Annotated in this window: 106 protein-coding genes and 8 pseudogenes (1 of these 114 running past the window's edge); 63 read left to right on the top strand and 51 right to left on the bottom strand. The window is 61.4% G+C overall.

The genetic code is table 11. The annotated features are described in order from the left end of the window. Positions 1–38, top strand: partial view of an N-carbamoylsarcosine amidohydrolase gene (locus QYQ99_RS17450; RefSeq protein ID WP_302089305.1) — the end only. 661 nt of this gene lie to the left of the window's left edge; the window shows 38 of its 699 coding nt (coding positions 662–699); its start codon lies beyond the left edge, outside the window; it ends in the stop codon at positions 36–38. A 107-nt stretch (positions 39–145) separates the two neighbouring features. Then, positions 146–2,506: a xanthine dehydrogenase family protein molybdopterin-binding subunit gene (locus QYQ99_RS17445; RefSeq protein WP_302089304.1), complete on the top strand. Its 2,361-nt coding sequence runs from the start codon at positions 146–148 to the stop codon at positions 2,504–2,506. On the opposite strand, the gene QYQ99_RS17440 is transcribed toward QYQ99_RS17445, so the two are convergent. Both QYQ99_RS17440 and apbC read right to left on the bottom strand, forming a co-directional pair. Further along, a complete protein-coding gene (locus QYQ99_RS17440; protein ID WP_302089303.1) occupies positions 2,503–3,474 on the bottom strand; it encodes a LysR family transcriptional regulator in 972 nt (323 codons plus the stop codon). The genes QYQ99_RS17445 and QYQ99_RS17440 overlap by 4 nt on opposite strands. Further along, on the bottom strand, positions 3,474–4,565 hold the full coding sequence (gene apbC, locus QYQ99_RS17435; protein WP_302089302.1) for an iron-sulfur cluster carrier protein ApbC: 1,092 nt from the start codon (positions 4,563–4,565) through the stop codon (positions 3,474–3,476). Before apbC ends, QYQ99_RS17440 begins: the two co-directional genes overlap by 1 nt. Before the next feature lie 123 nt (positions 4,566–4,688). On the opposite strand from apbC, the gene QYQ99_RS17430 reads away from it, so the two are divergent. The 11 genes from QYQ99_RS17430 (at position 4,689) to soxZ (ending at position 17,557) form a co-directional block, all read left to right on the top strand. Continuing rightward, the gene (locus tag QYQ99_RS17430; protein ID WP_302093205.1) at positions 4,689–5,258 is read left to right on the top strand and encodes a restriction endonuclease; all 570 of its coding nucleotides are present in this window, start codon (positions 4,689–4,691) and stop codon (positions 5,256–5,258) included. 93 nt (positions 5,259–5,351) lie between these two features. Further along, a complete protein-coding gene (locus QYQ99_RS17425) occupies positions 5,352–6,638 on the top strand; it encodes a patatin-like phospholipase family protein (RefSeq protein ID WP_302089301.1) in 1,287 nt (428 codons plus the stop codon). A 75-nt stretch (positions 6,639–6,713) separates the two neighbouring features. Continuing rightward, positions 6,714–8,459, top strand: a complete 1,746-nt coding sequence (locus QYQ99_RS17420; RefSeq protein ID WP_302089300.1) for a sensor domain-containing diguanylate cyclase — start codon at positions 6,714–6,716, stop codon at positions 8,457–8,459. A 229-nt stretch (positions 8,460–8,688) separates the two neighbouring features. Then, positions 8,689–10,836, top strand: a complete 2,148-nt coding sequence (gene metG, locus QYQ99_RS17415) for a methionine--tRNA ligase (RefSeq protein ID WP_302089299.1) — start codon at positions 8,689–8,691, stop codon at positions 10,834–10,836. 128 nt (positions 10,837–10,964) lie between these two features. Further along, positions 10,965–11,306 (top strand): hypothetical protein, encoded by a 342-nt coding sequence (locus tag QYQ99_RS17410; protein ID WP_302089298.1) that lies wholly within the window; start codon positions 10,965–10,967, stop codon positions 11,304–11,306. Positions 11,307–11,644: 338 nt separating this feature from the next. Then, the gene (locus QYQ99_RS17405) at positions 11,645–11,974 is read left to right on the top strand and encodes a c-type cytochrome (protein WP_326999608.1); all 330 of its coding nucleotides are present in this window, start codon (positions 11,645–11,647) and stop codon (positions 11,972–11,974) included. Continuing rightward, on the top strand, positions 11,975–13,252 hold the full coding sequence (locus tag QYQ99_RS17400) for an NAD(P)/FAD-dependent oxidoreductase (RefSeq protein WP_302089296.1): 1,278 nt from the start codon (positions 11,975–11,977) through the stop codon (positions 13,250–13,252). A gap of 595 nt (positions 13,253–13,847) precedes the next feature. Continuing rightward, a complete protein-coding gene (locus QYQ99_RS17395; protein ID WP_302089295.1) occupies positions 13,848–14,870 on the top strand; it encodes a YeeE/YedE thiosulfate transporter family protein in 1,023 nt (340 codons plus the stop codon). A gap of 188 nt (positions 14,871–15,058) precedes the next feature. After that, entirely contained in the window at positions 15,059–16,390 is a 1,332-nt protein-coding gene (locus tag QYQ99_RS17390; RefSeq protein WP_302089294.1) for an FAD/NAD(P)-binding oxidoreductase, read from the top strand. Between the two features lie 145 nt (positions 16,391–16,535). After that, positions 16,536–17,036 carry a thiosulfate oxidation carrier protein SoxY gene (locus tag QYQ99_RS17385; RefSeq protein ID WP_302089293.1) on the top strand — a complete coding sequence of 167 codons (501 nt, stop codon included), beginning with the start codon at positions 16,536–16,538 and terminating at the stop codon, positions 17,034–17,036. Positions 17,037–17,227: 191 nt separating this feature from the next. Continuing rightward, positions 17,228–17,557, top strand: coding sequence for a thiosulfate oxidation carrier complex protein SoxZ (soxZ, locus tag QYQ99_RS17380; protein WP_302089292.1), 330 nt, complete (start codon positions 17,228–17,230; stop codon positions 17,555–17,557). 169 nt (positions 17,558–17,726) lie between these two features. Here soxZ and QYQ99_RS17375 read toward each other — a convergent pair whose 3' ends face one another. Both QYQ99_RS17375 and QYQ99_RS17370 read right to left on the bottom strand, forming a co-directional pair. Next, entirely contained in the window at positions 17,727–18,434 is a 708-nt protein-coding gene (locus tag QYQ99_RS17375; protein WP_302089291.1) for a YitT family protein, read from the bottom strand. 323 nt (positions 18,435–18,757) lie between these two features. Next, on the bottom strand, positions 18,758–19,264 hold the full coding sequence (locus QYQ99_RS17370) for an outer membrane protein assembly factor BamE (protein ID WP_302089290.1): 507 nt from the start codon (positions 19,262–19,264) through the stop codon (positions 18,758–18,760). A gap of 105 nt (positions 19,265–19,369) precedes the next feature. On the opposite strand from QYQ99_RS17370, the gene QYQ99_RS17365 reads away from it, so the two are divergent. From QYQ99_RS17365 to QYQ99_RS17345, 5 genes are all read left to right on the top strand, one after another. Beyond that, positions 19,370–19,828 carry a hypothetical protein gene (locus tag QYQ99_RS17365; protein ID WP_302089289.1) on the top strand — a complete coding sequence of 153 codons (459 nt, stop codon included), beginning with the start codon at positions 19,370–19,372 and terminating at the stop codon, positions 19,826–19,828. Between the two features lie 117 nt (positions 19,829–19,945). Beyond that, a complete protein-coding gene (locus QYQ99_RS17360) occupies positions 19,946–20,152 on the top strand; it encodes a DUF3460 family protein (protein ID WP_003051953.1) in 207 nt (68 codons plus the stop codon). Positions 20,153–20,222: 70 nt separating this feature from the next. Further along, positions 20,223–21,080, top strand: a complete 858-nt coding sequence (locus tag QYQ99_RS17355) for a segregation and condensation protein A (protein ID WP_302089288.1) — start codon at positions 20,223–20,225, stop codon at positions 21,078–21,080. 136 nt (positions 21,081–21,216) lie between these two features. Further along, on the top strand, positions 21,217–21,855 hold the full coding sequence (queE, locus tag QYQ99_RS17350) for a 7-carboxy-7-deazaguanine synthase (protein WP_302089287.1): 639 nt from the start codon (positions 21,217–21,219) through the stop codon (positions 21,853–21,855). A gap of 153 nt (positions 21,856–22,008) precedes the next feature. Next, positions 22,009–22,374, top strand: coding sequence for a 6-pyruvoyl trahydropterin synthase family protein (locus tag QYQ99_RS17345; RefSeq protein ID WP_003065792.1), 366 nt, complete (start codon positions 22,009–22,011; stop codon positions 22,372–22,374). A 162-nt stretch (positions 22,375–22,536) separates the two neighbouring features. On the opposite strand, the gene QYQ99_RS17340 is transcribed toward QYQ99_RS17345, so the two are convergent. Beyond that, positions 22,537–23,565: a porin gene (locus tag QYQ99_RS17340; protein ID WP_302089286.1), complete on the bottom strand. Its 1,029-nt coding sequence runs from the start codon at positions 23,563–23,565 to the stop codon at positions 22,537–22,539. Positions 23,566–23,912: 347 nt separating this feature from the next. Here QYQ99_RS17340 and panD point away from each other — a divergent pair, with 347 nt between their 5' ends. From panD to QYQ99_RS17325, 3 genes are all read left to right on the top strand, one after another. Further along, positions 23,913–24,293, top strand: a complete 381-nt coding sequence (gene panD / locus QYQ99_RS17335) for an aspartate 1-decarboxylase (RefSeq protein WP_003065787.1) — start codon at positions 23,913–23,915, stop codon at positions 24,291–24,293. A gap of 38 nt (positions 24,294–24,331) precedes the next feature. After that, entirely contained in the window at positions 24,332–24,697 is a 366-nt protein-coding gene (locus tag QYQ99_RS17330; protein WP_034368906.1) for a 5-carboxymethyl-2-hydroxymuconate Delta-isomerase, read from the top strand. 126 nt (positions 24,698–24,823) lie between these two features. Further along, entirely contained in the window at positions 24,824–25,531 is a 708-nt protein-coding gene (locus QYQ99_RS17325; protein WP_302089285.1) for a tRNA-uridine aminocarboxypropyltransferase, read from the top strand. 27 nt (positions 25,532–25,558) lie between these two features. Here QYQ99_RS17325 and yiaA read toward each other — a convergent pair whose 3' ends face one another. From yiaA to QYQ99_RS17295, 6 genes are all read right to left on the bottom strand, one after another. Continuing rightward, complete coding sequence (gene yiaA / locus QYQ99_RS17320) at positions 25,559–26,077, bottom strand: inner membrane protein YiaA (RefSeq protein ID WP_302089284.1); 519 nt, start codon at positions 26,075–26,077, stop codon at positions 25,559–25,561. Positions 26,078–26,272: 195 nt separating this feature from the next. Next, the gene (locus QYQ99_RS17315; protein WP_003065778.1) at positions 26,273–26,845 is read right to left on the bottom strand and encodes a DUF4274 domain-containing protein; all 573 of its coding nucleotides are present in this window, start codon (positions 26,843–26,845) and stop codon (positions 26,273–26,275) included. Positions 26,846–26,894: 49 nt separating this feature from the next. After that, on the bottom strand, positions 26,895–27,527 hold the full coding sequence (locus QYQ99_RS17310; protein WP_302089283.1) for an aminotransferase class IV: 633 nt from the start codon (positions 27,525–27,527) through the stop codon (positions 26,895–26,897). Positions 27,528–27,529: 2 nt separating this feature from the next. After that, positions 27,530–28,708: an aminodeoxychorismate synthase component I gene (gene pabB, locus QYQ99_RS17305; RefSeq protein ID WP_302089282.1), complete on the bottom strand. Its 1,179-nt coding sequence runs from the start codon at positions 28,706–28,708 to the stop codon at positions 27,530–27,532. A 162-nt stretch (positions 28,709–28,870) separates the two neighbouring features. After that, the gene (locus QYQ99_RS17300; RefSeq protein ID WP_302089281.1) at positions 28,871–29,170 is read right to left on the bottom strand and encodes a DUF4148 domain-containing protein; all 300 of its coding nucleotides are present in this window, start codon (positions 29,168–29,170) and stop codon (positions 28,871–28,873) included. Positions 29,171–29,300: 130 nt separating this feature from the next. Beyond that, on the bottom strand, positions 29,301–30,035 hold the full coding sequence (locus tag QYQ99_RS17295) for a Crp/Fnr family transcriptional regulator (protein ID WP_302089280.1): 735 nt from the start codon (positions 30,033–30,035) through the stop codon (positions 29,301–29,303). A gap of 201 nt (positions 30,036–30,236) precedes the next feature. On the opposite strand from QYQ99_RS17295, the gene panB reads away from it, so the two are divergent. Together panB and panC are read left to right on the top strand one after the other, a co-directional pair. Next, positions 30,237–31,106, top strand: coding sequence for a 3-methyl-2-oxobutanoate hydroxymethyltransferase (gene panB, locus QYQ99_RS17290; protein WP_302089279.1), 870 nt, complete (start codon positions 30,237–30,239; stop codon positions 31,104–31,106). A 128-nt stretch (positions 31,107–31,234) separates the two neighbouring features. After that, positions 31,235–32,074, top strand: coding sequence for a pantoate--beta-alanine ligase (gene panC, locus QYQ99_RS17285; protein WP_302089278.1), 840 nt, complete (start codon positions 31,235–31,237; stop codon positions 32,072–32,074). 163 nt (positions 32,075–32,237) lie between these two features. Here panC and QYQ99_RS17280 read toward each other — a convergent pair whose 3' ends face one another. Further along, complete coding sequence (locus QYQ99_RS17280; RefSeq protein ID WP_302089277.1) at positions 32,238–32,639, bottom strand: hypothetical protein; 402 nt, start codon at positions 32,637–32,639, stop codon at positions 32,238–32,240. A gap of 99 nt (positions 32,640–32,738) precedes the next feature. Between QYQ99_RS17280 and QYQ99_RS17275 the strand changes: the two genes are divergently transcribed. Beyond that, positions 32,739–33,188 (top strand): MaoC family dehydratase, encoded by a 450-nt coding sequence (locus tag QYQ99_RS17275; protein WP_003072667.1) that lies wholly within the window; start codon positions 32,739–32,741, stop codon positions 33,186–33,188. Positions 33,189–33,279: 91 nt separating this feature from the next. After that, positions 33,280–34,761 carry a SulP family inorganic anion transporter gene (locus QYQ99_RS17270; RefSeq protein ID WP_302089276.1) on the top strand — a complete coding sequence of 494 codons (1,482 nt, stop codon included), beginning with the start codon at positions 33,280–33,282 and terminating at the stop codon, positions 34,759–34,761. A gap of 20 nt (positions 34,762–34,781) precedes the next feature. Here the strand turns inward: QYQ99_RS17270 and QYQ99_RS17265 are convergent, their stop codons facing one another. Together QYQ99_RS17265 and QYQ99_RS17260 are read right to left on the bottom strand one after the other, a co-directional pair. Beyond that, the gene (locus tag QYQ99_RS17265; protein WP_302089275.1) at positions 34,782–35,153 is read right to left on the bottom strand and encodes a polyhydroxyalkanoate granule-associated phasin; all 372 of its coding nucleotides are present in this window, start codon (positions 35,151–35,153) and stop codon (positions 34,782–34,784) included. Positions 35,154–35,240: 87 nt separating this feature from the next. Beyond that, positions 35,241–36,167 (bottom strand): LysR family transcriptional regulator, encoded by a 927-nt coding sequence (locus QYQ99_RS17260; protein WP_302089274.1) that lies wholly within the window; start codon positions 36,165–36,167, stop codon positions 35,241–35,243. A 105-nt stretch (positions 36,168–36,272) separates the two neighbouring features. Here QYQ99_RS17260 and lysA point away from each other — a divergent pair, with 105 nt between their 5' ends. Next, entirely contained in the window at positions 36,273–37,520 is a 1,248-nt protein-coding gene (lysA, locus tag QYQ99_RS17255) for a diaminopimelate decarboxylase (RefSeq protein WP_302089273.1), read from the top strand. A 293-nt stretch (positions 37,521–37,813) separates the two neighbouring features. Beyond that, positions 37,814–38,704 (top strand): DMT family transporter, encoded by an 891-nt coding sequence (locus tag QYQ99_RS17250; protein WP_302089272.1) that lies wholly within the window; start codon positions 37,814–37,816, stop codon positions 38,702–38,704. Between the two features lie 167 nt (positions 38,705–38,871). On the opposite strand, the gene QYQ99_RS17245 is transcribed toward QYQ99_RS17250, so the two are convergent. The 4 genes from QYQ99_RS17245 to QYQ99_RS17230 all read right to left on the bottom strand — a co-directional run bounded on the left by QYQ99_RS17245 (position 38,872) and on the right by QYQ99_RS17230 (position 41,398). Next, entirely contained in the window at positions 38,872–39,882 is a 1,011-nt protein-coding gene (locus tag QYQ99_RS17245) for an NAD(P)H-dependent glycerol-3-phosphate dehydrogenase (protein ID WP_302089271.1), read from the bottom strand. A 117-nt stretch (positions 39,883–39,999) separates the two neighbouring features. Further along, positions 40,000–40,461: a protein-export chaperone SecB gene (gene secB / locus QYQ99_RS17240; RefSeq protein ID WP_003066740.1), complete on the bottom strand. Its 462-nt coding sequence runs from the start codon at positions 40,459–40,461 to the stop codon at positions 40,000–40,002. Positions 40,462–40,659: 198 nt separating this feature from the next. After that, positions 40,660–40,917: a glutaredoxin 3 gene (gene grxC, locus QYQ99_RS17235; RefSeq protein WP_302089270.1), complete on the bottom strand. Its 258-nt coding sequence runs from the start codon at positions 40,915–40,917 to the stop codon at positions 40,660–40,662. Positions 40,918–40,990: 73 nt separating this feature from the next. Continuing rightward, the gene (locus tag QYQ99_RS17230) at positions 40,991–41,398 is read right to left on the bottom strand and encodes a rhodanese-like domain-containing protein (RefSeq protein WP_087080738.1); all 408 of its coding nucleotides are present in this window, start codon (positions 41,396–41,398) and stop codon (positions 40,991–40,993) included. A gap of 285 nt (positions 41,399–41,683) precedes the next feature. Between QYQ99_RS17230 and gpmA the strand changes: the two genes are divergently transcribed. From gpmA to QYQ99_RS17210, 4 genes are all read left to right on the top strand, one after another. Next, entirely contained in the window at positions 41,684–42,427 is a 744-nt protein-coding gene (gpmA, locus tag QYQ99_RS17225; protein ID WP_003066733.1) for a 2,3-diphosphoglycerate-dependent phosphoglycerate mutase, read from the top strand. Between the two features lie 132 nt (positions 42,428–42,559). Next, positions 42,560–44,071, top strand: coding sequence for a S41 family peptidase (locus tag QYQ99_RS17220; RefSeq protein ID WP_302089269.1), 1,512 nt, complete (start codon positions 42,560–42,562; stop codon positions 44,069–44,071). Positions 44,072–44,146: 75 nt separating this feature from the next. Continuing rightward, on the top strand, positions 44,147–44,914 hold the full coding sequence (locus tag QYQ99_RS17215; RefSeq protein WP_302089268.1) for a HesA/MoeB/ThiF family protein: 768 nt from the start codon (positions 44,147–44,149) through the stop codon (positions 44,912–44,914). 106 nt (positions 44,915–45,020) lie between these two features. Further along, entirely contained in the window at positions 45,021–45,401 is a 381-nt protein-coding gene (locus QYQ99_RS17210; protein WP_302089267.1) for a response regulator, read from the top strand. A gap of 58 nt (positions 45,402–45,459) precedes the next feature. Here QYQ99_RS17210 and QYQ99_RS17205 read toward each other — a convergent pair whose 3' ends face one another. Continuing rightward, the gene (locus tag QYQ99_RS17205; RefSeq protein ID WP_003051886.1) at positions 45,460–46,092 is read right to left on the bottom strand and encodes a response regulator; all 633 of its coding nucleotides are present in this window, start codon (positions 46,090–46,092) and stop codon (positions 45,460–45,462) included. Between the two features lie 133 nt (positions 46,093–46,225). On the opposite strand from QYQ99_RS17205, the gene QYQ99_RS17200 reads away from it, so the two are divergent. The 5 genes from QYQ99_RS17200 (at position 46,226) to QYQ99_RS17180 (ending at position 50,170) form a co-directional block, all read left to right on the top strand. Next, a complete protein-coding gene (locus QYQ99_RS17200; protein ID WP_302089266.1) occupies positions 46,226–47,575 on the top strand; it encodes a sensor histidine kinase in 1,350 nt (449 codons plus the stop codon). A gap of 157 nt (positions 47,576–47,732) precedes the next feature. Beyond that, positions 47,733–47,894: a DUF1328 domain-containing protein gene (locus tag QYQ99_RS17195; RefSeq protein ID WP_003051882.1), complete on the top strand. Its 162-nt coding sequence runs from the start codon at positions 47,733–47,735 to the stop codon at positions 47,892–47,894. Between the two features lie 163 nt (positions 47,895–48,057). Continuing rightward, positions 48,058–48,600, top strand: a complete 543-nt coding sequence (locus QYQ99_RS17190; RefSeq protein WP_367882816.1) for a hypothetical protein — start codon at positions 48,058–48,060, stop codon at positions 48,598–48,600. 73 nt (positions 48,601–48,673) lie between these two features. Further along, positions 48,674–48,994 carry a BON domain-containing protein gene (locus tag QYQ99_RS17185; RefSeq protein WP_302089265.1) on the top strand — a complete coding sequence of 107 codons (321 nt, stop codon included), beginning with the start codon at positions 48,674–48,676 and terminating at the stop codon, positions 48,992–48,994. A 120-nt stretch (positions 48,995–49,114) separates the two neighbouring features. Next, positions 49,115–50,170, top strand: coding sequence for a zinc-binding metallopeptidase family protein (locus QYQ99_RS17180; RefSeq protein WP_302089264.1), 1,056 nt, complete (start codon positions 49,115–49,117; stop codon positions 50,168–50,170). A 4-nt stretch (positions 50,171–50,174) separates the two neighbouring features. Here the strand turns inward: QYQ99_RS17180 and coaD are convergent, their stop codons facing one another. From coaD to QYQ99_RS17160, 4 genes are all read right to left on the bottom strand, one after another. Then, positions 50,175–50,669, bottom strand: coding sequence for a pantetheine-phosphate adenylyltransferase (coaD, locus tag QYQ99_RS17175; RefSeq protein WP_302089263.1), 495 nt, complete (start codon positions 50,667–50,669; stop codon positions 50,175–50,177). Between the two features lie 160 nt (positions 50,670–50,829). Then, complete coding sequence (rsmD, locus tag QYQ99_RS17170) at positions 50,830–51,540, bottom strand: 16S rRNA (guanine(966)-N(2))-methyltransferase RsmD (protein ID WP_302089262.1); 711 nt, start codon at positions 51,538–51,540, stop codon at positions 50,830–50,832. Then, positions 51,537–52,889, bottom strand: a complete 1,353-nt coding sequence (locus QYQ99_RS17165; RefSeq protein WP_302089261.1) for a M16 family metallopeptidase — start codon at positions 52,887–52,889, stop codon at positions 51,537–51,539. Before QYQ99_RS17165 ends, rsmD begins: the two co-directional genes overlap by 4 nt. A 17-nt stretch (positions 52,890–52,906) precedes the next feature. Next, a complete protein-coding gene (locus tag QYQ99_RS17160) occupies positions 52,907–54,340 on the bottom strand; it encodes a M16 family metallopeptidase (RefSeq protein WP_302093203.1) in 1,434 nt (477 codons plus the stop codon). Positions 54,341–54,404: 64 nt separating this feature from the next. Here QYQ99_RS17160 and ftsY point away from each other — a divergent pair, with 64 nt between their 5' ends. Next, on the top strand, positions 54,405–55,571 hold the full coding sequence (gene ftsY / locus QYQ99_RS17155; protein WP_302089260.1) for a signal recognition particle-docking protein FtsY: 1,167 nt from the start codon (positions 54,405–54,407) through the stop codon (positions 55,569–55,571). 107 nt (positions 55,572–55,678) lie between these two features. On the opposite strand, the gene cutA is transcribed toward ftsY, so the two are convergent. Further along, a complete protein-coding gene (gene cutA, locus QYQ99_RS17150) occupies positions 55,679–56,053 on the bottom strand; it encodes a divalent-cation tolerance protein CutA (protein ID WP_302089259.1) in 375 nt (124 codons plus the stop codon). Positions 56,054–56,095: 42 nt separating this feature from the next. Continuing rightward, positions 56,096–57,100, bottom strand: coding sequence for a 2-dehydropantoate 2-reductase (locus tag QYQ99_RS17145; protein WP_302089258.1), 1,005 nt, complete (start codon positions 57,098–57,100; stop codon positions 56,096–56,098). 238 nt (positions 57,101–57,338) lie between these two features. On the opposite strand from QYQ99_RS17145, the gene QYQ99_RS17140 reads away from it, so the two are divergent. Beyond that, positions 57,339–57,551 (top strand): hypothetical protein, encoded by a 213-nt coding sequence (locus QYQ99_RS17140; protein ID WP_302089257.1) that lies wholly within the window; start codon positions 57,339–57,341, stop codon positions 57,549–57,551. A 75-nt stretch (positions 57,552–57,626) separates the two neighbouring features. Here the strand turns inward: QYQ99_RS17140 and QYQ99_RS17135 are convergent, their stop codons facing one another. The 5 genes from QYQ99_RS17135 to QYQ99_RS17115 form a co-directional block, all read right to left on the bottom strand. Further along, a complete protein-coding gene (locus tag QYQ99_RS17135) occupies positions 57,627–59,075 on the bottom strand; it encodes an aldehyde dehydrogenase family protein (RefSeq protein WP_302089256.1) in 1,449 nt (482 codons plus the stop codon). A 114-nt stretch (positions 59,076–59,189) separates the two neighbouring features. Continuing rightward, a complete protein-coding gene (locus tag QYQ99_RS17130; RefSeq protein WP_302089255.1) occupies positions 59,190–60,119 on the bottom strand; it encodes a dihydrodipicolinate synthase family protein in 930 nt (309 codons plus the stop codon). Positions 60,120–60,130: 11 nt separating this feature from the next. Beyond that, complete coding sequence (locus QYQ99_RS17125) at positions 60,131–61,303, bottom strand: L-rhamnonate dehydratase (RefSeq protein WP_302089254.1); 1,173 nt, start codon at positions 61,301–61,303, stop codon at positions 60,131–60,133. 60 nt (positions 61,304–61,363) lie between these two features. Beyond that, a complete protein-coding gene (locus QYQ99_RS17120; protein WP_302089253.1) occupies positions 61,364–62,413 on the bottom strand; it encodes a 4-hydroxythreonine-4-phosphate dehydrogenase PdxA in 1,050 nt (349 codons plus the stop codon). 2 nt (positions 62,414–62,415) lie between these two features. Next, positions 62,416–63,393, bottom strand: a complete 978-nt coding sequence (locus tag QYQ99_RS17115) for a Bug family tripartite tricarboxylate transporter substrate binding protein (RefSeq protein WP_302089252.1) — start codon at positions 63,391–63,393, stop codon at positions 62,416–62,418. A 115-nt stretch (positions 63,394–63,508) separates the two neighbouring features. On the opposite strand from QYQ99_RS17115, the gene QYQ99_RS17110 reads away from it, so the two are divergent. Next, complete coding sequence (locus QYQ99_RS17110; protein WP_302089251.1) at positions 63,509–64,453, top strand: LysR family transcriptional regulator; 945 nt, start codon at positions 63,509–63,511, stop codon at positions 64,451–64,453. 111 nt (positions 64,454–64,564) lie between these two features. On the opposite strand, the gene QYQ99_RS17105 is transcribed toward QYQ99_RS17110, so the two are convergent. Then, positions 64,565–65,350 carry a DNA-binding transcriptional regulator gene (locus QYQ99_RS17105; protein WP_302089250.1) on the bottom strand — a complete coding sequence of 262 codons (786 nt, stop codon included), beginning with the start codon at positions 65,348–65,350 and terminating at the stop codon, positions 64,565–64,567. A gap of 327 nt (positions 65,351–65,677) precedes the next feature. Here QYQ99_RS17105 and QYQ99_RS17100 point away from each other — a divergent pair, with 327 nt between their 5' ends. The 9 genes and pseudogenes from QYQ99_RS17100 to QYQ99_RS17060 form a co-directional block, all read left to right on the top strand. After that, the gene (locus tag QYQ99_RS17100) at positions 65,678–67,447 is read left to right on the top strand and encodes a bifunctional 3-(3-hydroxy-phenyl)propionate/3-hydroxycinnamic acid hydroxylase (protein WP_302089249.1); all 1,770 of its coding nucleotides are present in this window, start codon (positions 65,678–65,680) and stop codon (positions 67,445–67,447) included. A gap of 2 nt (positions 67,448–67,449) precedes the next feature. Further along, positions 67,450–68,415 carry a 3-carboxyethylcatechol 2,3-dioxygenase gene (locus QYQ99_RS17095; protein ID WP_302089248.1) on the top strand — a complete coding sequence of 322 codons (966 nt, stop codon included), beginning with the start codon at positions 67,450–67,452 and terminating at the stop codon, positions 68,413–68,415. A gap of 13 nt (positions 68,416–68,428) precedes the next feature. After that, complete coding sequence (mhpD, locus tag QYQ99_RS17090; protein WP_003079096.1) at positions 68,429–69,220, top strand: 2-keto-4-pentenoate hydratase; 792 nt, start codon at positions 68,429–68,431, stop codon at positions 69,218–69,220. 65 nt (positions 69,221–69,285) lie between these two features. Continuing rightward, positions 69,286–70,263, top strand: a complete 978-nt coding sequence (locus QYQ99_RS17085; protein WP_302089247.1) for a Bug family tripartite tricarboxylate transporter substrate binding protein — start codon at positions 69,286–69,288, stop codon at positions 70,261–70,263. Positions 70,264–70,274: 11 nt separating this feature from the next. After that, on the top strand, positions 70,275–71,252 hold the full coding sequence (locus tag QYQ99_RS17080) for a Bug family tripartite tricarboxylate transporter substrate binding protein (protein ID WP_302089246.1): 978 nt from the start codon (positions 70,275–70,277) through the stop codon (positions 71,250–71,252). Positions 71,253–71,274: 22 nt separating this feature from the next. Continuing rightward, positions 71,275–72,225 (top strand): acetaldehyde dehydrogenase (acetylating), encoded by a 951-nt coding sequence (locus QYQ99_RS17075; protein WP_302089245.1) that lies wholly within the window; start codon positions 71,275–71,277, stop codon positions 72,223–72,225. Between the two features lie 14 nt (positions 72,226–72,239). Then, positions 72,240–73,271 (top strand): 4-hydroxy-2-oxovalerate aldolase, encoded by a 1,032-nt coding sequence (dmpG, locus tag QYQ99_RS17070; protein WP_302089244.1) that lies wholly within the window; start codon positions 72,240–72,242, stop codon positions 73,269–73,271. Positions 73,272–73,328: 57 nt separating this feature from the next. Continuing rightward, positions 73,329–74,189, top strand: a complete 861-nt coding sequence (locus QYQ99_RS17065) for an alpha/beta fold hydrolase (protein WP_302089243.1) — start codon at positions 73,329–73,331, stop codon at positions 74,187–74,189. Between the two features lie 185 nt (positions 74,190–74,374). Continuing rightward, positions 74,375–74,491: pseudogene (locus QYQ99_RS17060) on the top strand (YggS family pyridoxal phosphate-dependent enzyme); the annotation flags it as partial. Here the strand turns inward: QYQ99_RS17060 and QYQ99_RS17055 are convergent. Continuing rightward, positions 74,486–75,091, bottom strand: a pseudogene (locus QYQ99_RS17055) (IclR family transcriptional regulator); the annotation flags it as partial. The pseudogenes QYQ99_RS17060 and QYQ99_RS17055 sit on opposite strands and share 6 nt — an antisense overlap. Positions 75,092–75,656: 565 nt before the next feature. Between QYQ99_RS17055 and QYQ99_RS17050 the strand changes: the two are divergent. The 7 genes from QYQ99_RS17050 (at position 75,657) to QYQ99_RS17020 (ending at position 85,356) form a co-directional block, all read left to right on the top strand. After that, positions 75,657–76,238: a fimbrial protein gene (locus tag QYQ99_RS17050; RefSeq protein ID WP_302089242.1), complete on the top strand. Its 582-nt coding sequence runs from the start codon at positions 75,657–75,659 to the stop codon at positions 76,236–76,238. 50 nt (positions 76,239–76,288) lie between these two features. After that, on the top strand, positions 76,289–77,128 hold the full coding sequence (locus tag QYQ99_RS17045) for a fimbrial biogenesis chaperone (RefSeq protein ID WP_302089241.1): 840 nt from the start codon (positions 76,289–76,291) through the stop codon (positions 77,126–77,128). Positions 77,129–77,229: 101 nt separating this feature from the next. Beyond that, on the top strand, positions 77,230–79,752 hold the full coding sequence (locus tag QYQ99_RS17040) for a fimbria/pilus outer membrane usher protein (RefSeq protein ID WP_302089240.1): 2,523 nt from the start codon (positions 77,230–77,232) through the stop codon (positions 79,750–79,752). Then, a complete protein-coding gene (locus QYQ99_RS17035; RefSeq protein ID WP_302089239.1) occupies positions 79,749–80,735 on the top strand; it encodes a fimbrial protein in 987 nt (328 codons plus the stop codon). Before QYQ99_RS17040 ends, QYQ99_RS17035 begins: the two co-directional genes overlap by 4 nt. Positions 80,736–81,079: 344 nt before the next feature. Beyond that, the gene (locus tag QYQ99_RS17030) at positions 81,080–81,430 is read left to right on the top strand and encodes a hypothetical protein (RefSeq protein ID WP_302089238.1); all 351 of its coding nucleotides are present in this window, start codon (positions 81,080–81,082) and stop codon (positions 81,428–81,430) included. Positions 81,431–81,532: 102 nt separating this feature from the next. Beyond that, positions 81,533–82,150 carry a response regulator gene (locus QYQ99_RS17025; protein WP_302089237.1) on the top strand — a complete coding sequence of 206 codons (618 nt, stop codon included), beginning with the start codon at positions 81,533–81,535 and terminating at the stop codon, positions 82,148–82,150. An 89-nt stretch (positions 82,151–82,239) separates the two neighbouring features. Then, the gene (locus tag QYQ99_RS17020) at positions 82,240–85,356 is read left to right on the top strand and encodes an ATP-binding protein (protein WP_302089236.1); all 3,117 of its coding nucleotides are present in this window, start codon (positions 82,240–82,242) and stop codon (positions 85,354–85,356) included. Positions 85,357–85,706: 350 nt separating this feature from the next. Here QYQ99_RS17020 and QYQ99_RS17015 read toward each other — a convergent pair. From QYQ99_RS17015 to QYQ99_RS17010, 3 genes and pseudogenes are all read right to left on the bottom strand, one after another. Beyond that, positions 85,707–85,895: pseudogene (locus QYQ99_RS17015) on the bottom strand (transposase); the annotation flags it as partial. Positions 85,896–85,916: 21 nt separating this feature from the next. Then, positions 85,917–86,108, bottom strand: a pseudogene (locus QYQ99_RS28485) (IS5 family transposase); the annotation flags it as partial. A gap of 89 nt (positions 86,109–86,197) precedes the next feature. Further along, positions 86,198–87,166 carry a LysR family transcriptional regulator gene (locus QYQ99_RS17010; RefSeq protein WP_302089235.1) on the bottom strand — a complete coding sequence of 323 codons (969 nt, stop codon included), beginning with the start codon at positions 87,164–87,166 and terminating at the stop codon, positions 86,198–86,200. 127 nt (positions 87,167–87,293) lie between these two features. Here QYQ99_RS17010 and QYQ99_RS17005 point away from each other — a divergent pair, with 127 nt between their 5' ends. After that, a complete protein-coding gene (locus QYQ99_RS17005; RefSeq protein ID WP_302089234.1) occupies positions 87,294–88,868 on the top strand; it encodes an MFS transporter in 1,575 nt (524 codons plus the stop codon). Positions 88,869–89,329: 461 nt separating this feature from the next. Here the strand turns inward: QYQ99_RS17005 and QYQ99_RS17000 are convergent, their stop codons facing one another. From QYQ99_RS17000 to QYQ99_RS16975, 6 genes are all read right to left on the bottom strand, one after another. Next, positions 89,330–90,853 carry a CoA-acylating methylmalonate-semialdehyde dehydrogenase gene (locus QYQ99_RS17000; RefSeq protein ID WP_149357367.1) on the bottom strand — a complete coding sequence of 508 codons (1,524 nt, stop codon included), beginning with the start codon at positions 90,851–90,853 and terminating at the stop codon, positions 89,330–89,332. A 105-nt stretch (positions 90,854–90,958) separates the two neighbouring features. Then, positions 90,959–92,785, bottom strand: coding sequence for an acyl-CoA dehydrogenase (locus QYQ99_RS16995; RefSeq protein ID WP_302089233.1), 1,827 nt, complete (start codon positions 92,783–92,785; stop codon positions 90,959–90,961). A 24-nt stretch (positions 92,786–92,809) separates the two neighbouring features. Continuing rightward, entirely contained in the window at positions 92,810–94,378 is a 1,569-nt protein-coding gene (locus QYQ99_RS16990; protein WP_302089232.1) for a sodium:solute symporter family transporter, read from the bottom strand. After that, positions 94,375–94,692, bottom strand: a complete 318-nt coding sequence (locus QYQ99_RS16985) for a DUF485 domain-containing protein (protein WP_238707865.1) — start codon at positions 94,690–94,692, stop codon at positions 94,375–94,377. Before QYQ99_RS16985 ends, QYQ99_RS16990 begins: the two co-directional genes overlap by 4 nt. Positions 94,693–94,736: 44 nt before the next feature. Then, positions 94,737–95,531 carry a crotonase/enoyl-CoA hydratase family protein gene (locus QYQ99_RS16980; protein WP_302089231.1) on the bottom strand — a complete coding sequence of 265 codons (795 nt, stop codon included), beginning with the start codon at positions 95,529–95,531 and terminating at the stop codon, positions 94,737–94,739. Positions 95,532–95,601: 70 nt separating this feature from the next. Then, positions 95,602–97,185, bottom strand: coding sequence for a long-chain-fatty-acid--CoA ligase (locus tag QYQ99_RS16975; RefSeq protein ID WP_302089230.1), 1,584 nt, complete (start codon positions 97,183–97,185; stop codon positions 95,602–95,604). Here QYQ99_RS16975 and QYQ99_RS16970 point away from each other — a divergent pair. Continuing rightward, positions 97,145–98,290 carry an AraC family transcriptional regulator gene (locus QYQ99_RS16970; RefSeq protein ID WP_302089229.1) on the top strand — a complete coding sequence of 382 codons (1,146 nt, stop codon included), beginning with the start codon at positions 97,145–97,147 and terminating at the stop codon, positions 98,288–98,290. The two genes, QYQ99_RS16975 and QYQ99_RS16970, sit on opposite strands and share 41 nt — an antisense overlap. A gap of 610 nt (positions 98,291–98,900) precedes the next feature. Continuing rightward, a complete protein-coding gene (locus QYQ99_RS16965; protein WP_302089228.1) occupies positions 98,901–99,533 on the top strand; it encodes a LysE family translocator in 633 nt (210 codons plus the stop codon). A 251-nt stretch (positions 99,534–99,784) separates the two neighbouring features. Here the strand turns inward: QYQ99_RS16965 and QYQ99_RS16960 are convergent. The 3 genes and pseudogenes from QYQ99_RS16960 to QYQ99_RS16950 form a co-directional block, all read right to left on the bottom strand. After that, a pseudogene (locus QYQ99_RS16960) lies at positions 99,785–99,901 on the bottom strand (aromatic compound catabolic protein); the annotation flags it as partial. 120 nt (positions 99,902–100,021) lie between these two features. After that, the gene (locus tag QYQ99_RS16955) at positions 100,022–101,005 is read right to left on the bottom strand and encodes a tripartite tricarboxylate transporter substrate-binding protein (protein ID WP_302089227.1); all 984 of its coding nucleotides are present in this window, start codon (positions 101,003–101,005) and stop codon (positions 100,022–100,024) included. 35 nt (positions 101,006–101,040) lie between these two features. Continuing rightward, entirely contained in the window at positions 101,041–102,207 is a 1,167-nt protein-coding gene (locus tag QYQ99_RS16950) for a mandelate racemase/muconate lactonizing enzyme family protein (RefSeq protein WP_302089226.1), read from the bottom strand. A gap of 108 nt (positions 102,208–102,315) precedes the next feature. On the opposite strand from QYQ99_RS16950, the gene QYQ99_RS16945 reads away from it, so the two are divergent. Both QYQ99_RS16945 and QYQ99_RS16940 read left to right on the top strand, forming a co-directional pair. Then, positions 102,316–103,257, top strand: a complete 942-nt coding sequence (locus QYQ99_RS16945) for a LysR family transcriptional regulator (protein WP_302093202.1) — start codon at positions 102,316–102,318, stop codon at positions 103,255–103,257. A 112-nt stretch (positions 103,258–103,369) separates the two neighbouring features. Beyond that, positions 103,370–103,512: pseudogene (locus tag QYQ99_RS16940) on the top strand (transposase); the annotation flags it as partial. A gap of 20 nt (positions 103,513–103,532) precedes the next feature. Here the strand turns inward: QYQ99_RS16940 and QYQ99_RS16935 are convergent. The 3 genes and pseudogenes from QYQ99_RS16935 to QYQ99_RS16930 form a co-directional block, all read right to left on the bottom strand. After that, on the bottom strand, positions 103,533–104,042 hold the full coding sequence (locus QYQ99_RS16935) for a DUF1993 domain-containing protein (RefSeq protein ID WP_302093201.1): 510 nt from the start codon (positions 104,040–104,042) through the stop codon (positions 103,533–103,535). 468 nt (positions 104,043–104,510) lie between these two features. Then, positions 104,511–104,630, bottom strand: a complete 120-nt coding sequence (locus tag QYQ99_RS28355; protein ID WP_367882815.1) for a hypothetical protein — start codon at positions 104,628–104,630, stop codon at positions 104,511–104,513. Beyond that, a pseudogene (locus QYQ99_RS16930) lies at positions 104,630–105,104 on the bottom strand (IS66 family transposase). The gene QYQ99_RS28355 and the pseudogene QYQ99_RS16930 overlap by 1 nt, the downstream one beginning before the upstream one ends. A gap of 111 nt (positions 105,105–105,215) precedes the next feature. Here QYQ99_RS16930 and QYQ99_RS16925 point away from each other — a divergent pair. From QYQ99_RS16925 to QYQ99_RS16915, 3 genes and pseudogenes are all read left to right on the top strand, one after another. Continuing rightward, positions 105,216–105,945: pseudogene (locus QYQ99_RS16925) on the top strand (transposase); the annotation flags it as partial. Positions 105,946–106,255: 310 nt separating this feature from the next. Then, positions 106,256–108,043, top strand: coding sequence for an allophanate hydrolase (atzF, locus tag QYQ99_RS16920; protein WP_302089225.1), 1,788 nt, complete (start codon positions 106,256–106,258; stop codon positions 108,041–108,043). A gap of 65 nt (positions 108,044–108,108) precedes the next feature. Beyond that, positions 108,109–108,786, top strand: a complete 678-nt coding sequence (locus QYQ99_RS16915; protein ID WP_202788529.1) for a GntR family transcriptional regulator — start codon at positions 108,109–108,111, stop codon at positions 108,784–108,786. Positions 108,787–108,816: 30 nt separating this feature from the next. Here QYQ99_RS16915 and QYQ99_RS16910 read toward each other — a convergent pair whose 3' ends face one another. From QYQ99_RS16910 to QYQ99_RS16895, 4 genes are all read right to left on the bottom strand, one after another. Beyond that, a complete protein-coding gene (locus tag QYQ99_RS16910) occupies positions 108,817–109,614 on the bottom strand; it encodes an alpha/beta hydrolase (RefSeq protein ID WP_237734876.1) in 798 nt (265 codons plus the stop codon). A 14-nt stretch (positions 109,615–109,628) separates the two neighbouring features. Next, positions 109,629–110,429 carry an ABC transporter ATP-binding protein gene (locus tag QYQ99_RS16905; protein ID WP_302089224.1) on the bottom strand — a complete coding sequence of 267 codons (801 nt, stop codon included), beginning with the start codon at positions 110,427–110,429 and terminating at the stop codon, positions 109,629–109,631. Then, positions 110,422–111,321 (bottom strand): ABC transporter permease, encoded by a 900-nt coding sequence (locus QYQ99_RS16900; protein ID WP_302089223.1) that lies wholly within the window; start codon positions 111,319–111,321, stop codon positions 110,422–110,424. The genes QYQ99_RS16905 and QYQ99_RS16900 overlap by 8 nt, the downstream gene beginning before the upstream one ends. 81 nt (positions 111,322–111,402) lie before the next feature. After that, complete coding sequence (locus QYQ99_RS16895) at positions 111,403–112,341, bottom strand: ABC transporter substrate-binding protein (RefSeq protein WP_302089222.1); 939 nt, start codon at positions 112,339–112,341, stop codon at positions 111,403–111,405. Between the last annotated feature and the right edge of the window lie 121 nt (positions 112,342–112,462).

Here is a 112,462-nt window from a genome sequence, read left to right as displayed (position 1 = left end):
AGGCCATCGCCGACACCGACGCCCTCTGCGCTGGTTGATCCCACCGCGCCAACGCGCCTATGGTGCCGGCCCTGCGCAGCCGGCCCCACAGTGCATAACATGCACAGGGCACGCCTGAACGCGTGCCAGTGAAGAACACCGCCCCATGAACCTGCCCCAGCCTCAAGCCCAGCACATTCAGCTGCTCAAGCGCGCCGACACCCTGCTTGTGGTGCGCCAGCCCGTGGCGCCGCCACGCCCTGCGCCCGGCCAGCCCGGCACGGCCACCGACTACGTGCAGTCCACACCCGAAATCTTCGTCGCCGTGCTCGCTGACGAAGATGCACCGCAGGGCTGGCGCGCCCTGGCCTTCAACGGCCATGTGGACCTGGGCACGGGCATACGCACGGCCCTGGCACAGATCGTGGCAGAAGAACTGGAAGTGTCACTGGAGCGCCTGGACATGGTGCTGGGCCACACGGCCGCCGCCCCCAACCAGGGTCCGACCATTGCCAGCGCCAGCATCCAGATCTCGGCCGTGCCGCTGCGACGCGCCGCCGCCCAGGCGCGCGAGCAGTTGCTGGCGCTGGCCGCGCAGCGATGGAGCGTGGCGGCGGCCCGGCTACAGGCACGCGAAGGCACGGTGCGCCTTGCCGATGGCAGCGATGCCCGCCAACTCGGCTATGGCGAGCTGCTGCGCGGCCAGCAACTGCAGCTGACCCTCGCCCCACCCGAGCAGGAGGTAAAGCTCAAGCCTGCCAGCGACTACCGGCTGGTGGGCCGGGGCGCGGCGCGCGTGGACATTCCCGCCAAGGCCACGGGCGAACTCAGCTTTGTCCACGATGTGCGCGTGCCGGGCATGCGCCATGGCCGCGTGATCCGCCCGCCGCATCCAGGCCGCGACGGCGGCGACTTCATCGGCCGCTGCCTGGTGAGCGTGGACCGCGACTCCGTGGCCCACCTTCCCGGCAACGTGCAGGTGGTCACCGAAGGCGATTTCGTCGGCGTGGTCGCCGACCGCGAGGAACAGGCCATTGCCGCCATGCGCGCGCTGCGCGTGCAATGGCAGGCCGTGCCGCCTGCGCCGGACCTATCCGATCTGGATGCGGCGATACGCGCCAATCCCGCCCAGCACCGCGCCCTGGTCGATCAAGGCCCCGTGGATGACGCCTTCGCGGGCGCGGGCACGGGCACGGGCGTCGGCACGGGTGCAGCCACCATGCTGCGCCGCAGCTATGTCTGGCCCTACCAGATGCATGCCTCCATCGGCCCGTCCTGCGCCGTTGCCGATTTCAGCGAGGGCCGCCTCAAGCTCTGGGCCGGCACGCAGAACCCCCACATGCTGCGCACCGATCTGGACCGCCTGTTGCAACTGGGCGAAGATCGCATCGAGATCGTTCGCCTGGAGGCGGCCGGCTGCTACGGCCGCAACTGTGCCGACGATGTCTGCGCCGACGCCGCCCTGCTGTCCATGGCCGTGGGTGCGCCCGTGCGCGTTCAGCTCACGCGCGAGCAGGAACACCAGTGGGAGCCCAAGGGCACGGCCCAGCTCATGGACGTGAGCGCTGCCATCAACGCCCGGGGCGACCTGCTGGCCTACGACTTTGCCGTGCGCTACCCCTCCAACGACGCGCCGCTGCTGGCCCTGCTGCTCACGGGCCGCATCCCGGGCGAGCCGCGCACGCTGGAGATGGGCGACCGCACAGCCGTGCCGCCCTACCGCTACGCCAGCCAGCGCATCGCCTGCCATGACATGGCGCCCATCGTGCGCTCGTCCTGGCTGCGCGGCGTCTCGGCCCTGCCCAACTCTTTTGCCCACGACTGCATGATCGACGAGCTGGCCCATGCGGCCGATGCCGACCCCGTGGACTACCGCGTTCGCCATCTGGACGACCCACGTGCCGTCGAGCTGATCCATGCCACGGCCCACCATGCGCAATGGCAGCAAGGCCAGCGCGGAAGCCGGGGACAGCCCGGCACCGACGGTCTGCTGCACGGGCGCGGCATAGCCTATGCGCGCTACATCCACAGCCGCTTTCCCGGCTTTGGCGCGGCCTGGGCCGCCTGGGTCATCGACATCACCGTGGACCCCGCCAGCGGACGCATCGCCGTGCAGCGCCTGGTCGTGGGCCAGGACACGGGAATGATGGTCAACCCCGACGGCGTGCGTCACCAGATCCACGGCAACGTCATACAAACGCTGAGCCGCAGCCTGATGGAGAAGGTGGCTTTCAACGAGCATGGCGTGGCCAGTCGCGAATGGGGCGGCTACCCCATCATCGGCTTCCGCGATCTGCCGCCCATCGAAGTCGTGCTGATGCCCCGCCAGGACGAGCCCCCCATGGGCGCGGGCGAATCGGCCTCGGTCCCCGGCCCGGCCGCGCTGGCCAATGCCCTGTTCGACGCCACCGGCCGGCGCTTCTACGCCGCGCCCTTCACGCCCGACGTGGTGCGCGCAGCGCTGAATACTGCACTGAATGCCGCGCCAGAGACTGCGCTGGCAGGCCAGCGGCCCCAGCCCGCCTAAACCGCCCAGTCCTTCAGCGCCCCCGCGTGCCGCAGGCACTGCACGCGCCACCCGGCATCGTCCTGCAGCTCCAGCGCGGCCAACAGAGCCCGTGTGGGTGCCATGCCCTGCTGAGTCATGAAGCCTATAGGCGTGACCAACTCGGGCGATCGCAACGGCCGCGCGATCAGGCCCGGCATGTGGCGCACCGTGGCCACCATGGCACCAGGCAGCACGGTGACCATGGCACCTCCATCCTCGCGGATGCTTTCGGCCACGGCCATGACCAGACTCAGCACGGAATTCGTTTCCATGGCGGGCTGCACTTCGCGCTGCACGGCGGCAAAGGCCTCGTCGATCACCGTGCGGTTGTGCATGTCGGGCGTGAGCAGGCACAGCGGCATGCCGGCCACCTCGCTCCAGGCGATGTCGGCCCCGAAAGCAAAGGGGCGGCTGTCGCACTGCGTATCCCGGCACAGCAGGTAGTAGTGCTCCTGGTACTGAGGCCAGGACTGCAGGCGCGGGCCGCGCGGCGGCATGCGCGCGCTGTAGCCCAAAGCCAGGTCCAGGGACAGGTCTTCGAGCCCGCTCTCGATCTCGGCCGAGCTCATGGACAGCACCACGGGCATGATGCCGGGATGCCGCTGGCGCAGCATGGCCGCAAAGCGCGTGAGCATGGGCATGGCCGTAGGTACGGCGGCCATGCGCAACTGACCGCGCAGCGCTCCTGCCGCAGCGCTCAGGTCCTGGCGCAAGCCCTCCTCTGCGCGCAGCATGGCCAGAGCCGTCGCCAGCACCTGCTCGCCCTCAGGCGAGAAACCTGCAAACGACCGCCCCCTGCGCACGATGACGGCACCGAACTCCTCCTCCAGCGCCTTGAGCGCATTGGACAGTGCGGGCTGCGTGATATGGCAGGCCTGCGCCGCCCTTGCGAAATGGCGGTGCTCGTTGAGCGCCACCAGATAACGCATCGAGGTCAGAAGGTTCATCAGGTATTGCTGCTAACCGTGATCGTGGGGAACTTGCTGGAGAAGTCCTTGGCCTTGAGAGCCACCTTCACGGCCAGATCGCGGGCGACCTTTTTGTAGACCTGGGCGGCTTCGCTCTCGGGATCGGCCACCACTGTGGGCTTGCCGCTGTCGGCCTGCAGACGGATCTGCAGCGACAGGGGCAGCGCGCCCAGATAGTCGATGTTCTGCTCGCCGGCCATCTTCTTGCCGCCGTCGGCGCCAAAGATATGCTCGACATGGCCGCAATTGGTGCAGACATGGGCGGCCATGTTTTCGACCAGGCCGAGAATCGGCACGCCGACCTTCTCGAACATCTGAATGCCCTTCTTGGCATCGATCAGGGCGATGTCCTGGGGCGTGGTCACCACCACGGCGCCCGTCATGGGCACGCGCTGGGACAGCGTCAGCTGGATATCACCGGTTCCGGGCGGCATGTCCACCAGCAGATAGTCCAGATCCTTCCAGTTGGTCTGGCGCAGCATCTGCTCCAGCGCCTGGGTGGCCATGGGGCCGCGCCAGATCATGGCCTGGTCGTTGTTGACCAGCAGACCGATGGACATGACCTGCACGCCATGGTTCTCCAGCGGCTCCATGGTCTTGCCGTCGTGGCTCTCGGGCTTGCCCGAGACGCCCATCATCATGGGCTGGCTGGGGCCGTAGATATCGGCGTCCAGAATGCCCACGCGCGCACCTTCGGCGGCCAGCGCCAGTGCCAGATTGGCCGTGGTCGTGCTCTTGCCCACGCCGCCCTTGCCGGAGGAGATGGCGATGATGTTCTTCACCCCGGGCAGCAGTTGCACGCCGCGCTGCACGGCATGCGAGGCCACCTTGGTGGTGATGTTGACCGAGACATTGCCCACGCCGGCCACCGTCCTGGCTGCAGCGATGAACTGGCTGCGCAGCGCAGGATGCAGACTGCTGGCGGGATAGCCCATCTCCACGTCGAACGACACATCGTCACCCGCGATCTGCAGATTGCGCAGGGCGCGCGTGCTCACAAAGTCCTTGCCAGTGTGCGGATCAAGCACGGTGGCCAGCGCGCTCAGAAGCGCTTGTTCTGTAACAGCCATTGGATTTAGTTTTCCAGAGGTTTCTTCAATGAGGGATAGTCTAGCGAAGCTGTCCAACCCCTGTGCACAGGAGACAATGCAGCCCTTTGCCCAAGATTTGAGAGACAGCCCGTGAAACTGAAGATGGCCGAAAATTCCCTGTTCGCAGTCCTGATGCGCTCGCGCTGGTGGATCAGCTTTGCGATCTGCGCTGCCGTGGTGCTGGTGTCGCTGGCGGTGTTCCCCAAAGACATTTCGCCTTTTGCCGCGCTGGGCGCCTTCCCATTCTTCGTCGTCGGCTGCATTGCCTGCTACAGGCAGCTGCGGGCCCCCAGCCCGGCAAGGCTGGAGCAGATTCAGCAGGTGATGGCCGAGCAGTCCTGGGCCGACTTCAGCGCACAGCTGCAGACGGCCTGGCAAGCCGAAGGCTATGAGGTTCAGCGCCTGAACCAGGCCGGCGCCGATCTGCTGCTGACGCGCAACGGCCAGACCAGCGTGGTCGGCGCGCGCCGCTGGAAGGCCGCCGCCCACGGCGTGGAGCCGCTGCGCGAGTTGCAGGCCGCGCAACACAAGCTGAAAGCCGATCTCTGCGTTTACGTGGCTCTGCAGCCTCTGGGCGAGAATGCCGCCAGCTGGGCCGCGCAGAATCAGCTGGTGGTGCTGGATGCCAAGTCCATCGCCACGCTGATCGCCAAGAACCAGAAAAAGAGCTGACGCCTGCGGCCGACGGCCCCCCAGGGTGCCGTCGGCCCGCTCGATGGCCAGCCCCACCTACCGTCCACAGCGCAATCCGGGCACACTGCAGCCATGGCGGCAGTGAAATTCTCTCCCACCCTCCCTCCCAGTCTTGCCGAAGCACAGCGGCAGAGCTCCGCAGGCCCTAGCTCCAGCATCGGGCAGACCGGCCTGTTGCTCAGCGGCGGCGGCGCCCGGGCTGCCTACCAGGTCGGCGTGCTGGCCGCCATCGCCGAGCTGCGCCGCGCTTGCGGTCTGCAGCATGGCCCCAATCCCTTTCCAGTGCTTGCAGGCACATCGGCAGGCGCCATCAATGTCGCAGCCCTGGCTTGCCATGCCGATGCCTTTGACAGCGCAGTGCGGCGCATGCTGCATGTCTGGGGCCATATGCATACCGAGCAAATCTACAAGGCCGACTCGCTCAGCGTGCTGCGCAGCGGCGCACGCTGGCTCACGCTGCTGTCGCTGGGCTGGGCGCTGGCCCGCTGGAGCCGCATGCGCCCTCGCTCGCTGCTGGACAATGCTCCGCTCAAGACCCTGATGAACAGCGGCCTCATGCCTTTCGAGCGCATTCCACAACTCATCGACAGCGGTCATCTGCACGCCCTTGCCATTACCGCATCCAGCTACAGCAGCGGTCAGCACATCACTTTCTTTCAGACCCGCGAGGCCCTGAGCCCCTGGGTGCGCGACCAGCGCAAGGCCGTGCAGACCCTGCTGAGCGCCGACCACCTGCTGGCCTCGTCAGCCCTGCCCTTCATCTTTCCCGCCATGCCGCTGCCCATGGACGGACATCTCGAACATTTCGGCGACGGATCCATGCGCCAGACTGCGCCCCTGGCACCAGCGATTCATCTCGGTGCCAGCAAACTGCTGGTCGTCGGCGCGGGCAGACGCCACGAGCCTGTGAGCAGCCAGCCGCAGGTCGATGCCAGCTATCCCACTCTGGCCCAGGTGGCCGGGCACGCGCTGTCCAGCATTTTTCTGGACACGCTGGCTGTGGACATAGAGCGTGCCGAACGCATCAATCAGACGCTGAGCCTGATTTCTCCGGCCGAGCGCATCCACAGCCGGCTGCGCCCTATCGAGGTACTGGCCATCACCCCCAGCGAGCGCATCGACGATATTGCCACGCGCCACATCGACAAGCTGCCGCGGCCGGTGCGCACCCTGCTGGCCACGCTGGGCGTGCGCGCCGACACGGGCAACCCCATGCGCGATGGCGCGCTGGCCAGCTACCTGCTGTTTGAGCAAGGCTATACCCGTGAACTGATAGCACTGGGCCGCAAAGACGCGCTGGCCCGAAGTGAGGAGCTGTGCGCCTTCCTGGGTTGGCCTCAAGAATGTAACAAATGTTGATGATGCGAAAGAAGGCCGGCAAATGATGCGTGAGACACTTTGCACGATCTTCATCATCTTTGCGACAGCCGCCTAGTGACTCCATCCCCACAGCCCATCCGCGCTTCCAAATCGCTCAAGCTTTCGCTGATCCTGCCTTTTGTTGCCCTGATTGCGCTGCTGACATCGGCCCTGGGCATGCTCTGGTACTGGACCGGCAGCAACACGGTGTCCGCCTTGTCCGGGCAGGTGATGGAAGAGAAAGCCGAGCGTATCGCGCTGATCGTGGATCGCCACCTGTCCCCCTCCAGCGCCGTGCTGGAAGCTGCGTTCCCCAGCGGCCAGCCCGTAGCTGCCGATATCCGCGAACATATTCCCGACCTGATCTCCCGGCTGTGGGTGGCGACCTCGCTGCATACCCAGCCCAATGACTATGTGTACTACGCCAATATCGCGGGCCAGGGCATTGCGCTGAAGCGAGTGGCCCCAGAACTGGGCCAGCTGCGCCTCAAGACTCAGCCCGGGGAGCACCGCAGCTACTTCAAGGTCGCCGGCATGCATTCCAAGCCGATCTACGAATCCACCGAAACCAATCTGTTCGAGCCGCGCCAGCGCCCCTGGTTCAAGCTTGCTGCGCAGTCGGCCGATGTGATCTGGACTCCTGCCTATATCGACTTCAGCGCCAAGGACCTGGTGCTCACGCGCGCACGCCGCATTCTCTCCAGCAAGGGCAGTCTCGAGGGTGTGGTTGCCACTGATATTTCGCTGCACGCGCTCAACGAATTCGTCAACCAGCTGCACCTGAGCGAACACGGCCGCGCCTTCATCATCGAGGCCGACGGCTCCCTGATCGCCGCCACCGGCATGCCCAACATCCACCGGCGCGAAGACGGCAAGCTGGAGCGCATGACCGCCACCAACAGCCAGGACCCGCTGATTCAGGCGGTGTACGACAAAATCCAGGGTGCCTTCCAGTCCTCGCTGTCCAGCGACGCCCTCGGCACGGCGCTGCTCGAAGATGACAGGCACAACCCTATTCGCATTGCCTACCGGCGTCTGAGCAATGGAGCCGGTCAGGACTGGATGGCCGTGGTGGCCGTACCGCACAAGGACATGCTGGCCGGCGTCTACCGCCATATGGCCCTGGTGGGCAGCCTGGGCTTGCTGGCCCTGGTCGTGGCCGTCGTCATCGGCACCCGCATCTTCGGCGCCGTGGCCAACGATATGCGTTCGCTGACCCGCGCCGTACGCAGCGTGGGTCAGGGCGAAATAGACACGCCGATCGAAGTGCAGCGCCGCGATGAAATTGGCGAGCTGGCCCACAATTTCCACCGCATGCGCCACAGCCTGTTTACCGATCCACTGACCGGAGCCAGCAACCGCAGCGCACTGCAGCATATTCTGACCACACTCACCCGCCCCCTGCCCGGCCAGAGCATGGCCGCCCCATTTGCCCTGCTGTTTGTGGACCTGGACCGCTTCAAGCCGCTCAATGACCGCTGGGGCCATGACAACGGCGATCTGGCACTGGCCGAGATCAGCCTGCGCCTGCGCAATCTGCTGCGCCCCGACGATGTCGTTGCCCGCCTGGGCGGTGACGAGTTCATCCTCATCCTGCGCGGCGTCAGCGACGAGGATCAGGTTCAGGCCGTGCGCCTGAAGATAGAGCATGCGCTGCAACAGCCGCTGAGCACGCTGCAAGGCATTCCCGAGGGCGAAGCCGTGACCGTGGGCGCATCCGTGGGGCAGGCGCTCTATCCCAGAGATGCCCAGGATGCACAAAGCCTGCTCAAGGTGGCCGACCAGGACATGTATCGCAACAAGAAGCCTTCGGTCGGCTGAGCGCAGACTCGGCTATAGCTTCCAATTCAGGAGCTACTAACGCTTTACATATATACAATTAACATTGTTTTCATACTGAAAACAATATATAGACTGCGCAACTAGCTACAAAAAACAAAGCAACCATCGTTGCCGAACGATCTCGGCGGGCGCTGCCGCAAAACCCGCGCCCGCAGCCTGGAGCCAAGCCCTTCTAGAATGACGGGTTCTCTGTGAAAGCTGTTCCCTCATGACCGCACGCAAACTATTCGTCACCACCGCCCTGCCGTACGCCAACGGCAACTTCCATATCGGCCACATCATGGAATACATCCAGGCCGACACCTGGGTGCGTGCGCAGCGAATGCAGGGCAATGCGGTCAACTTCGTGGGCGCCGACGACGCCCACGGCGCGCCCATCATGATTGCCGCCGAAAAGGCCGGCAAGACGCCCCAGCAGTTCGTGGCCGACATCGCCGCCGGCCGCAAGCAGTACCTCGACGGCTTCCACATTGCCTTCGACAACTGGAGCAACACCGACAGCGCCGAAAACCACGAGTTGTCCAAGCAGATCTATCTGGACCTGAAGAAGGCCGGCTTCATCGAAACCCGCACCATCGAGCAGTTCTTCGACCCCGAGAAGAACATGTTCCTGCCCGACCGCTTCATCAAGGGCGAATGCCCGCGCTGCCACGCCAAGGACCAGTACGGCGACAACTGCGAAGTCTGCAGCTCGGTCTACGCGCCCACCGACCTCATCAACCCGTTCTCGGCCCTGTCGGGTGCCACGCCGGTGATGAAGTCGTCCGAGCATTTCTTCTTCAAGCTCTCGGACCCTCGCGCCGTGGAGTTCCTGACCGAGTGGACGCAGAACGGCAAGCATGTGCAGCCCGAAGTGGCGGCCAAGATCAAGGAATGGTTCGGCGTGCGCACCAACCCCGACGGCTCGACCTGCGAAGGCCTGGACGACTGGGACATCAGCCGCGACGCGCCTTATTTCGGCATCGAGATTCCCGACGCTCCGGGCAAGTACTTCTATGTCTGGCTGGATGCGCCCGTGGGCTATCTGGCATCGCTCAAGGAACTGCTCAACAAGCGCGGCGAGGACTACGAGGCCTATATGGCCGACCCCGCTCTGGAGCAGTACCACTTCATCGGCAAGGACATCATCACCTTCCACACGCTGTTCTGGCCTGCGATGCTCAAGTTCAGCGGCCGCAAGACGCCGACCAGGATCTGCGTGCACGGCTTCATGACCGTGAACAACGGCGAGAAGATGAGCAAGAGCCGCGGCACCGGCCTCGACCCGCTCAAGTACCTGTCGCTCAAGATGAACCCCGAGTGGCTGCGCTACTACCTGGGCGCCAAGCTCAACGGCAAGAACGAGGACATCGACTTCAATCCCGAAGACTTCATGCTGCGCGTCAACTCCGACCTGATCGGCAAGTACGTGAACATCGCTTCGCGCGCCGCGGGCTTCATCAGCAAGCGCTTTGACGGCAGGCTGGGTCAGGTCAGCGAAGACGGCCAGACCCTTCTGGCCGCGCTGCGCGAGCAGCAAGCCGCCATCGTCGCCGCCTACGAGGCCCGCGACAGCGCCCGCGCCGCACGCGAGATCATGCTGCTGTGCGACAAGGTCAACAGCTATGTGGACGCCAACAAGCCCTGGGAGCTGGCCAAGAAGGAAGGCATGGATGCCCGCCTGCACGATGTGTGCACGACCTGCATCGAAGCCTTCCGCATCCTGACCATCTACCTGGGCCCCATCCTGCCCGGCGTGGCCGCAGAAGTCGCCAACTTCCTCATCGTGCCCCCCGAGAGCTTTGCCGACGTGGTCAAGCCCCTGGGCGCAGGCCACCAGATCGGCGTCTACCAGCATCTGATGCAACGCGTCGATCCCAAGCAGCTCGAAGCCCTGTTTGAAGCACCCGCCGGTCAGGCAGCCCCTGCCGCCGAACCCGCCAAGGCCGAGAAGAAGGCTGCCAAGAAGGCCGAGCCCGTGATCGACCCCAACGCCCCCGGTGGCGAGCCGCTGGCCGAGACCATCAGCATCGACGACTTTGCCAAGGTCGATCTGCGCATCGCCAGGATTCTGGAATGCAAGTCAGTCGAAGGCTCGACCAAGCTGCTGCAGCTGACGCTGGACGTGGGCGAGAAGGACGACAACGGCCAGCCCAGGACCCGCAATGTGTTCAGCGGCATCAGCAGCATGTACCAGCCTGAGCAGCTGCAGGGCAAGCTGACGGTGATGGTCGCCAATCTGGCACCGCGCAAGATGAAGTTCGGCCTGTCCGAAGGCATGGTGCTGGCCGCCAGCCACGCCGACGAGAAGGCCCATCCCGGCATCTATGTGCTGGAGCCCTTCCCCGGCGCCATGCCCGGCATGCGGATTCATTGATCCCACCTATGATCCCCCCTGAGTCGCCTTCGGCGCCTTCCCCCCGGGGGGACGACAGCCTCGCGGCGGGGCGGCGGGGCCGCCTTAGGCCCTTGCTCGCAGCCCCCGAGCTGAGCTCTGCCCTTTGCATGCTCCGCAAGCCCCCGCGCTTCCCGGCCCTGGGGGCTTTATGCTTCAGCCTGGCGCTCTCGGGCTGCACCGTGATCGCCGTCACCGGCACCGCCATCAGCGTGACGGCCGGGGCCGTGGGCCTGGCCGCCGATGCCGCCATTGGCACGGCCAAGATCGTGGGCAAGGGCGTGGGCAAGGCCGCTGATGCCTTGATGGATGAGGCCCCGCCCGATACCAGCGGCGTGAATATTCGCTACCGCGATCCGTCGGCCACCGCTGCTGCAGCGGCAGAAATGCCGGCAACGACCGCCAGCCCCACACCTGCCGCGCCCTCTGACGGGCTGCCGCCGCAATACTGACGAACCGCCCGCATCGGTTCACGGAAAAACGCCTTGTGCTACACATTAGATAGCACAATACGGTTTTTTCATGCCCTGGCGCGCCCCGCAAGCACAAGCGCAGCGCATAACTAAATAACCAATAACTTCCTGTTACACCACCGGGATATTGAGCTTGTCAGGACCGGTCCACTTTCTAGAATCCGACTCCATCAGCTCTGCCTGCTCCGCCCCTGCCCAGAAGAATGCTCGACATTCGCCACACATAACAAAGGCCGCGCACATTCAGGCATTGAAGTCATAAATCCCCCGCGCGGCCTTGCGTGGGGACAACGGGAGGCCCCATGCGATCGAACCCCTTGCTCACTTCAGCGCGCTCTGCGCTATGGCTGGCTTTTGCCCTGGCAGCGCCGCTGCCCGGCCTGGCCAGCGCTGCCGCCACCTCCTTGCGTGTGCAGGATGTGGCCGTGCTGGCCGCCAGCTGCGCCAACTGCCACGGCCCGGACGGCCGCTCCACGGGCGTCATTCCCCAGCTGCGCGGCCTGCCTGAGGCCCATCTGCTGCAGCGCCTGCAGGCCTTCAAGGCCGGCACCGCCAAGGACGCCACCGTCATGACCCGTCTGGCCAAGGGCTACGACGATGAGCAACTCAAAGCGCTGGCCCAGTGGTTCAGCAAGAAGGGCCCGTAAATGCAGATCAATCGTCGTCAAATTCTCGGCGGTGCCGCCGCCGGAGCAGCCAGCTTCGCCATGCCCGCCATCGTGCAGGCCAAGGCAGCCTCGGCCCATGTGGTCGTGATCGGCGGCGGCTTTGGCGGAGCCACGGCCGCGCGCTATCTGCGCCAGTTCGCGCCGCATATCCAGGTCACGCTGGTGGAGCCGGCCGAGCGCTTCTATACCTGCCCCTTCTCCAATCTGTACCTGGCCGGCCTGCGCAGCTGGGACAGCATTGGCCACGACTACGGCGGTCTGCGCAAGGCCGGCGTGAACGTGGTCCACGCACGGGCCGACCAGGTCCTGAGCGACTCCAGGCGCGTGCTGCTGTCCAACGGTCAGGCGCTGAGCTATGACAAGCTGGTGCTCTCGCCCGGCATCGACATGCGCTGGAATGCACTGGAGGGCTATGACGAGGCGGCCGCGCAGCTCGCCCCCCATGCCTGGAAGGCCGGAGCGCAGACCCAGTTGCTCAAGAAGCAGCTCCAAGCCATGCCCGATGGCGGCAAGTTCGTGATGGTCATTCCTGCCAACCCCTTCCGCTGCCCGCCCGGCCCCTACGAGCGCGCAGCCATGGTGGCCCACTACCTCAAGCAGCACAAGCCGAAGTCCAAGATTCTGCTGCTGGACGACAAGGATGCCTTCTCCAAACAAGGTCTGTTCATTCAGGGCTGGAAGGCACTCTACGGCGACATGATCGAATGGGTCAAGCAGGCCGATGACGGCAAGGTCACGCGCGTGGATGCCAAGAACCTGGAAGTGGAAACCGCATTCGGCACCAAACACAAGGCCGATGTGCTCAACGTCATCCCGCCCCAGAAGGCCGGCTTTATCGCCGACCGCGCCGGCGTGACCAACGCCAGCGGCTGGGTGCCCGTCAAGCCAGAATCCTTTGAATCCACCCAGCTCCAGCATGTCTATGTGCTGGGCGACGCCACGATTGCCGCGCCCATGCCCAAGTCGGGCTTTGCCGCCAATACGCAAGGCAAGGTGGCCGCTGCCGCGATTGCCGCCGAACTGAGCGGCAGCCCCCTGCCTGCGGCGGCCTTTGCCAACACCTGCTACAGCCTGATCGGCACCGACTACGGCATCTCCGTGGCCGGCGTCTACCGCTCGGCGGCGGGCAAGCTGATCGAGGTGCCCGACTCCGGCGGCGTGAGCCCCATGAACGGCGATACCGCCTTCCGCAAGGCCGAGGCCGACTACGGCGCAGCCTGGTACAAGTCCATCAGCGCGGATATCTGGGGTGGGTGAATAGAGGCTTCCCCCTGAGGCGCTGACGCGCCTTCCCCCTTCTCTCGTAGCGCTTCGCTTGCGGGAAGGGGGACGCCGGCTTTGCTGCGGGGCGGCCCTTGCTCGCCAGCCCGAGCGAAGGCTCACGCTTCATGCGTCTGGTGCCAATCTCTGCCACCCGCCCTCATCTGCTTTATTGAACGACTGATATGCTGTTGTGGTCTGTTTGTTTGCCAGCCCTGAGGCGCTGACGCGCCTTCCCCCTTCTCTCGTGGCGCTTCGCTTGCGGGAAGGGGGACGCCGGCTTTGCTGCGGGGCGGCCCTTGCTCGCCAGCCCGAGCGAAGGCTCACGCTTCATGCGTCTGGTGCGAATCTCTGCCACCAGCCCTCCTCTCCTTTATTGAACGACTGATATGTTGTTGTGGTCTGTTTGTTTGCCAGCCCTGAGGCGCTGACGCGCCTTCCCCCTTCTCTCGTGGCGCTTCGCTTGCGGGAAGGGGGACGCCGGCTTTGCTGCGGGGCGGCCCTTGCCTGGTCGCCCTCCCCAGCGCGTCCCAAGCCGGCAGCAGCCGTATTTCAAGGCGGCGCTGCCGCTTGCCTTGCTTGAGTCATCGATATGTTGTTGTGGTCTGTTTTTTTGCTGGGCATGGCCTTCGGCGTCGCCGCGCGGCTGGGGCGTTTCTGTCTGCTGCGCGGGCTGCGCCAGCAAATGGGGCTGGACGCGGAAGCCGCGCCCGGCCAGGCGCCTGCATTGCAGGCCTTTGCCCTGGCAGTGGCCGTGGCCTTGCTGGCCTCGCAGGGGCTGCAGGCTCTTGGAATGCTTGATCTGGGCCAGGCCGCCATTGCGCGGCCCAGCTTTTCCATGGCTGGCGTGCTGATTGGCGGTTGGCTGTTCGGCATCGGCATGGTGCTGGCCCGCGCCTGCGGAGCACGCTCTCTGGTGCTGCTGGCAGGGGGCAATCTGCGCTGCCTGGTCACCGTCGTGTTTCTGGCGCTGGGCGCGCAACTGGCCATGACCGGTGTGCTGACGCCTGTGCGCCTGTGGCTTCAGGCCCTTAGCCCCCTCACGCTGGCTCATGCCACCTTGCCCGCCTATCTGTCTTCCGTGAACGCATGGCTGCTGACGCTTGGGCTGGCCTTGCTGCTGCTGGCCTACGCCCTGCTGCTTCCCGGCCTGCGCCAAAGCCGCTTGCAGTGGGCCGGTGCGGTGCTCATAGGCCTGCTGGTGGCTGCCGGCTGGTGGCTGACTGCGCATATCGGGGTCGATGAGTTCGAGCCGGCCAGACTCACCTCGCTGAGTTTTATCGGGCCGATTGCCGAGACCCTGCTCTATCTGCAACTGTCCGTGGGACGCGATCCCGGCATAGGCCTGGCGCTGACGGCGGGCGTGCTCGCCGGCGCATTTCTCGCAGCCCTTGGCAGCCGCACGGCGCGCTGGGAAGGCTTTGACTCCACCAGCCGCCTGGCTGCCAGCGCCGGTGGCGGCCTGCTGATGGGCGTTGGCGGCGTGCTGGCCGCAGGCTGCTCCATCGGCCAGGGGCTGAGCGGGCTGTCCACGCTGTCGCTGGCCAGCTTTGCGGCCGTTGCCGGCATCCTGCTCGGAGCGCTTCTCAGCCTGCGCCTGCTGCGCCAGCAATAGCGCTGGCTTCGCTTGGGTATTCACCGATTCCGGATCAGGGCCTGATCCTAGAATCTCCAGCCACCAGCTCTGCTTGTGCCGCGTGTCGGCTCAGAGGCAATCCCATCGCACTGCGCCCAAGCTTGCTTCCCCCTTCCCCGAATCCGAGGCCTTGATCAGGCCCCATTTCCATGACAGGAACAATGCTCATGCAACGTCGCCATTTCCTCTGGACTCCGCCCGCACTCGCTCTGGGTGCCGCTGCCGGCCCGGCAATGGCTGCCCCCGCCATCATCAGCAGCCAGTCGCCCATCCTGCCGCGCAAGGGCAAGGGTCCGCGCATCGTGATCTGCGGCGGCGGCTGGGGCGGCCTCACGGCGGCGCGCTATCTGCGCGAGCTGATTCCGGCTTCCGATGTCGTGCTGCTGGAGCGCAATCCGACCTTCTGGTCCGGCCCCATGAGCAACAAGTGGCTGGTGGACATAGTCGGCACGGACTTCGTGAACCGCGACATGCTGCACCCGGCCAACAAATACGGCTACACGCTGCTGCAGACCGAAGTCACCGGCTTCGAGCGCGACAAGAAGCTGGTGCGCACGGCCCATGGCCTGATCGAGTATGACTTCCTGATTCTCTCGGGCGGCATCCGCAACGACTACGAGGCCTGGTTCGGCAACGACCAGCGCGCCATCGAATACACGCGCACCCACTTTCCCAACGCCTATATTCCGAATCAGGAAATGCTCTCGCTCAAGAGCAAGGTCAAGAACTTCAAGGGCGGCACGCTGGTGATGACGCTGCCGCCTCCGCCGCATCGCTGCCCGCCCTCTCCCTATGAGCGCGCCTGCCTGATCGCCTGGCATATCAAGAAGAACAAGATTCCCGGCAAGATCCTGATCCTCGACCCCAAGCCCAAGATCGCCCCCATCGGCGTGGGCTACAAGCAGGCCTTCGAGGAGCTGTACGCAGACATCATCACCCATGTGCCCAATGCCGGCGTCAGGGAGGTGGACCCCTTCAACAAGCAGATCAAGACCGCCGCGGGCGACTTCAAGTTTGACGATGCCATCCTCATGCCGCCCCACCAGGCGGCCGACATGGTCTGGAAGGCCGATCTGATCGGCAAGGATGCGGCCACCGGCAAGCCCACGGGCTGGGCCGATATGCACAACCGCCTGTTCCACGCCAGAAGCGACGACCGCGTGTATTTCGTCGGCGATCTGATGGGCGCGATCTCGCCCCAGTTCGGCCACTACCCCAAGAGCGGCCATGTGGCCAATTACGTCGGCAAGATCGTGGCCCGGAACATTGCCGAGCGCGTGGCCGGCAAGGAGGTCGTGGCCCGGTTGCCCGACAACCTCTGCTACATGATGGTCAACGGCGACCCTCAGGAGGAAATTTCGGTGAAGTTCGAATACGAGGTGGACGCCAGCGGCCAGGTCAACCAGACCCAGATCGACATGGATGTGCGCACCTCCGATCTGGTCCAGGAAGACTTTGCCTGGATCAACGGCAAGTTCGGAGATTTCCTGGGCACTTAAATCTCCCCCTGAGCGGCTTTGCCGCTTCCCCCTCTCTCTTCGGGAGGGGGACGACGCCCTCGCCGCGAGGCGGCTCTTGCTTGGCGTCTCTCACTTGGAGCCGGTGTGAGTTTTGAAGTTTTGTTAATTGGATTGAAGAGAAGCAATGTTCAAGAACACCACCCGTAGAAGCATGGTGCTGAGCGCGGCGGCAGCCGGGGCCAGTCTGGCTCTGCCCGCATCGGCTCTGGCGCAAGCCAGCAGCGCGGCCAAGACTCCGCTGGTCGGGCCACTGGCGCCGAACCCGGCCGAGTTCAGGAAGAACATGGAGCAATTCACGGGCGGCAAGCCCGGCCTGGCCGAAGGCCTGCAGCTGGAGGTTCCCGTGCTGGCCGACAACCCCAGCGCCGTTCCCGTCAAGGTCAAGGTGACGCTGCCCATCACCGAGCAGGACTGGTGCGAGGAGATCATCGTGCTGGCCGAACTCAACCCCTCGCCGCTGACCTGCCGCATGCAGTTCACGGCTGCGGCCGGAACGGCCGAGGCGGCGGTGCGCATACGCCTGTCCCAATCGCAGACCGTGTATGCCCTGGCACGCATGAAAAGCGGCAAGATACTGGTTGCCAAACAGGCGACGACCGTGGCCGCCAGCGGCTGCGGCATGTGAATCTGGAAACACCCCCTGAGTCGCTGCGCGCCCTCCCCCCTCTGTTGTGACACGCTTTGCGTGGCCGAGGGGGACACCGCCCGCGCGGCAGGGCGGCCTTTGCGCGGCGGCTGCTGGCCCAGGCCCACTTCTGGTTCGGGGCGTAGCTGCATCCACATTCACGACGGATGCCTGAACTGAAAGGAATTTTGATGAGTAAACCACCCCGCGTCTGGGTCAGCAATGCCAACCCCAAGAAGGGCGAAGTGCTGCGCGTGCGCGCGCAGATGGAACATGTCATGGAAAGCGGTCTGCGCACCGACCCGGCCACGGGCAAGGTGCGTCCGCGCAATATCGTGAGCCGTTTCGAAGCCCGGCTGGGCAACGCCTTGCTGTTCAGCTGGGAGCCTGGCATCTCGATTGCGCAGAACCCCTATATCGAGTTCACCTTTGTGGCCCGGGAAAGCGGCGAGCTGCAGATGCAGTGGAAGGACGAGCAGGGCCAGACGCTGAGTGCCCAGAAGACGATCAGCGTCGCCTGATGACAAGCCCCATGAAAAATGGCTCCCCGCGCCTGCCCACCAGGTGTGGCTGCGGACCCTCCTTAAGAGGGCCTAGGCGGGCCCGGCGTTTTCATCTTGGGGCGGCCCTGCGATGAAAAAGCCCCGCCCGGTTTGCACCGGAGCGGGGCTTTTTCATGGATGACAGGCCTCAGTTGCCCTGATAGCGGCCTGGACGATGGCTGATCCACAGAAACATGCTCATGATCACCGCCGCAAGCACCGAATACGCCACGCGCTCCAGCGGCACGATGGCCAGCGCCAGCAGCACCACTGTGCAGTCGATCGTCATCTGCACCTTGCCGGCGCGAATGCCGTAGCGGTCCTGCAGATAGAGCGAGACGATGGTGGCCCCGCCCAGACTGGAGCGATGCCGTGCCAGGAACAGGCAACCCGATCCCATGAGCAAGCCGCCAGCCACGGCCGCATAGAGCGGATTCAGGTAGTCGATATGGATGAAGCGCGGGCCCACATCGGCCATCAGTGCCAGCATGGCGACCGAGATGAAGGTCTTGACCGTGAACTCCGCGCCCATGCGCTTCCAGGCAAACCAGTAGAACGGCAGATTGATGACAAAGAAGACGGCACCGAAAGGCAGTCCCGTCACATAGTGCAGCAAGAAGGCCACGCCCGCCGTGCTGCCTGTGAGCAGTCCCGCCTGCGCAAACAGCATCATGGTGATGGAGACAAACAGCGAGCCCGTGAACAGGGCCTGCGCGTCCTCGAAGCGGCCATGGCGCAGGCCCGAAGTGGCCGGTGCAGCAGCAGCGGGGGCATCCATGCGGCCGGCCAGAGCAGAGCTGGCCGAAGAAGATAGCGGTGTGGACATGTCGGGTAAGACAGCAAGATTGATGCCCATGATCTCGATAAAGACCGGGGCGTGCCGGTGCGGATAACACCGGGAAACCCCTTAATTTTACGGATGGACTCATGCTGTATGCACATGATTTGCTGCAACGCAACAAATCTCGAAGGGGAATTTCGGAAGTCCCTCCACCAAGAATTTCAAGCTTTTCGGCCTCCATCGCTCACGGCTAAAGCACTACAAGCTATCAATTCAGAAGCGATCCAGCACGCCCGTCACCCACGTATGCGCGCAGGCCTGCCTGTCAAGATGCAAAAAAGCCCCGACTGCACCATCGCAGGCAGGGCTTTGAGCCGATCCGGCCGCTTGGCGGCCGCTCAGCCGCGCGACTCGTCGGGCAGGCGTTCGCGGTTCAGCGTGCGCAGCACCCGGCCATCGGAGCCAAAGGTCACCGTGAACTGCATCTCGCGCGTGGGCGGATCGATGTAGTTCCAGTCCCAGTCGGTTTCCTGCTTGAGCTTGTAAGTCATCATCTTGGCGGGCTTGCCCAGCATGCGGCGCACCTCGTTTTCCTCCATGCCGGGCACGATCCTCGCAAACACATGCGGAGCCAGCACCTGGCGCAGCGCACTCATCTTGCCGTCCTCGCCTATGGTGATCATGTAGTTCCTGGCACCGGCCGGCTGGCGGTTGTACTCAAAGGTGCGCGAGCCATCCTCTTCGTTCCAGATGCGTTCGGGCTCGCCAAACTTTGCGCGCACATCGGCCTCGGTGGACAGGCCCTCCTCCAGCTCCTTGATCTTCTGCTCGTCGCACCCCAGCAGCGCCAGGGTGCTGATTGCAGCTGCCGCCAGGGCCGCCGTCACACGGGAAAAAATATTCATGGACTTGAATCACAATGCTTGCCAGACAGAATGCGAATTCTGACAGCAAGCCACCCGCGCGCACGCGCCACTTTTGCAAACGCTTGTCAAAACGGAGCCATCCCAGTGAGCACAACCCTTGAGCAACTGTTTTCCCAATTCACCAGCGCCGCGCAGGCGGCGCGGGATCAGCAGGACAAATGGCTGATCATCGATCCCGTCTACGAGCACCTGCAGACACTGCAGGACGCGGCACTGGAGCAGGTCCTGCCGCATATCCTGACGCTGATCGAAACCTATCCCGAACTGGACTATGGCGGCCCGGGCCCGTTCGGCAGCCTGATCGAGGAGCACCCCATGGCCGCCTACACCCCGGCCTTGCTGGCGTCGCTGGAGCGCCAACCCAGCGTGCAGGTGATAGGCTGGCTGGACCGCACCATGCGTGTGGATGAAGACTTTCAGCGCGGCGACCCGAACCCGGTCGGAGCCGCCGAATTTGCAGCCGTGCTGCGCAAGATCGTCGATTCGCCCCTGGCCTCTGCCGACTGCAAGGAGTTCGCGCAGATCTGTCTCAAGGATCTATAAGAACGTGCTTGCGATCTCCTCGCGCCGCGTAGAGATCGCAAGCACGTTCTAAAGGCCCGCAGCGGGCCTTGCGCCCGCGACGGGCTAAAATCCGCTGTTCTGAGAGGTTTTACACATATGTCTTTCTTCCGTCGCCCCGACTACCGTTCCGACACCACCAACTTCATCAACGACCTGAAGCAGCAAAAGCCCGAGCTGGACAAGCAGCAGCAAGCCGGTCGCGCCCTGCTGTGGGACAAGGACGTGAACTATGAAGTCTGGGAAGATCTGCGCGCCGGCCGCGTGGAACAACAGCCCTACGTGTACCAGACCAACCACTCCTGATCTTTTCGATGAAATCAGCCTCCAGCGCTTATTCATCAAGCGCGCTCGGTTCGGCAATCCATAGCAGACCATGAGCGAGGCTGAAGAGCAGACCCTGTTGCCGGGCCAGAACCCGGATGCCCCTGACCCGTCGCCTTCGGTCGTCGATCAGGTGGCTCTGGCACGCCTGTACGGCGAGCCGCTGTTTGCGCTGCCCCAGGATCTCTATATCCCGCCCGATGCACTGGAAGTCTTTCTCGAAGCCTTTGAAGGCCCGCTGGACTTGCTGCTCTATCTGATCCGCAAGCAAAACTTCAACATCCTCGACATCCCCATGCTGGACGTGACGCGCCAGTACATGACCTATGTGGACGAGGTGCGCAGCCGCAATCTGGAGCTGGCAGCCGAATATCTGCTGATGGCAGCCATGCTCATCGAGATCAAGTCGCGCATGCTGCTGCCGCCCAAGAAGCAGGAGGGCGGCGAGGAGGCCGAGGACCCGCGCGCCGAGCTGGTGCGCCGCCTGCTCGAATACGAGCAGATGAAGCTGGCCGCCCAGCAGCTGGGGCAGCTACCCACCTTCGGGCGCGATTTTCTCAAGGCCACGGTCTATATCGAGCAAAGCCTGCAGCCGCGCTTTCCAGATGTGGAAATCGGCGAGCTGCAAGCGGCCTGGCGCGACATCCTCAAGCGCGCCAAGCTGGTGCAAAGCCACAAGATCACGCGCGAAGAGCTGTCGGTACGCGAGTACATGAGCCAGATCCTCAAGCAGCTGCAGGGCCAGCGTTTTGTGGAGTTCGAGCGCATCTTCAATCCGGAAAAAGGCTCGACCGTGCTGGTCGTGACCTTTATCGCCATGCTGGAGCTGGCCAAGGAAACGCTGATCGAAATCACCCAGGCCGAAGCCTATGCGCCCATTTATGTGCGCCTGGCCTACACCCCGGTGTGAGGCCTGAAACCGGTTGCCAAGCCTCGGCCTTGTAACCCTAGGGCCCACGAGAAGTTCAGCAAGGGCTTACATTCACATCCTGGGCTGCCGCGCAGCCGCCGCTTGTTCCACCGCGCCTTGACGCGACACATTCGACATGACATACAGCGTCAAAGAAATTTTCTACACCTTGCAAGGCGAAGGCGGCCAGGCCGGCATGCCTGCCGTGTTCTGCCGCTTTGCGGGCTGCAATCTGTGGACGGGCCGTGAACAGGACCGCTCCAATGCCATCTGCCAGTTCTGCGATACCGATTTTGTCGGCACTGACGGCACCCTGGGCGGCAAGTTCGCCACCGCCGATGCGCTGGCCGAGCGCATTCTCAGCCAGTGGCCTGCCAACGACAGCCAGCACCGCATGGTGGTGCTGACGGGCGGCGAGCCTTTGCTGCAGGTCGACCAGGCCCTGATCGCCGCCCTGCATGCGCGCGGCTTTCGCATCTCGGTAGAAAGCAACGGCACGGTGACCGCGCCCGAAGGCATAGACTGGCTGTGTATCAGCCCCAAGGCCGGTGCCGACTGGATTCAGCGCAGCGGCCAGGAGCTCAAGCTGGTCTGGCCTCAGCCCACGTTCGATCTGGAAGCCATTGAAGCCAGCACCGAGTTCCAGCACTATTTTCTGCAGCCCATGGACAACGCCCGGCAGAGCAGCAATATTGGCGCCTGTATCGAGCAATGCATGCAGCGCCCCGGCTGGCGTCTGAGCCTGCAAACCCATAAGCTCACTGGAATTAGATGACCCCCCTGAGTCGCTTCGCGCCTTCCCCCCAGGGGGACGACGGCCTTTGCTGCGGGGCGGCGCGGCCGGCCCGAGCCCTTGCCGGCCGTCCGCCATGGGGTTCGTTCCCAGCTCAAAGGCCGAAGACAATGCTCAGCGCCACCGATCACTGATATGCAGTTCACCGTTCACCAGCGTTTTTTCTTCGATGCCGCCCATACCCTGGAGCGCGCTATCGAGACCGAGAGCAGCCGCCGCATTCACGGCCACACCTATTGGGCGGAGGTCAGCGTGAGAGGCCCGCGCAATCCGGACAACGGCATGGTCATCGACCTCGGCCACCTGCGCGCACGCCTGGAGCTGCTGCGCGATCAACTCGACCACCACTTTCTCGATGAAGTGCCGGGCCTGGGCAAGCCTACGCTGGAAAACCTCTGTCTCTTCATCGCCAATGCCCTGGCCGACCTTGAGCCTGCGCCCAGCCGCATCCGTGTCTGGCGCGACAGCATCGGCGACGGCTGCGTGCTCGATCTGTCCTGAAGACAGCCACCGCACAAGCCCCAAACCCAACCCACAAAAAAGGCCCCGCTATTGCGGGGCCAGCTTGCTGAGAGTCAGACGGCTTCCCCACCAGGAGGCCTAACTCGGCAAGATCATCAGGCAGCAGAGAGCAGCCACCGCAGCTCTTTGCTGCCCATGCTCTTAGAAATTGTGGCGCAGGCCGATTTCGTAACCCGTCAGGCTCTTGCCCACAGCGGGTGTAGGGCTCAGCGACGAACCCAGCTTGCGGGAAGCCTTGTCGTCGTTGCTCATGCGTGCCACGGCTGCATAGATTTCAGTGCGCTTGGACAGCTTGTAGCCATAGCCCAGTGCCAGACGCTGGGAGTCCGCATCGCTTTGCTTCTTGTCCTTGTACCAGGTGTAGGCAGCACGCAGTTCGCCGGCACCCAGAGGCATCTTCACGCCCAGGCTGTACAGATCGACACGCTTGCCGTTGCCGCGGTCGGACGCGATCAGCAGCATGGGAGTGACAACGCCGAAGTTGTAGGAAGCACCCAGATTCATGGTCTTGTAGTCCACGCCAGCGGCAGCCGTGCCGCCGCGTGCGATGCCGTAGGCCGCAGCAATGTTCAGGGGACCGTTGGCATAGCCCAGACGCAGGCCGGTGGAGCTGGCCAGGCTGTGGTCGTCGGTCTGCTCGCCAAAGCTGTGGGTCAGCTGACCGTAGACGCCACCCAGCTGGGGCAGCAGATAGCTGATGGCGTTGGAGTTGCGCTTGGGGTTGGAGCCTTCGGAGGTGCCTGCAGCCGAGCCGCTGATCAGGTTATGGCCGTTGATGGCGCCCATGCCGGTATCACCAAAGGCGTGGAAGGTCTCCAGGTTCTGGTAGGCAGGGGTCTTGTCGCGACCCAGGCGCACTTCACCAAAGTTGCCCAGCAGGCTGACGGTAGAGCGGCGATCGAACTTGAAGCCGGAAGCCGTGCCGTCGTCCACGCTCAGGCTGCCCTCCAGCCAGAAATCTGCCTTCAGGCCGCCGCCCAGATCTTCCACGCCGCGAAAGCCCAGACGGCTGCTGGAGTTGCCGCCGTTGGCCAGACCGGAGACGCTTTTGCCGGTCGTGGAGATGTGGGCCACCGACACGTCGGCCACGCCAAAGACGGTAACGCTGGATTGAGCCAGGGCACCGGCGGAGACGGTCAGGGCGGCAAGGGCGAGAAGAGTTCGTTTCATGCTGTTCACTTGTTTGTAGAAATGAGAAAGCCCATGCAGTACGGCTACGGCCTGCCTTGGACGGGCCCCGTCTGGGACTGAAGTCATTAGACAAAGTGAAAATGAAACATTAGTTACAACCCTTAAATTTGCAACAAAACAACTATCACCACGACGATCGTCACATCGTCCTACAGCAGCGACTGGCAGAACTATCGACATCGAGAATGCGCGGGTGCCGCATTTCCCTGTCAATGCCCTCAATGAACTACATGGGTTTTACCGATCGCATTTAGACTTGTGTGATTTTTCGCAAGCACAGGCCTGCCCCATTCCAGCAACGCGCAAAGCGCCCCAGAGAGACAATCATGTTCCGCACCCTGCTCAAATCCAAGATCCACCGCGTCAAGACCACGCAATGCGAGCTGCACTACGAAGGCTCCTGCGCCATCGACGAGGATCTGCTGGATGCCGCCAACATTGCTGAGAACGAACAGGTCCATATCTGGAATATCGACAACGGCGAGCGCTTTGTGACCTACGCCATCAAGGGCGAGCGCGGCTCGGGCATGATTTCCGTCAACGGCTCGGCCGCCCGCCGGGCCAGCGTGGGCGATCTGCTCATCATTGCCGCCTTCGCCCAGGTTCATGAAAGCGATGTGGCCGAGCACCAGCCGCAGCTGGTCTTTGTGGACGACAGCAACAAACAGGTCGAATTGCGCCACAAAGTACCCACCCAGATGCTGTAAAAACGGCTTTTGACTCCAACACCGAGTGAGAGAACTCCATGCCTCATCTGCATATTGAATACACCGACAACCTGACCGGCCTGAACGAGCGCGCACTGATGCGCGACATCAACGCCGTGGTCTGCTCCCACCCCACCGTTCTCGATGAAGCCGATGTGAAGGCCCGCATTGCCCGCCTGAACATGGACCATGTCTATATCGGCACCCAACCCGATAACCGTGGCTTTGTCCATGTGCACCTGCAGCTGATGGCAGGCCGCAGCACCGAGGCCAAGAAGCAGATGTCGGACGGCATTGCCGAAGTCCTGCGCCGCCTGGTGCCCCAGCCAGCCGATGTGATGGTGCAGCTGAGCGTGGACGTATCCGATATGGACAAGGCCACCTACTTCAAGGGTCGCCTCTAAGTCCTTCACGACTGCTGCAACAGCGCCCGCAGCCCATGCTTGCGGGCGTTTTTGTTTCAGGGAGCTTGGTCTGAGATAAAAATCGCATCAATCCCTTACCTCGAAAGAGCAAGCAGCTCCTGAATCATGAGCAGACCTGACCCTCGCCCCCGCTGCCCCCACTGTCACCGGGCACTGCGCACCTGCGTCTGCGCGCTGGCCCAGGCGGTCGCGCATCAGGTCGAAGTGCTGATCCTCATGCATCCCATGGAGGTGCACGAAGCCAAGGGCACGGGGCATTTGCTGCATCTGTGCCTGCCGCATAGCCGGGTCATGGTGGGCGAGGAATTCGATGCCGCCGAGCTGGAAGCGGCTTTGCATGGAAGATGGGCCAGCCGGGCAGATGCAGATGCAGATGCCGATACTGATGCCGATAGTGCGCCACGCCACAGCCTGCTGCTCTACCCCGATACCGCAGAGCAGGATGCAGCCTTGGGGCTGGCTGCCGCCAGTCCCCTGCCTTTGCCCTGGCCGCAGCCGCCAGAGCGACTTCGGCTGGTGGTCATCGACGGCACCTGGCGCAAAAGCCGCAAGATGCTCTATCTCAACCCTGCACTGCAAGCCCTGCCGCGCCTGCCCCTCCAAAATGTGGAGGACTCCGGCTACGCCATCCGCAAGGCACATCTGCCAGGGCAGCTCTCCAGCTTCGAGGCCGCAGCCCAGGCCCTGGCACAGCTGCACAACTGGAGCGCAGATGGGGCAGCCAATGCAGCACTGCATGAAGTCTTCATGCAGTTTGTGGCGCAGCAACTGCAACTGCGCCAACGCAATCAGGCGCCCCAAAGGAGCGCCTGATGTTCAGCCGTCAAACGGCTTCCCGGCTCAGCGGTTGTTGGCCACCTGCTCGGGCACATCGGCAGCCTTGGCGGGATCGGTCATCACCAGAGCAGGGCCGCTGCGCTCGCTCTTGCTGCGCTTGCGCTCTGCGGCTCCATCGTCGGCGCTCAGGCTGTCGCGGGTGTTTTTCTGCACGGCAATCGCACCAAACAGAGCCAGTGCAAAAGCCATGGCATAGAAACCTTTTTCGCTGAGCTGCAACGTGGCGTTGAAGAGACCTGCGCCCAGAAGCAGCACCGCGATGATCAGCGCCACCCAGCTGATGCCGTAGTAAATGCCGGTCACGGCAACGCCTTCGAGCTTGTCGCGAACGGTTTTCTGCAGCGAGATGGCCGAGTACAGGCCCAGCACCAGCACGGCAAAGTAAAAGCCTTTTTCGTTGAGCTGCATGACGGCATTCCACAGCCCGACCAGGAAGGCGGCGATGCCCAGCAGCAAGGCGGCCCAGGATGCGCCGACAAAGGCGGAGGAAGGCTTGTGGCTGGTGATGGCTTGCGAGTTCATGAGCGGGTCTCAGAAGTTGTGGTGAACGGATAGTAGAAAATCCGTTCGCTCAAGCCAAGAGTTTCTTTACATGGTATCGCCAGAAGATACCCAAAGAGCTGTTTTTCCTCAGCAGGCGCTGGCCTTGGGCTGCAAGCATGCTTGCATGCCCTGAGCTACAACCGTGGCCAGGCCATCGCACGCAGGCTCTGGGTCTCAGTCCTCATCCTCGACTTCATCGCCATCCATGGCCGCATTGAGCTCTTCCTGGACATGGGGCGGCATGCCGTCTTCCCAGCCATGCTCGTCGACATAGGCGTAGATATCGGGTTGCTCGCCGGGCACGGCCTGCAGCATGATGGCCGGAATCTGCCATTTGGCTTCATCACCCTTGACGGCTTCGCTGGTCCAGTCATAGCCAGGGTGCTTTTCATTGCCCGTGGGCGAGGCCAGATCGTTGGCCGGATCCCAGCCAATGGTGGCGGGTGCAAGATTGCCCTGTTCAAAGCGCTGGCTCAGCGCCTGCACACGGGCCCAGCCTGAGCGGTTGATGCTGGGCACCTTGTCCTGCGAAGCATAGTGCTGGAAGTAGCCCGGCTGCTGATACCAGTACAAGGCCTTGGCAACGGCCGGCTCCAGCTTGGGATGCTTGCTGATCCAGTCGGGCAGCGCGCTGCCGTTGTCGTAGTTCATGGTGGTGACCACCGCCAGCCACTGAAGGGGCGTGGCAGTGGCCAGGAACTCCTTCATCAGATCCAGATACAGGGCATCAAAGTCGTCGTCATCCATGGCTCAGACTCCTCCAGGTTGCTAACATCCGCACGATAACAAACCAGGCCTAGGCGATCAAACGAGCATCCAGCCAGCCACGCAGGCTATTGATAAAGGCCCAGCCGCTGGCATGGTTTGCCTCTTGCAACGTCACCACCTGCTCTGTCAGCCTGCCCTGGGACAGGGCCAGCGCCCGCCCCACGCCAGGCAGCAGCCCGCATTGCAGCGGCGGGGTGACCCAACGCCCATCCAGCTGCACGGCAATATTGCCGCGCGTGCCTTCGGTGATCTGCCCGTCCTCGTTGAAAAGCACGATATCGAAAATGCCGGCGCTCTGGGGCTTGAAAGCGTCGTAATGCTGACGTACCGAGGTTTTGAAACGTACCACATCGCTATGCGCCACCGCGTTTGCAATGGGTTGATGCGCCAGCTGCAGCGAGACAGGCTGGACACTGGGCGGCAAGGGCTCGGCCGTGATCTGCACTTCACCGGTGACCGAAAGCGCCAGCCGCACGCGCCAGTCGCCCATGGCATGAGTCTGTCTGGCCATGCGCTCCATATCGCACTGCAGTGGCATCTGCATCAGGGGATAGCGGAAATGCTGCGCAGTGATTTGCAAACGAGCCCAGTGCAAGGACCAATTCTGCCAACGGCCATCCTTGAGTGCCAGGGTTTCGAGGATTTCAAAATTCGTGTTCATGCTCAAACGCCTTGCTCAAGCACCTTCAGAAAAGCCTGCTTGTGTTGCCATTCCATCCATTCGTCGGCCGCATTGGCGCTGGCCGTGATGCCGCTGCCTATGCCGCAGCTCAGGCGCCCGTTCCTGAGCACCACGGTGCGGATGGGGACATTGAATGTTGCGTGAATACTGCCCGGCTCCGCCCCGGGTCGCACCACGCCCAGCGCACCGCAGTAGACGCCACGCGGCTCGGGCTCCAGCTCACGAATCAGGCGCATGGCCTGGCGCTTGGGCGCCCCGGTAATCGAGCCGCAAGGAAACAGCGCCCCGAACACATCCACCAGTCGTACCTCCGAGCGCGTGCGTGCCACCACATCCGAGGTCATCTGCCAGACGGCCGGCAGCGCCTGGACCTGAAACAGCTGCGGCACTTGCACGCTGTGCGGCACGGCTATGCGTGACAGATCGTTGCGCAGCAAATCCACGATCATCACGTTCTCGGCCCGCTCCTTGGCCGATTCGCGCATGGCTTGCGCAGCCTGTGCATCGGCTTCAGGGGTCTTGCCGCGCGCCGCGGTGCCCTTCATGGGGCGGGTCAGAATCCGCTCGCCGTCCCAGTCGAAAAACAGCTCCGGCGACAGCGACAGCACCTGCATGTCGCCGCAATCGACCAAGGCCGCATAGCCTCCGGGCTGGGCCTGCTGCAGCCTTGCGAACAGCGCCTGGGCCAGTGCCGAAGAATCAGGGTCTTGCGTCAGCGCAAGCTCGGCAGACAGAGGGGCCGTGTAATTGATCTGATAGCAGTCGCCCGCCGCAATGGCCGCATGAATGCGCGCCACATGGGCATCGAACTGTTCGCGGCTCAGAGCCGTCTGCCAATGTATTGCCGCAGAAGCCACGGGCGGGTTCTGCCCGCAGGCAGCCAGCGGCGCCCGGTGCAGGCCGAACCAGGCCAGCGGCTGGCCTGCTGCCGCCGCATGCACGGCCTGGGCATAGGCACGGTCAAAAGCTGCGGCCGCCTCGTAGGCCAGCCAGCCCACGCACCACAGGCCCTGTTCGGCCGCCTGCTGCACGGCCTCCAGCACGGCCGGCACATCCTCGGGAGCATCGGCTTGCAATATGCGCTCGGGCTCGCCAAAGCCATGCCGCAGACGGGCAGCACCCGCCTGCCAGGGAGCGGTGAAATCAAGAACGGTTTTCAAGTCAGATCACCTGCAAGCGCACTATCGATATGCGCCGAATGCTATCAAACTTGCCATATCCATCAGACTGACATTGCCGGCATAAAAAAACGCGCTGAAGGAATCCCTCAGCGCGCATCCACCAATGGGCTACCTCTGTCGGGTAGCTAAGAGAGAACTCCGTTACTTGCCGCCCAGTCGCGACTGGTACTTGGCTACGGCAGCCGTGTAGGCGGAGCTGGCCAGCAGACGCTGATATTCGGCATAAGCCTTGCGGTACTCGGTGCTGAATTCTGTTTCGACATAAGCCGCAGGCGTGGGCATATAGCCAAGACCTGCACGCTGGTACATCTCAAGGTCGGCCATCACTTCGGCACGACTTTTGCTGGAGGTTACGGAATTTTGGGGGAGGTCTTGAGCCATGGCAACCGCGGCGCTAGCGGTCAGCACAGCTGCGGTCAACAAACGGGTGAGGGAGCGCATTTTCAATCCTTTCAACGGCGCAGCAGCGGAAAGAAGACCTGCCACGTGCTGCACGACTGAACTATGCGCCCGGCCTCACGGGCCGTCTGTGCGTTTTCTCACGCAAAAAATCATTTCACATTACAAAAAATCAATGCGCTTCTTCAAGCAGCAGCCGCAGACCATCGACGCGGCAAAGACGCAGATTGCGCCCCTCGCGCCTGAGCAGGCCCAGACGCGTGAGCCGCGACATCTCTCGCGCGACCTCTTCGCGGCTGGTGCCCAGCATCAGGGCCAGGTCGTTCTGGCGCGGGGCCGGGGAAAGCAGCGCCTCGTCGTTCTCGACTCCCGCCATCTCCGCGCGCTCCAGCAACTGGGCATGCAGACGGCCGCGCACCGTGAGGGTTCCCAGACTGACCACGCGCCGGGCCAATATCCCGGCCAGCTCGCTGAGCCGCTGGACCACGGCCCGCATGACCAGCACATCGCTCATGATCAATGCTTCGAGCTGTGCACTGGAGAGCGATGCCACCAGGCTTTCATGCGTGGCCTGAACCTGTACGGTCACATGTCTGACCGGAGGCTTGGGCGAGAACGCACCGAAAAAGTAGCCGGGCTCCAGATAGCCCAGAATCATGGCCCGCCCGCCAGCGCTGTAGCTGCCGACACTGAGCTGGCCGTTGATCAGCATGTACATGCGCTCATCGGTATAGGCTCCGTGCAGCACCTGCCCCGCTTCCAGCCGATGCCACAGACATTGGCCCGCCAGCACGGACAGCCTCTCGTCGGACAGCGACTCCAGCCAGCTCACGTTGCGCAGCCCCTGCCAGGCAACGGCTGAAACAGGTGAAGAAACCGACGGCAGCTGGAGCTCGACCATGGACATGAACAACCTTGTACAAAAAAATGAAAGGCCGCAGAACGCAGGGCCGTGCAGTACGTGGCCACACAGCATAGTAAGGTGGCCGACAGCAGCCATACCCTTTTTTCACGTGGCGCTGCAGCGCAGCATCGCATAGACTCGCGGGCAAATTTGCCTGCAGGCTTTTCTGCGGGGCCAGGCCATAGACATATCAGGAGACAGCTCATGACCGCCACCGGTACGCCTTACGGCACCATTCCCCCCTCTTCGCCCCAGCCCCAGCGCCGCCCCGTCAGCCTGCCACGCCTGGCCCAGATGCGCGCGGCCGGTGAAAAAATCACCATGCTCACGGCCTATGACGCCACTTTTGCAGCCGTGGCCGATGCCGCCGGTGTGGAGTGCATTCTGGTCGGCGACTCGCTGGGCATGGTCTGCCAGGGCCTGCACAGCACCGTGGGCGTGACACTTCAGGATATGGCCTATCACACGGCCAGCGTCACACGCGGCCTGCACCGCGCCCAGGCCACGGCCTGGGTGATTGCCGACATGCCCTACGGCAGCTATGCCGAAAGTCCCGAGCAGGCCATGCGCAGTGCCTGCGAGCTGATGCAGGCCGGCGCCCATATGGTCAAGCTCGAAGGCGGTGGCTGGACCGCTCCCACCGTGCGCTTTCTCGTCGATCGCGGCGTGCCCGTCTGCGCCCATCTGGGACTGACGCCGCAGACCGTGCATGCCCTGGGCGGCTACCGCGTCCAGGGCAAGGACGAGCAGGCCGCAGCCACGCTGCGCCAGCATGCGCTGGAGTTGCAGGACGCCGGGGCCGCCATGCTGGTGCTGGAGATGGTGCCCGCCGCCCTGTCCGCCCAGCTGACAGAGCAGCTGCCGCTGTGCCACACCATCGGCATTGGCGCGGGCAATGGCACGGCCGGCCAGGTTCTGGTGCTGCACGACATGCTGGGCGTGAACCTGGGCAAGATGGCCAAGTTCGTGCACAACTTCATGGCCGATGCAGGCAGCGTCAAGGGTGCCATGGAAGCCTATGTGCAAGCCGTCAAAAATGGCAGCTTCCCCGACAATGCGCTGCACGCCTGGTGAGTCCGGGCCCTTGTTTTTGTCACGACTTACGCAAAACGGGCTCGGGCCGGGCGACTGCCTCAGAAGGCAGGCCGTTGTTGCACTCTTGTGTGCGTAAGTCCTATTTGTTTCCCCCCACTGTTTGAGCCATGCAAATCGTTCACACCATCGCCGACCTGCGCGCCGCTCTGGCTGGTCGCGGCCGTCCTGCTTTCGTGCCCACCATGGGCAATCTGCACGAGGGCCATCTCTGCCTGGTGCGCCAGGCCCGCCAGCATGGCGACGTGACCGTAGCCAGCATCTTCGTGAACCGCCTGCAGTTTCTGCCTCACGAAGACTTCGACAGCTACCCGCGCACCTTCGATGCCGACTGCGCCAAGCTGCAAGCCGAAGGCTGCGACATCGTCTTCGCCCCCAGAGAGAAAGACCTCTACCCCGAGCCGCAGACCTTCAAGGTCCAGCCCGATGCGCAACTGGCAGATATTCTGGAGGGGCACTTCCGCCCCGGCTTCTTCACCGGCGTCTGCACCGTGGTCATGAAGCTGTTCCAGGCCGTGTTTGCCACCACGGGCGGCGGCACGGCCGTTTTCGGGCAGAAGGACTATCAGCAGCTGATGGTGATCCGCCGCATGGTGCAGCAGTTCGCCCTGCCCATAGAGATCATCGGCTGCGCCACGGCGCGCGCCGACAGCGGCCTGGCACTGAGCTCGCGCAACGGCTATCTCAGCGATGAGCAGCGTGTGCAGGCCATGGCGCTGTCGCAGGCGCTCAAGGCCCTGGCCGATGCCGCGCGCCAGGGCGGCAATCTGGCCGACCTCGAAGCGCAGGCCATGGCCGCGCTGCGCGCCAAGGGCTGGGAGCCCGACTATCTGAGCGTGCGCCAGCGCAGCGATCTGCAGACGCCTGCCGATGCGCGCAGCGGCGATCTGGTGGCCCTGGGCGCGGCACGCCTGGGCAGCACCCGGCTCATAGACAACCTGGAGTTCTAGGATTGCGAAGCCCTCTTGGGCGCTTTGTAGCGGGGGCATGCGGGCAGCGGGCGGCACACCTGCTGCGGCGCGGCCGGCCCAGAATCTGGCCTTTGCCCAGCGCCTCTGATTCAGGCCGCGCCGGTGTCCAGCCTCAAGAGCAATGCAGAGGCTGGTAGCGCTCTCAGCACTGGTAGGAGTCCACCGATGATCGACTGGGCAGAGCCTGTAGCGCAAGCCCCTGCCCCTTGAGCCGGCAAAACAGGCCGTCGCCCATTTCCAGCTCCAGCACAAAACCGGCATCGCTGGCAAAAGGCAGGGGCAGGCGGCGCAGGCGCTGCCCGGCGATATGCAGCTGCGCTTGCCGGACACGGCCCACAGCGGCCAGAATTGGAGTCAAATCCGTCCCCGGCGCTTTCTCAGTCGACGCAACGCGCTCGCATATCAATAGCAACGGCTGCCACAGCCCCTCGCCCGCCCCGGCGCGGTCACCGTCATGCACACGGGCGGCAGAAAAGCGGATCTGCAACGCGCCGTTGTGCAGGCTGACTGCCGCAATCTCGGAATCTTCAAACTCGAAATTCATGGGCCCAAGCATAGCGCTATGGCACCTTGGCTACAGCGGCCGGAGCCGCCGCCGCGCATACTGTCGCCACCCCATACACCGGCATGAAAGAGGCGCCCAATGAGCGAAAAACTGTATCTGGATGACCTGTACGTAGGCCAGAAGTTCGTCAGCGAGGGCTACCCGCTGGATGAGGCGCAAATCATTGCCTATGCCAGGCAGTTCGATCCCCAGGTCTTTCACCTCGACCCCGAAGCCGCCAAGCACACCTTCTTCCAGGGTCTGGCCGCCAGCGGCTGGCATACGGCCTCCATCAGCATGCTGCTGGTGACGCAAAGCATTCCCCTGGCCGACGGCGTGATCGGCGGCGGCATGGAGGAGCTGGCCTGGCCCCAGCCCACGCGCCCCGGCGACGTGCTGCAGGTGGAGTCCGAAATCGTGGAGATCATTCCCTCCCAGTCCAAACCCAACCGGGCCCTCGTGCGCGTGCTCTCCCACACCAAAAACCAGCGCGGCGAGGTGCTGCAGCGCTTCAGGCCCAAGATGGTGTGCTTCAAGCGCCCTGGCTGACCCTCACGCAGCAAAAGTCCCGGGCACTGCTTAATATCGCCCACCGGCGCTGTCTGCCCTGCACAGGCAGCGCCTCACTTGCTGCTGCGATATGAACCCCAATTTTTCCCTGAGCCGATGGCGCGCCGAATGGGCGCCCAGCGTACCGCGCGAGCTGCTGGCCGGTGCCGTCGCCACGTTTGCGCTGATTCCCGAGGTCATTGCCTTTTCCTTTGTCGCGGGCGTGGACCCGGCCGTGGGGCTGTACGCCTCCTTCATCATCAGCATCGTGATTGCCGTGTTCGGCGCGCGCCCGGCCATGGTCTCGGCAGCGGCCGGCTCGGTGGCCCTGGTGGCCGCGCCTTTGGTCGCCTCGCATGGTCTGCAATATCTGCTGGCCGCAGGCCTGCTGGCCGGCGCCATGCAGATCGCCTTCGGCCTGTGCAAGATGGGCTCTCTGGTGCGCTTTGTATCCAGCTCGGTGCGCACGGGTTTTGTCAACGCGCTGGCCATTCTGATCTTTTCAGCCCAGCTGCCGCATCTGCATGGCGCCAACACCGCCACCTGGGCCATGCTGGCCCTGGGCCTGGCCCTGATCTACGGGCTGCCCTGGCTGGGACAGAGACTGCAGCTCAAGGCGCTGGGCGCCATTCCCTCACCACTGATCTGCGTGCTGGTGCTGACGCTGCTGGCCAACTTCATGGGTCTGCCGCTCAAGACCGTGGCCGACCTCGGTCACCTGCCGGACAGCCTGCCGCTGTTCGCCCTGCCCGAAATCCCCGCCAGCCTGGAGACGCTGCGCATCATCGCCCTGCCCGCCCTGGCCATTGCCATGGTGGGCCTGCTGGAGTCGGTGCTTACGGCAGCCGTGGTGGACGACCTCACGGGCACGCCCAGCAACAAGAGCCGCGAATGCACGGGCCTGGGCCTGGCCAATGTCTCGGCCAGCCTGTTCGGCGGCATTGCGGGCTGCGGCATGATCGGCCAGGCCGTGGGCAATGTGAAATACGGCGGCCGCGGTCGTCTGTCCACCCTGTTTGCCGGGGTGTTTCTGCTGATTCTGATGGTCGCTTTGAAGCCCTGGGTGTCCCGGGTGCCGGTGATTGCTCTGGTGGCCATCATGGTCATGGTGTCGGTCTCGACCTTCGACTGGAAGTCGCTGGGCAATCTGGTGCGCCACCCGCGTCTGTCCAGCTCGGTGATGCTGGTGACGGTGGTCATCACCATCGCCACCCACAATCTGGCCGCCGGCGTGGTGGCCGGCGTGCTGCTCTCGGGCGTGTTCTTCACCTTCAAGGTGGCCAATATGCTGCAGGTCCGGGGCAGCCTGGACGAGGCTGGCGATATCTATACCTGGACGGTGAGCGGCCAGGTGTTTTTTGCCTCGGCCGATGCGCTGATCGAGGCCTTCGACGTGCGCGCCGCAGCCGGCAGACAGGCTCGCATTGATGTCAGTGGCGCGCATTTCTGGGACATCACCGCCGTGGGCGCGCTGGACAAGGTCATGGAGCGTCTGCGCCAGCATGGCTGCCGCGTGGAGCTCACGGGGCTGGATGAGGCCAGTCAGCGGCTGATAGAGCGCATCAGGGTCTAGGTTCGGCGGCTGAGGAGCGCTTATTTCAGACTGGTCTGCGACAGGCGCTTGGCATTGGCCACGGCCTTGCGGCGAATCGGCGCCAGGCTTCTGGCCGCCACCTTGTCAGCCGCCACGGGCAGATTCTGGCCCATGGTCCAGGGGTTGCGCATCCAGGCCAGACACAGCTGCTGCTGCACCTTGAACATTTCAGCCCCCATGGTCAGCCAGGCCTGGCTGAAGGCGACCTGCTTTTCCACCACCATGCGCGTGAACTCCTTCTGATCGCGCGCAGAGAGCACCGGACCGCTGAGCGCCATACGCGTGAGCCGGTGGTTGATAACCTGAGGCACGGCCATGCTGATGTCCAGCAGCTCGCTGGCGGTGCGGTGAGGGATGGCGGATTCAGGCATGGGTAACTCCTTGCATTCAGGCGCTTTATTGTGCACTGCAACATAGAAGTTTGCGCAAGCTCACCTGCGAAAGCCCTGCCGCCGAAATCAGCGCCTGTGCCCAAGCAGACCGAGCGCCTCCTGCTCCAGTGCCGCCGTCAGCCAGGGCAGGGCCGCATCGGCGGGCCGGTGCAGCGGCAGCAGCATATGCACCTGAAACGCTATCGAGAACGCCAGCGGCCGCACCACCAGTTGCGGGCCGGCGCAGGCCCGCGCCGTCAGCGGGTTGACGACGGCCAGACCCAGGCCATGCTGCACCATGGCGCAGACGGCCACTGCGCTGGCGGTCTCCAGGCTCAGCTTGCGCTGCACGCCGGCGCGGGCAAACACCGCATCGATCTGGGCCCGGTAGGGATCGTCCCTCGCCAGGCTGATGAAGGATTCGCCTTCAAAGTCCCGCTCGCTCAGCAGCGCCTTCTGCGCCAGTGGGTGGCTGGCTGGCAGCACGGCCACTTCGTCCATGGCAGGCAAGGGCAGGCTGCGCGTGCCCGGCGGTGCATCGGCCAGCTCGGACAGGCCCAGATCGAAGCGCTGGGCCGCCATCCACTCCTGCAGCAGCGGCGCCTCCTGGGTGCTCACGCTCACGGCCACGGCGCCGTGACGGGCATGCAGACGTGCCAGCGCGCCCGGCAGCAAGGCGTGGCTGAGTGCCGGCAGGCACAGCACGCTGAGGCTCGCCCCCTGCGGACGCCCCAGCTCCACGGCGCGGTCGATCACGCGCTCCAGGCCCTGCCAGCTGCGCCGCACCTCGTCCCAGAGCAGCAAGGCCCGCGCATTGGCACGCAGCCGGCCCTGCACACGCTCGAACAGCGCATAGCCAAGCAGTTGCTCCATGCGCGCCAGCTCGCGACTCACCGTGGGCTGGGAGGTATAGAGCAACTGCGCCGCGCCGGTGACGCTGCCGGCCGTCATGACGGCACGGAACACCTCGATATGGCGATGGGTGATGCGCTGCGAAGCTTCTGAATCGGTCATGCGCAGAGCATATCAATATTGAATAATCTTCATAAATCAAGCTATTGGACTGAATAGATAGCCGCATGCATGATGCGCAGAACTATTCCCTTTCAAGAGACCGCCATGGCAAACCCCTTCTCTCCCGCACAGCTCTGGAACCTGGCCGACCAGTACGGCACGCCGCTGTGGGTGTATGACGCCGCCACCATCCGCGAGCGCATTGCCCAGCTCAAGGCTTTCGACACCGTGCGCTTTGCCCAGAAGGCCTGCTCCAACATCCACATCCTCAAGCTCATGCGCGAGCAGGGCGTGAAGGTGGATGCGGTCTCGCGCGGCGAAGTCCTGCGTGCGCTGGCAGCGGGCTTCAAGCCCGGCTTTGGCGAGCCTGCCGACATCGTCTTCACGGCCGATGTGATGGACGAGGCGACGCTGGCCACCGTGGTGGAGCACAAGGTTCCCGTGAATGCGGGCTCCATCGACATGCTGCACCAGCTGGCTGCCGTCTCCAAGGGCCACCATGTCTGGCTGCGCATCAACCCCGGCTTCGGCCACGGTCACAGCAACAAGACCAACACCGGCGGCGAGCACAGCAAGCACGGCATCTGGCACAGCGAACTGGAAGACGCGCTGGATGCCATCAAGGCTGGCGGTCTGGTGCTGGCCGGCCTGCATATGCACATCGGCTCGGGCGTGGACTACGGCCATCTGCAGGAAGTCTGCGGCGCCATGGTCAAGCTGGTCGAGCGCGCCAAGGCGGCGGGCGTGGACCTGCATGCGATTTCCGCCGGCGGCGGCCTGTCCATCCCCTATCGTGCTGGCGATGCCACCATCGACACCAACCACTACCACGGCCTGTGGGATGCGGCGCGCAAGCAGGCCGAAAGCCTGGTGGGCCACAGCCTGGGACTGGAGCTCGAACCCGGCCGCTTCCTGGTGGCCGAATCCGGCGTGCTGCTGGGCACCGTGCGCGCCACCAAGAACGCGGGCAGCAACCACTTCGTGCTGGTCGACACCGGCTTCAACGAACTGATGCGCCCCAGCATGTACGGCAGCTACCACGGCATGGAAGTGCTGCGCCGCGACGGCCAGAGCCTGCCCGCGCAGGACAGCGTGGTGGCCGGCCCGCTGTGCGAATCGGGCGATGTCTTCACCCAGGGCGACGGCGGCGTGGTGCTGCCCCGCTCGCTGGCCGGTGCCGGCGTGGGCGACCTGCTGGTGATTCATGACACAGGCGCCTACGGCAGCTCCATGTCCAGCAACTACAACACCCGCCCGCTGGCTGCCGAAGTGCTGGTCGATGGCGCGCAGACCCAGCTGATTCGCCGTCGCCAGACGGTGGAAGAACTGCTGGCGCTGGAGATTGGTTTGTAACTCCCCCTGAGCCGCTTGACTGGGCGGCCCCGCGCCTTCCCCTGGCCGGGCGCCCCTCTCTCTACGCTGCGCGCCAAGGGAAGGGGACGACAGCATCGCTGGGGCAGCCCTGGCTGCGGGGCGGCGCGGCCGGCTAGGCCCTTGCTTGCTGTCTCTCTCTCTTGCGTCACGCCCCATGATTGAGTTCACGCCATGAATTCAATAGCAGCTAGCGCTTAGTCATCAGGCGCTTCAGGCCAAAATCACCTGAAATCTTTTCTCTAGGCACCGCCCAGTGCCCGGTAAGTTCTTCCATGTCACAGCACTGCGCCCCTTCAGTCCATCGCCATACGCTGACGGGCATCGGCTTCACGGTGCTGGCCTGCGCCTGTTTTTCGATACTCGATACGGGCTCCAAATATGCGGGCGCCCTGCTGCCGCTGCTGATGGCCCTGTGGCTGCGCTATGCGCTGCAGTCGGCGCTGACCGTGGGTTTCGCAGTGGCAAGACACGGGCTGGAGATTTTTCGCACCCGGCGCCCGGGCTTTCAGTGTCTGCGCGCCATTCTGTTTTGCCTGAGCAATGCGCTGGCCATGCTCAGCCTGCGCTATCTGCCGCTGGCCGAGTTCACGGCCATCGTGGCGCTGACGCCGCTGGCCCTGACCTTGCTGGCCGCGCTCTGGCTCGGTCAGCAGGTCAGCCCCTTGCGCTGGGTGCTGGTGGCGCTTGGCTTTGCGGGCACGCTGGTCATCCTGCGGCCCGGCGGCGGCCAGTTCAGCGGCTGGGCCCTGGTCTGGCCTGCGCTGCAACTGCTGGCCAACACCGCCTATCAGATTCTCAGCAGCCGCATGGCGGGCAAGGAGCGCCCGCTGACCACGCAGATCTACACCAGCCTGCTGGCCCTGAGCCTGACCTGCATGGCCCTGCCCTGGTCCTGGCAGTGGCCCGACAGCGCCGCGCTCTGGCTGGCCGCCATTGCCATGGGCGCAGGCAGCGCCGCCGGACATCTGATGCTGCTCAAGGCCTATGAAAAAGCCGAGCCCGCCACCATCACGCCGTTTCTCTACAGCCAGATTCCCTGCGCGCTGCTGGCCGGCTGGCTGGTCTACGGCCATATCCCCGACCAATGGGCCGTGCTGGGCATGCTCGTCATTGCGCTGTGCGGGGCGGCGAGCGCCTGGCTCAGCATCAGAGAAGCAAAGTAGCGCCCCGGGCACGCCTGAATCCAGCGGCAGGCCGCAAGCCCTCTTAAAACAATAGCTGCTACCGCTTCCACCCATTGACTTTCAGATAGAAAGATATCTGAAATCTATGAATATCAAGCGCTTGCAGCTATCGTTTTATTGGCTCATTGGCTCAATGGCTTATTGCCTTATTCACCGCGCGGATCACGCACCATCAGGTGCTGCACGGCTTCGGTGACCGGCAACTGGCCGTCCAGCAGTGCAACCACGGTTTCGGTGATGGGCATTTCCACGCCGACCTGGCGTGCCCGTGCGAGCACGGTGCGGGCGCTGTACACGCCCTCGGCCACATGGCCCAGCGATGTCACGGCCTGCTCCAGGCTCTTGCCTTCGGCCAGCAGCAGACCCACCTTGCGGTTGCGCGAGAGATCGCCGGTCGCAGTCAGCACCAGATCGCCCAGGCCGGACAGGCCCATGAAGGTCTCGGCGCGCGCGCCCAGCGCCACTCCCAGACGCGTCATCTCGGCCAGGCCACGTGTGACCAGGGCTGCGCGCGCGTTCAGGCCCAGTTGCAGGCCGTCGCAAAGACCCGTGGCAATGGCCAGCACATTCTTGACGGCTCCGCCCACCTCCACGCCCACGATGTCGTGATTGGCATATACGCGCATGGCCTCGCCGTGAAAGGCCGACACCAGCAGCTCGCTCACGCCCTCGTGGGCGCTGGCTGCCACCAAAGCCGTAGGCTGCTGGCGCGCCACCTCGGCTGCAAAGCTGGGGCCGCTGAGCGCACCGCTTTGCAGCTGCGGAGCCACCTGCTGGCAGACTTCATGCGCCATCAACCCATAGCTGCCGGCAGGGGCATCGGCGGCCACGGCCTCGAAGCCCTTGCACAGCCAGACCACGGGCCGGCGGCAATCCTTGAGCTGGCCCAGCCACTGGCGCAGCGCCGCCATGGGCGTGCCCAGCACAATCAGATCGGCATCCGCCACATGCTCCATCACATCGCCGCTGACCACCGTGAGCGCATCCGGAAAGCGGATACCGGGCAGATAGCGGCTGTTGGCGCGCTCGGCCTGCATGAGCTGCGCCTGCGCCGGGTCCCGCGCCCAGAGGCTGACGCGGTCCTGCTGCGGATGAGTGGCCGCGCTGATGGCCATGGCCGTACCCCAGGCGCCAGCGCCGATGACAAGAATTTTCATACCTGAATTTTGATAGCAGTTTGCGCACAACCCACAAGAAAAAAGAGGCCTCTAGGGCCTCTTTTTTGCCTGGCTGCCGATTCTTGCACATCGCAGGAATCGGCAATCGCCGTCAGCTTACTGGGGCAGCTGGCCTTCGGCCTGTGCTGCGGCAGCCGCTTGCTGCTGCTCGTACATGGCCTGGAAGTTGATTTCGGCCAGGTGCACGGGAGGGAAGCCGGCGCGGGTCACCACGTCTGCCACGTTGCCGCGCAGATAGGGGTAGATGATCTGGGGGCAGGCAATGCCGATCACGCCGCCCATCTGGTCTTCGGGCACATTGCGGATTTCGAAGATGCCGGCCTGCTTGGCTTCGACCAGGAACACGGTCTTGTCCTGAATCTTGGTCTGAACCGTGGCGGTCACGGCCACTTCGTAGACGCCTTCAGCCACGGGGGTGGCTTCCACGCCCAACTGGATGTCCACGCTGGGCTGCTCCTGCTCAAGCAGGATCGCGGGAGAGTTGGGCTGCTCCAGGGACAGGTCCTTCAGATACACGCGCTGGATCTGGAACACGGGGCTGTTGTCTTGTTCGGCCATGATGAGCTAGGTCTTTCAGAAAAATCTTGAGAAGGAAATGAAAATGCCTGCGTAGAGAATTAGCACACAGCTATCCTCACAGCAGGCATTTCCATGAAATAGCACTTTGCATTATGCAGTGACAGCCAAAGGCTGCATCGTAGCGAGCAGCACAAAGCGCAAATTCATGCCGATTGGCGGCAGTGGCACGGCAAGTAATCAGCTTTGCAGCAGGGGCAGCAGACCGCCCTTGGCATCCAGGGCCATCAGATCGTCGCAACCGCCCACATGGGTATCGCCAATGAAGATCTGGGGTACGGTGCGGCGGCCCGTGGTCTTCATCATGTGATCGCGGGCAGCGGTATCGAAATCGATGCGCACCTCTTCGATCTGCTCCACGCCCTTGGATTGGAGAATCTGCTTGGCACGGATGCAATAAGGGCAGACGGCGGTGGTGTACATCTTCACGGCTTGCATGAGCAACTTCCTCGGTGTTTTTGCAATGCCGCATGCAGCGCTGCATGCGTCAGGGTTCTCAGTTGGGGCCGGATCAGGCTTTTTCAACCGGCAGGCCGGCATCGCGCCAGGCCTTCATGCCGCCAGCCAGCGCCTGGGCCTTTTCGTAACCCAGCTTCTTGGCCACGGCTTCGGCACGCGCGGCGCGAGCGCCCGATGCGCACACCAGCACCACGGGCAGCTGCTTGTTCTTGACGGTGGTGGGCAGCTTCTCTTCCAACTGGCTCAGGGGCAGGTTCCTGGCTCCGTTGACATGGCCGGCGGCAAACTCTTCAGGCTCGCAGACGTCCAGCACCACGGCTTTTTCGCGGTTGATCAGGTGCACGGCAGCCGCTGCCGAGAGCGAACCGCCGGTCGCGCCGCGCAGCGCGGGCAGCAGCAGCATCACACCCGAAGCCACAGCAATCAGGATCAAATACCAGTTATCAATGATGAATTTCACGTCATTCCTTGGGATGGCAAACCGGACGATTTTAGAGGCAGGCCAGCCTGCGGGCCGCAGCAAAGAGCCACAGACCTGCAGCCTGCAAGCCCATAACCCCGATTGACGTGCCCTGGGCCGCAAGTGGGCGCTGCGCACAATCCCCGAAGCTCGCTACAGGAATAGCGGGTCGACCGACGCCAGATCGGTCCGGCTTTCCTTGCCTGATGCCCGGACAAAGCCCAGCCCCTAAAATGCACGGTTTTGACTTTGTGTCATTACTGCTTTGCTACTTTGAGAGAATCCATGTACAAGCTCGTTCTGATCCGCCACGGTGAATCCACCTGGAACCTAGAAAACCGCTTCACCGGCTGGACCGATGTGGATCTGACTGCCACCGGCGTCGAACAGGCCAAGAAGGCCGGCCAACTGCTCAAGGCAGAAGGCTATGACTTCGATGTGGCCTATACCAGCGTGCTCAAGCGCGCCATCCGAACCCTGTGGCATGTGCAAGACGAAATGGACCGCACCTGGCTGCCCGTCGTGCATAGCTGGCGTCTCAACGAACGCCACTACGGCGGTCTGCAGGGTCTGAACAAGGCCGATATGGCCAAGCAGTACGGCGATGAGCAAGTGCTGGTGTGGCGCCGCAGCTACGACGTGCCGCCTCCCGCCCTGGAAGCCACCGACCCCCGCAGCGAACGCAGCGATGTACGCTACGCCAAGCTGCAGCCCGAGCAGATCCCGCTGACCGAGTGCCTCAAGGACACGGTGGCCCGCGTCGTGCCGTTCTGGGACGAGTCCATCGCCCCCGCCATCAAGGCCGGCAAGCGCGTGGTGGTTGCTGCTCACGGCAACTCCATCCGCGCCCTGATCAAGTATCTGGACAACATCGCCGACGACCAGATCGTGGGCGTGAACGTGCCCAACGGCATTCCTCTGGTCTATGAACTGGACGCCGATCTCAAGCCCATCCGCCACTACTACCTGGGCGACGCCGAAGCCGCAGCCAAGGCAGCAGCGGCAGTTGCGGCTCAGGGCAAGGCCTGAGAGAGACCTCTTCACCGTCCCTGTTCAGGCCGCTTGCGCAGTCTGAACAGGAATGACACGGCAAAAGGCCTGTGGAACCTCATGGGCCTTCCGCCGTCCAAGGTGTATATTGCGAATGGTTTAAGGGGTGCTATGGGTCAAAAAATCAAAATTGCAGGCTGGATCTCTGTGGGCGTGGTCGCTGGTGCGTTGACCACCGTATCCCTGCAGACGCTGGCTCGCGGGGGTGTGACGCCTCTGCCACTGGAAGAAATCCAGCAGTTGTCGGCCGTCTTCGGCCTGATCAAGACCGATTACGTGGAGCAGGTCAGCGACAAGAAGCTGATCACCGATGCCATCTCCGGCATGGTCTCCAGCCTGGACCCTCACTCCCAGTACTTCGACAAGAAAACCTACAAAGAATTCAAGGAAGGCACTTCCGGCAAGTTCGTTGGTGTCGGCATCGAGATCACCATGGAAGACGGGCTGATCAAGATCGTCTCCCCCATCGAAGGCTCGCCCGCTTTCCGCGCGGGTCTCAAGACCGGCGACCTGATCACCAAGATCGACGACACGGCCGTCAAGGGCCTGACGCTCAATGACGCTGTCAAGCGCATGCGTGGCGAGCCCAATACCAAGGTGCGCCTGAACATCCTGCGCAAGGATGAAAGCCGCAGCTTCCCTGTCTCCATCACCCGTGAAGAAATCAAGACCCAGTCGGTCAAGGGCAAGGTCATCGAGCCCGGCTACGCCTGGATCCGCCTGAGCCAGTTCCAGGAACGCACCGTCGATGACTTTGTGCGCAAGGTCGAGGAAATCTACAAGCAGGAGCCCAATCTCAAGGGACTGGTGCTGGACCTGCGCAACGACCCCGGCGGTTTGCTGGATGCGGCCGTAGCCATCTCTGCGGCCTTCCTGCCCCCCGATGTGCCCGTGGTTTCCACCAACGGCCAGTTGGCCGAAAGCAAGGCCGTCTACAAGGCATCGCCCGAGTTTTACGCCCAGCGCGGTTTTGGCGACCCCTTGCAACGCCTGCCTGCGGCACTGAAAAAGCTGCCTCTGGTGGTGCTGGTCAACGAAGGCTCGGCCTCGGCCAGCGAAATCGTGGCCGGAGCTCTGCAAGATCACAAACGCGCTACCGTCATGGGCAGCCAGTCCTTTGGCAAAGGGTCGGTGCAAACCGTGCGCCCTCTGGGGCCCGATACGGCTCTCAAGCTGACGACGGCGCGCTACTACACGCCTAGCGGAAAATCCATTCAGGCCAAGGGCATCGTGCCCGATGTGATGGTGGATGAGACTGCAGACGGCGATTTGTTTGCTGCACTGAGCATGCGTGAAGCGGACCTTGAAAAGCACTTGTCCAGCGGGCAAGGTGCGGAGGTCAAGAACGACTCACTTGAAAAGGCCCGCGAGGAAGCACGCAAACGCCTGGAAGAGGAAGCCAAGAAGCCAGCTGCCGAACGTCGCCTGCCGGAATTCGGGTCTGAAAAGGACTTTCAGCTGCAACAGGCACTGAACAAGCTCAAGGGCCAGCCCGTCAAGGTCAGCAAAACCCTGACGGAGCGCAAAATCGAAGAGAAGCCCGGAGACGCGACGGCTGCAGACAAAAAGCCCGCCGACAAGAAAGCGCCCGAAAAAGGCGAATCCGACAAGAGCAAAAAATAAGCACCGGGTTATGGAACCCGCTCAAAATCAGCCGGGCTTGCCCGGCTTTTTTCTTGGAACCATGGAAGCAAACCGATGAATGACGATCAATTGCTACGCTATTCCCGTCACATCATGCTCGACGAAATCGGCATCGAAGGCCAGGAGCGCATTCTGGCGGCGCATGCAGTGATCATCGGAGCCGGCGGCCTGGGCTCGCCTGCCGCACTCTACCTGGGCTCGGCAGGTGTGGGGCGCATCACCATCGTCGACAACGACGTCGTGGACATGACCAATCTGCAGCGCCAGATTGCCCACACGACCGAACGCATAGGCATGCCCAAGGTGGAATCGATCCGCACTGCCGTACATGCCATCAATCCCGGGGTCGAGATTCGCTGCATCCAGCAGCGTGCAACCGAGAGCCTGCTCGACGAGCTGCTGCCCGAGGCAAGCATCGTGCTCGACTGCACCGACAACTACAAGAGCCGCCAGGCCATCAATGCCGCTTGCGTGCGACACGGCGTCCCCCTGGTTGAAGGAGCGGCCATCCGTGTCGATGGCCAGCTGATGGTCATTGATCCACGCAACCCCGACAGCCCATGCTATGCATGCGTCTTTCCGCCAGAGGCTGAATTCGAAGAGGTTCAGTGCTCAACCATGGGCGTCTTTGCTCCGCTGGTTGGGCTGATAGGCACCCAGCAAGCAGCAGAAGCACTGAAGCTGATTGTCGGTTTTGGCCGATCTTCTGTCGGACAACTTCAAATGCTTGATGCACGTTCCATGGAGTGGAGTAGGATGAAAATTGCTAGGGTTAAAACCTGTGATATCTGCGGAGTGCCAAACACAAATTACAAAAAATGACAATACAATGATTTTTTCATGGGCCGTAATTGATTTTCCACATTGAGAATTGAAATGACTCTTACCGCTTGATCCTTGGCGTCCACCTCATCAGCTTGCTACCGTCGTGAAACTGCGTACTTTTTTTGTTGAAGACAACCCCACGATTCGCGACAACCTGATTGCGACGATGGCGGAGCTTGCCGATGTGGAAGCGGTCGGGGTGGCAGAAACCGAAGCCGATGCTGTACGCTGGCTCAGCCAAAACCCTGACGCCTGGGATCTGGTCATCGTGGACCTGTTCTTGCGCGAGGGCAGCGGTCTCGGTATCGTCACAAGCCTTCAACATCGAGCACCGCAGAAAAAGCTGCTCGTGTTGAGCAATTACGCAACGGCCGATATACGACAGCGCTGCCTTGAACTCAGCGCAGATGCCGTATTTGACAAATCCAACGAAATAGATGCGCTTATCGATTTCTGTATTGATTTAAATACCAGTAAATCTTGAACATAACGCAAAATAAAAATGGCTTGAATATTTCAAGCCATTTTTATTTGAGCTTCCATTAATCGATCAATCGATTTTTCAGCGCATAGTATGTCAGGTCGCTATTGGAGGAAAGGCCCATTTTCTCCATGAGTCTTGTCCGGTAAGTGCTCACTGTTTTCACACTCAGCGAAAGCGATTTGGCGATGTCGCCAGCCGTCTCGCCGCGTGCGAGCTTCAAAAATACCTGAAATTCACGCTCCGACAGCTGCTCGTGTGCCGGAACATCATCCTTGCGGTTGAGTTGCTGGGCCAAAAGATCTGCCACTGCCGGCGTCAGGTAACGCCTTCCCAGCGCCACAGTCCGGATGGCCTCTGCAATGTCCTGAGGATCGCACTCCTTGTTGAGGTATCCGCTGGCCCCCTGACGAATCAAGTTGATGGCGTAATGTTCCTCAGGGTATCCACTTAGTATCAGGATGCCCATATCAGGTGCTTTGGCTCTGAGCATGGCCAAGGCATCTATGCCGCTTTGCCCCGGCATGGACAAGTCCATCAGCAGCACGTCAATTTCATGTTCCCGAACCAGGTCAATGGCCTCTCGTCCGTTGCCCGCTTCCCCCACGACCCTCAGATCTACATGTTCCGACAGGAATTGGCGTAATCCCGAGCGAACAATCGCATGGTCATCCACTATGCCTACTTTTATCATGAACACCTCTTTTCATGAAACTGCGCTCATCTCCAGGGCGCATCACATTTTAAGACCCGCACTATGATGTCAGTCGTTGACGCTACCGTTATGCAGAATATCAGGTAATTGCCTTGTAGGTGAGAGGATGTAGATGCGTTGGACCAATATCCGCAAAATTGCAGTCAGCCTGACGATCGCAGTCATTGCGGCAGTCTTAATGGTAAGCATTAATGAGGCAGGCTATAAGCGCTCGTTGCATGCTCTGGACACGCTCACCAAGACGCAAGCCACCAGAGCAAAGCTCAATTTGCTGATGCAGCAAATGCTGGATGCGGAAACCGGCCTGCGCGGCTACCTGCTGACAGGAGAGGAGCGCTATCTCGAGCCCTATAACTCGGCCTCCGCCGCCATCAGCAGCAGCATGGATGACCTGCGCGGCATCTTCATCATGGACCCCAAAGAGCTGGCCACCTTCACGCCGCTGGCCCGCCAGGTCGAGCGCAAGACCAGCGAAATGGAGCTGAGCCTGCGCCTTTATCGCCAGGGCAACGATGAAGCGTGGCGCTTTGTGATGTTTACCGACGTAGGCATGGAAAACATGGATGCCATACGGGGCCACATCAAAACCCTGATGGACAGCATCGACCAGCGCGTCAAGTCCAATCTCGCGGATATCGAACAAACGCTGGGCCTGTCACGCCTGGGAATTGCCACAGTGACCGCACTGGGGATTCTGGGCTTCTTCATGTATTTGCGACAGGCCAATGCGCTGCAGCACTCACATCAGCGCGAGCAGGAGATTCAGCGCGATGAACGCAATCGTCTGGAGGAAGTCGTTCGCGACCGCACGGCGGCCCTCACCGAGCTGGCAACTCATTTGCAGCAGGTACGCGAGGATGAGCGAGCGCACCTGGCACGCGAGTTGCACGACGAACTGGGCTCGCTGCTGACCGCCGCGAAACTGGACGTGGCGCGCCTGAAATCCAAGATCGACACCTCGATACCCGACGTCTCCGAACGCATCACCCATCTGATCGAGACGCTCAACAGCGGAATCGCACTCAAACGCCGCATCATCGAGGACCTCCGCCCCTCCTCTCTGTCCAACCTGGGCCTGACCACCGCCCTGGAAATCCTGACCCGAGAATTCGGTGAACGCAGCAACATCGAGGTGGAATGCAGCCTGGAGCAAGTGGACCTGCCTGAATCCACGCAGCTGACGGTCTATCGCGTCGTACAGGAGTCCCTCACCAACATCGGAAAATACGCCAAGGCCAGCCATGTCATCGTGACGGTGCACAACTATCCCACCTATGTGGCCGTGCAGATCCAGGACGATGGTCAAGGCTTCGAGCCGGCCAGCATGCGCCCCAACTCCCATGGTCTGGCAGGCATGAAACACCGTGTCGAAGCCGTTGGCGGCAGGCTCACCGTGGCATCCCAGCCCGGCAAGGGAACCACTATCTCGGCAGTCATTCCTTTGACCTTGGCAAACACCTGAACTCGGGGCGCAGGTCAACGCAGTCCTACATGACTGTCCCTAAATACCCCGACCCTGGTGACAGAAGCTCACCGTCAAGCTTGGGCTGCTCAGTTCTCTACAGTCAATACATGGCCGCACAGCAATGCTGTCGGTCTGCATTCGAAAGGAGAAAACCATGTTGCACTACGCCATTGTCTTTCTGGTGATTGCCTTGATCGCTGCAGTTTTCGGTTTCGGCGGGATTGCGGCCAGCGCCGTCGGTATTGCCAAGATTCTGTTTTTCGTCTTTCTGGTCATGGCCGTCATCACCTTCCTGATGGGCCTCGTGAAGAAATGACCAAGCCACCGAATGTGTAGAACTTTGTTCATGCACATTGCACAAACCACCAGTATTCGCCATGATCGTTCTCAACTTCTGCCTCCTGGAGGCAGAGTTCCGCAGACCGGCGTTACTGCACACGCTGTCACGAAAATTTCTAGATTTCAGGGAGTTCCAAACAATGAGCCAAGCCGTAAAAGACGCCAAGGACACGGTTGAAGATCTCAAGGGCGCCGCCAAGGATGTGGCGGCTGATGTCAAGGACACGGCAAAGCACGCCGCCCAGTCCGCCCAGAATGCTGCGCACAAGATGGCCGACGCTGCGCAAGATGCCGTGGACTCAGGCAAGCAGGCCGCCCAGAAGATGGTCAACGAAGCACGCGACGTGGCCGAGGATGTTGCCGACAAGGTGGAAGACACCGCACGCCGCGCAAGGCGCACGGCCTCCGAGGCGATAGACTCCTCGGGGCGTCACATGCGCAATCTCGACGACAGCGAAAACCCGCTGATCGACAACCTGGCCAACCGCGCACAGGATCTGGCCGAGCGCAGCATCAACTTCTGGGCCGACAACTCGCACCGCGCACGCCGTCAGTTCAACACCGCAGCGGATGCGACCACCAAGTATGTGTCCGAACAACCCGGGCGCTCCGTGCTGATCGCCGCTGCGACCGGCGCGGCCCTGGCGACGGCCTTCTTTCTGGGCCGCTCGCGCAGGAAGTAACTCTTGGAACGTGCTGACGTTCCTGGCTTTCGCAGGCGTGCTCTGCGCCTTTTCAAAACCAAGGGAGAACCATATGAAGAATCTGTCTCGTGCTTTGGCTTTCAGTCTGGTCGCTGCGACGACCGTGCTGGGTACCACGGCCTGTTCGGTGGCTCGTGACCAGCAGACTGTGGGCTCCTATGTGGACGACGCGGGCATCACCACGGCGGTGAAGGCCAAGATGGCCGAAGACAAGAATGTCTCGGCAACCGCCATCAGCGTCGAAACCATGAACGGCACTGTGCAGCTGTCGGGCTTTGCCAAATCCGAAGCAGAAAAAGCCCGGGCCGGCGAAATTGCCCGCACGACCAAGCATGTGCGTGAAGTGCGCAACAGCATCGTGGTCAGGCCCTGATGATGCACGCATGAAGCAAGGCTCTTTCTGAGGGCCTCGCTTCCCGCCACAAAGCCAGCTTTTGAGCTGGCTTTGTTTTTTCCTACACATGGCGGCTGACTTCGCCATTAAAGTGTTCGGATGCAAGTCTTCAACTGCGAGGCCTGCGGGCACCTGATCTATTTTGAAAGCCTGCAATGCGTGCATTGCGGCGCAAGCCAGGCATTTCTGCCCGATCAGCTGCGCGTCGGCATTCTTGCGTCGGCCGGGGCCCCCGACGCACGCTATCGCCCCTGCGCCCACCGCCACAACATCAGCCTGTGCAATTTTGCGATCGAGGCTTCAGACCCGCAGCCGCTGTGCGTTTCCTGCCGACAGACCGAATGGCTACCCGACAGCAGCGATCCCGCCAATGAGCTGCGCTGGGCCAAGATCGAGGGCGTCAAGCGCAGGCTGTTCTACACCCTGGCCAAGCTGGGCCTGCTGGACCCGCATGGGCACCGCGTGACCGAGCCGCGCTTTTCCCTGCTCGCAGACCTGCCCGGCCAGAATCCCGTCATGACCGGCCACGCCAGCGGCATGATCACGCTCAACGTCGTCGAGGCAGACGACGACGAGCGCGCCAAACGCCGCCAGGCCCTGCAAGAGCCCTATCGCACACTGACAGGACATCTGCGTCACGAATCGGGACATTTCTACTGGGATCAGCTGATAGCGAACAGCGAGCATCTGGAGCGCTTCAGGGCATTGTTCGGCGATGAGAATCAGGACTATGCCCAGGCGCTGCAGCGCCATTACGGCAAGGACCCGCTGGACAACCGCTGGCGCAATCAGTTCATCAGTGCCTATGCCACGGCCCACCCCTGGGAGGACTGGGCCGAAACCTGGGCTCACTATCTGCACATGGTGGATTTGCTGGAGACCGCAGCCAGCTACGGCACCTGCATTACCGTGCCGGACATCCCGAGCAGCGGCCAGCAGCTCATTCAAAACCCGCTGGGGCCGGTGCCGCCCGATTTTTCGGTGATGCAGTCCCAGTGGGTGCCGCTGACGCTGCTGCACAACAGCCTCAACCGCAGCCTGGGCCATGGCGACGCCTATCCATTCGCCATTTCGGGCCCGGCCTGGGACAAGCTGCGCTTTGTCCACGAGACCATCAGCAGCTATCGCAGCAGGCTGGCGGGCCAGGGCAGCTGAAAGCTCAGGGCTTGCGGCCGACCTTGAGCATCAGGCGCTCATGCACGCCCTTGGAGACAAACTTGTCCACATCGCCATTGAGCGTGGCAATCTCGCGCACAAAGGTGGAGCTGATGAACTGATAGCGATCGCTGGGCGTGAGGAACACGGTTTCCACTTCGGGCATCAGCGTGCGATTCATGCCGGCAAGCTGGAACTCATAGTCGAAGTCGGTTACCGCGCGCAGGCCGCGCACCATGGCCTTGGCGCCGCGAGCGAGCACAAAATGCGCCAGCAGCCCGTCAAAGCTCTCCACCTCCACCTGCGGATAGTTGGCGCAGGCCTCGCGCACCATGGCAATGCGCTCCTCCAGCGAAAACAGCGTCTTTTTGTGATGGCCTGCCGCCACGGCCACGATGACCTTGCCAAACAGCTGTGCAGCCCGGCGCACCACATCTTCATGCCCCAGCGTGATCGGGTCAAAGGTTCCGGGGTAAACAGCAATCAGGTCCTGACTCATGGCTTATCTCTCTCCTGAGGGTCTTGATGAGGGTGAGGGTTGCTGCAGTGCAGCGTCAAGAGATTATGCATTCAGGCCTTCGCAGCGTTGACCCATGCAAAAAAGAGCTGCCGACGCCTCTGCTCGAAGCGCCTGCAGCTCCCGGTGCGGCAGCAAAGCCTTACTGCTTTTTCAGCAGATGCGCATGGACGGCGCCGGCCTTCAGATAGCGGTGCAGCTCCAGCCCCATTTCCAGCAAGCGATCCTCGGCCCAGGCTTCGGGAGCTTCCAGATAAATGAAGCCGCCCTCATTCAAGGCCGCCGTGGCGGCCTTGAGCGCGGGCTCGAACAGCTCGGTCTGCCCGAAGGGCGGGTCCAGCAAGATCAGATCCTGCCCTGCCACGGTCTTCAGGCAGCTCAGCGCATCGCCGCGCTGCACCTTGACCATCCGGGCATCGAGCTTTTGCTGAAGGCGCTGCAGCTGCTGCACCAGGGCGGCATCCTGCTCGTTCATGATGACGCTGCTGGCGCCGCGCGATGCGGCCTCGAAACCGAGCGCCCCCGTGCCCGCAAAGGCATCGATGCATTTCCAGTTGCTCAGGTCCTGGCCCAGCCAGTTGAACAGGGTCTCGCGCACCCGATCGGGCGTGGGCCGCAGACCGGGCTTTTGCGCCACGGCCAGACGCGTGCGACGCCATTGCCCGCCGATGATGCGGATTTCACCGGCCCCCGTGGCTGCCGGCTTGGCAGCGGCAGGCTGGGCAGCCTTGGCTCCGGGGCGGGCCGGACGGCTGGCCGCCAGCTCCTGCGCCTTGCGCTCGGACTCGTGAATCATCTTGTCCAGCGCCTTGCGGCCTGCGGGGGTGTGTAGCTTGATAGCACTGCGGCTCATGGCTTGGCTCCGAGAGTGATGGTGACCATGCGCTCGGGCTGAACCATGCGTTGCATCGCCTCCTTCACGTCCTTGGTGGTCAGAGCCTGAACGCGATCGGTCCAGTGCTCCAGATAATCGAGAGGCAGGCCATTCCAGGCGATGTTGGCCACATTGCCCAGCAGCTTGCGATTGCTGTCTATGCGCAAGGCAAAGCCGCCGATCAGATTGGCCTTGGCCGCCTTGAGCTCCTTGTCGCTAGGACCTTCGGCAATGAATTTGCGCAACACGTCCTGCGAGACCTTGAGTGCCTCGGCCGCCTGATCGGGACGGGTCTGCAGGCCGACGATGAAGGCGCCGCGATCCAGGCCCGGCGAGAAGTCGCTGGAGACACCATAGGTCAGGCCCCGCTTTTCACGCACTTCCTCCATCAGCCTGGAGGTGAAGCCGCCGCCGCCCAGGATATGGTTGCCCACCATCACGGCGAGAAAATCGGGGTTGTTGCGCGCAATGCCAGGCTGGCCGATCAGCACCTGGGCCTGGGCCGACTCGAACGGAATGTTCTCGACCTTGGCTTGCTCCAGATCCTGCACCTTGCTCACGGCAGGCAGCGGCGGGCAGTCGTTGCCATTGGTGGCCTGCAGCGGCCCCAGCAACTGCTTGACCAGGGCATCGGCCTGCTGGCGATTGACCGCTCCCACCACGCTGACCTTGGCGCGGCAGGCGGCAATCAGCTTGCGGTGAAAGTCCTGCATGGCCGAAATATCGATCCGGCCCAGGCTGTCGACCGTGGTCTGATAGCCATAGGGCGAGCTGCCGAACACGGCCTTGCGGAAGGCCTTGGAGGCCACGGTGCCGGGACGGGTATCGGCCTCCCTGATGGAGGCGCTCCAGCGCTCACGGTCACGCTGCCACACGGCGTCGGGCCAGCTTGGCGAGGCGATCTGGCGTGCCGCCAGGGCCACGGCCTTTTGCTGCAGATTGGGCTCGGTCAGCGTGCGCAGGCCATAGCTGAAGCTGTCACGCCCCGCGCTGGCGCCAAAGCTGGCACCCAGGTCGGCCCAGGCCTGGCCCAGGCCGTTCTCATCCAGCGCAGGCGCATCGCCTGCCGCCTTGATGCCCTTGGAGGACATCATGGCCACGGCCGTCGCCAGGCCCACCTTGTCCTCAGGATCACGGCGGCTGCCGGCGTCGAAGTCCACTTGCACATCCACCATGGGAATGCCGGGACTTTGCACCAGCCAGACCTGGGCGCCACTGGGCTGGCTCCAATGCTCTATCGGCAGCAAGGCCCAGGCAGATTGGGTCAAAAAACCCATTCCAGCGCTTACTACAAAAGCGCCAGCAGCTATCTTTTTCATAGTTTTCATAGGTTCCTCCGCTGCGCTCAGTGCATGGATTTATCGGCATCCGCCTTGCCCGACATGGGGCGCTGGGGCTTGCTACCCGCCGGCAGAGGCTGAGGCACCAGGGTGCCGACAGTGAGCTGGTCGTCGCCAAAATATCTGGCGGCCACGGCCTTCACATCATCAGAGGTGACTTTGCGCAGTTCGGCCAGCAGCTTGTCCTCGGCATCCAGCGGCATGTTCTGGATCCAGTAGTTGCCCAGGTTCTGGGCCTGGCCCATGACGGAATCACGCTCATAGACGTTGGAGGCCATCCACTGCGTCTTGACGCGCTCCAGTTCATCGGCCTGCACGCCCTCATCGGCCACCTTCTTGATCTGGGCACGCAGCGCAGCTTCCACATCGGCCACGGTCTTGCCCTGGGCCGGAACGCCGGTCAGCATGAACAGGCTGGGCCCGCGTCCCATGATGTTCGCCGAGCTGCCGGCGCTATCGGCCACACGGCCGTTGGCCTGGCCTTCACCCTGCACCAGGGCGCGCTCCAGACGGGCACCGTCATAACCGTCCAGCACGGCGGACAGCACCAGCAGCGCCAGCGCGTCCTTGTCCTCGGCCTGCAGCTTGTCCACGCTCTTCAGGGTGGGCGTGCGATAGGCCATGGCGATAAAAGCCTGCTCGGCCGGCTGCTTGACCTCGATGCGGCGCACGCCGATCTGGCTGGGTTCGGTCTGCGGCTTGCGCTGCGGCAATGCGCGCGCAGGAATGCTGCCGTAATACTTCTCGGCCCAGGCACGGACCTGGTTGACGTTCACGTCCCCCACCACCACGACGGCGGCATTGGCAGGCACATACCAGCGCTTGTGGAAGTCGCGCACATCGCCGGGCGTCATGGAGTTCAGGTCGCTCATCCAGCCCACCACGGGGCGGCGATAGGGCGATGCCATGAAGGTGGCCGCCATCAGCTGCTCCATCAGCATGGCGCGCGGCTGGTCGTCGGTGCGCATGCGCCGCTCTTCCTTGATGACCTCGATTTCCTTCTTGAATTCGGAGTCCGGCCACTGGTTGTTGGCAAAACGGTCGGACTCCAGCTTCATCACGTCTTCCAGACGGTTGGACGGAATCTGCTGGTAGTACCCCGTGTAGTCACGCCAGGTAAACGCGTTTTCCTGGCCGCCCAGCGCCGCCACGCGACGCGAAAAGTCTCCGGGCTTGACGCTTTTGGAGCCCTTGAACATCATGTGCTCCAGCGCATGGGCCACGCCCGTGGTGCCGTCGACCTCGTCCATGGAGCCCACGCGTACCCAGACCATGTGCACGGCCGTAGGCGCGCGCCGGTCGGGCTGCACGATCAGCTGCATGCCGTTCTTCAGCGTGAACTGCTGCACTTGCGGCACGGCCGCCGTGGCGGCAGCAGGCACAGGTTGCAACGATGCGCCCGGCGCAGCCAAGGCTGCCCCAGCGCTCAAACAGGCCATTAAGCCCAGTAAAGGGAGTGCGCGTACATGTTTCATAGAATGATGCGATTCTAAAAACCAGCCAATGTTCAGTTTTTTCAAGAAAAAGCCCAATTCACCCGATGCGGTGAACACCACGCCTGCTGCCGAGGCAGCTGCGGCGCCCGCTCCTGCTGCACAAACCAGACCCGCTCCACAGGATACGCCTGCTGCGCCTGCCGAAAACGGCAGCAGCTCCTGGTGGCGCAAGCCCTTTGGCGGCGGTGCGACGGCCAAGGCCGGCGAAGATCAGCCCGCTACTCAGGATTTTGTAGCAGCCCCAGAGCCTACCGCAAAGCCGCAAGCCCCAAATTCCCGTCAAAGCTGGATGGAACGCCTGAAAGCCGGTCTGCGCAAGACCGGCTCCAGCATTGCCACCGTCTTTACCGGCACGCAAATCGACGACAGGCTCTATGAAGAGCTGGAGGACGCGCTGCTGATGGCCGACACCGGCGTCAAGGCCACCCAGCATCTGCTCGATGACCTCAAGCGCCGCGTCAAGGAAACCAAGACCACCGAGCCCGCCGCCGTCAAGGCGCTGCTGGCCGATGCGCTGACCGATTTGCTCAGGCCCCTGGAAAAGCCGCTGACCATCGGCGAGCACACCCCGACCGTCATCATGGTGGCCGGCGTCAACGGTGCGGGCAAGACCACCTCCATCGGCAAGCTGACCAAGCATCTGGCCGACGACGAGCAGTCCGTGCTGCTGGCCGCCGCCGACACCTTCCGCGCCGCCGCGCGTGAGCAGCTGGGCGTCTGGGCCAATCGCAACACCGTGGAGATCATCAGCCAGGACGGTGGCGACCCCGCCGCCGTGAGCTTCGATGCCGTCTCCGCCGGCAAGGCGCGCAAAAAGGATGTGGTGCTGGTCGATACGGCCGGACGCCTGCCCACGCAGCTGCATCTGATGGAAGAGCTCAAGAAGATCAAGCGCGTGGTGAACAAGGCCGACGGCACGGCGCCGCACGAGGTGCTGCTGGTGATTGACGGCAATACCGGCCAGAACGCGCTGACCCAGGTGCGCGCCTTCGACGATGCGCTGCAGCTCACGGGCCTGATCGTCACCAAGCTCGACGGCACGGCCAAGGGCGGCGTGCTGGCCGCGATTGCGCAGGAGCGCCCCGTGCCCGTCTACTTCATCGGCGTGGGCGAGAAGATCGAGGATCTGGAAACCTTCAGCGCACGCGAGTTCGCCCAGGCCCTGCTGTCCTGAAGCACAAAACTATAGCTGTCAGCGCTTTATCTATAAAGATTTCAGATAGATTTAGCATTGAAATCCAATAAGGGAGCGCGTAAGGCGCTCCTTTTTTTATTCAGGCTTCAGAGCTGCACCTGCTGCTTGAGCCATTTGGCATAGTCGTTCAGGCAGCGCTCGGTGCGCATGGTGATCTGGGGCACTTCATAGCTGTGATGGCTGCGCAGCAGCTGCGTCAGCCGCGCCAGGGCCTCGGGCAGGGTCTTGCAGGTCAGCCGCCATTCGGGAGCGGTTTGCAGCACGCCGTCCCACTCGTAATACGAGGTGATGCGCTCGGTCTGCACGCAGGCCGCAGCCTTGGCCGAGACCAGGGCCCGCGCCATGTCCTCGGCCTCGGCCGAATGCCCCACGGTCGTCGTCACCACGCACAGCGTGGCCCAATGGAGGTCCTGCGCACGGGCGGACTTGAGAGGTGCGGTCTGGGTAGATGTAGTGCTCATGCCGACTAGTCTAGGCCCAAGACCGTCACGATCCGCCGAGCGTTACAACGGATACAAACCCAGCTGTTGCGCACGCAGCCGCGTCAGCCCCAGCAGCGCATCGGTGAACGGCGTGCTCATGCCGCACATGGCACCCATCTCGCGCACGGCGCCCACCAGGGCGTCCAGCTCCACCGGTTTGCCGGCTTCCACATCCTGGAGCATGGACGTCTTGAAGCCGCCCAGCTTGAGCGTGACCTGATGGCGGTCCTGCGGACTGTCGGCAATCGGCAGGCCGATGCGCGCGCCGATTTCCCGGGCCTCCAGCATCACCGCCGTGATGAAGTTGCACACCAGCTCATCGCCCAGAATCCTGTCCGTGGTCGCACCCGTGATCGCACTGACGGGGTTCATGGTCATATTGCCCCAGAGCTTGTACCAGGCGTCGCGCTGGATGTTGTCGCTGAGCCTGACCTCGATGCCGCCCGCGCGCAGCAGCTCGGCCAGCGCCAGCAGGCGCGGCGTGGTCGCATCGCCGGGCAGGGCCATGGGCTCGCCGACGATGAGGCTGTTGCCGAAATGCCGGCGCACCACCCCCGGCGCGTCGAGCGAGCAGCTGGCATGCACCACCGAGCCGAGCACCTGCCCGGTGGGAATGGCGCGCGCGATCTCGCCCTGCGGATCCACGGCCCTGAGCTGCAGGCCGCGCATGCCGGCATCCACGCCACCAGCCAGAAACCACCAGGGCACGCCGTTCATGGCGGTCAGCACCAGGGTCTGCGGGCCGATCAGCGGTGCGACGGCACGCGCCACATCGGGCATGGACGGTGCCTTGACGGCAATCACCACCAGATCCTGCACACCCACAGCGGCCGGATCCTGCTGCGCATTGACGGCCACGGTCTCGCGCTCCTCGCCATGCACCAGCGTCAGGCCGCCATGCTGCAGCGCAGCCAGCGTCTGGCCCCGCGCCACGGCGCTCAGCTCACAGCCCGCCTTGGCCAGCGCCACGCCCAGCCAGCCGCCAATGGCGCCGGCACCGTAAATACAGACTCTCTTCAAACGCATGCTCTTGTCTCTCCTGTCTTATATCAATCTCAAAAACAGTAGCTGCCGGCGCTTTAGTGCAAAGCACCTGAAGACTTTCCACCCCTGAAACCAGGCGAGATCGTCACGGCCGCCGCTCATTGTTGATACGTTAACAGCAGTATCCACCCGCGCGACACTGAGGGCCGTTGACAGCTGGGCACGCCGCACTGCGCACCCTGCCCGCTGCCCTGTTCATCGACATTTCAAGGACCGACTCATGAGCTCCAACACCGCCGTCATCAATCTCACAGCCCAGATCACGGCACTGGCCACCGCCTTGCGCATCGTGCTGGACGCCAGCCCCCAGGCGGCCCAGACACGCGAGCAACTGGCCGCCGCGCTGGACAAGACCATCCACGACGCGCTGGAAGAAGGGGTCTGGGACAACGCCGACGGTGTCAAGACCATCAGGGCAGCGCTGCTGGACTGATCGCCGCCGCGCCATGAAAAAGCCGGGCACCAGGCCCGGCAGAAGCAGCAATCCGCAAAAACGCAGGCCAGCGCATCACGCCAGCGTATAGGCCGTCTTCACCGTGGTGTAGAACTCCTGGGCATAGCGGCCCTGCTCGCGCGGGCCGTAGCTCGATCCCTTGCGTCCGCCAAACGGCACGTGGTAGTCCACCCCCGCCGTGGGCAAGTTGACCATGACCATGCCGGCCTGACTGTGGCGCTTGAAGTGCGTGGCGTACTTGAGGCTGGTGGTGGCAATGCCGGCCGACAGGCCAAACGGCGTGTCGTTGGACATGGCCAGGGCCTCTTCGTAGTCCTTGACGCGGATCACGCTGGCCACCGGGCCGAAGACTTCCTCGCGGTTGATGCGCATGCCCGCTTCGGTGTCCACAAACAGCGTGGGCGCCATGTAGTAGCCCTGCTTGCCGCTGCCCGTGTGGCAGGCGATGCGGCTGCCGCCGGCCGCCAGGCGCGCGCCTTCGGCCTTGGCGATTTCCACGTAGCCCAGGTCCTGCTCCAGCTGGGCCTGGCTCACCACGGGGCCCATGTCGGTGCCGGCGGCGCGTGCATCGCCAACCTTGATGCGCGCCATGCGCGCCTGCAGGGCTTCGATGAAGGCCGGGTAGATCTTGTCAGTGACGATCAGGCGGCTTGATGCCGTGCAGCGCTGGCCCGTGGAGTAGAAGCCGCTTTGCGCCGACAGCTCTACGGCCTGCTCCAGGTCGGCGTCGTCCAGCACGATCTGGGGGTTCTTGCCGCCCATTTCCAGCTGCACCTTCTTGCCCGAAGCCACGCAGGCTGCCGCGATGCCGCGGCCCACGCCCACCGAGCCCGTGAAGCTGATGGCTGCCACATCGGCATGGTTCACCAGGGCTTCGCCGATGACGCGGCCCGAGCCCATGACCAGGTTGAAGACGCCGGCGGGGAGGCCCGAGCGGTGGATGATGTCGGCCAGGGCCCAGGCGCTGCCGGGCACCAGATCGGCGGGTTTGAGCACCACGCAGTTACCGAAGGCCAGGGCCGGGGCGATCTTCCAGGCGGGAATGGCGATGGGGAAGTTCCAGGGCGTGATCAGGCCGACCACGCCCATCGGCTCGCGCGTGATCTCCACGCCGATGCCGGGGCGCACCGAGGGCACGGTCTCGCCCGTGAGGCGCAGGCATTCGCCGGCAAAGAACTTGAAGATCTGGCCGGCGCGGCCGACTTCGCCAATGGCTTCGGGCAGGGTCTTGCCTTCTTCGCGGGCCAGCAGCTCGCCGAGCTCGGCCTTGCGCGCCAGAATCTCCGTGCCTATCTTGTCCAGGGCGTCGGAGCGCGCCTGGATGCCCGAAGTGGACCAGGCGGGAAACGCAGCAGCGGCGGCGGCCACGGCGGCCTGCACGTCGGACGCACCGCCCTGGGTGTACTCGCCGATCACATCGGACAGGTCGCTGGGGTTGGTGTTGGAGGCGTAGCTGTCAGCAGCCGTCCACTGGCCGTTGATCAGATTGTGGTGTGGGGTCATGGATATGCTCTTGATAGAGGAGCTAGCTGCGCCCGTTATTCATAGATATCAGAATGAAAAGTATCTGAATTCCTGAATCAACAAGCGCTAGCAGCTCCTGTATTCATAGTCGTCTCAACGGGCCCAGCGCAGCACCAGCGGGTCCAGCCGGCGTGCGATGTCCAGCAACTGGCGGCGCACCTCGGGATGCATGGGCGGCCAGGGCGAGCGCGGCGCGTCGCAGGCGATCACGCCGCCCTCCTTCATCAGCGCCTTGGCGGCCAGGAAACCGGCCTGGCGGTTTTCGTGGTTGATCAGCGGCAGCCAGCGCTGGTACAGCTCGAAGGCCTTGTCCTTGTCGCCTGCGCGGTGCGCCTCGATGATGGGGCGTATGCCGTCGGCAAAGCCGCCGCCGGTCATGGCACCGGTCGCGCCGGCCTCCAGGTCGGCCAGCAAGGTGATGGCTTCCTCTCCGTCCCAGGGGCCTTCGATGGCTTCACCACCCAGGGCGATCAGCTCACGCAGCTTGTTTGCTGCACCGGCAGTTTCCATCTTGAAGTAGCTGACCTGTTCGATCTCCTTGGCCATGCGGGCCAGAAAGGCGGGCGGCAGCGGCGTGCCTGCGGCCGGCGCATCCTGGACCATGATGGGGATGTCGATGGCGTCGGACACGCCCTGGTAGAAGGCCTGCACCTGGGCTTCGCCAAAGCGGAAGGTGGCACCGTGGTAGGGCGGCATGACCATGACCATGGCGGCGCCCATGTCCTGGGCGCGGCGGCTGCGTTCGGCGCAGACCTTGGTGCTGGTGTGGGTGGTGGTCACGATCACGGGCACGCGGCCGGCCACATGCTCCAGCGCCGTGCGCGTGAGGATTTCGCGCTCCTCGTCCGAGACCAGGAACTGCTCGGAGAAGTTGGCCAGGATGCACAGACCATGAACGCCCGAGTCGATCATGAAGTCCAGGCAGCGCTTCTGGCTGGCCAGGTCCAGCGTGCCGTCCTCGTGGAAGGTGGTGGGAACCACCGGGTAGATGCCGCGGTAGCGCGGGTTCGAGAGTCCAGGCATGGTGCGGCTCCTTATTCGATGATGTCGAACTGGTCCAGGTACTCGCTCTTGAGCGACAGACCCAGGCCCGGCACGTCGTCGCGCAGCTGCAAAAAGCCGTTGTCGGCAACCGGCTCGCCGTCGAAGATGTACCAGAACAGCTCGTTGCCCACTTCCACGTCGAAGATGGGGAAGTACTCGGCCATGGGCGAGGCCAGCGTGCTCATGGTCAGGTGGTAGTTGTGCATCTGGCCGGCATGCGGGATCACGGGCACGGAATAGGCCTCGCACAGGGCATTGATCTTGTGCGCCGCCGTGATGCCGCCCACGCGGTTGGTGTCGTACTGCACGACGGAGACGGCCTTCTTGTCCAGCAACTGCTTGAAGCCGTAGAGCGAAAACTCGTGCTCGCCGCCCGAGATGGGGATGATGTTCATGGCGTTGAGCTCGGCGTAGCCGTCGATGTCGTCGGCGATCACGGGCTCTTCGAGCCAGCGCGGCTCGAACCTGGCGAGCTTGGGCAGCATGCGCTTGGCGTACTCCAGGTTCCAGCCCATATAGCACTCCAGCATCAGGTCGGTGTCGTAGCCGATCACTTCACGGATGGCTTCGACCGACTTGAGGTTCTCGCGCACGCCGTCCTGCAGATGGGCCGGGCCGTAGCCAAAGCGCATCTTGAAGGCCTTGAAACCCTGATCGAGGAATTTCTGCGCCTCGTCCTGCATCTCTTTCAGGTCGGTGCGGTAGAGCTTGCTGTAGTAGCAGGGAATCTTTTCCTTGGTACGCCCGCCCAGCAGCTTGAACACGGGCTTGTTCACGCTCTTGCCCAAGATGTCCCAGATGGCCAGATCCACAGCCGAGATGGCGGCCATGGTCACGCCCTTGCGGCCCCAGGCGTGGGTGGCGCGGTACATGCGCTGCCACAGGTATTCGTAGTCCCAGGGGTCCTGGCCGATGACCAGGGGCGCTAGGTACTCGTCGATGATGGCCTTGGCTATTTTTGGCGCCAGGGCCACATTGCCCAGGCCGATGATGCCGTCATCGGTTTCGATCTCGACCACGGTCCACGAATGGAAGCGGAAGGTGCTCATGGACTCGGTGTTGGAATAGACCAGATCCATGGCGTTGGAGCAGAAGTTGCCCTGGGGCGGAACGGTCTTGCCCTTCCATTGATAGACACGGGCGCGGACGGACTTGATCTTCATACAGACCTCGGAAGAAAAGAGTGAGTAGGACAGGCGGCCCAAGCCGCCCGGAAAATGGGCTCAGACGGCTGGGGCGGCCTGGCGATCGCGGTGGGCGGCCCCCATGCGTGCGGCAATCTGCAGCGCCTGCCAGGTGGCCTCCGCATTGGCCTTGCCCTGGCCCGCGATGTCGTAGGCCGTGCCATGGGCCGGCGTGGTGATGGGAATCGGCAGGCCGCCCTGCACCGTCACCCCGCGCGAGAAGCCCAGCAGCTTGATGGCGATCTGGCCCTGGTCGTGGTACATGGTCACGATGGCCTGGTACTCGCCGGCCTGGGCCTTGAGGAAGATGGTGTCGGCCGGGAACGGGCCGTGGAACGGCGCATCGCTGGGCCAGTCGCGCGCCTGCAGGGCCTGCACGGCGGGCGCGATGATGTCGATTTCCTCGCGGCCGCAGGTGCCGCCGTCGCCGTTGTGCGGGTTGAAGCCGGCAATCGCCACCTTGGGTGCCGCAAAACCGTTGGCGCGCAAGGCGTTGTAGATCAGCTCGGCCGCCTGGCTGATGCGCTCCACGCTCAGATAGCCGGCCACATCCTTGAGCGGCACATGGGACGAGATGCGCGAGGTCCAGAGATCGCCCAGCGTGTTGAACTCGCAGAAGTAGCCGGTCACGCCCAGGTACTCGGCAAAGTGGTGCAACTCGTCCTCGTGGCGCAGGCCGCCCAGCTTCATGGCCTGCTTATTCAAGGGCGCAAAGCAGATGGCGTCGATATCGCCCGCCAGTGCCGCATCCATGCATTGGTCGAGCACCTGCAGCACCGAGCGGCCGCCCGCCGCCCCCACCTGCCCCAGCACCACATCGGCCTGGGCGACGGTGTCCACAGCCACAAAGGCCGGCAGCCGCGTATCGGCACGCTCGCGCGCTGCGCACAGGCCGGCCAACGCAACGGTTGCCACTTGCACACCGGCGATGCGCTGGCCCTGCTCCCAGAGCCAGGGATCGCCGATCAGCACCAGATTCGCCTGCTCGGTGGCTTGCGGCCTGGCCAGCAAGCGTGCGATGAGTTCGGCGCCGATGCCGCACGGATCGCCCAGGGTCAGGGCGACAACGGGAAGAGAAACCTTGCTCATGCTCAATCCAGCTTGATGTTGTTCTTGCGAATGATGTCGCCAAAGCGCTTGTACTCGGCGAGATGAAAGCTGCCAAAGTCGGCCTGGGACATGGGCCGCAACTCGGCACCCACGGCCTCGAGACGGGTCTTGGTCTCTGGCATGGCGATGACCTTGTTGACCTCGTCATGCACTTTTTGCTGCACCGCCTTGGGCGTGGAGGCCGGCATGTAGATGCCATACCAGGCGCTGATTTCCACATTGCGCAGACCCGCTTCGGCCATGGTCGGCACCTGCGGCAGCTGGGGGTTGCGCTGGGGCGAAGTGACCGCCAGAGCGCGCAGCTTGCCGGCCTTGATCTGGCCTATGACCGAGGGCATGGTGTCGAAGCTCATCTGCACCTGGCCGCTGACCAGATCGACCAGGGCGGCGGCGCTGCCCTTGTAGGGCACATGGGTGATCTGAATGCCTGCGGCATCCTTGAACACCTCGGCAGCGATATGCTGGGTGCTGCCCGTGCCGCTGCTGGCGAAATTGATCTGACCGGGATTCTTCCTGGCCATGGCCACCAGCTCCGCCACCGTGTTGGCGGCAACGGAGTTGCCCACCACCAGCACGTTGGGCACCGAGCCGACAAAGGCCACGGGCACCAGATCCCGGTTGTTGTCGTATCCCAGCTTGAGCAGATGCGGCGCGATGGCATGGGCCGTGACCACGCCCATGACCATGGTGTGGCCGTCCGTGGCCTTGGCCGTCATGTCCACGGCCAGCGTGTTGGAGACGCCGGGCCGGTTCTCCACGATCACCGGCTGCTTGAGCAGCGGCCCCAGCCTGTCGGCCACGGCGCGGGCCATGGCATCGGTGCCGCCTCCGGGAGCAGAGCCCACCAGCATGCGCACGGGCTTGACGGGCCAGTTCGCAGAGTCCTGTGCCTGGGCCTGCCAGGGCAGCGCGGCGGCGCCGCACACTGCGGCTATGGAAAGTAGATGACGTCTTTGCACATTGGTCTCCTTGGCTTTTTTATTTCATCGCAGCCCGATCCTAGGGAAGCCGCTGATATGCGTAAACTGAAAGTTATTGATTAATCGATAACCTGAAGCAATAAGAAGCCATGCCATGGGATCGATCGACAAACGCGACAACACGCCACAGCTGCTGAACCGGCTGCGCATGCGCCAGGTGGCCTTGATACTGGCCATCGACGAGCGCCAGACCTTGCGCGCGGCAGCGGCCGAGCTCGGTCTGACCCAGCCGGCCGCCACCAAGATGCTGCAGGAGCTCGAAGATGCCCTGGGTCAGCCGCTGTTCGAGCGGGTGGGCCGACGGCTGCAGCGCAATGCGGCAGGCGAGCGGGTGCTGGAGTATTTCCGTTCGCTGCGCGGCAATATCGAGGCCCTGAATCGCGAACTGGGCGAGCTGCGCCAGGGAAGCTCCGGACGGCTGGCCGTGGGCAGCATCATGGCCGCATCGCCCGGGCGGCTTACCCAGGCCCTGCTGGAGCTGAAAAGGCAGCTGCCCCTGCTGGAGCTGGAAGTGGCCGTGGACACCAGCGATCGCTTGCTGGCGCAGCTGCGTGAGGGAGTGCTGGAGGTGGTCGTCGGGCGCATGACCAATGAAGCGGGCAGCGATTGCCGCTTTTGCCCGATCGACGACGAGCAGCTGGCCTTCATCGTGCGGGAGGAGCACCCTCTGCTGTCGCTGCAGCGGCCCGGTCTGCAGGCCTTGCAGGGGCATGGCTGGGTGATGCAGCCGCCCGGCAGCCCCATGCGCACCTTGATCGAGCAGGAGTTCCGCGAACACAGTCTGCCGCTGCCACGCGGCCTGATCGAAACCGGCTCCATACTCACCACCATCAATCTGGTGCGAAACTCGAACATGGTGGGCGTGATTCCGCGCACGGTGGCAGATCTTCATGCCGCCCACCGCATGCTGCATATCCTGCCGTATCAGACAAGGCGCAGCCTGGAGGCTTATGGCAGCCTGGTACGCAAGGATCGGCCCATCAGCCGATCGGCACAGATGTTCCTGGATCTGCTGCACCGTCACGATGCAGCGGCCTGAACAAGGGCCTGGCCTCCGCAAGGTCGATTCTGCGCAAGGGCCGGCCGGCACCGGCCGAGCCGCGCCGATGTCCAGACTCAAATCTGCCAATAACCTCTTGACGGTTCACATCTAGTCCAGCCAAGGCGCCACATCCTTGCCCATGCGCACAGCCAGCTTCTTCAATCGGGGAAGATAGCGGGCAATCAACTCCTCCCTGGCGACAGCAGACTTCGGGAAGACCAGATTCAGACCTCCGATCAAACGACGTCCACACTTCAATGGCACTGCGACTGCTCCAAACGGCGCTTGCTGATGCCAATCACCATCGCTGATGCCATACCCTCGCTGGCGCGTCTCTTCAATCAAACGCTCTACCGATGCTCTATCCCTTGCCATGGCACCAGTGGCATCGTCACGCTGAGCGAGCAACGAGAGCAAGCCTTCCCTCTCATCTTTGGTGCAAGACGCCAGATAGGCGCGTCCCATCGCCGTGAAGAACAGCGGCAATTTTTCTCCAATCATGCCGCGATGCTGAGACAACCGGCTGAAACGGTGCGTGCTCTCACGCACCACCATAAAGCCGCCTTCCACGGTCCCCAGATCGCAAGGCCAAAGCAGCTCGGGCACAGCAGCACGCATCAGCGGTAGTGCGACCTGCTCAACCCAGGCATCATCGACAAGCCCTTCGCTAAGGCTGCGCACTGCAAAAGTCAGGTAGTACTGCCCGTCTTTCTCACCCCTGCGCACGAAGCCCTCCGCCCGCAAGGTCTCCATCAATCGCTTGACGGTGGTGCGATGGATATCGCATGCCTGTGCCAGTGCCGTGGTTGAAGCGATGCCGCCAGGGGCTCTATTCATGGCCTGCAGCAGAGCCAGCCCTCGCGACAAACTGCGTACATCCTTGTAGTCATTCATGGGACTGTGCTCAAAAGTGAAGATTTTCTGGGAATGCCCAAGTATGAATACCGCAGGCCATACGGCGCAATCGCCGGGTGCTGTGCTGCTGCGCTCAATGAATATTCCCGACTCGATGCGCAACCGCGCGCAGCTTTGTCATGCACCATCCCGACGCCCACCTTACGTGGTCTCACGTCAACGGATTGGTAGACGGTGCAAGCGGTGACAGCAAGGGTATGCACCTATCAATAGGTGCACCAGGTGCACAGTGTTTTCAGACTCCTCGAGTGTTTTGACAATGATCAAAACAGCACTCGATGCGCTCACCCAATACGGAGACTGAAAATGAACGCCCCCCAAGAAAACCAAGCGAGTCAAGACGATGCCGATGTCCTGATCATTGGCGCCGGCCCGGTAGGGCTGACACTGGCAAACACTCTGGGGCTGGCGGGTGTACGCGTCATCGTGGCAGAGAAGCTGCCACAGATTATTGACTACCCCCGAGCCATCGGCATTGACGACGAATCGCTGCGCACGCTGCAGGCAGCAGGTCTGTCCGATCAAGTACAGGCACACATCACCCCTCATCACTGGATGCGCTTCTACACCGCCAGCGGCCAGTGCTTTGCCTCGATCGAGCCTCGCACCGATGAGTACGGATGGTCCCGCCGCAATGCCTTCATCCAGCCTCAGGTAGACGACATCCTGTACCGGGGGCTGCAGCGCTTTGAACAGGTCCAGGTACTGCTGGGTCAGGAGCTTCACGGCTTTACCCAGGACGATGCTGGCGTCACCGCCACACTCAGGAGTTCCGAGGGCGTAGAGCGCACACTGCGCGCCAGGTACCTGGTCGCCAGCGATGGCGGCAATAGCCTGGTGCGTCGCACGCTGAACGTACCCTTTGAGGGCCGTACCAAACCCAATCAATGGATTGTGGTTGATGTACGCAATGACCCCCTGGGAACCCCTCATATCGACATGCATTGCGACCCGGAGCGCCCCTACGTCTCTGCAGCCCTGCCGCATGGCATTCGCCGCTTTGAATTCATGGTCATGCCTGGGGAGACCGAAGAGCAGCTCTCAAAGCCGGAGAACCTTGCCCAGCTGATGCGCAAGGTCGTCGCAGATCCGGACAAGGTCGACTACATCCGCAAGCGCGTGTATACGCACAACGCACGACTGGCGGCGCAGTTTCGGGTCGGACGAGTCTTGCTGGCAGGCGATGCCGCGCACATCATGCCGGTCTGGCAGGGCCAGGGCTACAACAGCGGCATGCGCGATGCCAGCAATCTCGCCTGGAAGCTGGCCATGGTCATCAGGGGAGAGGCCGGCAGCGGCCTGCTTGACAGCTACGAACAGGAACGCCGCGACCATGCCCGCAGCATGATCCATTTGTCCGAGGTGGCAGGCGACATCTTTGCCCCTGAAAGCCATACCGCCGCCAAAGTACGCGACACGGTGATGCTGGCCCTGAACGCTGTGCCGCCCGTCAAGCAGTATTTCGCCGAGATGCGCTTCAAACCCATGCCGCGCTACGAGCAGGGCGTGGTGCTGCACCACACGGGCACCGGCAATCAAGGAGCCAGGACACCGTTCGCCGCTCTGCTGGACCGCTCGGGCAACACTCCCTTGAGCCGCCTTCTGGGCCTGATGGCGGAAAAGAAGGAGTCTCTGGTGGGGCGTCTGGTGCATGGCCTGGAGACAGCGGCTTCCAGTCCCGTAGGCCGGATGTTCATTCAGCCTCGGGTGGCCACTGCGAACGGCCACTCTGGCCTGCTGGACGACTTTGTCGGACTGAATTTCTGCATTCTGGCCTGGGGTACGGACCCCAGCTATGGCATGGACGAAGAGGCTCTGAACTTCTGGCAGCGCCTTGGCGCTCGCTTCATTCGTGCCATGCCCTCTGGCCAGCTGCTTCATCCAACGCCCACGCGCGATGGCGTGCTGACCGTTGGCGACGAACAAGGCCGCCTCAAGGACTGGTTCAGCGCCCAGGGCAAGTCGGTGGTGTTCGTGCGCCCGGACCGCTTTGTCGCGGCGCTGGCATCTCCGCAGGAGGTCAGCGCTGTCACCCGCCAGATGGCCCGGGTACTGCATTCCCCACTGGAGGCATGAAGATGAGTGGTAGCGCCATCGCCACTGCGCGCCGGGCATTTCTTGGTATGTCGCACTCGCCTTTGCTCGGTCTCAATCCTGTCGCTGCAGACGATCAGATCGCCATCGACCAGGCGATTGCTGCGGCGCGGGCGGCCGTTCACGAGTTCTCGCCAGAGCTGATCGTGCTGCTGGGGCCGGACCACTACAACGGCTTCTTCAATGAGCTGATGCCGCCGTTTTGCATCGGCAGCCAGGCAACGGCCGTGGGCGACTATCTGTCTCCAGCCGGTCCTCTCAATGTGGCTGGAGAACTGGCCATAGCGCTGGCCGACCACCTGATGGACAAACATTTCGATATCGCGGTGTCGCGGCGCATGTGGGTCGATCACGGCTTTTCGCAGGCCCTGCAGTTTCTGTGGGGGGACGAGATGGACACGCCGCCTGTCATTCCCATCTTCATGAATGCAGTAGCCCAACCCGGTATTGCGCGCATGGCCCGATGCAAGGCACTGGGAGAAGGCATTGGCAGCTTTCTCGACCGGTTGCCACAGCGCACACTGCTGATTGGTTCGGGCGGGCTGTCGCACGAGCCTCCCGTGCCGACACTGGCCCATCCTGACCCAGCCGTACGCGAGCGCATCACCGTCCGCTCCACGCCCACAGAGCAGGAGCGCGAGCTCAAGACCGAGCGCGTCAAGGCAGCCGGTCTGGCTCTGGCCAATGGCGACAGCTGGATGAAGCCGCTCAACCCCGAGTGGGATCTGCAATGGATGGACGCCATGGCCAGCGGCCAGCTGGACGGCTTATGTGCAATGAGCGAAGCCTCGATCGGCGCCATGGCCGGCAACTCTGCCCATGAGTCCAAGACCTGGCTGGTGGCGCGCTCCGCCCTGCCTGCCAACACCCGCCTGCCCTGCCCTGTACGGACCTACCGCGCCATTCCATCGCTCATTGCGGGCTATGGCGTGATGTTCATGCACCACTGATCCTCATACTTTCATGACTGCCATGCCGACCACCAAGCAAATACAGGTCTGGGCCGAACGCCTGCGCCACGCGGAAGCCACCGCCACCCCCATTGCGCCCCTGCGCGAGGAGATCGCCGACAACGACAGCGCCTATGCCGTGCAACTGGCCAATGTGCTGTATGCACAGAGTCAGGGCCGCCGGATTGTGGGTCGCAAGATCGGGCTGACATCCCTTGCCGTGCAAAAGCAGCTGGGCGTGGACCAACCCGACTTCGGCACGCTGTTCGCCGACATGCTCTACGGCGACGATGAGGTCGTGCCCCTGTCGCGGACGCTTCAGCCCAAGGTCGAGGCCGAGGTGGCGCTGGTGCTGGCCAAGGATCTGGAGCGACCCGACACCACGCTGGTGGATGTCATCAGCGCCACCGCCTATGTGCTTCCGGCCATCGAGATCGTGGGCAGCCGCATTGCCGACTGGAACATCCGCTTCATTGACACCGTGGCCGACAACGCGTCCAGCGGTCTGGTCGTGCTGGGTGCCGTACCGACTGCGCTCAACGCACTGGATCTGAAGCTGTGCGAGATGCAGATGACGCGCAATGGCGATGTCGTCTCCACCGGCTCCGGTGGAGCCTGCCTGGGCCATCCCCTGAATGCCGCCGTTTGGCTGGCCCGCCGACTCGCCAGCCTCGGCCAGGCGCTGCGAGCCGGCGACCTCGTGCTGACCGGTGCCCTGGGGCCCATGGTCGCAGTGAATGCCGGCGATCGCTTCGAAGCCCACATCAGCGGCGTCGGCTCCGTGTACGCGCAGTTTGAACGGTGAATCTTCTCGAAAGCATTCCCGGCCCCGTTTTCCATTGCTCATAACGATTATTCAGGAGACAAATCATGTGGAATCGACGTCAATTGTTCGCAGCCGGTGCTGCCTCGCTCGCTGCCTGCGTGGGTACACCCGCCATCGCGCAGAATTTCCCCAACCGTGCCGTGACCATGGTCGTTCCCTTCCCGGCCGGAGGCATCACCGATGCCGTGGCGCGTGCACTGGCTAGCAAGATGGGGGAGCAGCTTGGCAAGCCTGTCATCGTTGACAACCGACCCGGCGGAGGCGGCCAGATTGCGGCAGCCTATGTGCGCCAGCAAGCGGCCGACGGCCATACCCTGTATGTCGGTGCCACCGAGATGTTTGCCATCAACCCCTCGTTGTTTCGCAATTTCTCATATGACCCGCTGAAGGATTTCAGTCCCGTCACTTCGCTGATCGCTTCGCCGTTGGTGCTGGTCGTGCCTGCCAATAGTTCACTGACCAGCGTCAAGGAACTCATAGCCCAGGCCAAGAGCCGCAAGGACGGACTGAACTTCGCCTCGCAGGGTATGGGCTCCATCGGCCATCTTCTCGGAGAGACCTTCCGTGGCAAGGTTGGCGGAAAGTTCAACCATGTTGCCTATAAAGGCTCCGCCCCCGCACTGCAGGACGTGATGGGTGGACAGGTGGACTTCATGTTCGACCCGGTCATCACCACAGCCCCCCTGGTGGCCGGCAAGAAACTCAAGCCCCTGGCGATTGCGGCCGACAAGCGTTCGCCACAAATGCCGGACGTACCCACCCTGGCCGAGCTTGGCGTGCCCGGTGTGAATGCCGGCGTGTGGTTCGGTGCCGTGGTCAAGACAGGTACCGCTGCAGCTGCGGTTGAACGTCTGAACGATGCCATCCACCAGGCCATGAAGGACCCTGAAGTGGTCAAGCGTTTTGCCGATCAAGGCATGCAGGCGTTCCCGTCAACCCCGGCCCAGTTTGGCAGCTTCATGCAGTCGGAGCTGACCAAATGGGGCCCTCTGGTCAAGGCCAGCGGCGCTTCGATCGAGTGAGCAAGCCGCCAATGTTGCATCGTCGAACTCTTTTGCAGTCGGCTCTGGGCTTGGGCAGCCTGTCGATCGGCGGCCTCGGCTCAGCGCAGGCCTTTCCCGTCAAGCCCATCACACTCGTGCTGCCGTTTTCCGCCGGCGGCATCAGCGACGTCATGGCCCGTGCCCTCGGTCAGCATGTGGCTCAGCAGCTGGGCAAGCCCGTGATTGTTGACAACAAGCCGGGCGCAGGCGGGCAGATTGCGGCCAGCGCAGTGCTTCAACAGGCCGCCGATGGACACACCGTGTATGTGGCTGGCACGGCCATGTTTGCCATCAACCCAACGCTGTTTCGCAAGTTTTCCTACGACCCCGTCAAGGACTTCGAGCCGGTAACGTCTCTGGTCACCTCTCCTTTGGTGCTCGTGGTTTCGGCCGCCAGTCCTGTCAGGACGCTGAGCGAGCTGGTGGCGCTTTCCCGCAGCAGCAAGCAAGGCCTGACATTTGCATCCCAAGGCCTGGGCTCCATCGGCCACCTGCTGGGGGAGCTGTTTCGCAGCAAAACCGGTGGCGGCATGTCTCATGTGGCCTACAAAGGCTCGGTGCCGGCACTGCAGGACGTGATGACAAACCGGGTCGACTTCATGTTCGATCCCACAAGCTCGACCGAAGCCCTGATCCGCAGCAAAAAGCTGCGCGCGCTGGCGATTGCCTCTGAAAGACGCAGCCCCCAACTGCCCGACGTTCCCACCCTGGCCGAGCTGGGAGTGTCCGGTGTCGATGCAGGCGTCTGGTTCGGTGCAGCCGTGCGAAGCGGAACGCCTGCCACGGTGGTCCAGACATTGAACCGTGCGCTGGTCGCAGCCTTGCGGGAGCCGGGCATACAGAAACGCTTCGAAAGCCAGGGCATGCAGGCCTATCCGCAAACCCCGGAGCAATTCAAGCAATTCATCCACAGCGAGATCGCACGCTGGGCACCGCTGATCCAGTCCAGCGGAGCCGGTATCGACTGATTTTTCTCTGAAGGTAAACGCTATGACGCGCAAACTCAAGGCCGCCATCATCGGCAGCGGCAATATCGGCACGGATCTGATGATCAAGATCCTGCGCCATGGCAAAAACATCGAGATGGGCGCCATGGTCGGCATCGATCCCCACTCCGACGGCCTGGCCCGCGCCTCCCGCATGGGCGTGGCCACCACCCACGAGGGCGTGGAAGGCCTCACGCGCATGCCCGGGTTCGCAGAGATCGACTTTGTGTTCGATGCCACCAGCGCCGGCGCACATGTGAAGAACGACGCCTTTTTGCGCAGCCTCAAGCCCGGCATCCGCATGATCGACCTGACGCCGGCGGCCATCGGCCCGTACTGCATTCCCGTGGTCAACGGCGACATGCATCTGGACGCGCCGAATGTGAACATGGTCACCTGCGGCGGCCAGGCCACCATCCCCATGGTGGCCGCCGTCTCTCGCGTGGCCAAGGTGCACTACGGCGAAATCATTGCCTCGATTGCCAGCAAGAGTGCCGGCCCCGGCACCCGCGCCAATATCGACGAGTTCACCGAGACCACGTCCAAGGCGATCGAAGTCGTGGGCGGTGCCACCAAGGGCAAGGCCATCATCATCATGAACCCGGCCGAGCCGCCCCTGATCATGCGCGACACGGTCTACACCCTGAGCGAGCTGGCCGACGAGGCCGCCATTGCCGCATCGGTGGAGCAGATGGCCGCTGCCGTGCAGTCCTATGTGCCGGGCTACCGCCTGAAGCAGCAGGTGCAGTTCGACCGTATCGACACCCCGATCCGCATCCCCGGCGTGGGCCATGCCCTCACGGGCCTGAAAACCTCGATCTTTCTGGAAGTCGAGGGCGCGGCCCACTATCTGCCCGCTTATGCCGGCAACCTTGACATCATGACCAGCGCCGGACTGCGCACTGCAGAGCACATGGCCGAGCGCATGCTGGCGACGCTCGCCGTGGCCGCCTGAGGAGACGACACACCATGACGCCAACCAAGAAAATCTACATCTCCGACGTGACCCTGCGCGACGGCAGCCACGCCATTCGTCACCAGTACAGCGTGGAGCAGGCCAGGCAGATTGCCCAGGCACTGGATGAGGCCAAGGTCGACTCGATCGAGGTCGCCCACGGCGACGGCCTGCAAGGCTCCAGCTTCAACTATGGCTTTGGTGCCCATACCGACCTGGAGTGGATAGAGGCCGTCGCCAGCGTGGTCAAGCACGCCAAGATCACCACCTTGCTGCTGCCGGGCATTGGCACCGTCCACGACCTCAAGGCCGCCTACGAAGCCGGTGTGCGCGTGGTGCGGGTAGCCACCCACTGCACCGAGGCCGACGTGTCCCGCCAGCACATCGAGTACGCCCGCCATCTGGGCATGGAGGCCGTGGGCTTTCTGATGATGAGCCACATGACCTCGCCCAAGGCCCTGGCCGAACAGGCCAAACTCATGGAAAGCTACGGAGCCACCTGCTGCTATGTGGTGGACTCCGGCGGCGCGCTGGGCATGAACGATGTGCGGGAGCGCTTCAGGGCCTTCAAGGACATTCTGAAGCCTGAAACCCAGACCGGCATGCACGCCCACCACAACCTGAGCCTGGGCGTGGCCAACTCCATCGTGGCGGTGGAAGAAGGCTGCGACCGCGTGGATGCCAGCCTGGCCGGCATGGGTGCGGGGGCCGGCAATGCTCCGCTGGAGGTGTTCATCGCAGCCGCAGAGCGCCTGGGCTGGAACCACGGAACCGATCTGTACAAGCTCATGGATGCGGCCGACGACATCGTGCGCCCCTTGCAGGACCGTCCGGTACGCGTGGACCGCGAGACGCTGGCACTGGGCTACGCAGGCGTTTACAGCTCGTTCCTGCGTCACGCTGAAGTGGCTGCCGCCAAATACGGACTCAAGGCCGTGGACATCCTGGTCGAGCTGGGCAAGCGCCGCATGGTCGGCGGTCAGGAAGACATGATTGTCGACGTCGCCCTGGACCTGCTGAGGCAACGCGAAGCCGCCTCCCTCTGACCTCTTCACCATCCCTGCGGTCAGCCAGCCGTGGCTGCCGCCTTCACGGAGTCATTTATGAACGCCCCCAACACGCAAGCCTCCAGCAGTCGCTTTGTCACGATCACCGAAGCGGGACAGCCCCTGAGGCTGCACTACAACGATGTCGGCTCCGGCAGCGAAGTCGTGGTCATGCTGCACGGCTCCGGCCCAGGCGCCAGCGGCTGGGCCAACTTCCACCGCAATATCGAGCCGCTGGTGAATGCGGGATACCGTGTCATTTTGCTGGACTGCCCCGGCTGGAGCAAAAGCGACACAATCGTCAGCACAGGCTCGCGCTCGGATCTGAACGCACGCTGCCTCAAAGGCGTGCTGGACGCGCTGGACATCGCCAAGGTGCACATCATCGGCAACTCCATGGGCGGTCATAGCGCCGTGGGCTTTGCGCTGGCCCATCCCGAGATGGTGGGCAAGCTCATCCTCATGGGCGGCGGCACCGGCGGACCCAGCGCCCTCGTGCCCATGCCCGCCGAAGGCATCAAGCTCATCGGCGCGCTGTACCGCGACCCCACGGTGGAGAACCTCAAGCGCATGATGAATGTGTTTGTGTACGACAACAGCAGCCTGACCGAAGAGCTCTATCAGCAGCGTCTGAGCAATATCCTGGCCCGCCGTGATCACCTCGAAAACTTCGTCAAGAGCGCCCAGATCAACCCGAAGCAGTTCAGCGACTACGGCGCGCGCCTGCCCGAAATCAAGGCCAGGACCTTGATCATCTGGGGCCGTGACGACCGCTTTGTGCCATTGGACATCGGCCTGCGCCTGCTCTGGGGCATTCCCAACTCGGAGTTCCACGTGTTCAGTCAGTGCGGCCATTGGGCACAGTGGGAGCACGCCGAAGTCTTCAACAATATGGTTCAGGACTTTCTCGCACGCTGACCGGCCAGTGAGCCCGCAAGAAGTGGGAGCAAGCCATTGAGAGGAATGCCATGCAGCGGGCCTATGCGTATGGCCAGGTCAAATCCCTCCTCGATCAGATCGACTGTACGGTCGCCAAACGACAGGTCGATACTCAGCTGCGGATACAGACGCGTCAGATTCAGCAGCATTGGCGCCACGCACAGCTGCCCGCGTTCTCTGCGCTGCGCGTGCGCGGGCTGATGACACTGGCACTGTTCTCCAGCGATGCGGAACGCGTGCGCCAGTGTTTTGTGCGGCTGCGCAACCTGCGCGAGCAGTTGTGAAGCCGGGCCCGACACGCACACGGAACCCAGAAGCCGCCAGTGCTTGCCAAAAACGGGTGCAGAAATGGTTGCCACGCCTTGCTCGTGTTCTCCAATCGACCCGTGAAAACCACGCTGGCGTATGGCCTCATAGAGCTCGCCGGGCGCTCCAGAAAAAGCAGGTATCACGCGCCCTGGAGACCCCTTGTCCAGCGGCAGGCCTTCACCCATCCGTGCGTGATGGCGCAGCGCTTGCGGCCCTTCCACGCGCACAAGGCAGGTTCTGACGTTGCCTTCTCTGACGTAGAAGGCGGCGCTTTCTCCGCTGTCCATGGTGAGCGCGCGCAGTGCGGGCTCCAGCACGTTTTGCACATCAAAACCAGCCTGGTAACGCGCTCCCAGCCAGCCTGCTGCAGGGCCCAGGCGCCAATCACCGTCTTCACGCTGAACCAGGTATCCAGACTGTGCAAGCGTGCGTGCAATGCGCAGTGCGGTGGTCTTGTGCAATGGGCAGCGCCGGCTCAGCTCGGCCAGCGTCAGGTGAGACTCTCCCAGCGCAAAAGCATCCAGCACCTTCATGGCCCGGGTGACCGCAATCACGCTGCCCGTTGAGGGCATTGCGTGCTCAGGCCCATCACCAGAGTTGGGGGCATCGTCTTCGAATGCTGGTGCAGAGGCTGCGTTTGATTGCATCTCGGATGCGTCATGGCAAGTTGCGGCCAGAAAGCGTGTTCATGCTGCAAATTGTTTCGTTGTACGAAATTTCATTCGCAGCTCTTGAAAATATGTTGAAAGCCGTGCAGCACCTGTAGAAATATCGGGCGGTGAAATTAATCACTCACGCTGCATGTAATTTTTATATTAATTCAATATTTATATTGCGCTGTTTAATTTTTATTTTTGAGTGATGTTCAATTGCTGGCATAAATTATGCTAATCAATTGAATGAATGCGTAAAGCGCCTGTTTTAAATTATTTCGAATATTGTTTTATATTGATTGACGGTATTTATTTTCCTATTTATTCTTCTGATTATAAAAAAGTAATATTTTAAATCCTATTAATAAGATGGATTCAAGAGGGATCTCGCTTTTTATCAAGAAATTTCTTGTTCATTTATTTGATTAATGGCATTAAAGTTCCTGATCGCTAATAACAGCGAATATTATGGAGGTTTAAACTCATGAATAAATTAAAGACTATTATGGCTGCCTGCGCAGCATGCGCATTGACCAGTACCGCAATGGCGGCGGATCCTGATGGCACCATTAATTTCACCGGTGAAATCATCTCTGGTTCGTGCAAGGTGATAGGCGCGGGTACCGGCAACAGCGTTCCAGTGGATCTGGGCAGGGTCTTAATAAGCGACATTGAGACTGCGGGTGCCGGTAATAAGGTCAATGGCGCAACGATTAAGATGGAGCTTGATTGCAGCAGCTCTTCCGCAGGCCTGAAAACCGTCAAGTTCAAATTTGATCCCACCTCTGGCTCGGGTCTCGACACGAACAATAACAGTCTTCTGAAAACCATAGGTGCCGCAACTGGTGTGGGTATTGGTCTGTACGACGGATCGGGTCAGCTCATTAACCTGTCTGATAGTAGTAAGGAATACTCCGCAGCCCTGACTACTGCTGCTGGTGGTACTGCTGGTAATAATAAATACACCGCCACGATGAATATGAGCGCTTCGTATGTGGGTAACGGCGCCGCGCTCGAAGCAGGCGCAGCCGCCGGCACTTTGCCTTTCACTCTGACTTACGACTAAGTCGTGCCAAGGGGGCTTTCAGAGCCGCTAATACCACCTCTGATACGTCGTTGTTTCGCCTTGGCATACGCCTGTACTGCCTGCGGCTTTACGTCTCGTCTCAGTCGCAAATCTGCGATTTGCCAGGTGGTGTTGGCCGCTCTGATGCCCCAGGTTTCAGCGAGCCGCTAATGAATATCAAATTCTTTTTACGCACATATCTGGTGCTGGCATTTTGGGCGCAGGCCGCAACAGGCATGGCTGGCATTCAGGTTGGTGGAACAAGGGTTATTTTTCCCGCCACGCAACAAGAGGCCGCGCTTCAGGTGCGCAATGAAGGTACCGATGACATCATGATTCAGTCGTGGATTGAGGCTATGCCCAATCAGGCGCAGAGCGATGTCCCGTTTGCCATCACACCATCGCTGGCCCGCCTGGGCCACCGCAAAGAGCAGACGCTGCGCATCTTCTATCAGGGCGTTGGCCTGCCGCAGGACCGTGAGTCCGTAATGTGGCTGAACGTTCAAGAAATTCCCCAGGTCAGCACGTCTGAGAACAGCCTGCAGATCGCTATCCGGCAGCGGCTGAAGCTGTTCTACCGCCCCAAAGATCTGCCGGGCACAGCGGACGAAGCTGCGCGCAACCTGACTTGGAGTGTCGACAAGACCTCGGGCTCTCCTGTGCTGCTGGCCAGCAATGGCTCTGCGTTCCACGTCTCTTTCGGCAAGGTCAGCATCGTTGTTGATGAGAAAGAGTATGAGGTGGCTTCTTCCATGGTTGCGCCTCAGGGCACCGAGCGCATGGCGTTCAGACAGCTGCCCGCCACGCTCAGTGGTGATGCACAGGTGCACTGGGAATCTATCAATGACTACGGGGGGCTGGTCAAGCACCAGGCCTTGCTTCGTTTCTGAGGCTGTATCCACTGCCTTATTGCTTTCGCACTCTTGATGCGGCAATTGCCTCTGCGCGCTGAACGCACCGCCCTGGCGGGCACTTACTTGTATGCATACCGATGAGCACAATCAATAAAACGCCCAGAAGGCCGCGCATCTGGATGAAGACAGGCGCGTCCCTGCCTTGTCTGGCAACTGTGTGCCTGATGGGGGTGTCCCCCGCGAACGCCATTCAGTTCAACCCCATGTTCCTCAAAGACAAGGGGGCGAATGTGGATCTGCGTTTCTTCGAAAAGTCCAACGGCATGCTGCCTGGCAGCTACATCGTCGATCTTTACCTGAACCAGCGCCTGGTACGCCGCCAGAACATTTCCTTTGGCGCGGCAGACAAGCGCTCAGAGGTTGAACCGGTGCTCAGTGTGGGCCTGTTGCGTGAGATGGGGGTGGACATTGAGCGGCTGCAAAAAGAAGGCCTCGTGGCGCAAAGCAGCGGCGACGATGAGGCCGTCACGCTGGCGCGCATCGAGGGGGCTGTTGTTGACATGGATGTCTCCAAGCTCGCGCTGTACCTCAGTGTGCCTCAGGCATACATCCGCCGTAACTCGCGCGGTTACGTGGACCCCTCCCTGTGGGATGACGGCGTGACCGCAGCCTTCAGCAACTACCAGTGGACGGTTAACCGCAACAGCGGTGACAGTTTTAGCCTTGACTACGCCTATCTGGGAATGCGCAATGGTTTGAACATGGGCCCATGGCGCCTGCGCAACGATGCATCTCTCAGCCAGAGCACGGGTGCCGCGCGCCGCTTTACCAGCAACCGCACCTATGTGGAGCGCGATGTCACTTTGCTCAAGGGCCGTTTTGCCATCGGGCAGCTGTATACCCACAGCGATATTTTTGAAAGCAGCCGCATTCGCGGGGTTCAGATTGCCTCAGACATTGGCATGCTGCCTGATGACCAGGCCGGTTATGCGCCAGTGGTGCATGGCATTGCCGAAACGCACGCCACGGTTGAAGTGCGCCAGAACGGTTACGTCATCTACTCCACCACCGTGTCTCCGGGCGCTTTCGAGATTCGCGATATTTACCCCGGTGGCTCCAACGGCGACCTTGAGGTCACGATCATTGAATCCGATGGCCGCAAGCGCACATTCACGCAAGCCTACGCCCACCTGCCGGTGATGGTGCGCAAGGGTGCCTTTCGGTACAGCCTGTCAGTGGGGAAGTACGACGCCGAGGGCCTGAAGGCACCCCAACTGCTGCAGGCCACAGCGGTGTATGGCGCCACCAACAATCTGACGGTTTCTGGCGGCTTTTTAAGCACCAGCGGCTACCGCGCCCTCAACCTGGGGCTGGGTTTGAACAGTGCACTGGGTGGTGTGTCGCTGGACGTCACCAACAGCCAGTCTCGAAGAGGCGATGGCCACAACACTACCAAGGGCCAGAGTACGCGCCTGCTGTACTCCAAGACGCTTTCTCTCACCAACACGGCCTTCACCATGGCGGGCTACCTTTATTCCACCGCGGGCTATCGCACGGTGCGCGAGCATATCCAGGCGCGCAACGACTCTGACCTGCACCCGTTTTTCAGCAACCGCCCCAAAAACCGCCTCAACCTGAACCTGAATCAGCCACTGGGCAGCTATGGCTCGTTGTTTGCCAGTGTGAGCGCAACCAGCTACCGCGACCGTGCGGGCAAAACCCAGAGTGCGCAGCTGGGCTACAACGGCAACTACAAAGGCATCAGCTTCAACATCTCGGGATTGCGCACGAAAAATACCAATTCTTCGCGCAAGCCTGAAAACCAGCTTGCCGTAGGCGTGAGTATTCCCCTGGGGTCACGCTCGCAGCGGCTGTACAGCCAGATGACGCGGTCGAGCAACGGCCGCGAGATGCTGCAGGCTGGGGTGTCGGGCTACCTGGACGATGACAACCGGCTGTCTTACTCGGCGCAGGCCGGCTCGGCAGACAGCCAGCGCTCTGGCGGCGTTGGTGTGCTTTGGGATACTCCGGCGGCCAAGCTGGCGGGTAACTACTCGCAATCTGGTGCATCGCGCCACATGGATGTGTCTGCCTCTGGCTCGGTTGTGGCGCATGCGGGCGGTATCACCTTTGGCCAGCCGGTGGGCGAAACCTTTGTGCTGGTGGAAGTGCCCGGCGTAGAGGGCGTGGGCGTGAACGGCGCCGTCTCTCGCACCAACAAGTCTGGCTACGCCATTGAAAGTTATGCGCAGCCCTACCGCTACAACAGCATCGGCATTGACACGCAGACGCTGAGTGCCGACGTGGACATGCGTGAAACATCGCAGTTCGTTGTGCCGCGGCGCGGTGCCGTGGTCAAGGCCAGCTTTGACGCATCTTCGGGCCGGCGTGTGCAGTTTGTTCTGGCCAAGGTCAATGGCGAAAAACTGCCTTTTGGTGCCCGCGTAGAAGATGACTCGGGCAGCGTGCTGGCGGTGATTGACAACCAGTCGCGCGCTCTGGTGTTTGGCATCAAGGATGACGGCTGGGTGACTGTGCACTGGGGCGATGAAAGCTGCTTAGCCCCCTACACCTTGCCGGCCAAGGACAGTGCCCTGACCTATGACCAAGTGAGCGTTACCTGCGGCAATGCTCAGGCTGACCATGGAGCCCCCCTGTGATTAAAAAACTTCTTCTTACCGCTGCAACGCTGTGCATGGCCCTGAGCGCCAGCGCTCAAAACAGGGACAAATGCTATTGGATGCAGGAGGAATCTGTATCAGACACGGCTTCGCGTACCGGCACCTTGACGTTTCCGCAAAGTCAAGAACTCAAGTTGGTCAAGATTGGTCAATCGATGGGGGGAGCGCCGCTGAGCTACTACCTGCCGGGCCACAACAAGCTCATTCGGTGCCCGTCCGACACTGTGCCGAAGGTGAGCATCGCTTATTGGCTGAGTGGGGCTGCACTGGTGCCCGGGTACACCGATGTCTATAGCACCAATCTGGCGGGTGTAGGTTTAAGGATCACGGCACTGAGGACCCCCCCGAGCACGATTCCTTTGAACGATAGCTACCAAAACTCAACGCCGCTTGCTATCTCGATTACTAACTTCCAGGTGGATTTCATCCGCACGGCAGACAAAATTGGAACTGGAAGTATCAATCTGAATCTCAACCTCTACGCCAGATTCCATGATTGGACGGCACTGACCTTATCTGCCACCGGCAGCATTTTGGTGACCACCAACGAGTATTTCTCTGGCTGCGCGGGTGCCCCAACGACCAATATTCGACTGGGTAAGGTGAATACGCAAGATTTGGCACAAAATAAGCGCAGCTTCAATCTGGAGGTGGTGTGTGCTGGCGCGCCTGCGGGCTCCAAGTTGCCGGTCAAGGTTTATTTTGAGGGCAGCAACAGTGGCCCGGGCAGGCTCAATCTCACGCCAGGCGGTGCAACGGGTGTCGAGATTGCAGTGACCAGTAATTCCATGAATCTGCCCTTCAGCGTTGGCAGTGCGCTGAATATGGATTGGCTGCGCACGGAGTCTGGCGGAGAGCGCTACACCCTGCCCATCGTTGCGGGCTATGAGCGTATCGGCAATAGCAAAGTCGAAGTTGGCAAAGCCGATGCAACGATGAACTACGTTCTTGAATACAACTGAGCCCAAGGGCCATGTGATTGGCGATTGAGTTTTTTTAATAGCTGCCAAGGCTTAACTACAAAGGTTTTCAGATATAAAAACATCTGGAAACCTTTGTTTACAAGCGATGACAGCTATTGTTTTAAGTGCTACGAACGATGGCGTTGAAGCAGCTGGAGAGCGGCCCACGTTACGCCACTGAACCCAATGGATGCGACGCTTGTGATGCTTGGGCGGATGTGTGCAGGCAACCGCAGCCAGTGCGCGCAATGCGGGTGGGGCGAGATAAAGCAGGGGTGAGCCAATGCGAATGTGAGCGACTTGAACTGCGAAAGATCAACCGTTAGGTTCTCTCAATTTCTGAAATGTTCTCCAAACGTGCAAATGACAAAGCCCGCTGTGAGCGCGCCTTGTCACACCCTGACGTGGCCGCTATGGACCGATTGGGAGCTGCCTTGAGGCTATGCGGTGTTTTTTTCAATCTAATCGCCGCATCATTTGCGGCGATTGTTGATGGCAATCACCGCATGGCGCTACTGCAGCACCGGCTTTTAATTGCATCAGGGATGGCTGCGTTTGCCTGTGTGAATCGGTGGATGAAAACAGGCGCACCGCGGTGCATGGGGAATGTCAGCAAATGTCGTCAAGGGTCAGCAGCCAAGGGGCTGTTCTGTGCAAACCTTAGAGATGGAGTGATCTTTGAAAGCCTGGGCTGATTCACTCGATGCTGCCCCATCGCTGGGGGAGTTGGTCGCTAAATACCTCATTGTCCCTGCCGCTTGAGAAAAAGTGGCGCCTCTTAAGGTTGCGGTGGTCCCATGCGTAAGAAAGTCCTGATCGTTGATGATCATCCATTGATTTGCGAAGCCATTCGCCAGGCTCTGCTGCCCATTGGCTTTGAGACCGTCGGTGAGACTGCCGACGGCATTGATGCCTTGCGCATGTTTGAGTCGTTAACGCCCGATATCGTCATTCTGGATATTGGCCTGGAGAAGCTCGATGGGCTGACCGTGCTCAAGCGCATTACCCGGGAGAAACTGGATGTGCGGGTGCTGGTGTTTACCTCGCAGTCTAAAGACAGCTATGCCACGCGCTGCCTGCAAGCGGGTGCAAGCGGTTTTGTCAGCAAGAGCGAATCCATTGAGACGCTCACCAAGGCGGTCAAGACGGTTGCCGACGGCTATGTTTTCTTTCCCAAGAGCGCCATGCCTTTGCTGGGCAAGGTGAAGGCGGAGGGCGGGCTGGACGATCTGACCGACCGAGAGCTGCAGATCTTGAAGCTGCTGGCGGAAGGTTTCTCCAATGCAGAAATTGCGGCCCGGCTGAGTTTGAGTAACAAGACAGTGAGCGGGCACAAGGTCAATATTCAGACCAAGCTCAGCGTTGATTCTGTGATTGAGCTGGGCGAAATTGCGCGCCGGCACCATCTGGTATGAGCTGAGCGGAAAGTTCGTCCGTGCAGCGCCTGTTGCACATCGCCTTTTGTTTGCTGATCTGCAGCCGGATTAGTTTTGCGGGCGACCTTGTGCTGACGCCAGTTCCCCGCCAGGCACTCAGCGAGGTCAGGGTCACGCTGACCCAGCCAGAGCGGCAGTGGCTTGCACAAAAGCAGTTGCTGCTGGTTGGTGTGCTCAACGATCCGCTGCCTCCGTTTCGTATCTTCGTTGAGGGTCAGCGCCTTGAAGGGCTTGTGGCCGACTATGTATCGGCGCTGCAGCGCGAGCTGGGCGTGCCTGTGCAACTGCGTGCCTTTGATGCCCGTGGCGATATGTATGCAGCACTGCGCGATGGCCGCATTGACATGGTCAGCAATGTCAATGCGTTGATGGCGAAAAGCAATGGCTGGGTGCTGAGTGCCCCCCACACACTGGCGCAGCTGGCGTTATTTTCTGAGGGCGGGGACTTGCATGAGTACAGCACGACGGACGGCAAGACCCGCATTGCAGTAGCCAACGGCATGATGCTGGAGCTGTTTGAGAGCGTTGGCGGGCGCGGTCGTTTTCAGCAATATTCGTCGCCCTTGATGGCGATGGCTTCGGTATTGAACGGTGAGAACGATGTGTTTCTGGGGGACACGCTGTCTAGCGAGTACCTGTCCAGCCAGCTGTTCAGCAATCAGTTTGTGATTAACCAGAGCGCCAAGCTGCCTGCGGTGCAAGCCGGGTTTGGTCTGTTGCCAGACAGCACGCTGCTTGCGGGGGTACTTGAGCGGGCGCTGGGCGGGCTGACGCGCTGCCAGATAGTGACTGCGCAACATCTGTGGGGCGGTACAGAAGACTGCAGCGTCAGTGATTTGCGCAGCCGCCTCAGTCCGCAGGAGCTTGACTGGCTGGAGCGCAATGAAACGGTGGAGCTGGTGGTGAGCGAGGATCTGGCGCCTTTCGCTTTTTTCAACAGCCGTGGCCGTCTCAATGGTATTGCGTCAGATGTGCTGGACATCATCCGGCGCAAGACCGGCATGCGCTTGAAGATTCGCCGCGTCAGCTCGCTGACCGAAGCGCACGATTTGCTCGATCACGGACAAGGCATTCTGAGCATCCTGCCCGATACCGCTTCGGCCTCACTGCCGTATCTGCGTACAGAGCCGCTGACGACGACCCACTATCTGTTCGTGCAGCGCAAGGAGTCAGCGCAGGGCGCGCTGGATGAAAAGAGCACAACAACCGTCGCTGTCGCCAAGGGCTATGTAGACCCCGAGCAGTTCAAGAGCCGGTATCCCAAATTGCGCTTTCATGAAACGCAGACCATGGGGGAGGCCTTCAAGCTGGTGCGTGATGGCCGCGTTGATATGGCGCTTGCGCCCGCCAACATGGTGAGTTATTACCTGCCCTACAAGTACGACAGTAGTTTGAAGGCAGGAGACGTTGTCAGCGGTCTGGGCGTAGGTATTGTGTTCGGCGCGCCGCAGGGGCAAACACAATTAATTGGCATTCTTGATAAGGCAATGCTGGAGATTAAGCCCCGGGAGTATCTGCAGATTATTGGCCGCTGGCGTGCCAATTCAGCCACCGACGACAAGTACTGGGAGGGCGTCGTGTCGTACGTCTGGCGCGTGTTCGAGGTGCTTGCTGTGCTGCTGCTGGTGGCGGGGGGACTGATTGTTGCCCAGCGCAGGCGCATTCGCAGCAAGCGCAAGGATCTGCAGCAGCGGCAGCTGTTGCTCGATGAGTTGCAGGTTGCCAAGGAATCGGCCGACAAGGCCAGCAGCGCCAAGTCGGTGTTCTTGGCCACGATGAGCCATGAGATTCGCACGCCGCTCAACGCCATCATTGGCATGCTGGAGCTGGTGCTGGCACGCAAGGGCGACGCGCAGCAGAACCATCAGCTTGCCCATATTGCCTATGAGTCGGCGAGCAGCCTGCTGGCGCTGATTGGCGACATTCTGGATATCTCGCGCATTGAAGCGGGCAAGCTGAGCCTGGAGCTGGAGCCGGTCAAGGTGAAAGATCTGCTGGAGTCTGTGGGCAAGGTGTTCTCGGGGCTTGCGCGCCAAAAGCAGTTGCGCCTGAGCCTGTCAATCGATGCGCGCGCGGCACAACTGGTGTGGGCAGATGCTGTCAAGCTCAAGCAGATCGTCTCCAACTTGCTTGGCAATGCCATCAAATTTACGCACCGCGGCGGGGTGGAGCTGCGTTGCTCGGTGGAGGTGGCCGGTGACTCTGGGTTGCGCTTTGACATCAGCGTCATCGATACCGGGGTGGGCATTCCTGCGGCGCAACTGGATCAAATCTTCAAACCTTATCGCAGGGTGGATGGCGTGGTCAGCGACCCCAATGCGGGTGCAGGCCTGGGGCTGACGATCAGCCAGGCACTGTGCCTGCTGATGGGCAGCAAGCTGAATGTGAAGAGCACGGTGGGCAGCGGAACACGTATTGATTTTTCGGTCACTCTGGCGCGGGTGATGGTGGATGCTGTGGCGAAAAGCAGCATTGAATCTTCGGAAAATACGGCAACGGTGCTGACGGTACTGATTGTTGAGGACCATTTGCCAAGCCAGTATTTGCTGGTTCAGCAGATCGGTTATCTGGGCCATCGCACGCTGACCGCCTGCAATGGCCTGGAAGGGCTGGCCGTCTGGAGCAAGCATGACATTGATATCGTGATTACCGACTGCAATATGCCGGAGATGGACGGCCTTGAGATGACCCGTGCCATTCGTCGCTTGGAGCAGGGCCAGTCCATCAAGCCTTGTCTGATCATCGGTCTGACGGCAGATGCGCAACGCGAAGTGTTTCAGCGCTGTCTCTACGCAGGCATGAACCATGCGCTGGCCAAACCCACCAATCTGGCTGCACTGAACCGCCTGATTCCCAAGCTGGACGCGGGGCAGTCGCAGGCCGTTGAAGCTTCGTTATTGACCAACGATATTCAGGCATCGATGGCCAAGCGGGTCATTGCCAGTAATCAGTCCGAAAGCGATGCCCTGCGCCATGCGCTGGATGCGCATGATCTGGTCGCTGTGAAGCGCATCGTGCACAAGCTCAAGGGGACGGCGTACCTGCTCAATCACCAGGGGTTGCTGGAGCAATGCATGGAGCTGGAGGACCTTGGTGTCAAAGGCCTTACCAAAGATCTGCGTGACGCGGCGCAGGTGTTGCTTGAAACGCTGGAGGAAATCAACCGTTTCCTGCAGGCCAAATGAACTTTGCACCAGGAAGTTTCTTGGCATTACTCGGGGCGTGTCTTGGTTGATGCTCGGCTGAAGCAACGGGCTTGAAAACTTGAAAGAGCACTCAATGGCCTCCCATAGAGGTGGAGGTGATACGTAGCAGCTTGGCCCACTACTTCGGTGGAGTGGATATCGTCGGTCCCTAGGAGCAAAACCTCGCCCGGGCCCACTGCAGCGTGGGTGGTTTAGACAACGATTCCGGACTTAGGGAACCTCTGCACAAAGCAGTTCCGAGCGTGATAGTCACCGCATAAGCGTGTACTGCTATTTTTGGCGACTCTCCTCCCCCCAATATGCCCGCGCTTCGCGGGCATATTGCCTTTTTAGGCTGTTATCACTGGCTTGGATTGGATGTTCACAAGCAACCGGCCACGGGCCATCCTTAAGTTCGCCAATGCAAACAAGGTATGCAACTGCTGAGTGTTCTTGCTCAAGCCTCGGTAGCGAACTTTGACATGACCAAACTGCCGCTCGATGACCCGGAATGGGTGCTCGACCTTGGCCCGTATCTTGGATTTGACCTGCTCAAGTTGCTCCTGCAAGGCGGAGATGCGCAGCAACATCTCAACGGGAAACGGTGGTAGGCCTTTGCGCCCTTCTGGAGCGTATGGTGCAATCAGTGCCACCATATCCCTCCAGGGCACAACCTGCTGCATCTGTTCAAGGAATTCGCGTTTGCGTGTCTTCTTGGTGGAGAGGTTCAGGCCGAGATCAGTTTGCAGCATGGGCCGGAATGCCGCCGCACCCGGCACGCATGTGCAAGTACATGCGTTGAGGATTTATTCAGAGATTCCCTAGCGGAAAAGCGCAGTCCTTACCGAGAACGGATTGACTTGTCGTTTTTTGCCACCGCATCATCATCGGCATTCAGCAACGCCGGAATCTCGGCCACCAGCGCGTCAATGGCCACCCGCAACTTGCAACGTAATTGCCGTGCCTGTGGCCAGAGTGCATGGATCTCGTAAGAGCGGGCTCGATAGTCGGGCAAGATGTGCACCAGCTCGCCACGCTTGGCATAGCTGCTCAGCAGCCAGCAAGGGACCCAGGCAATGCCGTAGCCCGCCACAGCAGCAGCGGCAATGGCCTGTATATCGTCCATGCTGATCTGGGAGCGCACCTGCAGGCGGTAGTCCGAGCTAGCGCCTCGCCCTGCCACTGGCGCAACATTCCACGGAGCAACGACACCCGAGCGCGAGTAACTGATGACCGCATGACCATCGAGCTCCTCCAGTTTGCCGGGCGTGCCGTGGCGTGCCAGATAGGCAGGGGAAGCGCCGATGCTGATGTGCTGTGTGCCCAGCAGGCGCGCAGACAAGGTGCCGCTGTCTTGCAGCGGGCCTATGCGTATGGCCAGGTCAAATCCCTCCTCGATCAGATCGACTGTGCGGTCGCCAAACGACAGATCGATACTCAGCTGCGGATACAGACGCGTCAGATTCAGCAGTATTGGCGCCACGCACAGCTGCCCAAAGCCTTCTGGCACGCTGACCCGCAGGCGCCCGATGGGCTCCATGCGGCCACTGTCCAGATCCGCCTCGGCTGCATCCAGCTCCTTGAGTGCACGGGTGCAGCGCTCGTAGTAGATCTGCCCTTCCGCGGTCAAGGTCTGGGTGCGCGTATTGCGCTGCAGTAGCCGCGTGCCCAGACGTGCCTCCAGCCTGGCAACGGCCTTCCCCACAGCAGAGCGCGTTACGCCAAGCCGCAGGGCAGCAGCGGTGAAGCCGCCCGCCTCCACCACCTGCACAAAGGTGGAGACTCCTTCCAGAGGGTCTTGCACAGTCATGTCTATTGGGTCCTTTAGTTCCCCAAAAACGGGAAATCAATGCGTGAATTTAAGAATTCTATTCCCATAGACTCGCATTGAACGTTCTGCGCAAGAACGCCGTTTCCCTTTTCTGGAGTGCGCAACCATGTCCTCTAATAATGTTGATCTCTTGAACACCAGCAGCCTGGAGCCGGCACCGACCCGGCGCAATCGCATTGCGCTGCTATCGGTCTGTCTGGCCGCACTGATGTTCAGCCTTGAAATCTCCAGCGTGCCTGTCATCTTGCCCACGCTGGAGTCCGTTCTGCACAGTGACTTCAAAGGCATTCAGTGGATCATGAATGCCTACACCATCGCCTGCGTCTCGGTGCTCATGGCCACCGGGACACTGGCAGACCGGTTTGGCCGCAAGCGGGTCTTTCTGATCTCCATAGCCCTCTTTGCGTTTTCATCGCTGCTGTGCGGCCTGGCATGGAACACACCGATGCTGATTGCCAGCCGCGTGTTTCAGGGGGCCAGCGGCGGCGCCATGCTGATCTGCCTGGTCGCCGTCCTCTCGCATCAATTTCCGCAAGGCGCCGAGCGCAGCCGCGCCTTCAGCACCTGGGGAGTCATGCTCGGCATAGGCTTGGGCTTTGGCCCGCTGATTGGTGGCGTGATCGTCGCCCTATCGGACTGGCGCTGGGTGTTCTGGGTACACGTGCTGATTGCCACGCTGACTTTCTTTCTGGCCACCATCGCCGTGCAGGAATCGCATGACCCCAAGGCCGGCGCGCTGGATCTTGCCGGCATCGTCACGCTGTCCCTCGCAGTATTCGGCCTGGCGTTCTTTGTGACGCAGGGCTCCGATACCGGTTTTGGCAGCATGTCTGCGCTGGCCGCCATGGCTGTGGGTCTGCTGAGTTTTGCGACCTTTGTGTGGGTGGAACTGCGTGCCCAGCATCCCATGTTCGACTTCTCCGTCTTTCGGGTGCGCAATTTCTCCGGTGCACTGCTGGGCTCCATGGGCATGAACTTCAGCTTCTGGGCGTTCATCATCTATCTGCCCATCTATTTTCAAAGTGCGCTAGGTCAGGATGTCACGGCCGCCGGCGTCTCGCTGCTCGCCTACACCCTTCCCACGCTGGTGTTCCCGGTGGTTGGAGAACGCATCGCCATGCGCTATGGCCCGCGTATCGCCATTCCACTGGGGCTATTTGCCATCGGTCTTGGATTCATGCTGATGCTCGCGGGCAGCCAGCTCGCCCACAGCCACTGGCTTTACGTGCTGCCGGGCTGCCTGATTGCCGGCGCAGGGCTGGGTATCACCAACACCCCGGTGACAAATACCACCACGGCAGCGGTCTCCAGCGCACGCGCCGGCATGGCGTCCGGCATCGACATGAGTGCCCGCATGATTACGCTCTCTATCAATATCGCGCTGATGGGTTTCCTGCTGGTGCATGGTGTGCAGCAGCATCTGCAAACCGCATTGCGTGAACCCGTAGATGCTGCAGCGCTGCGCGAGATGGCCAACGGCATTGTCTCTGGCAACCTGCAAGCCCTGCACGCCCTGCAGGCAGGCGCTGGTGCCGTCACTTCGCCACAGGCACTGACAGACATTGCCCGCCAGGCGCTGGTACACAGCTTTGGCGGCGTAATGCTCTATGCCGCCATCGCCGTGTGGCTGCTGGCACTGGGCAGCTTTGTGATCTTTTCGGGTCGCAGGACAGCCCGGTGACTTTTATGGTGGTCCATGCCGATGGGCAGTCCAGTGAATGTTGCCGCTCGAACTCTATCGGCGAAACGTTGCCGAACGCATCGCAAGTTCGACGTAGCCACGACTCGATGGTGCGAAGAAACGGGCATTCAGGCCGATGCGCGGTGAACCACGCAAGCAAGTGGCCAGTTACGAGGGTGATGTGGCCGTTCAAGACACCTGACGTTCCACGACTGGTGTTGGCGATTGCTGCTGTTTAGGCACTGAGTCACAAACGACCGCGATCAGCCTGAAGCTGAACTCAGGCCTAAAGGCTGGCTCACAGCGATCGCCGCCACCCGCAGTTGCATCGCTACCTTAATTTATTGCAGCCACCGCCTGGGCACGCTGACAGGCCAAAGCATCCCTCGTGACAATCGGCGAAAATCCACATACCGTATTCCCATATACGTTCCGCTTGTTTCTCGCCCTGTCATTGGCTGCTACTTTGCTGTGGGCATCACAAATTCGGCACCTTTGCCGATGCTCTCCGGCCAGCGTTGCATGATCGACTTTTGCTTGGTGTAGAAGCGCACGCCTTCTTCACCGTAGGCGTGCATGTCGCCAAACAGGCTGCGCTTCCAACCACCGAAGCCGTGCCAGGCCATAGGCACCGGAATCGGCACGTTGATGCCCACCATGCCCACCTGGATGCGACGGCTGAACTCACGCGCCACATTGCCGTCGCGCGTGAAGCAAGCCACGCCGTTACCAAACTCGTGGGCGTTGATGAGGTCCACGGCTTCGGCAAGATCCTTCACGCGCACGCAGCCCAGCACAGGGCCGAAGATCTCTTCCTTGTAGATGCGCATCTCTGGCCTCACGTGGTCGAACAGCGTGCCTCCAAGCCAGAAGCCATCACCACAGCCTTCGCCCGCCGTCATGCCGTCGAAGCCGCGGCCATCGACCAGCAGCTTCGCACCCTCCTGCTCGCCCAGCGCGATATAGCCGCTGATGCGCTCGTGCGCGACACGCGTTACGATCGGGCCCATCTCGGCAGCCGGGTTCTCGCCGTCGAGTACCTTCAGAGCCTTGGTACGCTCGATCAGCTTGGGCAGCAGCTTGTCGGCCACGTCGCCCACCAGCACCGCAACACTGATGGCCATGCAGCGCTCGCCGGCCGAGCCGTAGCCGGCACCGATCAGTGCGTCCACCGCCTGGTCGATATCGGCGTCGGGCATCACCACCATGTGGTTCTTGGCACCGCCCAGGGCCTGCACACGCTTGCCGTGGCGTGCGCCGGTCTCATAGATGTAGTTGGCAATCGGCGTGGAGCCGACGAAACTGATGGCCTTCACGTCAGGGTGTTCCAGCAGCGCATCGACGGTCACCTTGTCGCCCTGGACCACGTTGAACACGCCATCAGGCAGTCCGGCCTCCATGAGCAACTCGGCCATGAACAGTGAGGCGCTGGGGTCGGTCGGGCTGGGCTTGAGCACAAAGGTGTTGCCTGCCGCGATAGCAACCGGGAACATCCACATCGGCACCATCACCGGGAAGTTGAAAGGTGTGATGCCAGCGACCACGCCCAGCGGCTGGCGCAGCGTCCAGTTGTCCATGCCCGTGGAGACCTGCTCGGTAAAATCACCCTTGAGCAGCTGCGGAATGCCGCAGGCGAATTCCACGATGTCGATGCCGCGGCTGACCTCGCCCTGCGCATCTGTGAACACCTTGCCGTGCTCGGCCGTGATCAGGTGGGCCAGCTCGTCGCGATGCTCGTTGAGCAATTGGAGGAACTTGAACATCACTCGCGCGCGGCGGATCGGCGGCGTGTCTGCCCACTTCGGGAAGGCGGCCTGCGCTGCAGCCACGGCCGCGCCCACATCCTGCGCCGTACCCAGACGTACTTGCCGGCTCACAGTGCCAGTAGCTGGGTTGTAGATGGGTTGCGTGCGAGTGCCATTGCCAGCCTGATGCGTGCCGCAGATGTAGTGGGCGACCTCAGCCCCAATGCGAATGTCGGTCATGTTGAAACTCCTGTTCAATGGAAGAAGATGTGAATGGTCTTAAATTGCTCTCATGAAGGGAGCCTCTCGCGCTTATCCGGTTGTGCCAAAGCAATCTTTTCAATGTCAGAATGCTTCGGGCACAAGAGCCAGCGTGCTTGTGCTGCCCTCGATGAGGGTGTCGCGCATACCAGGCACCTTGGATAGCACGTGGTCAGCGTAGAAATGCGCTGTGGCGATCTTGGCGCTCAGGAAGGCCGTATCGCCCTGCTGACTTGCCAGCAGATCTTGCGCACGCAGCAGTGCTCGGGCCATCTGCCAGCCCGCGACAGTGCTGGCCGCCAGCATCAGGTAAGGCACCGAAGCGGCGTAGACGCTGTTGGGGTGCGATGCAATGTTCCCCAACACGAAATCCACTGCCTGCTCGAATGCCTGCCGGGCCTCGCGCAAGCGGCGGTGCATGGCCTGTGCGGCCGAGCTGTCTGTCCGCGAGGCCAGGGCATCCTCGGTCTGGGTGATCTGTGCGGCAATAGACTTGGCGGTTTGGCCGCCATCGCGCACCGTCTTGCGGCCCACCAGATCATTGGCCTGGATAGCCGTCGTACCTTCGTAGATGGGCAGGATGCGCGCATCTCGGTAATGCTGTGCAACACCCGTTTCCTCGATGAAGCCCATGCCCCCATGCACCTGGACACTCAACGAGGTCGCTTCCAGACTCATCTCGGTGCTGTAGCCCTTGACCAGAGGAACGAGGAATTGGTAGAAGTTACGAAGGCGCTCTCGTGTCTCGGCATCCGTGTGGTGGTGCGCTCCGTCATGCGCAGCGGCGGCCACGGCGGCCATGGCGCGGCAGCTTTCGGTGAGCGCGCGCATGGTCATGAGCATGCGGCGTACTTCAGGGTGATGGATGATGGTGGCGCTGACCTTGCCGCTGCCGTCCACCGGGCGCGACTGCACTCGCTCCTTGGCGTAGGTCACGGCTTGTTGGTACGCACGCTCAGCCACGGCAATGCCCTGCACACCAACGGCGTAGCGGGCCGCGTTCATCATGACGAACATGTACTCAAGGCCGCGATTCTCCTCACCGACCATATAGCCCACGGCGCCGGGGCCGACGCTATCTGCAATGCCCGCCGCCGTGCCATCGCCAAACTGCAGCACGGTCGTGGGGCTGGCCTTGATGCCGAGCTTGTGCTCGATGCTGACGCAGTGCACGTCGTTGCGCGCACCAAGCGAGCCATCGGCATTCACTAGGAACTTGGGCACGACGAACAGGCTAATGCCCTTGACACCCTCCGGAGCTCCAGCCACGCGGGCCAGAACCAGATGGACGATGTTGTCCGCCATGTCGTGCTCGCCGTAGGTGATGAAGATTTTGGTACCGAAGACCTTGTATGTGCCGTCGCCCTGTGAGTCAGCCTTAGTGCGCACCAGCGCCAGATCGGAACCAGCCTGTGGCTCGGTGAGGTTCATGGTGCCTGTCCATTCGCCGCTCACCAGTTTCGCCAAGTAGGTAGCCTGCAATTCGTCGCTGCCCGCCGTCAGCAGCGCCTCAATGGCACCGTCGGTCAAGAGCGGGCAAAGCGCAAAGCTCATGTTGGCGCTACTGAACATTTCCGCGCACGCTGCGCCTATGGTCTTAGGCAGGCCCTGGCCACCAAAAGACAGCGGGTGCTGCAAGCCCTGCCAGCCCCCTTCCACGAACTGCTGGTAAGCCTGCTTGAAGCCGGGCGTGGTCGTCACCACGCCATTTGTCCAGGTCGAGGGTTTCTTATCGCCGATCGCATTCAACGGAGCTACCACGCTTTGGGTGAACTTAGCGCACTCGTGCAACACGGCTTGCGCCGTCTCCATACCGGCGTCTTCCAATCCCGGCAGTCGTGCAGTCGCTTCCAGCCCGGCAAGCTCCCGCATGCAAAACAGCATGTCGTCAATGGGTGCAACGTAGGTCATGGTCTGATGTCTCCTGGGGGTCGTCTAGTGAGATACGGCGGCGATGCCCACAGCGGTCTCAGCGCGCACTTCCTGCGCCGGGAATCCGGCTCTGTCCAGAGCGGCGCGCGGCGAGCGGTCCATGAGGGACACCACGACGATAACCAGGAACGCCAGCGGCATTGAAATCAACGTGGGGTAGTCATAGGGGAAAACCGGCTCGGCGAAGTGAAAGATGCGCACCCACACGGCGGGTGAGAGCACCACCAGCGCCAGTGCTATGCCCAGCCCCGTAAGGCCACCCGCCAGCGCGCCGCGGGTCGTCAGTCCGCGCCAATACATGGACATGAGCAGCACCGGGAAGTTGGCCGAAGCGGCAATGCTGAAAGCCAGCGCCACCAGAAAGGCCACGTTCTGGTCGCGAAACAGTAGACCCAGCACGATGGCGACTATGCCGATGCCAATGGAGGCTTGACGGTTCACGCGCATGGCCTCTCGGGGCGAGACGTGATCGTTCTTGAACACCTTAGAGTACAGGTCATGGGCAATGGCTGAGGCCCCAGCTAGCGTCAGGCCACTAACCACCGCGAGAATGGTAGCAAACGACACGGCGGCCAACAGGCCGAACAGCAGGTTCCCGCCCAGTGCCGTCGCCAGGTGCATGATGGGCATGTTCGAGCCACCCAGCACCGGGCCACCCACCTTGCCATCGACATAGAACGCGGGGTAGTTCGGCAGGATGGCCATGGCGCTCAGGCCCAGGAAGCAGATGACCACGAAGAACACGCCCATCAGGCCGGTGGCGACGAACACAGATTTGCGAGCTGCGCGCGCATCAGGCACGGTGAAGAAGCGCATCATGATGTGCGGAAGTCCCGCAATGCCGAACACTAGCGAAACGGCCAACGAAAGGCCCGAAAACGGGTTCGCCATCAGTTTCCAGGGGCCCTTCATCGCCTCGCCCGCGGGGTGATGACTGGCGGCAGCAGCAACGAGGGCTGAAAAATCGAAATTGAAATAGCGCAGTGCCAGCACCGTCAGCACGATGCCGTTGCCCAGCATCAGTACGGCCTTGATGATCTGCACCCAGGTGGTAGCAACCATGCCGCCGACCACGACGTACACCATCATCAACAGGCCAACAGCGATGACCGCGTAGGTGTAGTCCACGCCAAACAGCAGCTGCACCAGTTGCCCGGCACCGACCATTTGCACGATGAGGTAGAACAGCACCACTGTCAGCGAGCTGATGGCGGTAAAGATTCGTGTGCTGCGCTCGTCCAGGCGGTAGGAGATGATGTCGCTCAGCGTGTATCGCCCAAGGTTTCGCAATCGCTCGGCGATCACGAACATGATCATTGGCCAGCCCATGAAAGCGCACACCGCATAGAGCAACGAGTCGAAGCCATTGGAAAATGCCAGGCTGGAGATGCCCAACAGCGTGGCGGCGGACATGTAATCGCCCACGATAGCCAAGCCGTTTTGGGTGCCGGTGATGCCACCGCCTGCAGTGTAGAAGTCCGAGGTAGAACGCGTGTGCTGCGATGCCCACCAGGTGATGCCCAGGGTGATGGCGACGAAGCCCGCGAAGATCAGGATGGCCTGCGTGTTCATACCCGTACCTCCGACAGCAGCCGCTCGTACGAAGCGTCGAAGCGTGTATTGGCGATGTGGATATAGATGCCTGTCAGCACCCATGACAGCGCAATCAGGCCGATGGCGCACGCCACGCCGCCGGTGAGCGTGCCCGCACGGTTCAATGGCACGGCTAGGCTGGCTGGCGATAGGACCGCCGTCAGGATGAAGGCCATGCACAGCCCCAGGCACACACCGGCGAAAGCGAAGGCCATTCGGCGGCGTTGTGCCTTGAGCTGCTCGTAGCCAGGGTGGCCGGGCAACCGCCGGCAGATTTCCTCGTTCGAAAGCATCACTTGTCTCCGTTGTTGTTGTGGGGCATCGGGCGAAGTTCGATTCAGTTGCCCAGTTGGACCTTCGGGGCCTTTTTGTTGACGAATTCGCCCAGCCGCTGCTGCACGTCATGCCCCTGTTGGATCATGGCCATCACCAGCCCTTCGGTGAACAGGCCGTCCGTGGCCGACATGTCTGCAATACGACTGATGGCACTGACGATCGCGTAGTTGGACAAGGTTGCGTTGCCCGCGATCTTTTTTGCCAGGGAAAGCGCCAGCTCGAGGGCGGGCTTCTCACCTTTGGCGGTGTCGCACACGTAGTGGGCCAGGCCCAGCTGACGGCCTTCATGCGCATCGACGACCCGGCCCGTGAGCATCATCTCAACCATGCGCGGTGCGGAGATGATGCGCGCCGTGCGCACAGTAGCGCCGCCGCCAGTGAAGATGCCACGTGTTCCCTCGGGCAACGCGAAGAAGGTGCCGCTGTCGGCCACACGGACATGGGCCGCGCTGGCAAGTTCCAGCCCGCCGCCTACTACGGCGCCTTGCAGGCAGGCGACCACAGGGATGCCGCCATGCTGAATCTTGTCGAACGCGCGGTGCCAGCCCTGACACACGCGCATGAATTCAACGCCGCTGCGCTCCTTGTCGTGGTGCTCCTTCAGATCAAGCCCGGCGCAGAAGTGGTCGCCCTTGGCCGTTAGGAGAATGGCGCGGATGTGGCTGGGTATCGCCGAGAAATAGGCATCGATGGCTGCAATGGCCTCTTCGTTGAGCGCGTTGCGCTTGTGTTCCATGTTCAGGGTAACAATGCCAACGTTGTCCTGCTCGGAAGTCAGCAAAATGGAATGGGACATAGAAATGGCTCCTGGTAATGTGTGAAAGCGGGAAGGGAATAAGGCGAAAGAGAGAAAGAGGGGAAATGGCTCAAGTCGGCCATTGGCGCAATGCCGTCTTCTGGATCTTTCCGGTCGCCGTCATCGGCATGTGGTCGATGAACACCACCTTGTCAGGGATGGACCACTTGGCCACACGCCCCTGGTAGCGCGCGAGCATGTGCTCTGCCGATAGTTCCACTCCAGCCTTCGGAACAATGAACAGAACGGGCCGCTCGCCCCACTTTTCGCTGGCTTCGGCGATGCAGGCGGCGTACTCGACACCCGGCTCCTCCATAGCGATGTTTTCCATCTCGATAGAAGAAATCCATTCGCCCCCGGACTTGATGACATCCTTGCTGCGGTCGGTAATGCGCATGTAGCCATGCGCATCCATGCTGCCGACGTCACCCGTGCGAAACCAGCCGTCTTCATTTGCAGACTCGCTCTTGCCGTAGTAGCGCGAAATGACCCAGTTGCCCTGCACCATCAGATGCCCGGTCCCGGTAGCTACGCCATCATGAGGCAGGCGCTTCCCTTCGTCGTCGACTACCTTGAAGCGTGCACCAAATAAGGGGCGCCCCTGCGACGACAGCACATGCAATGTCTCATCATCGGACAGCGACGCATGCTGCGGCAGCAACTGACATACGGTGCCCAAGGGAGATACCTCCGTCATGCCCCAGGCATGGTGTACCGTAACCTTGCGCTGCGCAAAGGCCGCGATCATGTGTGGCGGACATGCTGCGCCACCGATGACTAGGCGCTGGAGCGTGCTAAAGGCCAGGTCCTGGCTTTCTACGTGGTCGAGCACCCCTTTCCACACAGTGGGAACACCCGCCGACAGCGTCACTCCCGCGCGCTCGCAAAGAGCGTAGAGACGGTCGCCCTGCATGTTCGAACCCGGCAGAACGATCCTGGCCCCAGACATTAGTGCGGAATACGGCAAACCCCAGGCGTTGACGTGGAACATGGGCACCAGGGGCATCACCGCATCGCTGGCCGAGATGGCAAGCGCATTGGGGTGGCTCGATGCGTAGGCGTGCAGTACCGTCGAGCGATGGGAGTACAGCGCCCCCTTGGGCGAGCCTGTGGTGCCGGATGTGTAGCACAGACCGCATGCAGTGTTCTCATCAAACACCGGCCATTCGAAGTTATGGGTGTCGCTGTCCAGCCAGGCGCCGTAGCCTTCCTCAGCACCCTCGCAAAGTGGCACCCAGTGCGTCACGCTCAGGCAACGCAGGCGCAGGAACTCGACCAGCTCTGCGAAGTGCTCGTCGTAGAACAGCACGCTGTCCTGTGCATCGTTGATGATGAAGACGATTTGCTCACGACTCAGACGAGGGTTGACCGTGTGACACACTGCGCCAAGGCCGGCGGTGGCGTAGTAGATCTCCAGATGGCGATAGGTGTTCCATGCCAATGTCGCCACCCTGTCACCTTTCTGTACGCCTCGAATTTTCATACCGACAGCCAGCTGTCTAACCCTTTCTCCGAAGTCTCGGTACGAATAGGCATGCAGCCCTCCGTCGTCAAGTGCCGTCAAAATCTGCTGATCTCCGTCATTTTCAAGTGCATGGGTTAGGATTTGGCTGATGAGCAAGGGAATGCTCATCATGTTTCCAGGCTGTTCCATTACGTTGTCTCCTTGCCTGAAGAATAGGCAAAAGACACGGGCTGCTAAATTGCCAAAGTTGACGGGGCATATGCAAAAACTGACAACTTCACCCACCACGACAGCAACGGTGTCGTTTGCCCTCGTGCAGGACCTGCTGCAAAGTCTGCGTTTGCTTTGCCGAGAGGCAGATCTGGACGCCTGCCTGAAGGAAGCAGGCATAGTCAAGGCCTTCATCGACCAAGCTGGCGCGCGGCTGACGCATGACCAGTTGGTGGGGCTCTACCGCGCCAGTGCCGGTGCAACGGGCGATGAGATGATGGGACTGTGGAGCCGCCCCATCAGGACTGGCTCATTGAAATACATCGTCCGGGCGGTGATGGATGCGCCGAGCATCCGTGTGGCGCTGTACCGTTTCACACAAGTCTGGAATCTGCTGCTAGATGACTACCGTTTGAATTTGACCCAGAAAAAGGCCGAGCTGTGCATGGAACTTATCCCTCGCTCATCCAGTTCTGGCGTGAACCGCTTCGGCCACGCGCTGATGCTCAAGCTCACGCACGGCATCGTTTCATGGCTTGTCGGGAGAGAGGTTCCGGTGCGCAGCGTGAGTTTCGCGTTTTCGCGCCCCGCTTTTGCTGCCGACTATCCCATCCTGTTTCCAGCCCCCGTGGACTTTGGCAGCAGGTATTCGCAGATCACCTTCGATGGTGATCTGGGAAAAATCCATTCTGCCCGCAGCGCCTTAGAGGTACGCAGCTTCCTAGAGCGAGCCCCCCGTGACTGGATTTTTACCTCCTACCATGAGCACGCCATGCGGTTGAAAGTGCGCGAGTTGTTGTATGCCGATCTGAGGCACACGCTGGATGCAGTGGCAATGCGGCTGCACATGTCTTCGCGAACATTGATCCGCAAATTGCAGGATGAAGGCCTGTCCTTTCAAAGCATCAAGGACGAACTGCGCCGGGATCTGGCCATTCTGAGCCTCGTGCGCGATGACGTCTCGTTAGGCGAGATTGCCTATGCGCTGGAATTCAGTTCACCGGCAGTTTTTCATCGGGCATTCCGCCATTGGACAGGCATGACACCTGGCGCTTACCGGGCTGCGCAACAGTCGTTGCAATGAGCGGCCTCTCCTTGTGCAGCCATCGGCGTGAGGCTCCCGCCGCACCACCCGGGATGACCAGCTCATCGACGAGGCATCCTCCTAGTTCAGCGTGTCGCCTAAACGCTGCGCAATCGCCCGAACAATGGCGATACCCAAGACCGCGCCATCCTGGCGCTGCCGGTCTGGTCTCCACGGTCAATGGTCGACACGCCCCGAGTCTGGGGCGATCGGTTCTGGAGGCTCCTTGAGAGCCCGTGAAATTTAAGCCGCCGAGGTTCCCCGTCAGCAGCTCCATCACAACTCTTTTAGAAGGAGCAGTTGTGTTGAACTGCTCGTCAATGAAGATGCTCGCTGCGCCGAAAGGCACTTACTTGTATCGGTCCACCAGTCAGTTAATAAGCGGGCCAAGGGACATTCCATCGACAAAATTCGAGGAGTTTTTTGGTGTAGTAGTTGCGCCGTGTTCGTTTCATGCGCGACACCTCCCGCTGTCCGCGCAGTCTCTCGCGTGTTGTATTGACCGCTTGAATCCGCAGACACATTGCCATTTAGCAGGTAATCACGGCATCTGGCTAGCTGTCAGCCGTCAATAATAGACGCCCTCAAAAGCAAATCTGGACACACCTCCATGGCAATGAACCATTGGCTTCTTTTCTGCGGCATTTCACTCTTGATCTGCTTTACTCCAGGCCCAGCCGTTTTGCTAGCTATCTCGAACTCTATGGAAGTGGGGATGCGGCGCACTACCTGGAGTTCGCTGGGCAGCTCCGTTGGAATTTTCATAGTCTCAGGGCTAGCGATGATAGGCATGGGGACAATTCTCAGCGTGTCATCGAATGCGTTTCTGCTGATGAAGGTGGCTGGCGCGATGTACCTGATCTGGCTTGGAATCAAGCGCTGGCGTAGCAATGACGGAATACTTGGCGATGCTACCGTCCCCGCGCAGACGCGTCAGCGCGGGAACTGGCAGTTGTTGGCACAAGGATTGGGGGTGTCGATAACTAATCCTAAATCGATCCTGTTCTTTTCCGCTCTGTTTCCACAATTCATAGTGCCGGGCACTTCCCTTTTCACTCAATACCTGCTGCTGACTGCGACATTTGCAGGCTGCGCACTAGTCTCACATGCCTGCTATGTGATCTTCATTTCACTGATCAGGAGCCACCTAATATCACGCGCAAAGCTTTTCAACCGAATCATAGGGGGCACCTTTATAGCCTTGGGCCTGAGCCTGCTGAAGACTCGACAAAAGCTGACTTGACGTCAGCGAATATGATTCGCATGCATTTCTTGCATCAGGCGTGCTTGGCACGTAGGGCTGCGAAGGTTTCTCCAGGCGATCAAGAAAGCTATTCGGGGGCTTCCTTGAATTTTATTCCGCTACGCAATGAGGGGGCTGCTGGCAGCATTTGGCACATTGGACCCACTGCTGCCGCTTGCACTTCGCCTACCTAGGCGTGCTAAGCACGGTTCACGATCCTTTTTTCTTGATACCGAATATGCCGGCATTGCTCATGATGGTTCCCCGTCGATGGGCTGATGGAGTATCCAGCCAGTCGTGGTGGCGTGAGCATACAGCGTTCCATCTGGTCCAACAATGCGCCCCTCCGCTGTACTTACCTGCCGGCCTGAACTGGCTTGGGCGGTCCGTGAATGCCACACCGCGGGACCTAAGGAGGGGAACCCAGGCACAAAGGCTCTGGTTGGGTGAACCAGGCCCCTGTCCAAGCCGACACAAGGGGTGAAAAGTCAATCGGCCGTTACGCCGGAATCCTTGATGATCTTGGACCAGCGATTCATTTCACTTTCAACATACCTCTTGTGCTCGGCGGGCTCCAGGCGGGAGTCGGTCACGACGCGCACCCCCAGCGCTTCTTCCCGCATGATGAGTTCGGGATCCTTGAGCGCGGTGCGGATGGCCGCATTCAGTTTGGCCAGGACAGCAGGCGGCGTGCCCCTAGGCGCGTAGACGCCGTGCCACACCGACATCTCAAAGCCCGTAAGCCCAGCTTCCGCTAGCGTGGGCACCTGGGCCAGCACCGGTAGGGTCATCCGCCGTTGACTGGTGACACCGTACACCTTGACCTTTTTTGCTTCGATCTGCGGCACTGCGTTGGTTGCCTGCTCGCACATCAGATCGACCTGCCCGCCCATCAGGTCGGTCATGGCCGGCGCAGTGCCCTTGTACGGCACGAGAGTCATTTTTGATTTGAGGCTTGCCTGCAGGACAAGGCTGCACAGATGGGATGCGGAGCCCACACCGGCATTGGCGAGATTGACCTTTCCCTCATTAGCGCTAATCCATGTACGCAGTTCTGCCAGCTGGGTGGCGGCTAAGCCAGGCTTGCCAATCAGGGTCGATGGAGCCTCATTGATAAGGCCTAGGTACTCGAAATCCTCCAGCGTCTTGTAAGGCAGCTTCTTATAAAGGGCCGGCGCGGTGGACAGCCCGATATGGTGCACCAGTAAGGTGTATCCGTCTGGTGTGGCACGTGCTACCCGCGCCGCACCAATGGTTCCGCCAGCGCCTGCCGTGTTATCGACAACCACGGTCTGGCCCAGGGGCTTGCGCAGCGCTTCCGCCAGGTCACGGGCGATCTTGTCGCTGGGGCCGCCAGCTGAGAACGGGACGACGAGGGTGATCGGTTTAACCGGAAATTCTGCCCAGGCCGAGGTGCTAACGGTGATCAGGCCTATGGCCGCGACAGCCACCTGTTGTTTCAAAATGCCCATGACCTTGTCTCCTGATTTTGTGTTTTTTGTTGGGGTCAGGCGGAAAGAGCCTGCATTTGCGCGTACAGATCGGCCTTGCCCTCGAAGCCAATCCCGGGCAGATAGGGCAATGTCACGTGGCCGTCAATCACCTTCACGCCGTCGGGGAAGCCGCCGAATGGTTGGAACAGGTCCGGGTACGACTCGTTGCCTCCCAGGCCCAGGCCGGCGGCGATGTTCAGCGACATCTGGTGTCCACCGTGTGGGATGCAACGGCTGGCTGACCAGCCATGTTCCTTGAGCATGTCCAGCGTGCGCAGGTACTCGACAAGGCCATAGCTCAAAGCGCAGTCAAACTGAAGCCAGTCGCGATCGGGGCGCATGCCGCCGTAACGGATCAAGTTCCGCGCGTCCTGCATAGAGAACAGATCCTCCCCGGTGGCCATAGGGTTCTTGTAGTAGTTGCGCAAGGTGGCCTGTAGTTCAAAGTCGAGCGGGTCGCCTGGCTCTTCGTACCAGAAGAGGTCGTACTGAGAGAGCGCCTTGGCGTACTGGATGGATGTGTCCAGATCGAAACGGCCGTTGGCATCCACGCACAGTTTCTGGCCGTCTTGCAACACGCTGAGAATGGAGTCGATACGGCGGAGATCTTCGTCGAGCGACGCACCACCAATCTTCTTCTTGACCACGGTATAGCCGCGATCAATGTAGCTGCGCATCTCGTCCTTCAGCTTGTTATGGTCCTGGCCGGGGTAGTAGTAGCCGCCAGCGGCGTACACAAATATCTTGCGGTTTGGCGTGCCGTTGCCATAACGGTCTGCCAACAATTGGAAGAGCGGCTTGCCTTCAATCTTGGCGACGGCATCCCACACTGCCATATCGATGGTGCCGATGGCCACGGAGCGCTCGCCGTGTCCGCCTGGCTTCTCGTTGGTGAACATCGCGTTCCAGATCTTGTGCGGGTCGAGGTTTTTGCCGCTGGCATCGATCAGCGAATCCGGATTGGCTTCCAGCACGCGAGGAATAATGCGCTCACGCATCAGCTTGCCCTGACCATAGCGGCCATTGGAGTTGAAGCCATAGCCCACCACCGGCTTGCCATCGCGGATCACGTCGGTAATCACCGCCACCAGGCTCAGCGTCATCTTGCTAAAGTCGATGTACGCATTGCGGATGGGCGAACTGATAGGAATGGTTTTCTCTCTGATCTCAACAATCTTCATGCTTGACTCCGGGTAACGAAACAAATGTCTGAGTCGGTATGATCCGCAGCCGCGCACTGATTGACCAATGCTGTTTTTCTACTCTTTAATGCTTTCAAGGCACCGGCAATGAACATCTCCTGGCTTGAAGATTTTTTGGTCTTGGCCTCAGTAGGAAATTTTTCTCGGGCCGCTGAAGATCGTCATATGACCCAGCCCGCATTCGGTCGCCGCGTCCGAGCGCTGGAGGAGTGGTTGGGGACGGAGCTTTTTGACAGAAGCACACAGCCCGTCAAGCTCACTGAGGCCGGGCAGTGGTTTCAGGCTATCGCGCCAGAATTACTGGCTGAGATTGCGCGGCTACCGGGGGCTGCGCGTGCAGTGGCAGAAGCGAACTCAAAAAGCTTGCGATTCGCTGCGACACATGCGCTGTCGCTGACCTTCGTGCCTGGCTGGTTGCGGCGCTTTGAAGCGCATACGATGGCGGGGACGCTTCAATTGGAGTCGGACATGCTCCATCGGTGCGAGGCTCTCCTGGCTCAAAGCAAGGTGCAGTTCGTTCTGTGCCATGCCCACGCTCAAGCGCCAAGTCAGCTTCAGATGCAAGGCTACCCATCCATCTGCGTGGGTATCGATGTATTGCACCCTGTTTCCGCCATGGGGCCAAAGGGCCAAGCCCTTCACCAATTGGAACGCCCCGGGACGGTTGCCCCTCTTTTGGCCTACAGCGCGGAATCCGGGCTGGGCAGTATCCTTCATAAAACCATCGACCATGCGCTAGGAGCGCTTCAAACACAAACAGTCTTCACTGCCCACTTGGCATCCGTACTACGGACGATGGCACTCGAAGGCAGAGGCATCGCTTGGCTGCCTCAAAGCCTTGTCGGCGATGACCTTGCAGCAGGCACGTTGGTTGCAGCGGCCACTGAAGCGTGGAATATCGATCTTGAAATCCGAGTCTATCGAGCACATTCGCAGTTGGGGAACGCTGCAGAAGCTCTGTGGGGCACGGTCGTGCAGTCAGTGACGGGTAAACCAGCGGAGCTGCACGCCCAAATTCCCGGCCGTTGACGCATCAGGTGGCGTAATTGCTCTCTGCCGTCTAGTGACCTCGAGTGATGGGGCAGCCCTCCCACTCCAAGCCCGGCATCGCACGACCAACTGACCCAGCTACAACGCAGCGTTGAAGGCCCGGGGCTGGTCGACCCTCTGGCTGGACAAGCGCAGGCAATGGTTTGTCGCACCCAGCGGAAAACGCAGGCGCAGCCCGCAGTTCTCGGATGCAGCCATTCATTTTTCTTGACCATCAAGAGCCTGCTTGGCTTGGTTGAGTGGCGTCTCTCGTGTTAATAGGCACCCATATAGTCGCGCTTGCCAATCTCAATACCGTTGTGGCGCAAGATGGCATAGGCGGTAGTCACGTGGAAGAAGAACTGCGGCAGACCATAGTGCAGAAGATATGCACTGGCGGTCAGCTTCTTTTCCTTTGGCGTGCCGGGGCGCAGTACGATCTCGCGGCTCTCGCTGAGATCAAATTGCTCGGCCTTGAAGGATTCCAGATAGGTTACAGCCTTGGCGACCAATGCTTGCAGGTCGGCGAAGCTGACCTCAGTGTCGGGCCAGGATGGCACCTCGGCACCAGCCAGACGGGAGGCAATGCCCTTGGAGAAATCTGAGGCGATCTGTACCTGACGTACTAGCGGAAACATGTCGGGAAAAAGTCGCGCCTGCAGAAGAGCATTGGGCTCGATATTTTTTTGCGTCGCGTGGTCTTCAGCCTTCTTGAGCACATCGGACAGGGCACGCAACATCTGCAGCATGACGGGAACGGAGGCGTTGTACAGCGAGCTTGTCATAGTGAATTCACTTTTCAGATTGGGCACGATGGCCGGAGCTGGCATGGCAGAGGCCCATGCCGACCATGGAAGGCTAACAGTAAAAGGACAAGCATCATGTATGACGCTTGTAGTCTGCGCGACCTGATACGGTTTCCAAGCGCTGTTCGTGCAGCACGGGAATTAGCACATTACCGAGGGTATTCAAGGTGTGGATGCAAGGATGAGGTCGAAGCAGGCGCAAATCATCACGGACTCTATTCCACAGGGGGATTTATCTCTTCGCCAGTACTGCGAATCCTCCTTCGCTTCGTGAACTGACGCCATTCATGGCCAACTTTCTTCTTCGCGATCGTTGGAATAACCGTGTCGAAGGGCCGCTCATTAGCCCAAAGCGGAAGTCAAATACAGATGCTCGACAGACTGCGATCGCTGCAAAGCCGCTGTACAACTACACATACAAGGCGTTCATCTGAAAACCATGAGCGGTCAAGCAGCGAGGCGTGCTTGCAAATCGGCAACATCTAGCCCTGCCTTCACATTCCAAGGGATCATCTCTTCGAAATCTTTTTCGCTCTCGGCGTGCGGTAGCTTGTTGAGTACCTGCACTAGGTATTGGTACGGATCGGACCATAGTGGTCAACACCGCCGTTGCATATGCGCCATCCACAGATGGTTGAAAACAGCCAGTTCTTCCGGCTGATGACAAGATTCTTGATACTGTGTTCTGCAATGTTGTTGTCAATGCTCAGAAGTCCATTTTCAACATAGCGAATGACATAGGACCACTGGCCCAGTGCGTAGTGAATGGCTTTGCCCAGCTGTGATTTGGGCTCTACAAGCTTTACGTGCTCGTCCAGCCACGCTTTGAGCTGGTTCAAGATTGGAATGCTGCCGCACTCGCTTGCGCTCTGACACTTCAGCCGTTTTCATCTGCGCTTCAATCACATACAGCTTTTGAATCAGCCCAATAGGCTGCAATGCAATCGACTCCTTAGCATTGGCAGCGGGGATGGATTGCTGGACCTCAACGAACTTTCTGCGCACATGTGCCATACAGCCTAAGCGTGCAGCCGCTTGCATGGTGTTGTACCCCGCATACCCATCAACCTGCAGGTAGCCGTAGAAATGACCTGCCCGGTTTCTCCGAGACATTGATATCCGGGGAGATGGCACCCTCCCAAAGAGGAGCCCATGAAAAAGAGTCGATTCATGGAAGAGCAAATGGTCACGATCCTGCGTGAGGCAGATCGCACGACAGTGGCCAAGGCCGCCAAGAAGCACAAGGTCAGCGACGCGACCATTTACGCCCGGCGCAAGCACTTCGGCCAGATGGGGGCGGCCGACATCAAGCGGCTCAAGGCCTTGGCGCTTGAGAACAGGCGCCTGAAAAAACTCCTTGCCGAGCAGGATCTGGACATCGAGACCCTCAAGGAGGTCAACGCAAAAAATGGTGAGCCCGCAGGCTCGGGGCGAGCAACTGACCTTCATGCGCACACGGGGCCTGAGTCTGCGCCACTCCTGCGGAGTTGCTTAATACGTCGCGTGCCACGCCCAGCTACCAGCTTCGCCTGCCGGCCAAGGATGCACCAGTGCTCGCGGCGATGAGGGAACTGTCGGCCCAGTATCCGCGCTACGGCTACCGGTGCATCCGCGTGTTACCGGGTTGCGAGGGCTTCGAGCTGAGCTGGTCACGCACGCACCGGCTGTGGCGTCAGGCGGGCTTGCTGGTGCCCAGAAAACGCCCACGCAAGCGCATCCACACGCCGTCCAAGGCCAACATGGTCTGGGCCTATGACTTCGTCTTCGACACCACGGCCAGCGGTCAACAGATCAAGTGCCTGCGGTCGTGGACGAATACACATGGGAGTGCCTGGCCATCGATGTCGCCGGGGCCATCCGTTCCAAGTGGGTGAGCGAAGTGTCGATTTTCCTTGAGTCTTGTACTCGCCTCCACAAACAATCAACGGCTTAGCGCTGCGTGAAGAGGCTAGTTTTGTACTCGCTTCTCATTGAGTGTTGTACTTTCCGGAATTTTTCTCACTCAGTTTTGTATTTTCCGAGATGGCAGGTTCAGAAGCCTGGGCACAACCAACGTGGCCAGCAATTTCTGACCGACTTCCCGCTGCCTTCATAGCCGAACTGGCTGGAAGCTTCGGAACGAGGATGGATTACCGCAAACTGGCATACAACCTGCTTAAACCAAGCATCTTGTATACATCTGGGTATTCATCATGCTGATTGGTTCATTTGAAGATTGGAAGCGGGCTTATCAAGAAGGCGCTGACCCTGCTGCATTGCTTGAGCAGCAGCGTCGTAGTCTGGCAAGCGATGACTCTGCCTGGATCAGCATTGCCAGTGACGCGCAATTGAAAGCGCAGTTGCTGCAACTGGAGGCACTTCAGCAAACCCAAGGCCGTGAGCGTCTTCCTTTGTTCGGCATCCCCTTTGCAGTCAAGGACAACATTGATGTAGAGGGCTTTGTCACCACGGCTGCCTGCCCTGCTTTCGCCTATCCGGCACAGCGCGATGCTGTGGCAGTTCAGCGCCTCAAGCAAGCCGGAGCCATTGTTCTGGGCAAGACCAATCTGGACCAGTTTGCCACCGGTCTCGTCGGAACGCGCTCACCATTTGGTGCCGTGCCCAATACGTTTGACAGCCGACTGATTTCCGGCGGCTCCAGCTCAGGCTCGGCATCTGTGGTGGCGCGTGGTCTGGTTCCATTTGCCCTGTCCACGGATACGGCTGGATCGGGCCGAATTCCTGCGGCCTTCAACCAGATCGTCGGAATCAAGCCCACTCCCGGTGCAGTGCCCGGCACTGGTTTGGTGCCTGCCTGCCGCACGCTGGATTGCATAGGTGTTCTGGCGCTGAATGTGGCCGATAGCGCTCTGATTCTGTCACTCATGGAAGGGCCTGACACACAGGACAGCTATGCCCGGTCACGTCCCTTCATCGCCAAACATACCCCGCTGTCTCAACTGCGCGTGGGGGTGCCTGATGCACGCAAGCTTTCCAGCGACTATGAGAGTGCATTTGCTGCGTTTCTTGCGCGTCTGAAGCCGCAAACCGAGCGGGTGCAAGCCTTGCCCTTTGATGCATTGTTTGAAGTCGCCAATCTGCTGTACTACGGCCCCTGGGTGGCTGAACGGGTGGTCGGAGCACGCAGCATCTACGAACAACAGCCAGAAGCCTTGCTGCCAGTGATTCGCCAGGTTCTGGACGTACACCAGCGCTTCAACGCTGCCGATACCTTCAATGCCCAGTACCAACTGCAAGACCTCAGACAGCAAGCCGAGAATATCTGGCAACAATGTGATGTTCTGTGTGTTCCTAGCGCACCGCGCCACCCCTCCATGGCAGAGGTGGAAGCTGACCCGATCGGCGTCAACTCGGAGATGGGAACCTATACCAATTTCGTCAATCTTCTAGGTTGGTCGGCGATCGCCATCCCTGCATCGCAACTGCCAGACGGCCTGCCTTTTGGTATCACCTTGATAGCGCCGGGCTGGCGCGAGCCTGATCTGGTGCGCTGGGCTCAGCAGTTGGAAGCACAAACCCATCTGTGTGCCGGCGTTACAGGCCTTCCCGCCCAAAACGCTGGCTTACTGCCAACATGGCGGGTACCGACACAAGGCGAGACTATCGAAGTAGCCGTGGTGGGTGCACATCTGCGTGGCATGCCTCTCAACCATGAATTGCTGGCTTGTGGTGCGCGCTTTCGCGAGGAGACGAGCACCGCTTCGGACTACCGCCTGTATGCCCTGCAAGGCACGGTACCTGCCAAACCTGGAATGGCACGGTCAGACGAAGGGGCTGCCATCACAGTCGAAGTGTGGGAGATGCCAATTGCCAACTTTGGCCGCTTTGTAGCCGGCGTTCCAACGCCTCTGGGCATTGGTTCGGTGCAGCTGCAGGATGGACGCAGCGTGAAAGGCTTTATCTGCGAAGGCCATGCATTGACGCAGGCCCGGGACATCACCACGTTCGGCGGCTGGCGCGCGTACTGCCAGTCTCTGTGAAGCACGCTGCGGCGCACAGCCCCTGTGCGCCGCAGCAGCCAACGAAAAAACAAGGAGCCCCCATCATGTCTTCCACCAGCCTGGCCAGCCTTGCTTACGAAAAACTACGCCAAGCCCTGGACAATTTTCAATATGTTCCTGGTGACCGCTTCAGCGAAAACGAAGTTGGCGCGGATCTCGGCATGAGCCGAACCCCTGTGCGCGAGGCGCTCGTACGCCTGCAGCGCGAAGGATATATCTCCGTCATACCCAAGCTCGGCTGGATCGTGAACAGCATTGACTTCACGATGTTCGAGCAGTTGTACGATGTGCGTTCAGTACTGGAATGCGCAGCGCTGGATCTACTTGTTCAGACCCCCGACCTGGAAATACGCCTGCATGAGCTGACCGCGCTGTGGTGCATCCCCGCGCCACAACGGCTGTCTGAAATAGCCACTGTCTCGCGCAACGATGAGCAGTTTCACATGGCCTTGGTGGCGGCCAGCGGCAATCAGGAAATGGCCCGCATCCACCGAGATATCACGGACCGAATTCGTATCGTGCGGCGTCTGGAATTCACGCGCAACTACCGCATTGACGTGACCTACGAGGAGCACGGCGACATCCTCAGATCATTGTTAAGCCGCGACGGCTTGCAGGCCAAGTCGTTGCTGCAGCAACATATCCGCGTGAGCCGTGACGAAGTAAAAAACATCACTTTGCATACTCTGCAGAATGCAAGGCAGAAGCAGCCTTCCCTCTAAGTTTCACGAGCACTGCCGTTGATCTTTGGCTCACCGATGCTGCAGCAAAGCCTGCAGCAGCACTCCATCCTCTTGAGCCAGCGCATTCAGGATGCTGAAGTGATCCGCGCCTTCTATGGCTACTTCTGCATCACCCTCCATGCCACAGCGATAGGCCGCAAAGGCTTGACTCTGCGCCTGCAATTGGGGAAGTTCTGCTGTTCCATAGGCTGTCACAAACGGCTTGCGTGTTGCAGGCAGGCATAAGGGACTCAGTTGCTCGATTTCAGCGCCAGACAGCCGGAGCGCCTGGTTCAGGTAGGTATGAGCAATCGGTGCCAGGTCGTAGATTCCGCTGATGCCCAGGCCTGCAACCACTCCCTCGCAATTCAGGCCCATTGCAGTGAGATGACCACCCGCGGACCAACCGCATAGCAAGATGCGTCCGTTGCCTCCCTGCTGCAATGCATGGCGGCGCACAGCCGCGATGCCTGATCTCACCTGCTCCACGATCTGAGTCAGCGTGGTCTCGGGAGCCAGCGTGTATCCAATCAGAGCAGCATGCAGTCCATGCGCGAGCGCGCCCTGAGCCACAAACCGAAAAGTGTTCTTGTGGCGCATCTGCCAGTAGCCGCCGTGAATGAACAGCAGCGTGCTGGCACCGGACTCGCCCTCAAAGAAGTCGTAGCGCAAACGCTCTGCCGTTCCAAACGGCACATCCAGTTGTCCAGCGGATCTCTGCACCAGCTCCACACTGCGGGCTTCGAAATCAGCGAGCTGCCGAGCACTGTCGGCGACGGCACGGGTATTGTCGTAGGCCGCATCACGCGCGACCTGCGGGAGGTTCAATAAACAGTCCAGCATCAAGCGGCCTTGGCATGATGAGCCACATGACTGCTGAGCATTTCCGTCAGCTCCTTGCGCACCAGGTTGAATTCTGGTGCCGTGATATGGCGCGGGCGCTCCAGTGGAATGCGATAGTCACGCTCCACACGACCTGGACCGGCCGTCATGACCACCACGCGGTCAGCCAGCAAAACAGCCTCCTCCACTGCATGGGTGACAAAAATCACGGTCAGCCTGGTCTTTTCCCAGATATCCAACAGCTCCTGCTGCAGCACTTCGCGAGTCAGCGCATCCAGTGCACCGAAAGGCTCGTCCATGAGCAGCACTTCACACTCATTGGCCAGCGCTCGCGCGATCGATACGCGCTGCTTCATGCCGCCTGACAGTTGGTTGGGGAAATGATCTGCAAACTTGGTCAGTCCCACCATGTGCAGATAGTGATCCGAGATTTCTTTGAGCTTGACCTCCGTTAGGCCCCGTTGCTTGGGGCCGAATGCAATGTTCTGACGCACCGTGAGCCATGGAAACAAACCATAGTCCTGGAAGACCATGCCTCGATCCGGGCCGGGCTCGGAAATAGGCGTGTGATACATCTTGGCCACGCCCGTGGAGACTTTCTCAAAGCCCCCCATGATGCGCAGCAGCGTGGATTTCCCACAGCCCGAAGCACCGATCAAGCAAATGAATTCGCCCTTCTGGATCTTCAGGTTCACGTCCTTCAGAGCGTGGATGGGGCGACCATTCAAACTGAAGACCTTGCTGACATTGGCAATGTCCAGAATGGGGGCAGGAGTACGGTGAGCAAGGATTTCAGACATTGTGTTGCGGGCTCCACTTGAGCAGACGATTGTTGAGGGCGACCAGCAGACGGTCGGTGACAAAGCCAGTGAAGCCGATGACGACCATGCCGGCAATCACCACATCAGTGCGCGAGAGCATGCGACCATCCATGATGGCCGCACCCAGTCCTTCGGGAACGCCCGTCATCTCACCGACCACGATCAAAAACCATGCAATGCCGTGACCCAGGCGCAGGCCATTGAAGATGGATGGCATGGCCGCTGGCAGCACCACCTGACGAAACATGGAAGCGCCCTGACAGCCCAGCATGGCTGCGGCCTCAAACAGACGAGGCTCCACCGACTTCACGCCAAAGGTGGTGTTGATGACAATGGGAAAAAATGCCCCGAGGAACACCAGGAAGATGGCCGCGTTGGGGCCGACACCGAAGAAGATCATTGACAGCGGAAGCCATGCCGTCACAGGCACAGGGCGCAACATTTGCAGCGTGGGGTCTACAAAACGGCGTACGGCGGCGTTTTTACCGATCACCAGACCCAGGGGGATGCCTAGCAGAGCAGCCAGTCCAAAAGCCCCGTAAACACGAGACATGGACTTCAACCAGTGAATGCCCAGAGTTTCGCTGAAGGCATCGTCATAGATGCCGCCAAACGCGAAGTCCCACAGCATCAACCCGACTTCCTTTGGTGAAGGAACCAGCATGGTTCCGGTCGCACGCACGGCCAAGTCCCAACCGATCAGCAACAACAGTGGAAGCACAGTAGGCACCAGCCAGGTTGTCATCCAAACCTTCGCGGCATTGGGTTGCTGCGGCATAACCAGATCCGCAAACGTTGAAGCGGCATGATTGATGGGCACTGCGGGCGCCACAGCCGCATGCGCTTGAGAGTCAAGAGTGGAAGATGACATGGCAAGAATTCCAAAAACAGTCAATAACAGCTCAACGGCGTCAAGGCCTGACCGCGTCGTGCACAGCCAGGCCCCGCCGTGTTACTTCGGGTTGAAACCCGTCACGATGAAGCTGCTGTAATCAGGCAACTTACGAATCTGCTTGCGCTCCAGCATCAGCGAGCCGTAGTACTTGCTGCGGTTGATCCAGTCCTGATCGATCTTCCATGTCAGCTCTACATTGTCAGCAGCCAGATTGGCCACATCGGCGGGCAGACCCAGCTTGGCCCCCGCCATCTGTACCAGCTCAGGACGATGGGCCATGGCGTATTCGGAGGCCTTGCGGTGAATCTCCAGGAATACCTTGGTCAGTTCTGGATCGCTTTTGACCGTGTCGGCATGGGTGGTCATGACCATGTTGACCTTCCCCGTGGGCGTGCTGTAAGGGAACTCAAGAACCTTGCCCACACCGCGAATAGCGCTGATGGAAGGGCCAGGTTCTGCGCCCACATAGCCATCGATATCGCCACGCTCCAGCGCACCCGCCATCTCGCTGAAGGACACGCGCACGGACTTCACATCCTTGAGCGTCATGCCTTCAGCCTTCAGACGATCCAGAAACACGGCTTCCTGCGTGGAGCCGGGAAGAATGCCCACTCGCTTGCCTTTGAGCGCCTTGAAGTTGCCAATACCGCTGTTCTTGCCCACCACAATCGCCATACCACCATTGCAGGTCGGCGCAACTATGACTACCGGCTCGCCCGCCGCAGCCCCCAGGGTGGCTGCGGCCAGACCATAGGTACCGAAATCCACAGATTTGGTCACTACCGCATTCTTGCCATCGGTAGGTGTTTCAAACGGAATGACTTCGATCTTGTAGCCCGCCGGCGTGAACTTATCGTAGAAATAAGGCGTGATGCCATGAATAAGTTTGAGCGTCCCCACCTTGATGACCTTGTCAGCGGCCTGTGCTGGAGCCGTCACCGACAAGGCAATGGCAGTAGTAGTCAAAGAGGCGAGCAAAAGACGGCGAGACAGCATGGCAATTCCTTTTAGAGGAGTCAAAGAGAGAGAACGCGTGCCACTTGAATACATGCCTGTACACAAGCGCTTTAAACACTCAAAGCAAGCGCCGTGCCAATCACGTTTCCTCTTTGAAAAT

Source organism: Comamonas testosteroni, from assembly GCF_030505195.1.
In the GTDB taxonomy this organism is placed as follows: Bacteria; Pseudomonadota; Gammaproteobacteria; order Burkholderiales; family Burkholderiaceae_C; genus Comamonas; species Comamonas testosteroni_G.
The sequence above is the reverse complement of the archived record's forward strand: the minus strand, read 5'-3'. Positions and strand labels throughout refer to the sequence as shown.

Excerpts from the sequence above, each read along its gene's own strand:
- secB (WP_003066740.1), bottom strand. The coding sequence starts at position 40,461 with ATGGCCGAACAAGACAACAGCCCCGTGTTCCAGATCCAGCGCGTGTAT.
- QYQ99_RS17205 (WP_003051886.1), bottom strand. The coding sequence starts at position 46,092 with ATGATAAAAGTAGGCATAGTGGATGACCATGCGATTGTTCGCTCGGGA.
- QYQ99_RS17185 (WP_302089265.1), top strand. The coding sequence starts at position 48,674 with ATGAAGAATCTGTCTCGTGCTTTGGCTTTCAGTCTGGTCGCTGCGACG.
- apbC (WP_302089302.1), bottom strand. The coding sequence starts at position 4,565 with ATGGCTGTTACAGAACAAGCGCTTCTGAGCGCGCTGGCCACCGTGCTT.
- QYQ99_RS17125 (WP_302089254.1), bottom strand. The coding sequence starts at position 61,303 with ATGAAGATCAAGTCCGTCCGCGCCCGTGTCTATCAATGGAAGGGCAAG.
- QYQ99_RS16945 (WP_302093202.1), top strand. The coding sequence starts at position 102,316 with ATGAACATCTCCTGGCTTGAAGATTTTTTGGTCTTGGCCTCAGTAGGA.
- gpmA (WP_003066733.1), top strand. The coding sequence starts at position 41,684 with ATGTACAAGCTCGTTCTGATCCGCCACGGTGAATCCACCTGGAACCTA.
- QYQ99_RS17110 (WP_302089251.1), top strand. The coding sequence starts at position 63,509 with ATGGGATCGATCGACAAACGCGACAACACGCCACAGCTGCTGAACCGG.
- QYQ99_RS17030 (WP_302089238.1), top strand. The coding sequence starts at position 81,080 with ATGTTCTCCAAACGTGCAAATGACAAAGCCCGCTGTGAGCGCGCCTTG.
- atzF (WP_302089225.1), top strand. The coding sequence starts at position 106,256 with ATGCTGATTGGTTCATTTGAAGATTGGAAGCGGGCTTATCAAGAAGGC.
- QYQ99_RS16955 (WP_302089227.1), bottom strand. The coding sequence starts at position 101,005 with ATGGGCATTTTGAAACAACAGGTGGCTGTCGCGGCCATAGGCCTGATC.
- QYQ99_RS17360 (WP_003051953.1), top strand. The coding sequence starts at position 19,946 with ATGTCTTTCTTCCGTCGCCCCGACTACCGTTCCGACACCACCAACTTC.
- QYQ99_RS17310 (WP_302089283.1), bottom strand. The coding sequence starts at position 27,527 with ATGAACACGAATTTTGAAATCCTCGAAACCCTGGCACTCAAGGATGGC.
- QYQ99_RS17140 (WP_302089257.1), top strand. The coding sequence starts at position 57,339 with ATGAGCTCCAACACCGCCGTCATCAATCTCACAGCCCAGATCACGGCA.
- QYQ99_RS17145 (WP_302089258.1), bottom strand. The coding sequence starts at position 57,100 with ATGCGTTTGAAGAGAGTCTGTATTTACGGTGCCGGCGCCATTGGCGGC.
- QYQ99_RS16970 (WP_302089229.1), top strand. The coding sequence starts at position 97,145 with ATGAGCAAGGGAATGCTCATCATGTTTCCAGGCTGTTCCATTACGTTG.
- panB (WP_302089279.1), top strand. The coding sequence starts at position 30,237 with ATGACCGCCACCGGTACGCCTTACGGCACCATTCCCCCCTCTTCGCCC.
- QYQ99_RS17370 (WP_302089290.1), bottom strand. The coding sequence starts at position 19,264 with ATGAATATTTTTTCCCGTGTGACGGCGGCCCTGGCGGCAGCTGCAATC.
- QYQ99_RS16990 (WP_302089232.1), bottom strand. The coding sequence starts at position 94,378 with ATGAACACGCAGGCCATCCTGATCTTCGCGGGCTTCGTCGCCATCACC.
- QYQ99_RS17330 (WP_034368906.1), top strand. The coding sequence starts at position 24,332 with ATGCCTCATCTGCATATTGAATACACCGACAACCTGACCGGCCTGAAC.
- QYQ99_RS16985 (WP_238707865.1), bottom strand. The coding sequence starts at position 94,692 with ATGCTTTCGAACGAGGAAATCTGCCGGCGGTTGCCCGGCCACCCTGGC.
- QYQ99_RS17375 (WP_302089291.1), bottom strand. The coding sequence starts at position 18,434 with ATGGGCATCAATCTTGCTGTCTTACCCGACATGTCCACACCGCTATCT.
- QYQ99_RS17270 (WP_302089276.1), top strand. The coding sequence starts at position 33,280 with ATGAACCCCAATTTTTCCCTGAGCCGATGGCGCGCCGAATGGGCGCCC.
- QYQ99_RS17280 (WP_302089277.1), bottom strand. The coding sequence starts at position 32,639 with ATGAATTTCGAGTTTGAAGATTCCGAGATTGCGGCAGTCAGCCTGCAC.
- lysA (WP_302089273.1), top strand. The coding sequence starts at position 36,273 with ATGGCAAACCCCTTCTCTCCCGCACAGCTCTGGAACCTGGCCGACCAG.
- QYQ99_RS17445 (WP_302089304.1), top strand. The coding sequence starts at position 146 with ATGAACCTGCCCCAGCCTCAAGCCCAGCACATTCAGCTGCTCAAGCGC.
- QYQ99_RS16965 (WP_302089228.1), top strand. The coding sequence starts at position 98,901 with ATGGCAATGAACCATTGGCTTCTTTTCTGCGGCATTTCACTCTTGATC.
- QYQ99_RS17300 (WP_302089281.1), bottom strand. The coding sequence starts at position 29,170 with ATGCGCTCCCTCACCCGTTTGTTGACCGCAGCTGTGCTGACCGCTAGC.
- QYQ99_RS17165 (WP_302089261.1), bottom strand. The coding sequence starts at position 52,889 with ATGAAAACTATGAAAAAGATAGCTGCTGGCGCTTTTGTAGTAAGCGCT.
- QYQ99_RS17105 (WP_302089250.1), bottom strand. The coding sequence starts at position 65,350 with ATGAATGACTACAAGGATGTACGCAGTTTGTCGCGAGGGCTGGCTCTG.
- soxZ (WP_302089292.1), top strand. The coding sequence starts at position 17,228 with ATGAGTAAACCACCCCGCGTCTGGGTCAGCAATGCCAACCCCAAGAAG.
- dmpG (WP_302089244.1), top strand. The coding sequence starts at position 72,240 with ATGACGCCAACCAAGAAAATCTACATCTCCGACGTGACCCTGCGCGAC.
- QYQ99_RS16980 (WP_302089231.1), bottom strand. The coding sequence starts at position 95,531 with ATGTCCCATTCCATTTTGCTGACTTCCGAGCAGGACAACGTTGGCATT.
- QYQ99_RS17340 (WP_302089286.1), bottom strand. The coding sequence starts at position 23,565 with ATGAAACGAACTCTTCTCGCCCTTGCCGCCCTGACCGTCTCCGCCGGT.
- ftsY (WP_302089260.1), top strand. The coding sequence starts at position 54,405 with ATGTTCAGTTTTTTCAAGAAAAAGCCCAATTCACCCGATGCGGTGAAC.
- queE (WP_302089287.1), top strand. The coding sequence starts at position 21,217 with ATGACATACAGCGTCAAAGAAATTTTCTACACCTTGCAAGGCGAAGGC.
- QYQ99_RS17295 (WP_302089280.1), bottom strand. The coding sequence starts at position 30,035 with ATGTCCATGGTCGAGCTCCAGCTGCCGTCGGTTTCTTCACCTGTTTCA.
- QYQ99_RS17000 (WP_149357367.1), bottom strand. The coding sequence starts at position 90,853 with ATGACCGACATTCGCATTGGGGCTGAGGTCGCCCACTACATCTGCGGC.
- mhpD (WP_003079096.1), top strand. The coding sequence starts at position 68,429 with ATGACTGCCATGCCGACCACCAAGCAAATACAGGTCTGGGCCGAACGC.
- QYQ99_RS17245 (WP_302089271.1), bottom strand. The coding sequence starts at position 39,882 with ATGAAAATTCTTGTCATCGGCGCTGGCGCCTGGGGTACGGCCATGGCC.
- QYQ99_RS17100 (WP_302089249.1), top strand. The coding sequence starts at position 65,678 with ATGAACGCCCCCCAAGAAAACCAAGCGAGTCAAGACGATGCCGATGTC.
- QYQ99_RS17160 (WP_302093203.1), bottom strand. The coding sequence starts at position 54,340 with ATGGCCTGTTTGAGCGCTGGGGCAGCCTTGGCTGCGCCGGGCGCATCG.
- QYQ99_RS17040 (WP_302089240.1), top strand. The coding sequence starts at position 77,230 with ATGAGCACAATCAATAAAACGCCCAGAAGGCCGCGCATCTGGATGAAG.
- QYQ99_RS16975 (WP_302089230.1), bottom strand. The coding sequence starts at position 97,185 with ATGGAACAGCCTGGAAACATGATGAGCATTCCCTTGCTCATCAGCCAA.
- yiaA (WP_302089284.1), bottom strand. The coding sequence starts at position 26,077 with ATGAACTCGCAAGCCATCACCAGCCACAAGCCTTCCTCCGCCTTTGTC.
- QYQ99_RS17385 (WP_302089293.1), top strand. The coding sequence starts at position 16,536 with ATGTTCAAGAACACCACCCGTAGAAGCATGGTGCTGAGCGCGGCGGCA.
- QYQ99_RS17265 (WP_302089275.1), bottom strand. The coding sequence starts at position 35,153 with ATGCCTGAATCCGCCATCCCTCACCGCACCGCCAGCGAGCTGCTGGAC.
- QYQ99_RS16900 (WP_302089223.1), bottom strand. The coding sequence starts at position 111,321 with ATGTCATCTTCCACTCTTGACTCTCAAGCGCATGCGGCTGTGGCGCCC.
- QYQ99_RS16905 (WP_302089224.1), bottom strand. The coding sequence starts at position 110,429 with ATGTCTGAAATCCTTGCTCACCGTACTCCTGCCCCCATTCTGGACATT.
- QYQ99_RS17400 (WP_302089296.1), top strand. The coding sequence starts at position 11,975 with ATGCAGATCAATCGTCGTCAAATTCTCGGCGGTGCCGCCGCCGGAGCA.
- panD (WP_003065787.1), top strand. The coding sequence starts at position 23,913 with ATGTTCCGCACCCTGCTCAAATCCAAGATCCACCGCGTCAAGACCACG.
- QYQ99_RS17095 (WP_302089248.1), top strand. The coding sequence starts at position 67,450 with ATGAGTGGTAGCGCCATCGCCACTGCGCGCCGGGCATTTCTTGGTATG.
- QYQ99_RS17430 (WP_302093205.1), top strand. The coding sequence starts at position 4,689 with ATGGCCGAAAATTCCCTGTTCGCAGTCCTGATGCGCTCGCGCTGGTGG.
- QYQ99_RS17075 (WP_302089245.1), top strand. The coding sequence starts at position 71,275 with ATGACGCGCAAACTCAAGGCCGCCATCATCGGCAGCGGCAATATCGGC.
- QYQ99_RS17250 (WP_302089272.1), top strand. The coding sequence starts at position 37,814 with ATGTCACAGCACTGCGCCCCTTCAGTCCATCGCCATACGCTGACGGGC.
- QYQ99_RS17345 (WP_003065792.1), top strand. The coding sequence starts at position 22,009 with ATGCAGTTCACCGTTCACCAGCGTTTTTTCTTCGATGCCGCCCATACC.
- QYQ99_RS17180 (WP_302089264.1), top strand. The coding sequence starts at position 49,115 with ATGCAAGTCTTCAACTGCGAGGCCTGCGGGCACCTGATCTATTTTGAA.
- panC (WP_302089278.1), top strand. The coding sequence starts at position 31,235 with ATGCAAATCGTTCACACCATCGCCGACCTGCGCGCCGCTCTGGCTGGT.
- cutA (WP_302089259.1), bottom strand. The coding sequence starts at position 56,053 with ATGAGCACTACATCTACCCAGACCGCACCTCTCAAGTCCGCCCGTGCG.
- grxC (WP_302089270.1), bottom strand. The coding sequence starts at position 40,917 with ATGCAAGCCGTGAAGATGTACACCACCGCCGTCTGCCCTTATTGCATC.
- rsmD (WP_302089262.1), bottom strand. The coding sequence starts at position 51,540 with ATGAGCCGCAGTGCTATCAAGCTACACACCCCCGCAGGCCGCAAGGCG.
- QYQ99_RS17190 (WP_367882816.1), top strand. The coding sequence starts at position 48,058 with ATGAGCCAAGCCGTAAAAGACGCCAAGGACACGGTTGAAGATCTCAAG.
- coaD (WP_302089263.1), bottom strand. The coding sequence starts at position 50,669 with ATGAGTCAGGACCTGATTGCTGTTTACCCCGGAACCTTTGACCCGATC.
- metG (WP_302089299.1), top strand. The coding sequence starts at position 8,689 with ATGACCGCACGCAAACTATTCGTCACCACCGCCCTGCCGTACGCCAAC.
- QYQ99_RS17200 (WP_302089266.1), top strand. The coding sequence starts at position 46,226 with ATGCGTTGGACCAATATCCGCAAAATTGCAGTCAGCCTGACGATCGCA.
- QYQ99_RS17325 (WP_302089285.1), top strand. The coding sequence starts at position 24,824 with ATGAGCAGACCTGACCCTCGCCCCCGCTGCCCCCACTGTCACCGGGCA.
- QYQ99_RS17390 (WP_302089294.1), top strand. The coding sequence starts at position 15,059 with ATGCAACGTCGCCATTTCCTCTGGACTCCGCCCGCACTCGCTCTGGGT.
- QYQ99_RS17050 (WP_302089242.1), top strand. The coding sequence starts at position 75,657 with ATGAATAAATTAAAGACTATTATGGCTGCCTGCGCAGCATGCGCATTG.
- QYQ99_RS16950 (WP_302089226.1), bottom strand. The coding sequence starts at position 102,207 with ATGAAGATTGTTGAGATCAGAGAGAAAACCATTCCTATCAGTTCGCCC.
- QYQ99_RS17005 (WP_302089234.1), top strand. The coding sequence starts at position 87,294 with ATGTCCTCTAATAATGTTGATCTCTTGAACACCAGCAGCCTGGAGCCG.
- QYQ99_RS17065 (WP_302089243.1), top strand. The coding sequence starts at position 73,329 with ATGAACGCCCCCAACACGCAAGCCTCCAGCAGTCGCTTTGTCACGATC.
- QYQ99_RS17195 (WP_003051882.1), top strand. The coding sequence starts at position 47,733 with ATGTTGCACTACGCCATTGTCTTTCTGGTGATTGCCTTGATCGCTGCA.
- QYQ99_RS17120 (WP_302089253.1), bottom strand. The coding sequence starts at position 62,413 with ATGAGCAAGGTTTCTCTTCCCGTTGTCGCCCTGACCCTGGGCGATCCG.
- QYQ99_RS17080 (WP_302089246.1), top strand. The coding sequence starts at position 70,275 with ATGTTGCATCGTCGAACTCTTTTGCAGTCGGCTCTGGGCTTGGGCAGC.
- QYQ99_RS17440 (WP_302089303.1), bottom strand. The coding sequence starts at position 3,474 with ATGAACCTTCTGACCTCGATGCGTTATCTGGTGGCGCTCAACGAGCAC.
- QYQ99_RS16895 (WP_302089222.1), bottom strand. The coding sequence starts at position 112,341 with ATGCTGTCTCGCCGTCTTTTGCTCGCCTCTTTGACTACTACTGCCATT.
- QYQ99_RS16995 (WP_302089233.1), bottom strand. The coding sequence starts at position 92,785 with ATGACCTACGTTGCACCCATTGACGACATGCTGTTTTGCATGCGGGAG.
- QYQ99_RS17085 (WP_302089247.1), top strand. The coding sequence starts at position 69,286 with ATGTGGAATCGACGTCAATTGTTCGCAGCCGGTGCTGCCTCGCTCGCT.
- QYQ99_RS17130 (WP_302089255.1), bottom strand. The coding sequence starts at position 60,119 with ATGCCTGGACTCTCGAACCCGCGCTACCGCGGCATCTACCCGGTGGTT.
- QYQ99_RS17135 (WP_302089256.1), bottom strand. The coding sequence starts at position 59,075 with ATGACCCCACACCACAATCTGATCAACGGCCAGTGGACGGCTGCTGAC.
- QYQ99_RS17275 (WP_003072667.1), top strand. The coding sequence starts at position 32,739 with ATGAGCGAAAAACTGTATCTGGATGACCTGTACGTAGGCCAGAAGTTC.
- QYQ99_RS17260 (WP_302089274.1), bottom strand. The coding sequence starts at position 36,167 with ATGACCGATTCAGAAGCTTCGCAGCGCATCACCCATCGCCATATCGAG.
- QYQ99_RS17395 (WP_302089295.1), top strand. The coding sequence starts at position 13,848 with ATGTTGTTGTGGTCTGTTTTTTTGCTGGGCATGGCCTTCGGCGTCGCC.
- QYQ99_RS17220 (WP_302089269.1), top strand. The coding sequence starts at position 42,560 with ATGGGTCAAAAAATCAAAATTGCAGGCTGGATCTCTGTGGGCGTGGTC.
- QYQ99_RS17215 (WP_302089268.1), top strand. The coding sequence starts at position 44,147 with ATGAATGACGATCAATTGCTACGCTATTCCCGTCACATCATGCTCGAC.
- QYQ99_RS17355 (WP_302089288.1), top strand. The coding sequence starts at position 20,223 with ATGAGCGAGGCTGAAGAGCAGACCCTGTTGCCGGGCCAGAACCCGGAT.
- QYQ99_RS17425 (WP_302089301.1), top strand. The coding sequence starts at position 5,352 with ATGGCGGCAGTGAAATTCTCTCCCACCCTCCCTCCCAGTCTTGCCGAA.
- QYQ99_RS17410 (WP_302089298.1), top strand. The coding sequence starts at position 10,965 with ATGCTCCGCAAGCCCCCGCGCTTCCCGGCCCTGGGGGCTTTATGCTTC.
- QYQ99_RS16915 (WP_202788529.1), top strand. The coding sequence starts at position 108,109 with ATGTCTTCCACCAGCCTGGCCAGCCTTGCTTACGAAAAACTACGCCAA.
- QYQ99_RS16935 (WP_302093201.1), bottom strand. The coding sequence starts at position 104,042 with ATGACAAGCTCGCTGTACAACGCCTCCGTTCCCGTCATGCTGCAGATG.
- QYQ99_RS17010 (WP_302089235.1), bottom strand. The coding sequence starts at position 87,166 with ATGACTGTGCAAGACCCTCTGGAAGGAGTCTCCACCTTTGTGCAGGTG.
- QYQ99_RS17315 (WP_003065778.1), bottom strand. The coding sequence starts at position 26,845 with ATGGATGACGACGACTTTGATGCCCTGTATCTGGATCTGATGAAGGAG.
- QYQ99_RS17025 (WP_302089237.1), top strand. The coding sequence starts at position 81,533 with ATGCGTAAGAAAGTCCTGATCGTTGATGATCATCCATTGATTTGCGAA.